The 106298-nt window shown below is 67.1% G+C and carries 86 protein-coding genes and 1 pseudogene; 38 read left to right on the forward strand and 49 right to left on the reverse strand.

Features of this window, described 5'->3' with window-relative positions; genetic code table 11:
* From AC1EJR_RS22620 to AC1EJR_RS22630, 3 genes and pseudogenes are all read left to right on the forward strand, one after another.
* Positions 1 to 543, forward strand: a pseudogene (locus tag AC1EJR_RS22620) (phospholipase D-like domain-containing protein); the annotation flags it as partial.
* Complete coding sequence (locus AC1EJR_RS22625) at positions 543 to 842, forward strand: hypothetical protein (protein WP_477113741.1); 300 nt, start codon at positions 543 to 545, stop codon at positions 840 to 842. The pseudogene AC1EJR_RS22620 and the gene AC1EJR_RS22625, both read left to right, overlap by 1 nt.
* 3 nt (positions 843 to 845) lie before the next feature.
* Positions 846 to 2099 (forward strand): SEL1-like repeat protein, encoded by a 1254-nt coding sequence (locus tag AC1EJR_RS22630; RefSeq protein ID WP_454757109.1) that lies wholly within the window; start codon positions 846 to 848, stop codon positions 2097 to 2099.
* A 43-nt stretch (positions 2100 to 2142) separates the two neighbouring features.
* Here AC1EJR_RS22630 and AC1EJR_RS22635 read toward each other — a convergent pair whose 3' ends face one another.
* The 5 genes from AC1EJR_RS22635 to prpB form a co-directional block, all read right to left on the reverse strand.
* Positions 2143 to 3291, reverse strand: a complete 1149-nt coding sequence (locus tag AC1EJR_RS22635; protein ID WP_255370909.1) for an asparaginase — start codon at positions 3289 to 3291, stop codon at positions 2143 to 2145.
* A 237-nt stretch (positions 3292 to 3528) separates the two neighbouring features.
* Positions 3529 to 4725, reverse strand: coding sequence for a 2-methylaconitate cis-trans isomerase PrpF (prpF, locus tag AC1EJR_RS22640; protein ID WP_477113743.1), 1197 nt, complete (start codon positions 4723 to 4725; stop codon positions 3529 to 3531).
* 28 nt (positions 4726 to 4753) lie between these two features.
* Positions 4754 to 7351 carry a Fe/S-dependent 2-methylisocitrate dehydratase AcnD gene (gene acnD, locus AC1EJR_RS22645; RefSeq protein WP_477147583.1) on the reverse strand — a complete coding sequence of 866 codons (2598 nt, stop codon included), beginning with the start codon at positions 7349 to 7351 and terminating at the stop codon, positions 4754 to 4756.
* A 66-nt stretch (positions 7352 to 7417) separates the two neighbouring features.
* Positions 7418 to 8572: a bifunctional 2-methylcitrate synthase/citrate synthase gene (prpC, locus tag AC1EJR_RS22650; protein WP_092297748.1), complete on the reverse strand. Its 1155-nt coding sequence runs from the start codon at positions 8570 to 8572 to the stop codon at positions 7418 to 7420.
* An 89-nt stretch (positions 8573 to 8661) separates the two neighbouring features.
* Positions 8662 to 9570 carry a methylisocitrate lyase gene (prpB, locus tag AC1EJR_RS22655; protein ID WP_477147584.1) on the reverse strand — a complete coding sequence of 303 codons (909 nt, stop codon included), beginning with the start codon at positions 9568 to 9570 and terminating at the stop codon, positions 8662 to 8664.
* A gap of 351 nt (positions 9571 to 9921) precedes the next feature.
* Here prpB and prpR point away from each other — a divergent pair, with 351 nt between their 5' ends.
* Positions 9922 to 11856 carry a propionate catabolism operon regulatory protein PrpR gene (gene prpR / locus AC1EJR_RS22660; RefSeq protein WP_477147601.1) on the forward strand — a complete coding sequence of 645 codons (1935 nt, stop codon included), beginning with the start codon at positions 9922 to 9924 and terminating at the stop codon, positions 11854 to 11856.
* Between the two features lie 127 nt (positions 11857 to 11983).
* Here prpR and egtB read toward each other — a convergent pair whose 3' ends face one another.
* Both egtB and AC1EJR_RS22670 read right to left on the reverse strand, forming a co-directional pair.
* On the reverse strand, positions 11984 to 13273 hold the full coding sequence (gene egtB, locus AC1EJR_RS22665) for an ergothioneine biosynthesis protein EgtB (RefSeq protein ID WP_092297757.1): 1290 nt from the start codon (positions 13271 to 13273) through the stop codon (positions 11984 to 11986).
* A gap of 283 nt (positions 13274 to 13556) precedes the next feature.
* Positions 13557 to 14177, reverse strand: a complete 621-nt coding sequence (locus AC1EJR_RS22670; protein WP_092297759.1) for an FMN-dependent NADH-azoreductase — start codon at positions 14175 to 14177, stop codon at positions 13557 to 13559.
* A gap of 155 nt (positions 14178 to 14332) precedes the next feature.
* Here AC1EJR_RS22670 and AC1EJR_RS22675 point away from each other — a divergent pair, with 155 nt between their 5' ends.
* From AC1EJR_RS22675 to AC1EJR_RS22685, 3 genes are all read left to right on the forward strand, one after another.
* Complete coding sequence (locus AC1EJR_RS22675; protein WP_092297762.1) at positions 14333 to 15352, forward strand: LysR substrate-binding domain-containing protein; 1020 nt, start codon at positions 14333 to 14335, stop codon at positions 15350 to 15352.
* A 121-nt stretch (positions 15353 to 15473) separates the two neighbouring features.
* The gene (locus AC1EJR_RS22680) at positions 15474 to 15887 is read left to right on the forward strand and encodes a DoxX family protein (protein WP_092297765.1); all 414 of its coding nucleotides are present in this window, start codon (positions 15474 to 15476) and stop codon (positions 15885 to 15887) included.
* Between the two features lie 4 nt (positions 15888 to 15891).
* Entirely contained in the window at positions 15892 to 16491 is a 600-nt protein-coding gene (locus AC1EJR_RS22685; protein WP_441590842.1) for a DUF4136 domain-containing protein, read from the forward strand.
* On the opposite strand, the gene AC1EJR_RS22690 is transcribed toward AC1EJR_RS22685, so the two are convergent.
* Positions 16448 to 17686: an EAL domain-containing response regulator gene (locus AC1EJR_RS22690; RefSeq protein WP_477113745.1), complete on the reverse strand. Its 1239-nt coding sequence runs from the start codon at positions 17684 to 17686 to the stop codon at positions 16448 to 16450. The two genes, AC1EJR_RS22685 and AC1EJR_RS22690, sit on opposite strands and share 44 nt — an antisense overlap.
* 173 nt (positions 17687 to 17859) lie before the next feature.
* Between AC1EJR_RS22690 and AC1EJR_RS22695 the strand changes: the two genes are divergently transcribed.
* The 3 genes from AC1EJR_RS22695 to AC1EJR_RS22705 all read left to right on the forward strand — a co-directional run bounded on the left by AC1EJR_RS22695 (position 17860) and on the right by AC1EJR_RS22705 (position 22935).
* Positions 17860 to 20925: an FtsK/SpoIIIE family DNA translocase gene (locus AC1EJR_RS22695; RefSeq protein WP_477147585.1), complete on the forward strand. Its 3066-nt coding sequence runs from the start codon at positions 17860 to 17862 to the stop codon at positions 20923 to 20925.
* 32 nt (positions 20926 to 20957) lie between these two features.
* Positions 20958 to 21353, forward strand: a complete 396-nt coding sequence (locus tag AC1EJR_RS22700) for a cupin domain-containing protein (protein ID WP_092297777.1) — start codon at positions 20958 to 20960, stop codon at positions 21351 to 21353.
* Positions 21354 to 21453: 100 nt separating this feature from the next.
* Positions 21454 to 22935: an ABC transporter permease/substrate-binding protein gene (locus tag AC1EJR_RS22705; RefSeq protein WP_477147602.1), complete on the forward strand. Its 1482-nt coding sequence runs from the start codon at positions 21454 to 21456 to the stop codon at positions 22933 to 22935.
* 18 nt (positions 22936 to 22953) lie between these two features.
* Here AC1EJR_RS22705 and AC1EJR_RS22710 read toward each other — a convergent pair whose 3' ends face one another.
* The gene (locus tag AC1EJR_RS22710) at positions 22954 to 24366 is read right to left on the reverse strand and encodes an aminotransferase-like domain-containing protein (protein ID WP_092297780.1); all 1413 of its coding nucleotides are present in this window, start codon (positions 24364 to 24366) and stop codon (positions 22954 to 22956) included.
* A gap of 188 nt (positions 24367 to 24554) precedes the next feature.
* Here AC1EJR_RS22710 and AC1EJR_RS22715 point away from each other — a divergent pair, with 188 nt between their 5' ends.
* Positions 24555 to 25832 (forward strand): cytochrome c, encoded by a 1278-nt coding sequence (locus tag AC1EJR_RS22715; protein ID WP_454757107.1) that lies wholly within the window; start codon positions 24555 to 24557, stop codon positions 25830 to 25832.
* Positions 25833 to 25836: 4 nt separating this feature from the next.
* The gene (locus AC1EJR_RS22720; protein WP_477147586.1) at positions 25837 to 27690 is read left to right on the forward strand and encodes a flavin monoamine oxidase family protein; all 1854 of its coding nucleotides are present in this window, start codon (positions 25837 to 25839) and stop codon (positions 27688 to 27690) included.
* Positions 27691 to 27721: 31 nt separating this feature from the next.
* Here AC1EJR_RS22720 and AC1EJR_RS22725 read toward each other — a convergent pair whose 3' ends face one another.
* Positions 27722 to 28162: a MarR family winged helix-turn-helix transcriptional regulator gene (locus tag AC1EJR_RS22725; RefSeq protein WP_441590852.1), complete on the reverse strand. Its 441-nt coding sequence runs from the start codon at positions 28160 to 28162 to the stop codon at positions 27722 to 27724.
* A gap of 483 nt (positions 28163 to 28645) precedes the next feature.
* On the opposite strand from AC1EJR_RS22725, the gene AC1EJR_RS22730 reads away from it, so the two are divergent.
* Positions 28646 to 29845, forward strand: a complete 1200-nt coding sequence (locus AC1EJR_RS22730) for a BamA/TamA family outer membrane protein (RefSeq protein WP_255370910.1) — start codon at positions 28646 to 28648, stop codon at positions 29843 to 29845.
* Positions 29846 to 29880: 35 nt separating this feature from the next.
* Here the strand turns inward: AC1EJR_RS22730 and AC1EJR_RS22735 are convergent, their stop codons facing one another.
* On the reverse strand, positions 29881 to 30417 hold the full coding sequence (locus tag AC1EJR_RS22735) for a carboxymuconolactone decarboxylase family protein (protein WP_477113747.1): 537 nt from the start codon (positions 30415 to 30417) through the stop codon (positions 29881 to 29883).
* A 152-nt stretch (positions 30418 to 30569) separates the two neighbouring features.
* Here AC1EJR_RS22735 and AC1EJR_RS22740 point away from each other — a divergent pair, with 152 nt between their 5' ends.
* The 4 genes from AC1EJR_RS22740 (at position 30570) to AC1EJR_RS22755 (ending at position 35120) form a co-directional block, all read left to right on the forward strand.
* Positions 30570 to 31508, forward strand: a complete 939-nt coding sequence (locus AC1EJR_RS22740; RefSeq protein ID WP_477147587.1) for a helix-turn-helix transcriptional regulator — start codon at positions 30570 to 30572, stop codon at positions 31506 to 31508.
* A gap of 136 nt (positions 31509 to 31644) precedes the next feature.
* Positions 31645 to 32565, forward strand: coding sequence for a non-homologous end joining protein Ku (ku, locus tag AC1EJR_RS22745; RefSeq protein WP_092297794.1), 921 nt, complete (start codon positions 31645 to 31647; stop codon positions 32563 to 32565).
* Between the two features lie 21 nt (positions 32566 to 32586).
* Positions 32587 to 33435: a tetratricopeptide repeat protein gene (locus AC1EJR_RS22750; protein ID WP_092297796.1), complete on the forward strand. Its 849-nt coding sequence runs from the start codon at positions 32587 to 32589 to the stop codon at positions 33433 to 33435.
* Between the two features lie 104 nt (positions 33436 to 33539).
* Entirely contained in the window at positions 33540 to 35120 is a 1581-nt protein-coding gene (locus tag AC1EJR_RS22755; RefSeq protein ID WP_477147588.1) for an EAL domain-containing protein, read from the forward strand.
* Between the two features lie 26 nt (positions 35121 to 35146).
* Here the strand turns inward: AC1EJR_RS22755 and AC1EJR_RS22760 are convergent, their stop codons facing one another.
* The gene (locus AC1EJR_RS22760) at positions 35147 to 35539 is read right to left on the reverse strand and encodes a lysozyme inhibitor LprI family protein (protein ID WP_477113748.1); all 393 of its coding nucleotides are present in this window, start codon (positions 35537 to 35539) and stop codon (positions 35147 to 35149) included.
* 134 nt (positions 35540 to 35673) lie between these two features.
* Positions 35674 to 36507, reverse strand: a complete 834-nt coding sequence (locus tag AC1EJR_RS22765; RefSeq protein WP_477147589.1) for a class I SAM-dependent methyltransferase — start codon at positions 36505 to 36507, stop codon at positions 35674 to 35676.
* Between the two features lie 141 nt (positions 36508 to 36648).
* On the opposite strand from AC1EJR_RS22765, the gene AC1EJR_RS22770 reads away from it, so the two are divergent.
* Positions 36649 to 37215: a TetR/AcrR family transcriptional regulator gene (locus tag AC1EJR_RS22770; protein ID WP_454757104.1), complete on the forward strand. Its 567-nt coding sequence runs from the start codon at positions 36649 to 36651 to the stop codon at positions 37213 to 37215.
* Between the two features lie 49 nt (positions 37216 to 37264).
* Positions 37265 to 38224, forward strand: a complete 960-nt coding sequence (locus tag AC1EJR_RS22775) for a quinone oxidoreductase family protein (RefSeq protein ID WP_477113749.1) — start codon at positions 37265 to 37267, stop codon at positions 38222 to 38224.
* A 6-nt stretch (positions 38225 to 38230) separates the two neighbouring features.
* Here AC1EJR_RS22775 and AC1EJR_RS22780 read toward each other — a convergent pair whose 3' ends face one another.
* Positions 38231 to 39628, reverse strand: coding sequence for a sensor histidine kinase (locus AC1EJR_RS22780; protein WP_477113750.1), 1398 nt, complete (start codon positions 39626 to 39628; stop codon positions 38231 to 38233).
* Positions 39629 to 39962: 334 nt separating this feature from the next.
* On the opposite strand from AC1EJR_RS22780, the gene AC1EJR_RS22785 reads away from it, so the two are divergent.
* From AC1EJR_RS22785 to AC1EJR_RS22815, 7 genes are all read left to right on the forward strand, one after another.
* Positions 39963 to 40655 (forward strand): TetR/AcrR family transcriptional regulator, encoded by a 693-nt coding sequence (locus AC1EJR_RS22785; RefSeq protein ID WP_092297817.1) that lies wholly within the window; start codon positions 39963 to 39965, stop codon positions 40653 to 40655.
* A gap of 2 nt (positions 40656 to 40657) precedes the next feature.
* A complete protein-coding gene (locus AC1EJR_RS22790) occupies positions 40658 to 41512 on the forward strand; it encodes an FAD binding domain-containing protein (RefSeq protein WP_092297820.1) in 855 nt (284 codons plus the stop codon).
* Complete coding sequence (locus tag AC1EJR_RS22795) at positions 41493 to 44318, forward strand: molybdopterin-dependent oxidoreductase (protein ID WP_454757101.1); 2826 nt, start codon at positions 41493 to 41495, stop codon at positions 44316 to 44318. Before AC1EJR_RS22790 ends, AC1EJR_RS22795 begins: the two co-directional genes overlap by 20 nt.
* A gap of 21 nt (positions 44319 to 44339) precedes the next feature.
* Positions 44340 to 45623 carry an MFS transporter gene (locus tag AC1EJR_RS22800; RefSeq protein ID WP_092297826.1) on the forward strand — a complete coding sequence of 428 codons (1284 nt, stop codon included), beginning with the start codon at positions 44340 to 44342 and terminating at the stop codon, positions 45621 to 45623.
* 86 nt (positions 45624 to 45709) lie between these two features.
* Positions 45710 to 46372: a response regulator transcription factor gene (locus tag AC1EJR_RS22805; RefSeq protein ID WP_454757466.1), complete on the forward strand. Its 663-nt coding sequence runs from the start codon at positions 45710 to 45712 to the stop codon at positions 46370 to 46372.
* A gap of 131 nt (positions 46373 to 46503) precedes the next feature.
* Positions 46504 to 47238 (forward strand): sensor histidine kinase, encoded by a 735-nt coding sequence (locus tag AC1EJR_RS22810; protein ID WP_477147590.1) that lies wholly within the window; start codon positions 46504 to 46506, stop codon positions 47236 to 47238.
* Positions 47239 to 47268: 30 nt separating this feature from the next.
* Positions 47269 to 48099, forward strand: coding sequence for an alpha/beta fold hydrolase (locus tag AC1EJR_RS22815; RefSeq protein WP_441590868.1), 831 nt, complete (start codon positions 47269 to 47271; stop codon positions 48097 to 48099).
* A gap of 27 nt (positions 48100 to 48126) precedes the next feature.
* Here AC1EJR_RS22815 and AC1EJR_RS22820 read toward each other — a convergent pair whose 3' ends face one another.
* Entirely contained in the window at positions 48127 to 48402 is a 276-nt protein-coding gene (locus tag AC1EJR_RS22820) for an FmdB family zinc ribbon protein (RefSeq protein WP_092297832.1), read from the reverse strand.
* Positions 48403 to 48631: 229 nt separating this feature from the next.
* On the opposite strand from AC1EJR_RS22820, the gene AC1EJR_RS22825 reads away from it, so the two are divergent.
* Complete coding sequence (locus tag AC1EJR_RS22825) at positions 48632 to 49159, forward strand: DUF3016 domain-containing protein (protein WP_441590870.1); 528 nt, start codon at positions 48632 to 48634, stop codon at positions 49157 to 49159.
* Here the strand turns inward: AC1EJR_RS22825 and AC1EJR_RS22830 are convergent.
* Complete coding sequence (locus tag AC1EJR_RS22830) at positions 49156 to 50562, reverse strand: sensor histidine kinase (protein ID WP_092297838.1); 1407 nt, start codon at positions 50560 to 50562, stop codon at positions 49156 to 49158. The two genes, AC1EJR_RS22825 and AC1EJR_RS22830, sit on opposite strands and share 4 nt — an antisense overlap.
* 19 nt (positions 50563 to 50581) lie before the next feature.
* The gene (locus AC1EJR_RS22835) at positions 50582 to 51286 is read right to left on the reverse strand and encodes a response regulator (protein ID WP_092297840.1); all 705 of its coding nucleotides are present in this window, start codon (positions 51284 to 51286) and stop codon (positions 50582 to 50584) included.
* Between the two features lie 202 nt (positions 51287 to 51488).
* Between AC1EJR_RS22835 and AC1EJR_RS22840 the strand changes: the two genes are divergently transcribed.
* Positions 51489 to 52550, forward strand: coding sequence for a porin (locus AC1EJR_RS22840; protein ID WP_092297843.1), 1062 nt, complete (start codon positions 51489 to 51491; stop codon positions 52548 to 52550).
* A gap of 96 nt (positions 52551 to 52646) precedes the next feature.
* Here AC1EJR_RS22840 and AC1EJR_RS22845 read toward each other — a convergent pair whose 3' ends face one another.
* The gene (locus tag AC1EJR_RS22845) at positions 52647 to 53981 is read right to left on the reverse strand and encodes a PQQ-dependent sugar dehydrogenase (protein ID WP_477113753.1); all 1335 of its coding nucleotides are present in this window, start codon (positions 53979 to 53981) and stop codon (positions 52647 to 52649) included.
* An 89-nt stretch (positions 53982 to 54070) separates the two neighbouring features.
* The gene (locus AC1EJR_RS22850; protein ID WP_092297849.1) at positions 54071 to 54556 is read right to left on the reverse strand and encodes a GFA family protein; all 486 of its coding nucleotides are present in this window, start codon (positions 54554 to 54556) and stop codon (positions 54071 to 54073) included.
* Between the two features lie 313 nt (positions 54557 to 54869).
* Here AC1EJR_RS22850 and AC1EJR_RS22855 point away from each other — a divergent pair, with 313 nt between their 5' ends.
* Positions 54870 to 55208, forward strand: a complete 339-nt coding sequence (locus AC1EJR_RS22855) for a hypothetical protein (protein ID WP_092297967.1) — start codon at positions 54870 to 54872, stop codon at positions 55206 to 55208.
* Between the two features lie 31 nt (positions 55209 to 55239).
* Here AC1EJR_RS22855 and AC1EJR_RS22860 read toward each other — a convergent pair whose 3' ends face one another.
* From AC1EJR_RS22860 to AC1EJR_RS22880, 5 genes are read right to left on the reverse strand one after another with little or no spacing between them, the layout of a single operon-like run.
* Positions 55240 to 56175, reverse strand: a complete 936-nt coding sequence (locus AC1EJR_RS22860; protein ID WP_441590877.1) for a LysR family transcriptional regulator — start codon at positions 56173 to 56175, stop codon at positions 55240 to 55242.
* The gene (locus AC1EJR_RS22865) at positions 56175 to 57077 is read right to left on the reverse strand and encodes a 2-hydroxy-3-oxopropionate reductase (protein ID WP_477147591.1); all 903 of its coding nucleotides are present in this window, start codon (positions 57075 to 57077) and stop codon (positions 56175 to 56177) included. Before AC1EJR_RS22865 ends, AC1EJR_RS22860 begins: the two co-directional genes overlap by 1 nt.
* Before the next feature lie 24 nt (positions 57078 to 57101).
* Positions 57102 to 57890 carry a 2-dehydro-3-deoxyglucarate aldolase gene (garL, locus tag AC1EJR_RS22870; RefSeq protein ID WP_092297858.1) on the reverse strand — a complete coding sequence of 263 codons (789 nt, stop codon included), beginning with the start codon at positions 57888 to 57890 and terminating at the stop codon, positions 57102 to 57104.
* Between the two features lie 22 nt (positions 57891 to 57912).
* Entirely contained in the window at positions 57913 to 59007 is a 1095-nt protein-coding gene (locus tag AC1EJR_RS22875) for a malate/lactate/ureidoglycolate dehydrogenase (protein ID WP_441590879.1), read from the reverse strand.
* Positions 59008 to 59010: 3 nt separating this feature from the next.
* The gene (locus tag AC1EJR_RS22880; RefSeq protein WP_092297864.1) at positions 59011 to 60006 is read right to left on the reverse strand and encodes a Bug family tripartite tricarboxylate transporter substrate binding protein; all 996 of its coding nucleotides are present in this window, start codon (positions 60004 to 60006) and stop codon (positions 59011 to 59013) included.
* 279 nt (positions 60007 to 60285) lie between these two features.
* Between AC1EJR_RS22880 and AC1EJR_RS22885 the strand changes: the two genes are divergently transcribed.
* A complete protein-coding gene (locus AC1EJR_RS22885) occupies positions 60286 to 61965 on the forward strand; it encodes a thiamine pyrophosphate-binding protein (protein ID WP_454757097.1) in 1680 nt (559 codons plus the stop codon).
* Between the two features lie 27 nt (positions 61966 to 61992).
* Here the strand turns inward: AC1EJR_RS22885 and AC1EJR_RS22890 are convergent, their stop codons facing one another.
* On the reverse strand, positions 61993 to 62310 hold the full coding sequence (locus AC1EJR_RS22890; protein ID WP_092297970.1) for a CppA family protein: 318 nt from the start codon (positions 62308 to 62310) through the stop codon (positions 61993 to 61995).
* A gap of 169 nt (positions 62311 to 62479) precedes the next feature.
* Here AC1EJR_RS22890 and AC1EJR_RS22895 point away from each other — a divergent pair, with 169 nt between their 5' ends.
* A complete protein-coding gene (locus AC1EJR_RS22895) occupies positions 62480 to 63367 on the forward strand; it encodes an RNA polymerase sigma-70 factor (RefSeq protein ID WP_092297973.1) in 888 nt (295 codons plus the stop codon).
* A gap of 190 nt (positions 63368 to 63557) precedes the next feature.
* Here AC1EJR_RS22895 and AC1EJR_RS22900 read toward each other — a convergent pair whose 3' ends face one another.
* The 10 genes from AC1EJR_RS22900 to AC1EJR_RS22945 form a co-directional block, all read right to left on the reverse strand.
* Positions 63558 to 64664 (reverse strand): porin, encoded by a 1107-nt coding sequence (locus AC1EJR_RS22900; RefSeq protein ID WP_477147592.1) that lies wholly within the window; start codon positions 64662 to 64664, stop codon positions 63558 to 63560.
* A gap of 169 nt (positions 64665 to 64833) precedes the next feature.
* A complete protein-coding gene (locus AC1EJR_RS22905; protein WP_092297873.1) occupies positions 64834 to 66084 on the reverse strand; it encodes an ABC transporter substrate-binding protein in 1251 nt (416 codons plus the stop codon).
* A gap of 59 nt (positions 66085 to 66143) precedes the next feature.
* Positions 66144 to 67205 carry a cyclase family protein gene (locus AC1EJR_RS22910; RefSeq protein ID WP_092297876.1) on the reverse strand — a complete coding sequence of 354 codons (1062 nt, stop codon included), beginning with the start codon at positions 67203 to 67205 and terminating at the stop codon, positions 66144 to 66146.
* 156 nt (positions 67206 to 67361) lie between these two features.
* A complete protein-coding gene (locus tag AC1EJR_RS22915) occupies positions 67362 to 68600 on the reverse strand; it encodes an AI-2E family transporter (protein ID WP_477147593.1) in 1239 nt (412 codons plus the stop codon).
* A 263-nt stretch (positions 68601 to 68863) separates the two neighbouring features.
* Positions 68864 to 69013, reverse strand: coding sequence for a hypothetical protein (locus tag AC1EJR_RS22920; RefSeq protein ID WP_177219971.1), 150 nt, complete (start codon positions 69011 to 69013; stop codon positions 68864 to 68866).
* 194 nt (positions 69014 to 69207) lie between these two features.
* Positions 69208 to 69645 (reverse strand): hypothetical protein, encoded by a 438-nt coding sequence (locus AC1EJR_RS22925; protein WP_092297882.1) that lies wholly within the window; start codon positions 69643 to 69645, stop codon positions 69208 to 69210.
* Between the two features lie 84 nt (positions 69646 to 69729).
* Positions 69730 to 70674 carry a LysR family transcriptional regulator gene (locus AC1EJR_RS22930; RefSeq protein WP_441590888.1) on the reverse strand — a complete coding sequence of 315 codons (945 nt, stop codon included), beginning with the start codon at positions 70672 to 70674 and terminating at the stop codon, positions 69730 to 69732.
* An 18-nt stretch (positions 70675 to 70692) separates the two neighbouring features.
* Positions 70693 to 72384 (reverse strand): MBL fold metallo-hydrolase, encoded by a 1692-nt coding sequence (locus AC1EJR_RS22935; RefSeq protein WP_092297888.1) that lies wholly within the window; start codon positions 72382 to 72384, stop codon positions 70693 to 70695.
* A gap of 113 nt (positions 72385 to 72497) precedes the next feature.
* On the reverse strand, positions 72498 to 74876 hold the full coding sequence (locus AC1EJR_RS22940) for a DNA polymerase II (RefSeq protein WP_477147594.1): 2379 nt from the start codon (positions 74874 to 74876) through the stop codon (positions 72498 to 72500).
* A gap of 51 nt (positions 74877 to 74927) precedes the next feature.
* Positions 74928 to 75299 (reverse strand): c-type cytochrome, encoded by a 372-nt coding sequence (locus AC1EJR_RS22945; RefSeq protein WP_477113756.1) that lies wholly within the window; start codon positions 75297 to 75299, stop codon positions 74928 to 74930.
* Positions 75300 to 75576: 277 nt separating this feature from the next.
* On the opposite strand from AC1EJR_RS22945, the gene AC1EJR_RS22950 reads away from it, so the two are divergent.
* Positions 75577 to 81072, forward strand: a complete 5496-nt coding sequence (locus AC1EJR_RS22950) for a trifunctional serine/threonine-protein kinase/ATP-binding protein/sensor histidine kinase (protein WP_477147595.1) — start codon at positions 75577 to 75579, stop codon at positions 81070 to 81072.
* Here the strand turns inward: AC1EJR_RS22950 and AC1EJR_RS22955 are convergent.
* The 6 genes from AC1EJR_RS22955 to AC1EJR_RS22980 form a co-directional block, all read right to left on the reverse strand.
* Positions 81044 to 82606: an efflux transporter outer membrane subunit gene (locus AC1EJR_RS22955; RefSeq protein ID WP_477147596.1), complete on the reverse strand. Its 1563-nt coding sequence runs from the start codon at positions 82604 to 82606 to the stop codon at positions 81044 to 81046. The genes AC1EJR_RS22950 and AC1EJR_RS22955 overlap by 29 nt on opposite strands.
* A 5-nt stretch (positions 82607 to 82611) precedes the next feature.
* On the reverse strand, positions 82612 to 84594 hold the full coding sequence (locus tag AC1EJR_RS22960) for a glycosyltransferase family 2 protein (protein ID WP_477147597.1): 1983 nt from the start codon (positions 84592 to 84594) through the stop codon (positions 82612 to 82614).
* Positions 84595 to 84596: 2 nt separating this feature from the next.
* Positions 84597 to 85862: a hypothetical protein gene (locus tag AC1EJR_RS22965; protein WP_369823508.1), complete on the reverse strand. Its 1266-nt coding sequence runs from the start codon at positions 85860 to 85862 to the stop codon at positions 84597 to 84599.
* Positions 85863 to 85994: 132 nt separating this feature from the next.
* The gene (locus AC1EJR_RS22970) at positions 85995 to 87344 is read right to left on the reverse strand and encodes an HlyD family secretion protein (RefSeq protein ID WP_441644728.1); all 1350 of its coding nucleotides are present in this window, start codon (positions 87342 to 87344) and stop codon (positions 85995 to 85997) included.
* A gap of 554 nt (positions 87345 to 87898) precedes the next feature.
* Positions 87899 to 88819 (reverse strand): SDR family oxidoreductase, encoded by a 921-nt coding sequence (locus tag AC1EJR_RS22975; protein WP_477113760.1) that lies wholly within the window; start codon positions 88817 to 88819, stop codon positions 87899 to 87901.
* A 19-nt stretch (positions 88820 to 88838) separates the two neighbouring features.
* Positions 88839 to 89615, reverse strand: a complete 777-nt coding sequence (locus tag AC1EJR_RS22980; protein ID WP_092297903.1) for an SDR family oxidoreductase — start codon at positions 89613 to 89615, stop codon at positions 88839 to 88841.
* A gap of 142 nt (positions 89616 to 89757) precedes the next feature.
* On the opposite strand from AC1EJR_RS22980, the gene AC1EJR_RS22985 reads away from it, so the two are divergent.
* Together AC1EJR_RS22985 and AC1EJR_RS22990 are read left to right on the forward strand one after the other, a co-directional pair.
* On the forward strand, positions 89758 to 90669 hold the full coding sequence (locus tag AC1EJR_RS22985) for a LysR family transcriptional regulator (RefSeq protein ID WP_092297906.1): 912 nt from the start codon (positions 89758 to 89760) through the stop codon (positions 90667 to 90669).
* Positions 90670 to 90783: 114 nt separating this feature from the next.
* Positions 90784 to 90924, forward strand: a complete 141-nt coding sequence (locus AC1EJR_RS22990; protein ID WP_177219974.1) for a hypothetical protein — start codon at positions 90784 to 90786, stop codon at positions 90922 to 90924.
* A gap of 24 nt (positions 90925 to 90948) precedes the next feature.
* Here AC1EJR_RS22990 and ccsB read toward each other — a convergent pair whose 3' ends face one another.
* The 8 genes from ccsB to AC1EJR_RS23030 all read right to left on the reverse strand — a co-directional run bounded on the left by ccsB (position 90949) and on the right by AC1EJR_RS23030 (position 101860).
* Complete coding sequence (ccsB, locus tag AC1EJR_RS22995) at positions 90949 to 92133, reverse strand: c-type cytochrome biogenesis protein CcsB (protein ID WP_477113761.1); 1185 nt, start codon at positions 92131 to 92133, stop codon at positions 90949 to 90951.
* A complete protein-coding gene (locus AC1EJR_RS23000; protein WP_477147598.1) occupies positions 92130 to 94166 on the reverse strand; it encodes a cytochrome c biogenesis protein ResB in 2037 nt (678 codons plus the stop codon). The genes ccsB and AC1EJR_RS23000 overlap by 4 nt, the downstream gene beginning before the upstream one ends.
* The gene (locus AC1EJR_RS23005) at positions 94163 to 97315 is read right to left on the reverse strand and encodes an efflux RND transporter permease subunit (protein ID WP_477113763.1); all 3153 of its coding nucleotides are present in this window, start codon (positions 97313 to 97315) and stop codon (positions 94163 to 94165) included. The genes AC1EJR_RS23000 and AC1EJR_RS23005 overlap by 4 nt, the downstream gene beginning before the upstream one ends.
* 66 nt (positions 97316 to 97381) lie before the next feature.
* Positions 97382 to 98806, reverse strand: coding sequence for a heavy metal-binding domain-containing protein (locus tag AC1EJR_RS23010; protein ID WP_477110681.1), 1425 nt, complete (start codon positions 98804 to 98806; stop codon positions 97382 to 97384).
* 72 nt (positions 98807 to 98878) lie between these two features.
* Positions 98879 to 99802: a multicopper oxidase domain-containing protein gene (locus tag AC1EJR_RS23015; RefSeq protein ID WP_092297915.1), complete on the reverse strand. Its 924-nt coding sequence runs from the start codon at positions 99800 to 99802 to the stop codon at positions 98879 to 98881.
* A gap of 26 nt (positions 99803 to 99828) precedes the next feature.
* Positions 99829 to 100200: a c-type cytochrome gene (locus AC1EJR_RS23020; protein WP_441590912.1), complete on the reverse strand. Its 372-nt coding sequence runs from the start codon at positions 100198 to 100200 to the stop codon at positions 99829 to 99831.
* Positions 100197 to 100901 (reverse strand): c-type cytochrome, encoded by a 705-nt coding sequence (locus AC1EJR_RS23025; RefSeq protein ID WP_477147599.1) that lies wholly within the window; start codon positions 100899 to 100901, stop codon positions 100197 to 100199. The genes AC1EJR_RS23020 and AC1EJR_RS23025 overlap by 4 nt, the downstream gene beginning before the upstream one ends.
* 20 nt (positions 100902 to 100921) lie before the next feature.
* A complete protein-coding gene (locus AC1EJR_RS23030) occupies positions 100922 to 101860 on the reverse strand; it encodes a multicopper oxidase domain-containing protein (RefSeq protein WP_092297921.1) in 939 nt (312 codons plus the stop codon).
* A gap of 374 nt (positions 101861 to 102234) precedes the next feature.
* Here AC1EJR_RS23030 and AC1EJR_RS23035 point away from each other — a divergent pair, with 374 nt between their 5' ends.
* The 4 genes from AC1EJR_RS23035 (at position 102235) to AC1EJR_RS23050 (ending at position 106060) form a co-directional block, all read left to right on the forward strand.
* Positions 102235 to 102630: an RrF2 family transcriptional regulator gene (locus AC1EJR_RS23035; protein WP_177219975.1), complete on the forward strand. Its 396-nt coding sequence runs from the start codon at positions 102235 to 102237 to the stop codon at positions 102628 to 102630.
* Between the two features lie 139 nt (positions 102631 to 102769).
* On the forward strand, positions 102770 to 104890 hold the full coding sequence (locus tag AC1EJR_RS23040; RefSeq protein WP_477147600.1) for a TonB-dependent receptor family protein: 2121 nt from the start codon (positions 102770 to 102772) through the stop codon (positions 104888 to 104890).
* 126 nt (positions 104891 to 105016) lie between these two features.
* Positions 105017 to 105511 carry an RrF2 family transcriptional regulator gene (locus AC1EJR_RS23045; RefSeq protein ID WP_092297930.1) on the forward strand — a complete coding sequence of 165 codons (495 nt, stop codon included), beginning with the start codon at positions 105017 to 105019 and terminating at the stop codon, positions 105509 to 105511.
* An 81-nt stretch (positions 105512 to 105592) separates the two neighbouring features.
* A complete protein-coding gene (locus AC1EJR_RS23050) occupies positions 105593 to 106060 on the forward strand; it encodes a group III truncated hemoglobin (RefSeq protein WP_255370913.1) in 468 nt (155 codons plus the stop codon).
* The last annotated feature ends 238 nt before the right edge of the window (positions 106061 to 106298 follow it).

Consider the following 106298-nt stretch of genomic DNA (forward strand, 5'->3'; position numbering starts at 1 on the left):
CAGTATTTCCGCTTTCCGCCATTGGCCGAGCAAATCAAGGCGGCCGCCGCAAAGCAGATAGCCTGGGGCCGCGACCCGGGCGAGCATGGCCCCATCCACCTGTTTGTCGTCACCAATGCGAGCGACGAGGGCATCGGCCCCGGCACGGTCAACACCTACCGGATGCTGGAGGCCCTGGGCCGCGCCGACACCATCCCCGGTGTGGCGAAACTCGAACGGCAGGACAAGCGGCGCGAGGCCTTGCAAAAGGAATATGACGAGGCGGTCGCGGCGGAGAAGCAAGCCCGTGGAGCCATACAGGGCGCCGAGGGAATGCGCCCGTATGTGGACGCAGCGATCACCGTGAAGAAGCTGGCGGAAGCMGTCGAGAACCTGAGGCAGGCGCGAGAAAAGCAGGCGGAACTGGTCGACCAGATGAAAGCGCCCCAGGAGGCCATCGCGCCGACCGAAATCCCCGGCCTGAAGGTCCACGTCTGCACGCTGGTCGCACCGGATTCTCCACCCGGCAAAAATGGGAGCACGTGTACGTGCATTCAAAGCTGATGATTATCGACGACGTGTTCATGACGCTGGGCTCGGCGAATATCAATACCCGCAGCATGGCGGCGGATAGTGAATTGAATATCTGCCATGAACATACGGGGGTGACCGGGCCGTTGCGGAAGCGGTTGTGGGAGATACATACGGGTGGGAAGGGGGCGCAGGCGGATGTGAGGCAGGCGTTTAAATGGTGGGGAGATATAATAAAGAAGAACAAGGAAAGGGCGGTGATGAAAATGGCTCCCATAGCGTCCTTGATCGAATTCTACCGAGAAGATCCTAAGCGGACCTATCTGGATTGACAAATGCGATCCTTATTCTTAGTAACTATGACGTCGGTCTTGATGGCATGCCCAAAGGAGAATCCCATGCAAACCGTTGCAGATTTATCTAGCGTCCGAACCAATCTCGCCTTTGAATGCGTTATCGAGGCCGACCATCTTCCAGTACTCGACGCGGAGGCCGACAAGCTTTTTCGGTACGCCCGCTTCCTTGAGAAATCAAAGGGCCCGAAAGAGTACGACGAAGTGGCTCGCTACTATCGGATCGCGGCTGCCCACGGGCACTATAAAGCCAACAATAACTTACAGCAGTTGGTATCACACGGTCTCGCGTCATCACCTTTCGCACAAAAGGAAAGTATCGACCTCGCCGCACAGTTAATCGATGCAGGCGTACCCTCGGGGTACTACGATATTGGCTATTACTTGAACCTGGGCTATGGACTCAAGCAGGACAGAGAAATGGCGCTGCGGTACTTTCGCAAGGCGGCCGATCTTGGTAGCGCGAATGCCCAGGCATATGTGGCGGAGTTGCTCGCGCCGTTGGACAAAGCCCCGGAGATCGCGCGGAACATGCGTCAATGTGCTGCAGGCCAGGGGCACGGCGCGGCAGCACATACGTTGGGAATACATTTGAGCACCGCTGAGAAATACTCGGATGCGCTGAGTGCGTATCAAAAGGGCGTGGCAGCCGGAAATGTACTGTCTGTTCTTGCCCTCGAACAGGGATTCAAAGGGGTTCCAGCCGAGGATATGCACTATCTCGCCCTGCCGCACGATCCCGAGCGCTCCCGCCGCTATGAGCAAATCGGCAAATTCCTGGACCGCTACGACGGCCAAAACCCCAAGCTCCCCGACATCGACAACATCGTCCCCCTGCCCCCGGCCAAACTCCCGCCCTGGGACGGTACCTTCCAATGGCAAAAGGAACAGGAAGCCGCCGAGCCGCCGCCGAAGCCGTCCGACGAGTTCATCCACCGCCTGTGCAAGGCCAAGAACCTTGACCCCGCCACGGGCCTGCCCATTCCACCACCGCCCAGGGCGGCGCTGGGGACCCTTGCCGCCACGGGCGAGCCGTGCCCTGAATCCGGGAAATGGTGCGCCACCGGATTCAGCCACCGATGGGAGGCTACGCAGGTCTTCCGCAAAGGCAAGCCGATGCCCCCGCTAGTCCTCACCAGGCACCGCATCTTTGACTGGCTCGATGATGTTCTCGGCGTCCGCTATGTGGAACTGCCCGTGACCTGGAAACTGACGGCCTATGACGAGGTAGTTTGATAGCCGTCCCCTCCACCGCAGGCGGAAGAGGGGACGCAACCGCTCAATACTTCCAGAACATCTGCTGCAGCGCCTTCGGGTCGTTGGTCTTGGTTAGCGCCAGCGCCATCAGGATGCGAGCCTTTTGCGGGAGTTGGTCGTCGGTGACGATCCAGTCGTACTTGTCGTCCGGCTGCTCGGCGTTGCGCACCACCACGCCGCTGCCCGTGCGGGAGGCGCGCACGATCTGCACGCCCTTGGCGCGGGCCGCCTTGAGCGGCTCCACCATGTAGTCGCCCACGCTGCCGTTGCCGGTGGCGGCATAGACGATGGCCTTGGCGCCATTCTTCACTGCCGCGTCGATGCTGGCCGGGTTCACGTTGCCGTAGGCGTAGACCACAGCGACTTCGGGCAGCTTGTCGATCTTGTCGATATCGAACTCGGTCTGCGTGGTGTGCGGGCGCGCCAGCGTGCGGTAGTACAGCGTGCGGCCTTCCACCACGTAGCCGAGCGGGCCGAACGGCGAGCGGAAAGTCTCGGTCTTGAACGTGTTGGTCTTGGTCACGTCGCGGCCGGTGTGGATCTCGTCGTTCAGCACCACCAGCGTGCCCTTGCCGCGCGACTCGGGCCGGGAGGCCACCAGCACCGCGTCATACAGGTTCAGCGCGCCGTCTGCGCCCAGCGCCGTGCCCGGGCGCATCGAGCCGACCACTACCACGGGCTTGTCGCTCTTGAGCGTGAGGTTCAGGAAGTACGACGTTTCCTCGATCGTGTCCGTGCCGTGCGTGATGACGATGCCGTCCACGTCCGGCTGCTTCAGGAGTTCGGACACGCGCTTGCCCAACTTCAGCAGGCGCTCGTTGTTGAAGCTCTCCGAGCCGATCTGGAAGACCTGCTCGCCCTTGACGTTGGCGACCTTCGAAATCTCGGGCACCGAGGCGATGATCTTGTCCACCGGCACCACGGCCGACTGGTAGGCCGCTGTGTTGGTGGCCGATGCGCCTGCGCCGGCGATGGTGCCGCCCGTGCCGATGATGACCACGTTGGCCTTGCGCGCCTCGGCAGGGGCGGTAGTGGTGGTGGCCGGGTCAGCGCCCGGGGCCGGAGCCAGTTGCGCGTGGGCCAGGCCGGACATCAGCCCGGCGGACAGCAGCAGCGCGGCGATGGGTGTCGCCATCGGCTTGGCAAGCGATTTCAGGCAGGTACGTTGCATGATGCTCCTCATGTCGGCAGGTTCGGGCGTCTTGTGGAAGCGCCGCCCCGTGTCTTCGATTCATGGACTCCGTCCGGCGTCGGACGGAGCGAGCACTATACCCACCGGCGGCGGTTGCGTCGACAACCGTCATCGCCCGCAAACGTATGCCCCATAAGACAAAGCGGCATCCTCCCCGGGGGAAGGATGCCGCTTTTTAGAGGTATTGCGAGTTGGGAGACGAGTCGGGCGAAACGGTCAGAACGCGTCGCCCGGCACGCGCACCCAGCCTTCCATCAGCACGCGTGCGCTGCGGCTCATGATGGCCTTGGTGACGGTCCACTGGCCATCGGCCTGGCTGGCCTGCGCGCCCACCCGCAGCGTGCCGGACGGGTGCCCGAAGCGCACCGCCTCGCGCTCGCCGCCGCCGGCTGCGAGGTTGACCAGCGTGCCCGGCACCGCCGCCGCCGTGCCGATAGCCACCGCCGCCGTGCCCATCATGGCGTGGTGCAGCTTGCCCATCGACAGCGCGCGCACCAGCAGGTCCACGTCGCCAGCGTTGACGGCCTTGCCGCTGGACGCCGTGTACGTGGCCGGCCGCGCCACGAACGCCACCTTCGGCGTGTGCTGGCGCCGTGCGGCCTCGTCGATGTCGCGGATCAGCCCCATGCGCTTTGCGCCGTAGGCCCGGATGGTCTCGAACATCGCCAGCGCCTTCGGATCGCCGTTGATGGCGTCCTGCAGCTCGGTGCCGGTGTAGCCGATGGCGTCGGCATTGACGAAGATCGTCGGAATGCCGGCGTTGATCATCGTCGCCTTGAGCGTGCCCACGCCGGGCACCTCCAGGTCATCGACGAGGTTGCCGGTCGGGAACATCGCGCCGCCGCCATCCTCGCCTTCCTCGGCGGGGTCCATGAACTCCAACTGCACCTCGGCGGCGGGGAAGGTCACCCCGTCCAGTTCGAAGTCGCCGGTCTCCTGCACCGCGCCATCCGTCACCGGCACGTGCGCGACGATGGTCTTGCCGATATTGGCCTGCCAGATCCGCACGGTGACCACGCCGCTGCCGCTGCGCGGGATGCGCGCGGCATCGATGAAGCCGTTGCTGATGGCGAACGGCCCCACGGCGGCGGAGAGGTTGCCGCAGTTGCCGCTCCAGTCGACGAACGGCTGGTCGATCGACACCTGGCCGAACAGGTAGTCCACGTCGTGGTCCGGCCGCGTGCTGGCGCTGATGATGACCGTCTTGCTGGTGCTCGACGTGGCCGCACCCATGCCGTCGATCTGCTTGCCGTACGGGTCCGGGCTGCCGATGACGCGCATCAGCAGCTTGTCGCGCGCCGCGCCGGGCACGCGCGCGGCCTCGGGCAGGTCCTGCAGGCGGAAGAAGACGCCCTTGCTGGTGCCGCCACGCATGTAGGTGGCGGGAATCTTGACTTGCGCTACGTGAGTCATGCTTCGTCCAGTTTCCGGTGAATTCCCATCAAGCCGCGGCACGCGCCGATTCCAGGAAGTCCTGCGCGAACCGTTGCAGCACGCCGCCGGCCTCGTAGATCGACACTTCCTCGGCGGTGTCCAGCCGGCACTGCACCGGCACGTCCACGCGCTCGCCGTTCTTGCGATGGATGACCAGCGTCAGTTCGGCGCGCGGCTTGCGGGCGCCGACGATGTCGTACGTCTCGGTGCCGTCCAGGCCCAGCGTGGTGCGGTTCACCCCCGGCTTGAACTCCACCGGCAGCACGCCCATGCCAATCAGGTTGGTACGGTGGATGCGCTCGAAGCCCTCGGCCACGATGGCTTCCACGCCGGCCAGCCGCACGCCCTTGGCCGCCCAGTCACGCGACGAGCCCTGGCCATAGTCGGCCCCGGCCACCACGATCAGCGGCTGCTTGCGCTCCATATAGGTMTCGATGGCTTCCCACATCCGCACGACCTTGCCTTCCGGCTCGATCCGCGTCAGCGAGCCCTTCTTGATCGCGCCATCGACCACGGCCATCTCGTTGATCAGCGTCGGGTTGGCGAAGGTGGCGCGCTGGGCGGTCAGGTGGTCGCCCCGGTGCGTGGCGTACGAGTTGAAGTCTTCCTCGGGCAGGCCCATCTTCGCCAGGTACTCGCCAGCCGCGCTGTTCAGCATGATGGCGTTCGATGGCGACAGGTGGTCCGTCGTGATGTTGTCCCCCAGCACTGCCAGCGGCCGCATGCCGCGCAGCGTGCGCTCGCCGGCCAGCGCGCCTTCCCAGTACGGCGGACGGCGGATGTAGGTGCTCTGGGCGCGCCAGTCGTAGAGCGGGCTCACGGCCTCGCCCTGGTCCACCGAAATGGCGAACATCGGCTCGTAGACCTTGCGGAACTGCTCCGGCTTCACGCTCTTGGCGACGATCTMGTCGATTTCCTMGTCGCTCGGCCAGATGTCCTTCAAGTAGATCGGCTTGCCGTCGGCGTCCTTGCCCAGCGCATCGCGCTCGATGTCGAAGCGGATCGTGCCAGCGATGGCGTAGGCCACCACCAGCGGCGGCGAGGCCAGGAACGCCTGCTTGGCGTACGGGTGGATGCGGCCGTCGAAGTTGCGGTTGCCGGACAGCACCGCCGTGGCGTACAGGTCGCGGTCGACGATTTCCTTCTGGATCACCGGATCGAGCGCGCCGGACATGCCGTTGCAGGTGGTGCAGGCGAACGCGACGATGCCGAAGCCGAGCTTTTCGAGATCGGGCAGCAGCTTGGCTTCCTCKAGATACAACTCGACCGCCTTGGAGCCCGGCGCCAGCGACGACTTGACCCACGGCTTGCGCGTCAGCCCGCGCGCGTTGGCATTGCGGGCCAGAAGTGCCGCTGCAATCACGTTGCGCGGGTTGCTGGTGTTGGTGCAGCTCGTAATGGCGGCGATGATGACGGCACCGTCGGGCATCTGGCCCGGCACGTCATCCCACTGGCCGGCGATGCCGCGCGCGGCCAGGTCGGACGTCGGCAGCCGCTTGTGCGGGTTCGACGGGCCGGCCATGTTGCGGACCACGGTGGACAGGTCGAAATGCAGCGTGCGCTCGTACTCGGCGTTGGCCAGCGAGTCGGCCCACAGGCCGGCCGTCTTCGCGTAGGTTTCCACCAGCGCGACTTGCGCGTCTTCCCGGCCGGTCAGGCGCAGGTAGGCCAGCGTCTGCTCATCGATATAGAACATCGCGGCCGTGGCGCCGTATTCGGGGGCCATGTTCGAGATGGTCGCGCGGTCGCCCAATGTGAGGCTGGAGGCACCTTCGCCACGGAATTCCAGATAGGCACCGACCACCTTTTCCTTGCGCAGGAACTCGGTCAGGGCCAGCACGATGTCGGTGGCGGTAATGCCGGGCTGGCGCTTGCCAGACAGCTCCACACCGACGATGTCAGGCAGGCGCATCCACGAGGCGCGGCCCAGCATCACGTTCTCGGCCTCCAGGCCGCCCACGCCGATGGCGATCACGCCCAGCGCGTCCACGTGCGGCGTGTGGCTGTCCGTGCCCACCACGGTATMGGGGTAKGCCAGGCCTTGCTCGGCGTGGATCACCGGCGACATCCGCTCCAGATTGATCTGGTGCATGATCCCGTTGCCCGGCGGGATGACGTCCACGTTGCGGAACGCCTTCTTGGTCCAGTTGATGAAATCGAAACGGTCTTCGTTGCGTCGGTCTTCGATGGCGCGGTTCTTGGTGAACGCATCGGGATCGAAGCCGCCGCATTCCACGGCGAGCGAGTGATCGACGATCAGTTGCACCGGCACCACCGGGTTGACCAGCGCGGGGTCGCCGCCCTGGTCGGCAATGGCATCGCGCAGGCCGGCCAGGTCCACCAGCGCGGTCTGGCCCAGGATGTCGTGGCAGACCACGCGTGCGGGGAACCACGGGAAGTCCAGTTCGCGCTTGCGCTCGATCAGTTGTTGCAGCGAGGCGGTCAGCGTGGACGGGTCGCAGCGGCGCACGAGATTCTCGGCCAGCACGCGCGAGGTGTAGGGCAGCTTGTCATAGGCGCCCGGGTGGATGGCTTCCACGGCGGCGCGCGCGTCGAAGTAGTCCAGTTTGGTGCCGGGCAGCGGCTTGCGGTAGGCAGTGTTCATGGCGTGGGGTGGTTATGGAGCGTCCGTGGCGGGCGGCGCGGGGCAGGGGGCCCCGCGCTGCACCGGTCAGCGCTTCTCGATCGGCACGAACTTGAGGTTCTCGGGCCCCGTGTAGTTGGCGCTCGGGCGGATGATCTTGTTGTCGATCCGCTGCTCGATGATGTGCGCGGCCCAGCCCGAGGTGCGGGCGATGACGAACAGCGGCGTGAACATCGCCGTCGGCACGCCCATCATGTGGTAGCTCACGGCGCTGAACCAGTCGAGGTTCGGGAACATCTTCTTGGCATCCCACATCACCGTTTCCAGGCGCTCGGCGATGCTGAACATCTTGGTCGAGCCGGCGTCCTTCGACAGCTTGCGCGCCACTTCCTTGATCACCTGGTTGCGCGGGTCGCCCGTGGTGTACACCGGGTGGCCGAAGCCGATCACGACTTCCTTGTTCTCCACGCGGCGGCGCACGTCGGCCTCGGCTTCGTCCGGGGTGTCGTAGCGCTTCTGGATCTCGAACGCCACTTCATTGGCGCCGCCATGCTTCGGGCCGCGCAGCGCGCCGATGGCGCCACAGATCGACGAATGCATGTCCGAACCCGTACCGGCGATCACGCGCGCGGTGAAGGTGGAGGCGTTGAACTCGTGCTCCGCGTAGAGGATCAGCGACGTTTGCATCGCGCGTTCCCACAGCTTGGACGGCGCCTTGCCGTGCAGCAGGTGCAGGAAGTGGGCGCCGATGGAGTCATCGTCCGTTTCCACCTCGATGCGGCGGCCGTTGTGGCTGTAGTGGTACCAGTACAGCAGCATCGAGCCGAGGCTGGCCATCAGCTGGTCGGCGATATCACGCGCGCCCGGCGTGTTGTGGTCGTCCTTCTCGGGCAGCACGTTGCCGAGGACCGACACGCCCGTGCGCATCACATCCATCGGGTGGGCGCTGGCCGGGACCCATTCCAGCGCCGCCTTGACGTTGGCGGGCAGGCCGCGCAGGGACTTCAGCTTGGCCTTGTAGGCGGCCAGTTCGGCCTTGGTCGGCAGCTTGCCGTGCACCAGCAGGTGGGCGATTTCCTCGAATTCGCAGGTATCGGCGATGTCCAGGATGTCGTAGCCGCGATAGTGCAGGTCATTGCCGCTGCGGCCCACGGTGCAAAGCGCGGTATTCCCCGCGGTCACGCCGGACAGGGCGACGGACTTCTTGGGCTTGGGCGTGGCGAGCGGTTGAGCTTCGGACATTGTGGGTCTCCTTGTTGGTCTGGGTGCTGATGGGTACTGATGGGTGCAGATCGTTGTAGATCGAGGCGGATGGTGTCGGGCGGGCTGGCTTACTTGGCCTTGCCCTGCGCGAACAGCGCGTCGAGCTTCTGCTCGTAATCATGGTAGCCGATGCGCTCGTACAGTTCGGCGCGGGTCTGCATGGTGCTGACGACGTTCTTCTGGGTGCCGTCGCGGCGGATGGCCTCGTACACGTTCTCGGCGGCCTTGTTCATGGCGCGGAAGGCGGAGAGCGKGTAGAGCGACATCGCCACGCCCACGCTGCGCAGATCGTCGAGCGTGAAATACGGGGTGGCGCCGAACTCGGTCAGGTTGGCCAGCACCGGCACGCGCACGGCATCGACGAAACGGCGGTACATGTCGAGGTCGGTCATGGCTTCGGGGAAGATGGCGTCGGCGCCGGCTTCCGCGCAGGCCACGGCACGTTCGATGGCCTTGTCGAGGCCTTCCACGGCCAGCGCGTCGGTGCGGGCCATGATGACGAAGTTCTCGTCCGTGCGGGCGTCGACGGCGGCCTTGATGCGATCGACCATTTCGCCCTGGGTGACGATTTCCTTGCCCGGACGGTGGCCGCAGCGCTTGGCGCCAACCTGGTCCTCGATGTGCATCGCGGCGGCGCCGAACTTGATCAGCGAGCGCGTGGTGCGGGCCACGTTGAAGGCGGAAGCGCCGAAGCCGGTATCTACGTCCACCAGCAGCGGGGTGTCGCAGACGTCGGTGATGCGGCGGATGTCGGTCAGTACGTCATCCAGGTTGGAAATGCCCAGGTCGGGCAGGCCGAGCGAGCCCGCGGCCACGCCGCCACCGGACAGGTAGATGGCGCGATAGCCCGCGCGCTTGGCCAGCAGCGCGTGGTTGGCGTTGATGGTGCCGGGAATCTGCAGCGGGCTTTCGTCGGCCAGGGCCTGGCGGAAGCGGGCGCCGGCGGAGCGGGCGAGTTCGGAGGCGGAAAAGGTCATGGGCGTGTGCTTGGAGTGTTCTGGAATGGCATTGAGAGCGGCCAGATAGAGCGCAAGGGGTGTGCCATGTGGTGGCTGGCTTCGCTGGATGGCCGTTCAGATAGATAGATATCGTTAATAAACAACTATCTATGCCGGTAATCTCAACCATCGCGTGAGGTCCGACATAGGCGCTTTCGTCACATTCACATTTCAAATATGAAATGCAAGTCGTTCAGGATTGAAAGATCGAACCATCCGGCGCACAATGCAACCGTCTACACGGCCGTTCCCATCATGAGTCTCCTGCCTTCCTCCGCGCCCCTCCACGCGCCCGCCATGCCGGCCGGCGGCCGTCCCCGCATCTGGGCGATGGGCATCAGCCGTCTCTCGCGCGCCTTCGCAGAATTGATCCCGGCCTACGCGGCCCGTGCGGAGTTCCGCATCGTCGGGCGGGCCTTCGAGGCCGCCGCCAGCGCCATCAACCGCGAGGTGCGGGAGGGTMGCGTCGATGTGGTGGTGGCGGGCGGCTCCAACGGTGCCTATCTGCGCCAGCATGTGGATGTGCCCGTGGTGCTGGTCAAGGTGACCGGCTTCGACGTGATGAGCGCGCTGGCCACGGCGCGTCGGATTTCGCCGAAGGTGGCGCTGGTCACCCATGCCTCGACCTACGCCGAAGTCGACGAATTCGTGCGCGCGTTCTCGCTCGACATCCCCCGCTACACCTATCTGACCGAGGATGACGCCACGGCACGTGTGCGGGCGCTCAAGGAAGAGGGCATCCGCGTGGTGGTGGGGCCGGGCATGGTGACCGACCTGGCCGACAAATACGGCTTGATGGGCGTTTTCCTATATTCGGGCAATGCGGTGCGGCTGGCGCTGGAGGATGCGATCGAGGCGGCGCGGCTGCGGCGCATCGAATCCACCCGGCGCGACTACGTGAATACGATCCTGGCCCACCTGAACGAAGGCGTGGCCGCCGTGGACACTGAAGGCCGCGTGCAGGCGTTCAATCCGGCCATGGAACGGTTCCTCGGCACCCCKACCGGCGTGGCCGTAGGGCGCAAGCTGTCCACGCTGGCGCCGGGCCTCGCGCTCGACGCCGTGATGGAAAGCGGCACCCGCGAGCTGGAGGCCATCCACCGGCTGGGCGACCGCATGGTGGTGGTCAACCGCATTCCCATCGTCGGGGAAGCCGGCACCACGGGCGCGGTGCTGACCATTCAGGACGCCAACGCCATCCATCGCGCCGACCGCAACCTGCGCTCGCGCGCCCGCGCCCGCCCGGCCGGGGTGCGCTACAGCCTGGACGACCTGGCCGGCGCCTCCCCGGCGATGAGCGACCTGCGCGCGCTGGCGCGGCGCTACGCGCTGGTCGATTCCACGGTGCTGGTTGGCGGCGAGAGCGGCACCGGCAAGGAAGTGCTGGCGCAGGGCATGCACGACGCCAGTCCGCGCCGCGCTTTCCCGTTMATCGCCGTGAATTGCGCGGCGTTTCCCGAGTCGCTGCTCGAATCCGAACTGTTCGGCTACGAGGAAGGCGCGTTCACCGGCGCCCGGCGCGGGGGCAAGGCGGGCTTGTTCGAATCGGCCCACAACGGCACGTTGTTTCTCGACGAGGTGGGCGACATGCCGCCAGCGCTGCAAACCCGGCTGCTGCGCGTGCTCCAGGAAAAACAGGTGCTGCCGATTGGCGGCATCGAGGCCGTGCCGATCAATGTGCGCGTGATTGCCGCCACGCACCGGGACCTCGCCGCGCGGGTGCGTGAGGGCACCTTCCGCCAGGATCTCTACTACCGGCTCAACATCCTGCGCATTGAAATGCCGCCGCTGCGCGAGCGCGTGGCCGATCTGCCCGATCTCGCCGAACTGCTATACCGGCGCGCGCAGGAGCGGCTCGGCACCAAGGCCCCGCAGCGACTGCCCGCGACGGTGCGGGAGCGCCTGACCCGCTATGCCTGGCCAGGCAATATCCGTGAGCTGGAGAACGTGACGGAGCGGATTGCCGTGCTGGTGGCAGGCGCCGAACTCCAGCCGGCGGCGTTGCAGCGCGAGCTGCAGGCGGCTGTGCCGGAGCTGTTTTCTTCGGAGAACGGCGAGGGGGCGCCAAGGGTGCCGATGGAGATGGAGATGGCGATGCTGACCGCGCCATCGGAAGAGAGCCGCTCGCTGGCCGGCGTGGCCAAGGCGAGCCAGGCGGAGCACATCCGCCGGGTGCTGGCCGAATGCGGCGGCAATCGGACGGCCGCCTGCGCCCAGCTTGGGATCAGTGCCACCACGCTCTGGCGTCGGCTGAAGGAGGGCTGACCAGAACATCGATCGGCCTCTTCGAATCTTAAATTTTTCAATTAACCGCCAGAATTTTGCCCCACCACCGAAAGTCGGGCTGGCAGGGCATGCGGTCGGTCGGTGAGTTAGTCAGCCAATCAGCGGATCACACATCGTCCGCAAGCCGGACGCCCGTGAACTGCCAGCGCTGGTGCGGATAGAAGAAGTTGCGATAGCTGGCCCGGATATGGGATTCCGGCGTCACGCATGAGCCGCCGCGCAGCACCATCTGGCTGCTCATGAATTTGCCGTTGTACTCGCCTACCGCGCCCGCGCTCGGGCGGAAGCCGGGATAGGGCAGGAAGGCGCTGGCCGTCCATTCCCAGACATCGCCGAACATCTGGCGCAAGGCTCCCGAGGTGTTCTGCCGATCCGGCAGCGGCCGCAGCGTGCGGCCTTCCACGAAATTGCCGGTCGCCGATAGGTTGCGCGCCGCGTGCTCCCATTCGGCCTCGGTCGGCAGCCGGCGCTCGGCCCAGCGCGCGAAGGCGTCGGCCTCGAAGAAGCTCACGTGCGTGACTGGGCTGTCCGCATCCACCGGCTGCATGCCGCGCAGCGTCATCTGCCACCACGTGCCGTCGCGCTCTTCCCAGTACAGCGGCGCCTGGATGGCGTTGTCGCAGACCCAGCGCCAGCCATCGGAAAGCCACAGCCCGGCCGTCTGGTAGCCGCCGTCCTCGATGAATTCGAACCATTGATGGTTGCTGACCGGATGCGAGGACAGCGCATACGGCTGCAGCAGCACGTTATGGCGCGGGGTTTCGCAATCGAACGCGAAGTCATCGCCGGCATGGCCGATGGCCACCACGCCGCCCGAGAACTTCAGCCACTCCGGCGCCGGGCGCGGATCGGCGATGACCGGCGCGGTCAGCGCGGGCGCATATGCCGGACGCAGCGGATTCTGGGCGAACAGATGCAGGATGTCGGTCAGCAGCAGTTCCTGATGCTGTTGCTCGTGATTGAGGCCGAGCGTGACCAGCGCGGCTTCCGCGTCGGTCTGGGCATCGGTGAGCAGCGAGAGCATGGATTCGTCCACGGCTTCCCGATAGGCCAGGATCTCGTCCAGCGACGGCCGCGTCAGCAGCCCCCGGCGCGGACGCGGATGCCGCGCGCCGACTGCCTCGTAATAGGAGTTGAACAGGTAGCGGTACTGCGGATCCACCGGCTCGTAGTCGGGGATGCGCGCGGCCAGCACGAATTCCTCGAAAAACCACGTCGTATGGGCCAGATGCCATTTGGCAGGACTGGCGTCGTCCATGGATTGCACGGTTGAATCGGCGTCGGAAATATCCGCCACCATGGCTTCCGTGGCGGCGCGCACGTGCCGGTACTGGCCGAGCAGGGCGGGCTCGTGCGGCGGATGATTGGCGGCGGCAGGCAACAGTGCAGAGGTCATGCAGGCTCCCAGGGACGACTCGAATGCGACGCGATGGCAGGCCGATGGGAATCGACCCGAATCCGACCCATGATAGACCCGTTCGCCCGGCGGAGCGAGCCGGGGGAAGGTGAGGCGGGCCGTAGGCCGATGCCTACACCCGGCGGCACGCGTGACGCACCGCCGCAAGGCCCGGACGCAAAAAAAGGGCCGCGCCCGGAAGGGCGCGGCCTGGAGGAAAAACCGGTGCCAAGGGAGGCGGCACCGTTACCACGGAGGAGCGGAAAGCAGTTCTGGCAGCAGATCAGGCAGCGGCGCGGGTGGCGTCGTTCAGCGCGGCGATGGCCGTGCGGGCGGCGCTCAGGCCAGCTTCGCGGCTGTCCGGGCCCATGGCCAGGCCGTGGGCGCGCACGATCGAGATGTCGGCGATGCCCAGGAAGCGCAGGACCGTATCGACGGTGATTTCATGCAGATCCAGCGCGTCGGCGTTCTGGCGTACGCCACCACGGGACGACACCACGATGGCGCGCTTGCCCTTGAGCAGGCCTTCCGGGCCGGCTTCGGTGTAGCGGAAGGTGCGGCCAGCTTGTGCCACGCGGTCGATCCACGCCTTGAGCTGGCTCGGGATGCCAAAGTTGTATTGCGGTGCGCCAATCACGACGACGTCGGCAGCCAGCAGTTCGGCCAGCCAGGCTTCGGTGCGATCCAGTTCGGCTTGCTGCACGGCGTTCAGGCCATCCTTCGGGCCGCCCAGCACGGGCAGCAGGTTGCCGGTCAGGTGGGCCGGGGCGTCCTGGTCCAGGTCACGCACGGTCACCTTGGCGCCGGGGTTCTTGGCGACCAGGTCGGCCACCACGCTGGCGGTCAGCGAGCGCGAAACGGAGTTGTCACCAAGGACGCTGGAATCGATCTGCAGGATGTTCATGTCTTTCTCCACTAGGGTTCGGTTGGATGGAATGAAAGATAGCGGCTGGGCATTGGTGCCGGTAGTGAGGCAAAATGCAAATAATTGTTCTACCTTCGCAACGACCTGCGTCCTCAACGCCCCCAATCGCCGCCATCGCCTCACCGGAGACCCGGATGCAAGACCTCAATGACCTGTCGCTGTTCGCCCAGGTGGTACAACACGGCAGCTTCTCGGCCGCGAGCCGCGCCAGCGGCGTGCCGAAGTCGCGGCTTTCCCGCCGCATTGCCCAGCTGGAGCGCGACCTGGGCGTCCAGTTGCTGCGCCGGACTACACGTCAGGTGCGCGTAACGCCACTCGGCGAGCAGTACTACGCCCGCTGCCGGGACATGCTCCAGGCCGCCGAAGCCGCGCGGGAAGTGATCGAACATGCCCGCGAGCAGCCGGGAGGATCGCTGCGCATCAGCTGCCCGGTGGCCATCGCCCAGATCCTGCTCGCCCCGTGGATCGGCGGCTTCATGCGCGCCAACCCCGGCATCAAGCTGGAAATCGACGCCACCAACCGGCGCGTAGACGTGATCGGCGAGGGCTACGACCTGGCCCTGCGCGTGCGCGACGTGCTCGAGGACTCCAGCCTCGCCGTGCGTACCTTCGGCAAGGGCGAATTGCGGATGGTGGCCAGCCCGGCGCTGCTGGACAGCATCGGCCGCCCGCGCACCCCGCAGGCGCTGGAAGGCATGCCCGGCGTCGGCCAGCGGCCGCACGATGGCAAGTTCATCTGGACGCTGTTCGACAAAGCCGGCGAATCCGTCCATATCCAGTACGACCCCAAGCTCGTCTGCGACGAATTCGCGCTGCTGCGCGAGGCCGTGCTGGCCGGCGTGGGCGTGGCCATGCTGCCGGGCATGTATTGCCGCGACGAGATCGCGCGCGGCGACATGGAAGTCGTCCTGCCCCAGTGGGATTTGCCGATGGGCGTCCTCCATGCGGTGTTTCCGTCACGCAAAGGCGTGACGCCGCCGCTGCGCCGCTTCCTCGATTTCCTGGCCGAGGTACTGCCCGAGACCGCCCGCCGGGTGGGCATGATGACGACGGGCGTCATGCCGATGCACGCGGCGCCGCCTTTCGCGGCGCCTCCGCCGTTGGCCCCGTCTTCGACCATGCTTTCGCCCCCGAAGGACGAGCCCCAGCCCTGACCCAGCCATCCGCGCATTGCGCCTTTACCTTCACGCCGGTACACACTAAGGTACTTGTGCGGCGCCCCGGAGGGCGGGGGCCGTACCCCCGTTTCCAAACCAAGGGCAAGGAGGCGCAGCAATGAGTCGCACGCAAGGTTCGCAGGACCTGGGCAAGGCCGTTATCCGGATCGTGTTGGGCGTGTTGATCCTGCTCCACGGCATTGCCAAGCTGATGGCGGGACCCGGCTTCGTCATCCAGACGGTGACCCAGGCCGGGCTGCCTTCCTATGTGGCCTACGGGGTCTATATCGGCGAGGTGGTGGCGCCCATCCTGCTGATCATCGGCCTATGGACGCGGCCGGCGGCGCTGATCGTGGCCATCAACATGATCTTCGCGCTGGCGCTGGTGCATGCGGGCCAGCTCAATATGATCAACAAGAACGGCGGCTGGGAGCTGGAGTTGCAGGGGATGTTCCTGGCCAGCGCCATCGCCGTGGCGCTGCTGGGCGCGGGCCGCCTCAGCGTGGGCGGCGTCGACGGCAAGTGGAACTGACATCATGCGCACCCATCTCCCGACCCAGATCGTGAGCCGCGCCCGGGGCGTATTCGGCGCTGCGGCGCTTGCCGCACTCGCCGGCTGCGCCACCGGCCCAGATATCCGCACCGACTACAACCGCACGGCGGACTTCTCCGCCTATCGCACCTTTGGCTTCGTCGCCCGGCCCGGCACCGACCGACAGGGCTACGAGAGCCTGACCACRCAATATCTGAAGACGGCGGTCCAGCGCGAAATGACGGCGCGCGGCTATCGGTATACCCAGCAGTCGCCGGACCTGCTCGTCAACTTCAACGCGCGGCTGCGCCAGAAGGTGGTCAGCGACCCGGCGCCGATGCCGCCGCCCGGCTACATGGGTTACTACGCCTATCGCGGCGGCATGTACGGGCCGTGGCCGGGCTACGGCTTCTACAACGACACCTACGTGTATACAGAAGGCACGCTCAATATCGATCTGGTCGATGCCCGGAAGAACCAGTTGGTCTGGGAGGGCGTGGCGCAGGGCGATGCGAGCCGCGTGGATCCGCAGGACAGCCAGCCGGCGCTGGACGCCGTCGTCACTCAGATTTTCGCGAAATATCCGTTCCGGGCGGCGCCGTAAGGCCGGCCCATGCCGGCGCCGCGGCGAGGAAATCGTCCGGCGCCAGCGGGGCCGACCACAGATAGCCCTGTCCCAGATCGCAGCCAAGCGACGCCAGCGCCGCGCGCTGCGACACCGTTTCCACGCCTTCCGCCACGCATTCGCGCCCCAGGTCGCGCGCCAGCGCAATCACGTGCCGGCAGATCGCCGTACGCTGGTCGTCCCCATCCACATGTTTGACGAACGAGCGATCCAGCTTGATCTGCGTGAATGGCAGATCCGCGAGTAATTTCAACGTGGCRATGCCCATGCCGAAGTCGTCGATCGCCACGCCATAGCCCAGCAGCCGCAACTGGTTGAGCGCCACGGACAGCGCCACGGTGTCCGGCACCGGGAATTCCTCGGTCAGTTCGATCACCAGTTGCCGGCGGGGCAGGCCGGCGGCGGCGACCATCGCGTCCAGCCTCGGCAGCGTCTCCGGCCGGCAAAGCGTGCGCGCCGAGGCGTTGACGCCCAGCACGATCTCCAGCCCGGCTGCGCGCAGGCGCCAATGCATGGCCAGGCAGGCATCAATCGCCATAAAGAGGATGGGGTCGGCGGCGTCGAGCATTTCCAGCCGGGCGATGAAACGGTCCGGCGGCACGTTGCCCAGCGTGGGATGGCGCCAGCGGCACAGCGCCTCGGCCCCCGCCAGCCGGCCCGTGGCGAGGGCGAACTGCGGCTGGAGCACGATGTGGAGGCCATCGGGCACGGCGGCGAGCAGGGTGGCATCGTCGGGCGTCGCCGCGTCCGGCCGCGCGCCATCGCCCCGGGCCGCCTCGGCCAGGATGCCAGCCAACTCGGCCTGCTCCAGCGGTTTGCGCAGCGCGTGTACCGCACGCAGGCCGAGCGCTTCGGCCAGACGCTGGTGCGAATCGAGGATGTCGGCATCCTGCGCGGTCATCCAGACCCAGGCCGGTGCCGTGGCCGCGAAAGCCCGATCCCCGCGCCGCGCCAGCTCGGCCATCAGGCCCGGGCCGTTGAGCCGGGGCATCGCKATGTCGCAGAACACCACGTCGAACGATTGCGCGGTGAGCCGGTCCAACGCGGTCGCGCCATCGTCGGCTTCCACGATCTGCGTCGCGCCGAGTGCGCGCAGCATGTCGGCGGCCACCGCGCGCTGGAATGCGTGGTCTTCCACCAGAAGAATGCGCAGCGTGGAAATCGGCGAGGTCATACGGAGAGGGGGAGGAGAGAAGAACGTTGCGGCGATGGTACTCCCGCGTCGTCGCTGGTCATGCAGAGTCAGAGAATCCTCTGATTTTTGGCAATTGGCCGGGATTGGCGCCATCCGGGGCGCTCAGACCCGCTACAATCGCTGCCCGTAGTTTTGACGTTTTCATATTCATCATGGGTCTGGGCTGGTTCGGATTGTCGACCTTCTGGCTGTTGCCGCTGGCATGGCGCACAGCAACGCGCGCGCTCGCCGGCGACCGCCGGCCGTTTGGTCGTGGCTCGCTGCGGGTGTGGCTGGGTACGCTGCTGGTGCTGGGCGCCAGCGCCACGCTGGAGTCCCTGACGGCGGCCGAAGGCGAGGGCGCCGGCGGCGCCGTGGGGCACGCGCTGGCGGGGCTGGCGTCGAACCTGCTGGGCTGGACCGGCGCGMTGCTGATGATGCTGGCCGTGCTGGGGCTGGCCGCACCGATGGTCTTTGGCGAAACGTGGCGCAGCCTGTTCCTGCTGCGCAAGCCGCGCGCGCAGGAAGATGCGCCGCGTCAGCCGGCACGTCCCGCCGCACGACCCGAGTCCCGGTCCGATGCCGGCGCATTCGCTGGCGCGGCAGCGTCGCCGTCGATGGCCGCTGGCCGCGAGGGGCTGGACCGTTGGGAAACCACGTCCCTGCCTACCCATAGCGCCGCCGGCTGGAGCCCCACGCCCCCGCGCACCAAGCAGATCGAAGCCGTCTCCGCACGCAAGCAGCCCGCATGGCAGCCGCCCCCGCGCACGCGCCAGTCGCCGCCGCAACCGGGCGAGATCTGGCTGCATCACGCCGATTCGCCCGGCGCTGTGAAGGCCGCGCCCGCCAAACCGGCGCCCGTGATGCCGCCGCCAGCCGCGAAGCCGGCGCCGGTGTCGCCGGCCCGGGCCGGTGTACCCAACCCCGCTCCCACCCCTGCGCCACAAAAGCCCGCCGCGCCGCGCGCGACCGTGGTGAGCAGCCCATTCCGCAATCCTGCGCTCGGCCTGCGCTCGGCCATCACCACGTTGCCGGAAACCGCACAGGCTGCGACGGTAGCGGCGGCGGTGGCGGCGGCCCCGTCCGACGTGGCCGTCATGGAGCCGCCCGCCGTCACGGCGACGATGCCGATGGAGCCAGAAGTCGTGGCACGCGCGGAAGCGATCGTGAACGGGATCGACGATCTCGCCACAGTGGATACCGTGGATACCCCCGCGCCTGCCGCCGTCCCCGCGACACCCGACGCACCCGTGACGATGGCCGCGATCCGCCAGGAGGCCTTGGAGTTGCTGGCCGAACTGCGCGCGCTGGCGGGCCGGGCAGGGCAGGAAGCGGCGCCCCATGCAGTGGCAGAAACAGTGGCAGAAACGCCCGTTGCCGAGCCAGAAGCGGTGGAAGAGCCCGTGGCGGCAGTGCTTGCCGAGCCGGAAGCCGCACCGGAGCCCATCGCTGAACCCCAACCCGAGCCAGAGCCGGAACCCGAACCCACGTTCTCCGTGGCGGACGCCGTGGCATCCGCCGATTTCGTCATCGAGGCGCCCACGCCGTCACCGGCCGTCGCCGAGGCATCGGAAGACGACGCAAGCGACGACACCAGCGACGACGTCCCCCCCGCGTTCGACGCCAACACGCTGGTGCAGCCCGCGCCCAAGCCACGCATCGTGCTGCCTGCGGTGGTCGGACGGACCGTGCCGCTGACGCCGGCCGCTGCGCCTGTAGCAACCCCCGCCCCGGTCACCCCGCCGCCGCCCCGTATCGTGGATTACCGCCTCCCGAGCGCCAGTCTGCTCGAAGCGGCCGTCGAGAACGGCGAGGAAGTGTCCGAAGAACATCTGCGCGAAACGGGCGAACTGATCGCCCAGCGTCTGGCCGAGTTCAAGGTGCCGGTGTCGGTGGTCGGCGCCAGCGCCGGGCCGGTCATCACGCGCTTCGAGGTGGATCCGGCCATGGGCGTGCGTGGTGCACAGGTGGTGGGGCTGATGAAGGACCTCGCGCGCGCGCTCGGCGTGACGTCGATCCGCGTGGTGGAAACCATTCCCGGCAAGACCTGCATGGGGCTGGAGCTGCCCAATGCCAAGCGCCAGATGATCCGGCTGTCCGAGATCGTGGCCGGCGCAGCGTTCCAGGCGCATGCCTCGCGGCTGGTGCTGGCGATGGGCAAGGACATCACCGGCAACCCCGTGGTGACCGACCTCGCCCGCGCGCCGCACCTGCTGGTGGCCGGTACCACCGGCTCGGGCAAGTCCGTCGCGGTCAACGCGATGATCCTGTCGATGCTGTACAAGGCCACGCCGGAAGACGTGCGCCTGATCATGATCGACCCCAAGATGCTCGAACTGTCCGTGTACGAGGGCATTCCGCACCTGCTGGCGCCCGTGGTCACGGACATGAAGCAGGCCGCGCACGCGCTGAACTGGTGCGTGGGGGAGATGGAAAAGCGTTATCGGCTGATGTCCGCGCTCGGCGTGCGCAATCTGGCCGGCTACAACCAGAAGATCCGCGCGGCCGAGGCGGCCGGCGAGAAGGTGCGCAACCCGTTCTCGCTGACGCCGGACGCGCCCGAGCCGCTGTCCACGCTACCGCTCATCGTGGTGGTAATCGACGAACTGGCCGACCTGATGATGGTGGCCGGCAAGAAGATCGAGGAACTGATCGCCCGACTGGCGCAGAAGGCGCGCGCCGCCGGTATCCATCTGATCCTGGCCACGCAGCGGCCGTCCGTGGACGTCATCACGGGCCTGATCAAGGCCAATATCCCGACGCGCGTGGCGTTCCAGGTGTCGTCGAAGATCGATTCGCGGACCATTCTCGACCAGATGGGCGCCGAAAGCCTGCTGGGGCAGGGCGACATGCTGTTCCTGCCGCCCGGCACCGGCTACCCGCAGCGCGTGCATGGCGCGTTCGTGGCGGACGACGAGGTGCACCGGGTGGTGGAGCACTGGAAGCAGTTCGGCGAGCCTGACTATGATGAAGCCATCCTGGCCGGCGACACGCCGGAAGGCGCCACCGACCTGTTTGGCGAGACCGGCGGCGAGGGCGAATCCGACCCGCTGTACGACGACGCGGCCTCGTTCGTGCTCAACTCGCGGCGGGCGTCGATTTCCGCCGTGCAGCGCCAGCTGCGCATCGGCTACAACCGTGCCGCACGGCTGATCGAGCAGATGGAAGCGGCGGGGCTTGTCTCGCCGATGGGCCGCAACGGCACGCGCGAGGTGCTCGCCCCGGGCGGACCCGAGTAACGCCCCGGCAGGCCAGGCGGAGGAAACCAGCGATGACACCGATCCACGGCAACCTGCTGCAAGACGTGCCGGCGAACGCGCCGGGCGAGGTGTTTACCGCGCTGACCCAATGGCCGGGTGCCGGAGATGTGCGGATCGAGCGGATCGTCTCCAACGGGCAGGCCAGCCCGCCCGGCTTCTGGTACGACAACCCCGAGGACGAATGGGTGGTCGTGGTCAGCGGCAGCGGCGCGGTGGAGATCGAGGCCGGCGCCACGCACACGCTGGGCGCCGGCGACTGGCTGCACCTGCCGGCCCATTGCCGCCACCGCGTGGCCTGGACCGACGCCGCCCAGCCGACGATCTGGCTGGCCGTGCATGTTGCACGCCAGCCCTCCGGCGACCAACCCCCCGGCCAATCCGCCAACCAGGCTGGCCCAACTTCCTGATCCACTGCCGTTATGATGTCGGGACATCCCCACGCGGAGCCCCGGCTTGCCTGCCTCGACCCAGCGTTTTCCCACCGCATTCCCGCTGCTCGTGGCGTGGATGGCGCTCATGGCGGCCCTGCTGTGCGCCCGCCCTGCCCAGGCCGAGCCGCTGCGCGTTGGCTCCAAGCGCTTCACCGAGTCGTACATCCTCGGTGAAATCCTGACCCAGACTGCCGCCGCTGCGCACAGCGAGGCGCGCCATCTGCCGGGCCTGGGCAACACCGCCATCGTCTTCGAGGCGCTCAAGGCGGGCAGCATCGACCTCTATCCCGACTACACCGGCACGCTGGCCGGCGAGATCCTGAAGCTGCCGCCGGGCGCCACGCTGGCCCAGATCAACGCGGCGCTGGCGCCGATGGGCCTTGGCGCGGGCATCCCGCTGGGCTTCGAGAATACCTATGCGATTGCGGTGGYCGACGCCCGCGCGGGCAATCTGCGCAAGCTGTCCGACCTCGCCGGCCAGCCCCGGCTGCGGCTTGGCCTGTCGCACGAGTTCCTGGGCCGGGCCGATGGCTGGCCGATGCTGGCGCAGCGCTATGGCCTGACGCAGCGGCCGGTCGGCATCGACCATGGCATTGCCTACGAGGCGCTGGCCGAGGGGCAGATCGACGCCACCGACATCTATTCCACCGACGCCAAGATCCGCAAATTCCACCTGCGCGTGCTGGAGGACGACCGGCATGTCTTTCCACCTTACGAAGCCGTGATCGTCTATCGGCTMGACGCGCCGCGCCGGCATCCGGCCGCATGGCAGGCGTTGCAGGGACTGGCCGGCCGGATCAGCGTGACGGACATGATCGACATGAATGCGGCGGCCGAGATCGATGGCGAGTCCTTCGGGGCCATCGCGCGGCGGTTCGTGGGCGGGGCGGGGGGCGCGTCGACGGGGGAAAAGAAGGGCGACCGGCGCGATGGCCTCGGCGGGGTGCTCTGGAGCGCCGATACCTGGCGGCTGACCGTGCGGCATCTGTCGCTCGTCGGCGGCGCAGTAGGGGCGGCCACGCTGCTGGGCGTGCCGCTCGGGATTGTCGCGGCGCGCCGGCGCCGGCTMGGGCAGGCGGTGTTGGCCGTGGTGAGCGTCTTGCAGACGATTCCCTCGCTGGCCCTGCTGGCCATGCTGATCCCGCTGCTGGGCCAGATCGGCGTCTGGCCGGCCATGGTTGCGCTGTTCCTCTACGCGCTGCTGCCCATTGTCAGAAACACCTGTACTGGATTGCAACAAATCGCGCCGGGCATGCGGGATGCGGCGCGCGCGCTGGGCTTCCGGACCGGGCAGGTGCTGCGCTATGTGGAGTTGCCGCTGGCGATGCCGATCATCCTGGCCGGTGTGAAGACGGCCGCCATCATCAGCGTGGGCACGGCGACCATCGCCGCCTTCGTCGGGGCCGGCGGCTACGGCGAGCGGATCGCCACCGGTCTGGCGCTCAACGATTCCACGCTGCTGCTGGCCGGCGCCGTGCCGGCGGCGGTGCTGGCCCTCGTTATGCAAGGCGGCTTCGGGCTGGTGGAAGCCTACTGGGCCTGGCGTCGCCGCGCCTGAATCGTCGGGCTTCGTCGGCTATCGGCCGGCTTTCGCCAGTGTGCCCAGTGTCTTCACCGCAGCCTCGGCCGTCTCGTTCCAGGCGTGCCCGTAGTTGATCCGGATGCAATGGCGAAAGCCCTGCCGCGCCGAGAACACCGGCCCCGGCGCAATGCCGATACCCGCCGCTCGGGCCGCCTGATGCAGCGCCAGCGCGTCGAAGCCTTCGCCCAACTCCACCCACAGGAAATAACCGCCGTCAGGCCGCGATACGCGTACATCGTCGGGGAAATACCGGCCAATGGCGTCGATCATCTGCCCCTGCTGCATTTCCAGCACATGGCGCAGCCGGCGCAGATGCTTGTCGTAGCTGCCATGGCGCAGGTATTCGGCCAACGCCAGCTGCGTGGGCACGCCGGCGGAGAGCGTAGTCATCAGCTTCAGATGGCGGATGGCCTCGCCGTAGCGCCCGGGCGCCACCCAGCCGATGCGGAAACCCGGCGCCAGCGTCTTCGAGAACGAACTGCAGTGCATCACGAGCCCTTCGGTGTCGAACGCCTTGGCCGGCAGCGGGCAGCGGTTGCCGAAGTACAACTCGCCATAGACATCGTCCTCGATCAGCGGCACGCCGTGGCGCGCGAGCAGGGCCACCAGCGCGCGCTTGCGGTCCTCGGCCATGCTGGCGCCCATCGGGTTCTGGAACTGGGTCATGAACCAGCACGCCTTGATGCGATGGCGCCCGAGCGCGGCCTCCAGTGCGTCCAGATCGAGGCCATCGACGGGATCGACCGGAATTTCCACCGCCTTGAGCCGGAGCCGCTCCAGCGCCTGGAGCGCGGCGTAGAACCCCGGCGATTCAATGGCCACCACATCGCCCGGCTCGGTCACGGCCATCAGGCAGAGGTTCAGGGCGTCGAGCGCGCCGTTGGTGACGATGATGTCGTCCACCGGCTGCGGCGCGCCGGTGCCGAGGTAGCGCAGGCCGATCTGCTGCCGCAGCGCGGCATTGCCCGGCGGCAGGTCGTCCACGCTGTTCCACGGATCGAGTTCGCGGCCGGCGCGCGCCAGCGCCTTGCCCAGCCGCTCCCACGGGAACAGCTCGGGCGAGGGAAAGGCGGAGCCGAACTGCACCAGATCGCGCTCGCGCGCGCCGTCGAGCACGGAGAAGACCAGCCGGGAGACATCGACCTCGGTCGACACCTTCTGCGGCGCGTGCGCCCGGGGCGCCGGCAGCACGCGGGTGGCCGCGCCCGCCACGTAGTAGCCGGATCGCTCGCGCGCCCGCACCAGCCCGCGCTCCTCGAGCCGGTAGTAGGCCTGGAAGGCCGTGGACGGGCTCACGCCATGCTGGGCCACGGTCTTGCGGATGGAGGGCAGGCGCGTGCCGGGCGGCAGCGTGCCGTTGCGGATGTCGGCGGCCAGTGTCTCGGCCAACGCTTCATAACGTTTCATGCTTTGGGAATCGGCGCAAATCTGATACGGTAAAAAGTCATGCGGCTGATTCTGTTCCGTTTCGGGCTCAGGCCGCAAGATGTCGGGTCCAATCCGTCCCCATGCAGTCCGATTACAGGATGCGCCCCATGCGATGTTTCGGAAGGTGGTTGCCGGCCGCCCTCGCCGCGCTTGCGGCCTTGACCGTGATGAGCGTACTGACCGCGCTGCCCGCGCGGGCAGCGGCGCCGGCGAGCGCGCCGTCCCCGGAGCAGATCGCACGCGGCCGCTACCTGGCCGGCATCGCTAACTGCGCCGCTTGCCATACCAAGGAGGGCGGGGCGCCCATGGCCGGCGGTCTGCCGCTGCGCACCGGCGCCGGCACGGTCTATTCGACCAACATCACGCCTGACGCCGCCACGGGCCTCGGCGAGTATTCGCTCGATGATTTCGACCGCGCCGTTCGCCGCGGCGTGGCGCGTGACGGCAAGCACCTCTATCCGGCCATGCCGTACACGTCCTATGCGCGCATGACACGTGACGACGTGGCGGCGCTCTACGCCTACCTGCGTGCCGAGGTCAGGCCGGTCAGCCAGTCCAACCCGGACGCCGAGATGCGCTGGCCGTACAACATGCGCTGGCTGCTGGTGCCCTGGAACTGGCTGAATTTGCGCGATGACCCCGTGCGTACCGATGCCTCCAAGGGCGCCGCCTGGAACCGGGGCGCCTACGTGGTGCAGGCCGTGGCGCACTGCGGCGCCTGCCATACGCCGCGCGGGCCGCTGTATGGGGAGAAGGGCCTGGACGAGCGCAGCCGGCATTTCCTGGCTGGCGCGTCCGTCGAAGGATGGTCGGCCACCAACCTGACGGGCGACCAGATCACGGGCCTCGGCGCGTGGACGAAGGCGGACGTGGCCGAGTACCTGCGCACCGGCCGCAATGCCCACGCCACCTCGTTCGGGCCGATGTCCACGGTGATCGCCGCGTCCACGCAGCATATGGCGCCGGGCGACCTGGACGCCGTGGCCACCTATCTGAAGTCACTGCCCGGCACGCGCGGCGAGACCCAGCCATTCCGCTACGACCCCACCGTGACCACGCTGCTGGAGCAGGGTCGATTCGATGCGGCCGGTGCGCGCCAGTTCGCCACGTTCTGCATGCCCTGCCACAACGCCAGCGGACGTGGCTTCGCGCGGGTGTTTCCGCCGCTGGCGGGCAACCCGACCGTGGCCGATCCAGACCCGGCGTCGCTGATCAACCTGCTGCTCGAAGGCGCCGTCACCGCGCGCGTGAGCACCGCGCCCACCGATTACCACATGCCCGGCTATGGCTGGACCATGGAAGACCAGGAGCTGGCCAACCTGCTCACGTTCATCCGCGGCAGCTGGGGCAACCGTGCCGCGCCCGTGACGGAGGCCGCCGTGGCCGCCCGCCGGCGCGAACTCGGCACGCCCACGCCCGAACCCGCACGGCCCCCATCGCGCTGACGCCATGACGATCACTCGCAGAGACTTCCTCAATGGCGCCGCGCTGACCATCGCGGCCGGTATCGCCCCGGCGGGCTTGGTGCGTGCACAGGCCACGGCGGCCGGCTACCCGCCATCGCTCACCGGGCTGCGCGGCAACCATGCCGGCACGTTTACGCTGGCCCACGGGCTGGCGCGCGAAGGCACCACGTACCCGACCGTGCTGGCGCGTGAGTCGTATGACCTCGTGGTAGTGGGCGGCGGCATCAGCGGGCTGGCGACGGCCTGGTTCTATCGCCAGAAGTTCGGCGCGGACCGGCGCATCCTGATCCTCGACAATCACGACGACTTCGGCGGCCACGCCAAGCGCAACGAATTCACGGTGCGCGGCAAGACGCTGGTGAGCTATGGCGGCAGCGCCGAGATGCCGCCATCCGCCACCGACAGCGCGGCCATGCGCACGATGCTGGCCGGGGTGGGCATCGACATCCGCACCGCGCCGGCACCCGGCCCGGGCGACGCTTATCAGCGCCGGGGGATGGGCCGCGCGGTGTTCTTCGACGCCGAGCACTTCGGCCGCGACCAGTGGCTCGCGGGCGATCCGTTCGCAGACGGGATCGATGCCCGGAACGCCGCCAGCCAGCCGCCCGCCGACGGCATCGCCCATTTTCTCGATGCCGCGCCACTGCCCCCGGCAGACCGGCAGGCGCTGCTGCGGCTGGCGCAGGGCGGGGTGGATTACCTCGCCGAGATGAGTGGGACCGATCGCACGGCCTACCTCCAGCGGACGCGCTATGCGATCTTCTTGCGCGAGAAAGCGGGGCTTGGCCTGCCGGCCGTGCGTTTCCTGCGCAGCCGCAGCCACGATGCCTATGCGCTCGACGCGGACGGCATCTCGGTGGCGCAGGCTATCGCMATCGGTMTGCCGGCGGGGGCGGGCATGCCCAAGCCGGTGCTCGATCCGCGCCTCGGCAAGTCGCCAGCCTCGCGGCTCTGGTTTGCCGATGGCAACGCCACGCTGGCCMGGGCGCTGATCCAGGCGCTGGTGCCGGGCGTGTCCCCGGCATCGCGTGGTGGCGCGGGGCTGGCCGATGCCCGCTTCGACTATGCCCGGCTGGACCGCGACGGCAGTCCGGTGCGCGTGCGCCTGAACAGTACGGCGGTGGCCATCGAACCCGATGTGCGCATCACGCGCGTGACCTATGGCTGGCAAGGCAACCTGCAACGCGTGGAGGCGCAGCACGTGGTGGTGGCCGGCTACAACATGATGGTGCCGTTCATCCTGCCGACGCTGCCGGCGCCGGCCAAGGCCACGCTGCGCGCGTGCGTGAAGGCGCCGCTGGTGTATACGAAGGTGGCGCTGGACGACTGGCGCGCCTTCGAGACCCTCAAGGCGTGGCGCATTCATGCGCCGACCATGGCGTACTCGGACCTGTGGCTGGAGGCGCCGGCTGGTGCTGCGGCCGATCCGGCCAATCCGGCGGTGCTTCACATGCTCTACGTGCCCACGGTGCCGGACAGCGGCATGAGCGCGCGCGAGCGCTTCCGCGCCGGTCGCGCCTTCCTGCTGGGCACGCCCTTCGACGCCCTCGAGCGCGAAATCCGCGCCCAACTGGACCGCATGCTGGCCCCGGGCGGCTTCGCTTCATCGAAACAGATACGTGGGATTACGCTGAACCGCTGGGCGCATGGCTACAGCTATATGCCGGGCGGGCTGGCGCCCGACGACGCCTCGCTGCAGGCCGCGCTGGAACAGGCGGGGCGAGGGGTCGGCAATGTGCGGATTGCCGGCGCGGACAGCGCCGGCAGTGCATCGGTGACGGGCGCGGTGGATACCGCGTGGCGCGCCGTGGACAGCCTGTCTCGCCCCGCAGCCTAGCGGGGCAGGAGCGGGAGGCGGGCGGCTCCGGTCAGTTGCCGGTGACGAACTTCTGGAGCAGCCGGCGGAATTCCTCGAATTCCTGCTCGCTGAAGCCCTTCAGGTGATGGTTCAGCACCTCGGGCGCGATATCGGGGATCTGCGTGGCGACGGCCTTGCCTTTCTCGGTMAGGATCAGATTGACCACGCGCCGGTCGTCGATGCTCCGGCTGCGCTCCAGCAGCCGCTTTTCCTCCAGCTTGTCGAGCATGCGCGTCATCAGTCCGCTGTCGATGCCGAGCAGCTTGCTGATCTCGAACGGCGTGGTCGCCATGCCGCGGTTCAGCGACAGCAGGATGCCCATCTGCTGGCCATTGATGTCCAGCGGACGCAGGGCCGAATCCATCTCCAGCAGCAGGCTGTTGCGCGCCTTGTTGAGATGGAAGCCAATGCTCTGTGTGAGCTGGAAGTTGTCTTTGGTGTAGTGGTTCACTGCGCTTACCCCCTCTTGCATCCAATCGATCAAGCCGCGCGACGGCTCGCCAGCGCGTGAGCGCGGCTGATACGGCCGTCTGTTCTTTGCCTTCGGTGGCGTGCGCGCATACGCGGTGCGCGCCGGGACATGTGCCCCATGCCATGTCCGCAGCTAGTCTGGCAAATCTTGTAAAAAATGTGAATTCAATTTTATTGTGATTTGATGTAAATGCCGCTKGTATCTAAATTGCCGCCCAAGAATAATCCCCTAGATAATCACCCATCCGGGTGGCACGATTTCCATCGAGATAATGATGGATGACCCAAGCGGGTAAGTTGCAAGGTACGGCATCGACACTGGCGCAGGGCGCCTGGAAAAGAAAACTAAACACGCGCGCAAGAACGTTCATATCGGCGATCCGGTCATGGAGGCGCAGGCTACGTTACATTCGCCGCAGGGCGTCGCCCCATTTAGCACGCCAGCTCATCGATGAGAGCCACCATGCATCCTTTCGCCCGGGCCTCGATGGCGGGCCTCATTGCGGCCGCCGCATCGGTGGGCCATGCCCAACCGGTGCCGGACGCGCTGGTCCCTTCGCAGGCACAGCCACCAGCCGCCCCGCCAGGCAAGTCGGAAAAACCGCCGCTGTCGTTCTTCGACCCCGAGGACGGCATGCTCGACATGAGCGATTTCCTGCTCCACCACAAGGGCGCGCTGCCCGTGCCGACCATCATCACGGAGCCGGCCGTCGGCTATGGCTTCGGGCTCGGGCTGCTGTTCTTCTCGCAATCGCTGGCCGACCGGGCCGCCGAGGCCCACGCCAGCGGCGAGGGCCCTGCGCCACCCAATATCACCGGCATCGGCGGCGCCTATACCGAAAATGGCACCTGGGCGGCCGGGCTCGCGCATTTCCATACCTGGCAGGGCGACCGCATCCGCTACCTCGGCGCGATCGCCAAGGTGAGCGCGAATCTGGAGTATTTCGGCTTGTCGAACCAGCCGCGTCACTATTCGCTGGACGGGGTTTTTCTGGTGCAGCAGGTGCTATTCCGCGTGGCCGATTCGCACTGGTATGTCGGACCGCGCTATACCTATTTCGATTCCACGGCCACGTTCAAATTCGGCGGCAACGCCCCGGAAGTGGGGGGAGTGACCAGCGAACAGCGCATCGGAAAGGGTGCACTCGTGGTCGATTATGACTCCCGCGACAATATTTTCTTCCCGGGCAAGGGGATTTATGCCGAATTCGAGGCCCAGTTCGCGCGCGGGGCGCTCGGCAGTTCGCAGGACTTCAATATGTATAACGCGCGGGGTTTCACCTGGCTGCCCATCGCCCGCACGCTGATCCTGGGGCTGCGCGCCGACACCAAGTTCTCGACGGGTGATGTGCCGTTTTATGCGCAGCCCTATGTCGATCTGCGCGGCGTACAGGTAGGCCGCTACCAGGACCGCAACGCCGTGGTTTCCGAGGTGGAGTTGCGTTGGGACGTCACGCCGCGCTGGTCGGTGCTCGCCTTCAGCGGGGTGGGCAAGGCCTACGGACGCTGGAACGACTTCTCGGACGCCAGCACCGTGGTCAGCGTGGGCACCGGCTTCCGCTATGTCATCGCACGGAAGCTGGGGATTTCGATGGGGATCGACATCGCCCACAGCCGGGACCAGAACGCCTTCTATATCCAGATGGGCAGCGCGTGGCGCTGAGTGGCTGACCACGCACCGCCCATCCGCCCTGATCCTTACACGGCCGGGAAGTCCAGTGTGGTGTCGTTCAGGCGATTGATCATATTGGTGAAGAGGATGGCGCCGACCGCGTGCACCGCCTCCACGATCTGCGTGTCGTTGAAGCCGGCGGCGCGCACTGCCTCCACGCTCGCGGCCGGCAACGTGCCGCGCGTGCCCACCAGTTCGAGGACGAAGCGCACCAGCGCGTCGGTCCGGGCGTCCTGCGGATAGCTGCCCTGGCGCAATTGGCGCGTTTCCTCAGCGCTATAGCCAGCCAGCTTGGCGATCATCGTGTGGGCGGCCACGCAGTAGTCACAACCGCTGTGCTCGCTCACGGACAGGTTGATCGCTTCCCGTTCACGCGCAGAGAGTGAACTTCCCTTGACGACTTCGCCGGCCTGCAGCGTCTGCGCCAGCACGGCCGGCGCGTTGCTGCCGATGGTGGCGTACATATTCGGCACCTTGCCGAGGCCCTTGCGGATGGCGCCGAACAGTTCGGCGGTCTGGCCGGTGGCTTGCTGGACGGGGGCGGTATGGAGACGGGTGGTCATGATTGCAACTCCTTGCTGATGCGATGGGTGAGAGTTCTGGGTTCCTTGCTGCGGAGACACCGTGCTGCGTGGCGCTTCCTTGGACTCCATAGTAGGAGCGCAGACGATCCGAATGGACTAGAATTCACTCAACTATTTGCTCAATCGTCTCAATGGATAGTCTCAGMGAACTCGTACGCCTGCTCGCGCCATCGGGCACCGTGGACCTGCATTGCCGCGTGGCGGGGGTCTGGTCGACCTTCAACGCCCAGGCCGCGCCGGGGCACGTGCCGTATCACGTGATCCTCGAAGGTGAGATCGAGATTGCCGTGGGCGATGGCCGCCTGCGCGCCACCGCCGGCGACGTGCTGCTGTTCCCGCATGGCGCCGCCCACACGCTGATCGGCCTGCAGGCCGGCTCGCGCGCCGTGGCGGCGTCGCGCCATTTCAACGGGGTGGTCACCGAAGTCACCGTGCCCGGCGCCGCCGCGCCGCTGGACATCCTGTGCGGCACCTTCGTGCTGGGCAGTTCGGCCGATGTGCTGCTGCGCACGCTGCCGGAGGTGCTGTGCATCGGCACCGACGATCCCAACCTCAACGGGAATGCGAGCTGGCTGCGCGGGCTGATCGGCATGATGCATGCCGAGGCGGACCGGCCACGGCCGGGTGGGGCGGCGATTGTGGCGGACCTGTCCACGGCGCTGTTCACGGTGCTGCTGCGGGCCTTGATCGATCGGGGCGGGGTGTCGCGCGGGCTGATCGCGCTGATGGCGGACGCCCGCATGGCGCGCGTGGTGGAGGCGGTGGTGCGGGCGCCCGAACAGCCGTGGACCGTCGATAGCCTGGCCGCGCTGTGCAACGTCTCGCGCGCGACCCTGGCGCGGCGCTTCAGCCAACTCGGCGGCATGACCCCGCTGGAACTGGTGACCACGCTGCGCATGGATCGCGCCGCCCGGCTGCTGCGGCAGGACGGGCTCTCCGCCGCCGCCGTGGGCGAGCAGTGCGGCTACGCCTCGCAGGCCGCGTTCGGCCGCGTGTTCGCCCAGCATTTCGGCATCGCCCCGGGCGCGTACCGGCGCCAGCATCGTGCGCGCCGGGCCGCCGACGATTGATCGATGTGAGCCACGATCGACATTTTTGCTGTGGGAGGTGATCCGTCACGAACATGCGGCACGCGCCCGCTGGCGGGCAGGGCCCCGCGTTGACTAGACTCGACGGAACGACAGGAGTCTCCAGGAGGGCTGCGCCATGGCCGCACGTTCCATCGCCTCGCTATCCATCAGCTTTGGGCTGGTGTCGATTCCCGTGAAAGTGTTCTCGGCCACTGAGAGCAAGTCCGGCATCAGCTTCAACCTGCTGCACAAGGGCTGCGGCTCGCGCCTGCGCCAGCAGTACATCTGCCTGAAGGAAGACGTGGTGGTGGAGCGCGCCGAGATGGTCAAGGGCTACGAGTTCGAGAAAGACCGCTACGTCACGTTCACGCCCGAGGAGCTTTCCGCGCTGGAAGAGGCCGCGCAGCAGACCATCGACATCGTCTCGTTCATGCCCGCCGGCGCCATCGACCCGATCTACTACGACAAGCCCTACTACCTGGGCCCGGACAAGCGCGGCGCCAAGCCGTACAACCTGCTGGCCGAGGCCATGCGCAAGACCAAGACCTGCGCGCTGGCCAAGTGGTCTTGGAAGGGCAAGCAGTACATGGTGCAGATCCGCGTCGGCGACGATGGCCTGATCCTCCAGCAACTGCTTTATGCCGACGAAGTACGCGACATGGCCGACCTGCACGTCGAGGAGACCGACGTGCAGCCCGCCGAACTGGCGCTGGCGCAGCAGTTGATCGAGCAAAACTCGGTGAAGGGCTATGACGCCTCGGCCTATACCGACGAGGAGAAGCAACGCATCCTCGAGCAGATCGACAAGAAGATCTCCGGCAAGAAGATCACCGTGGCGGCCGAGGCCCCGGCGCCGTCCGGCGGCGAGGTCATCGACCTGATGGAGGCCCTGCGCAAGAGCATCGGCGCGAACAAGCGCCAGCCGGCGGCGGCCAAGAGTGCGGGGAAGGTTGCCGCCCCCGCTGCMGAAACCGCGCCACGCAAGACCGCCCGCCGTGCCGCTGCGGCGCCGGCCAAGACCGCCGCCGAGCCAAAACGCGCTCGCAAGCAGGGCTAGCGCGATGACGGATGCGTATTGATGGATGACTACTCCATGCGCGATGTCCAGGGCGTTCTGGGCATTTCGCGCACCGTGGTGACGGCGCTGATCGCCGCTGGCGTGATCGCCCCCCGGCGCGGCGCGCGCCAGGCCTATCGGTTCACGTTCCAGGATGTGGTGCTGCTGCGCACGGCCCAGTCGCTGCGCGATTCGCGTATTCCCACGCGCCATATCACCCGCTCCCTGAAACGGCTGCAGGGGCTGGGCGAGGGGCGGCCGCCTACCGGCCTGCGCCTGTCCGCCGTGGGCGGCGACGTGACCGTGCAAGACCGCCAGGGCCGCTGGCACGTGGACACCGGCCAGTTCGTGCTCGACCTGGACGCGGCCGGCAGACCGCCGCACCCATCGGGCAATATCGTCGATCTGCGACACGCGCGCGCACCGGCAGCGCCGTCCCCCTCGGTCGGCGACACCGATCCCACCGGCTGGTTCGAACGCGCCGTGGCCAGCGAGCAGCATGACGACGCCCCCGGCGCCGAAGCGGCCTATCGTCAGGCCGTAGCGGCGGCGCCGGACTACCTCGACGCCTGGCTGAACCTGGGCTGCCTGCTGAGCGAGCAGGGCCGCCATGCCGATGCCGTGGCCAGCTACCGGGCCGCGCTCGCGGCATTGCCCGCGCAGCCGTTGCTGCACTTCAACCTCGGCGTGGCGCTGGAAGACGCCGGCGCGCCGCGCGAGGCGCTGGAGAGCTACCACGCGTGCATCGAACTGGCCCCTGATTTCGCCGATGCGCATTACAACGCCGCGCGGCTGCACGAGGCCCTCGGCGACCCGCGTCGCGCCATCCGGCATTACAACCAGTACCGCAGGCTCGAGCCAGTGGACTAAACGCCACAGCGACGCGCATGTAGGCGCTTGTCGGACAGCATTGAAACGGCAGGCCGGCCCACAATCAGCGGACAGTCCAGGTTGGCGGAGGGGAAGTCTTGGGCATGGCATGGCGCGACCGCTTCGAGGGATGGTCTTTCTCGCCCGTCACGTGGCTGGTGTCGTTGGTGGTGTGCGCCGTGACCACGGCGAGTGCGCTGTGGGTGGGGCAGCAGTATGCCCAGCAACTGGTGGATCGCCGCGAGTCGATCGTCGCCCAGGACGTGGTGGCCGCCATCGAGCGCATCATCGCCACCGTCGAGCGCGAGGGCGCCCTGCACGTGGCGCCGCTGGCCGGCCGGCCCTGCGCAGAGATCGGCCGCCCGCTGCGCGAGCGCKAAAGCTACATCCCCTATGCGCGCGCGGCGGCCGTGGTGGCCAATGACGTGATCTATTGCTCGTCGGCGCGCGGCGAGATCAAGGTGCCGCTGAGCTGGTATTTCGGCGATAACAAGGCCGCCGCGCGACAGCAGCGCATCGTGCTGGTCGGCCGCACGCCGTTCCGCGAACAGGCGCCCGCGCTGGTGCTGTACCTGCCCAGCGCCACCGAGCCCTCGCAGGGCGCGATTTTCCTGATCGACGGCACCTACCTCGTGGACACCCTGGCGCACGGCAAGGAATTCGGCGCCGGCACCATCGCCCTGAGCGTCGGCGAGGCCACGATGGACCAGGACGGCACCTACCGCGACGCGCCCACCGCCATCCCACGCAGCACGCTAGCCCGCTCCACCGCCTATCCCCTCACCGTGGCGGTGGCGGCATCCCCGGCGTTCTCCTCCGAGCTGTTGCACCGCTACGCCCTGTTCATCGGCGCCATCGGGCTGCTGCTCGGGCTGCTGGCCGTGGCCGGCTTCCTGGCCGTGGCCGCGCCGAAGCGGCTGCTGCTCCAGGCCGTGCGGCAGGGCCTGCGGCGTGGCGAGTTCCATCTGGCCTACCAGCCGATCGTGGCGGTCCGCACGCGCGAGACCATCGGCGTGGAAGCCTTCCTGCGCTGGCGCCACCCGCGCTGGGGCATGATCCCGCCCTCGTCGTTCATCGAAACGGTGGAATCGACGGCGGTGATCGACGACATCACGCGCTTCGTCCTGCATCAGGCCGTGGACGACATGAACCGCTACCGCCCGACGCGCGCGCTCCATGTGGCCGTGAACGTGGCGCCGCTGAACCTGCGGCGCAAGGGCTTCGCGGCGGAACTGGCGGCATTGCAGGCATCGATGCCGGACGGCTCCGGGCTGGTGATGGAAATCACCGAGCGCCACCTGCTGGCCGACCACGGCGCGGCCATGGAGGCGTTCGACCGCCTGCACCACGCCGGCATCCGCCTGGCCGTGGACGACTTCGGCACGCGCAACAACAACCTCGACATGATCCGCAACTTCCCGTTCGACTACCTGAAGATCGATCGGCAATTCACCCAGGACGTCTCCCCGGACGGCCGGGCCCTGCTGCGCAGCATCGTGGCAATGGCCCACCACTTCCGGCTGGTGGTCATCGCGGAAGGCATCGAATCAGAAGCACAGCACGCCTTGCTGGCCGAAGTCGGCGTCGACTGCGCCCAAGGCTACCTGTACCGCCGCCCGGCCAGCGCCCGGGAGATCCTGGGGGACGGGGAGGTGCAGGAGTCGAAGGCGGTGGTGGCGGCTTAGGTGGTGGCGCAGGGGGGCCATCACATTTACTTCAAAGGCAGGTCGACCGTGGCCCGCTGAAGCTGGTCGGCGCGCCAGTGGTTAAGCTCGGCCTCACAGGCCAACCGCCAGATTTCCAACGCGTTGCCAATCGCGCCGCCGCCCAGCGCTGCGGCAAGCGAGCACTGATCCTTGCGATAGGTGGCAAAGGCTTTCGTGCTGGCAGCCAATCGCACTTTTGCGATATTGACGTATTTGGGGTCTTCATCCCATCCAGTAAGTCGGCCGCTTGCCTGCGCCTCGGCAGCCTTCAATGCTTTCCGACTTTCGTCGACTTTCGCCACAAGGCATTCGCGCATGCCAGCCTGCGAATACGCTCCGCACGCTTCGCGCAAGGTCCGCTCGTTGACCGTGGCAGCGGGCGCCGCGTAAACCGGCATTGAACCAAGTGCCAGCCATAGGGCGACGAATCTTATTGCGCGCATGATGTCGGAGTGCCTCTCAAAAGCGATGTCATATCAAGCCGGCCATCCTATTCAATTGCGCGATAGCGGCCAATGACACCCGACAAACCTCACCCCTCCGCCCCAATCATCCAGCACGCCACATCCAGCCTGACTGTCTCGCCGTGCACGTACGGGTCGAACGCCGGGCGTACTACGTCGATGATGGCTTTCTGCCGGGTTTCGTCGAGGTTGGGGAGGATGCGGCCCAGGGGGCCGAGGCGGGTGATGTAGGTGAGCAGGTCTTTTTCGGCGAAGGTGCAGGTGACGTCGATGGGCTGGAGGTCGATGTCGTGCCAGCCACTGTCTTTTAGGATTTGTTCGACGCGGGCGGCGTTGGCGAAGGCGAACTGACCGGGGGCGTTGGGTTGGCGCGGGGGCAGTTCGGGCAGCAGCGGGGCGGCGGCCTGTTCGGCGGTGGTCATGAAGGGGTTTTCGCCGGCGCTGCGCCAGGCGATGACGCGCAGCAGCCCGTTGGGGCGGAGGGCTTGGCGCAGGTTGGCGAAGGCGCGCACCGGGTCGTCGAAGAACATCACGCCGAAGCGGGACACGATCAGGTCGAAGCTGGCCGGGGCGAAGGCGTGCGTCTGGGCATCGGCGAGGATGAACTGCGCCGGCACCTGCTCGCGGKCGGCGCGGGCCTGGGCGGCGGTGATCATCGGGGCGGAGATATCGATCCCGGTCGCATGGCCGGCCGCCCGGGCCACGGCCACGGTAGTGCCGCCGGTGCCGCATCCCACGTCCAGGACGGCGCGCGCCTGATGCTCGGCGGTGGTCCGGGCCAGCAGGTCTTCGAACGGGTGGAACAACTGGTCGAGGATCGCCTGGGCATCGACCCAGGCATTGCCGGCCGTGCCATTCCATAGCGCGGTCTGGGAGTCATCGGTCGGGCGGGTGGCATCCATGCGGGTCTCCGGGTGGTCTGGCGTTGTCTGCACGCGTCGAAGCCAGCAATATGCCAGTTGCGCCGCGCCCCGCCGGATGCCCTCACAATCGAAATGGCCGGAATTCTTGACTTATCGTTCCAGAACGCCTAGATTTCACCCATGGCCAGACCAAGAGAATTCAACAAGGACGAAGTCCTCGACGCGGCAATAGGCGTGTTCGGGGAGCATGGCTTCGCGGGTACGTCCACCGAGATGCTGACCGCCGCCATGAAAATCGGGCGGCAGAGCCTCTACGCCACGTTCAACGATAAATGGCAACTGTATTGTTCCGCGGTGGAGCGCTATGCCGGGGCGGAAACGCAAGCCCACATTGCCACGCTATACAGCAATGCCAAGGCTTTCGAGGGCATCCAGCGGATGGTCGAACGGGTGGTAATCCACGCCGGCGCGCCGTGTCTGGGCGTCAGTTCGATCAGCGAGTTTGGTACCGAGCGCGCGGACCTGACCCAGATTCGTCATGATGCGGCGAACGTCCTGGCCAAGGCCTTTACCGCCAGAATCAAGGAAGCACAGGTTGACGGCGATATTGCAGCGGATCTCGATCCGCATCACATCGCCGGATTCCTGCAGGCGAATTTCGCTGCCATTCGGCTCGCTGCCCGTGCTGGAGCCGGCGAGGCGGAATTGCGCACCTTTGGAAAGCTCACGCTGAAAGCGCTGCGGTGAGCTGTTTTTTTTCTCTATTTTGGAACGAACGTTCAAGAAAGGATGACAAATGAAAGTCGTAATGCTGAATAGCCCGGACGTGATCGATGTGGTCGAGGCGCCCATCCCGGTGCCTGGAAAAGGGGAGGTACTGGTCGAGGTTGCCGCTTCGGGCGTGAATTTCATGGACATTGGCGTCCGGCGGGGGGAGTTCTGGACGGAAATGCCTTACCCGAAGGCGCTGGGCGTCGAAGGTGCCGGACGGGTGGTGGCCACCGGTGAAGGCGTCGATGACATCCAGCTCGGTCAGCGCGTGGCCTGGGCTTACGCGCCCGGCAGCTATGCCGAGATGGCCGTGGTCCCGGCAACCTCCCTGGTGCCCGTGCCCGATGGCATCGACGATCGGACTGCTGCCTCCATCATGATGGCGGGGCTGACCGCCAGCCACTTCGCGACCGAGTTCTATCCCGTGCAACCTGGCGACGTCGCGCTCGTACACGCGGCGGCCGGTGGCGTTGGGCTGCTGCTGACGCAGATCATCAAGCTCCGGGGCGGCCGGGTGATTGGCCGCGTATCGTCGGAGAGCAAGGCGGTGATCGCGCGGAATGCCGGAGCGGACCACGTCATCGTGGACAAGGCTGGCCAATTTGCCGAAGAGGCCGTGCGCCTGTCCGGCGGCGAGGGCGTGCACGTCGTCTATGACGGCTCCGGTCCCGCGACCTTTCAAGGTTCAATGGATTCGCTCCGGGTTGCAGGGACGTTCTGCTGGTTCGGGCCGGTCCTGGGTGGCCCCGGTCTCATCGACATCATGAGCCTGCCGAAGAGCGTCAAGCTCGGCTACGCGGTCTTCGCCCATCATGTGCGTACGCCGGAACGCCTTCGGGCGCACGCGGCGCAGCTCTTCCGGTGGGTCCTCGACGGCAAGTTGCGCACGACCATCGGCGGTGTTTATCCGCTGGCGGCCGCCGCGCAAGCCCATGCCGAAATGGAAGGGCGGGCGACCACCGGCAAGCTGCTCCTGGTGCTGTGAACGTGCCTATTGCATCGCGCTCCAGAGGGCAGGCAGGCGCGGCAGCGTGATGGTGGCGCGCGTGCCGCCTTCCGGACGCGGGGTCAGGTCCAGTTGACCTTGATGCGCGTCCACGATGGCCTTGCAAATGGTCAGGCCCATGCCCATGCCGTTCGGCTTTGTGGTGAACAGCGGCTCGAAGATGCGGTCCGCCAGTTGCGGATGGAAACCTTCGCCGCCGTCGTCGATGTCAATGCGCAGCACGTCTTGCGAGGGGCTGCATGCCAGCACCAGCAGTCTTTCGCCAGCCGGCTGCCCATGCATGGATTCCGCGCCGTTGATCAGCAGGCTGATGATGGCCTGTTGCAATTGCACACGTTCGCCGCGTACCTGCGTCGAAGGCGGGAATGCATCGAGGCGCAAATGCACGTTCATGGCATCGAGCGTGCAGGCGACGATCTCTGCCGCCTCTCGAACGGCCTCGCCGAGGTCGAAGGCGGTGAAGGTCGGCTCGACCTGGCGCGCCTGCGCGCGCAGGCCGCTGATGATGGTGCGGGCGCGCATGGCGCAGGCGGAGATGTGCGCGAGCATTTCGCGGGCGGCATCGATGTTCGGGGTGCTGCGATCGAGCCATCTCAGGCCGGCCCGGGCAGAGGAGTCGAGGGCCGAGACGGGCTGCGCAACTTCGTGCACGATCGACGCCACCATCTCCCCGAGCGCCCTGAGCTGGCTGGCACGCGCCAGTTCCGAGAGCGTATCGCGCATTTTTTCCTCGGTACTGCTCAGCCGCGCGCCCTGCACCGAAAGCGCGTCATGAAGGCGCGCGTTTTCCAGGGCGAAGCTGGCCTGCAAGGCAATGATCTCGACCACGGCGATCTTTGCCGGGGTAAAGGCGCCTGCCGCGTGCCGGTGTTCCAGATACAAGGCGCCGACCGCCGCGCCATCGCACCGCATCGGCACGCAGACTATGGAGCGGGGCGCGCAACGTCGGACATAGTCGTCGCCCCCCCAATGATGCGCGGCGCAGGCATCGTGGAGCGCCAGTCCGCTCTGCATGTGGATGGCTGTCGACAGGATGGACAGCGGCAGGTCGGCCATAGGCAGGGGCTCGGTACAAAAGGCCTGGGCGTCCGATGCCGTGGCGCTGGCTACGGTCTCCCAGCTGTCTGCGTGCACGACCGCGATAAAGCCCCACGTGGCCTCCGTGCTTTGCATGGCGGCATGGAGCAGGGTGCCCAGGCGCCTGGCCGGCATGACCTCCGTGGCCAGGGTCCGGGAGGCCCGCCGTAGCGTGTGCATGTCAAGGTCGGGTAGCCATGACGATGGGGGGCCATCGAGTGTTGGCGCGATTTCGGCGGCGCTCCTCTCGGAGGCCGGTTTCCAGGCCGGCGCGGTGCGCCGGGAATTGTCGAGTTCGTTGTTCATTCTTCTTGCCTCTCGCCCACCTGTCGTGGACCCCGTTCAACCTGGATCCGTTCACTTCATGTAGTGAACGCTCCATTAACCAACGTTAGCACATCGGCGTTGACAATGACAGATGGAAATCTGACGAGGTGTAGATTCCAGCTCGCCTAACCGAGGTGACTATTGATTCTAAGCTGTTGAACTACAACGGTATTTCGTCGCTACCTTGCAACTGCTTTTAGGGCCATGTATGATCATTCACTCATGTAGCACTCACTGTATGAAAATTGCAGTACGAGTTCTGGTCGGAGAATGTTGGTGCGGCGGATCGGCATGCCGCCACCATAGGAGTGATATGACCCCAGCAGGAAAAAAGGCTGTGCGCGGAACCGGCATCCGGGAAGCGACGGCGCAAGCCACCCGCGACAAGATTCTTCGCGCGGCGACCAAGGTCTTCGCTCGATACGGCTACGAAGGCGGCAGCGTGGAAAAGATCTCCAGCCTGGCGAAGTCTTATGACCGGATGATCTATTACTACTACGGGAGCAAGGAGGGGCTGTTCGTCGCGGTGCTGGAAGACATCTACCGGCGAATGGACGAGGCCGAAGCCAAGGTGGCGCCGGATCCGGCGAGGCCGGTGGAGGCGCTCGAGATCCTGATCCGGTTCAAGCTGGACTACTACCGGCGCAATCCCGAGTTCGTCAATCTGCTCAACACGGAGAACCAGCACAAGGGCCGGCATGTGTCCAAGCTGGAGCGCCGGGGCGAATATTCGGCGCATGCGGTGCAGATCGTGGCCCGGATACTGGCGAGTGGCGCCGAGCGGGGTCTGTTCCGCCCGGACCTGAATGCACGCGATGTGTTCCTCCTGATCGCATCGGCGGCCTATTTTTATACGTCGAACCGCTACACCTTGTCGGTGTTCCTTGGCGAGGAACTGGATACCCCGGAAGCGGTGCGCCATTGGGAAGAATTTGTGATAGATAGTGTGTTGCGCGCCGTCCGCGCGGATGCCCCCGCCCCGGCAATGCCGCCTTCCGCCCCATAGCCATGAACTATTTCCGTGCCCACACCGTCGAGGAAGCGCTCGCAACGCTTGCGGATGATCCGCGGCGGCGTGTGGTCTGCGGCGGAACCGATGCCTTCGCCGATCTGGCGCTCGTKCCGGCCCGGTCGGAATGGGTGGACATCAGCCGCATCGACGCCTTGCGCCGCATCGAGCGGAGCGATGGCTGGGTGCGGATCGGCGCCGCCAGCGCCTGGGAATCCGTCGCACTGACCACGTGGCTGCCGGTGGCGCTCCGGGACGCGGCGGCGGCCGTTGGCTCGCTGCAGATTCGCGTCCAGGGCACCGTCGGCGGCAACCTGTGCCACGCGTCGCCGATTGCGGATGGCGTGCCGCCCTTGCTGTCGCTCGATGCGCAGGTCGAACTGGCGAGTGTCCGGGGCGTGCGGCGGCTGCCGCTGCACGAATTTCTCCTGGGCGCCCGTCAGGTCGCCCTGAAGGCCGATGAACTGCTCGTCGCCATCCTGTTTCCGCTGCCGGCCGACGCGGACCGCACGGCGTTCGTCAAATGCACAAATCGTGACGGCTCGGCCCTCGCCGTGGTATCAGCCGCCGTGCGGCTGCGCATGTCCGCAGTGAACACAGTGGAGGACGCCGCCGTTGCTGTCGGCGGCGCCTCGGCGGTCGCGCTGCGGATGCCGGCACTGGAGGCGTCATTGCTGGCGCAGCGGCCGGAAGCACTGCGCGACATCATCGACGGCGCCTCGCTTGCAGCCCTGTCTCCGATAGAAGACTGCCGCGCGACTGCCGCCCATCGCACCCATCTCGCACGGCTCGCCATCATGCGCGCCTTGACCCATTGCATCGAGGAGGCCGCTCATGGCGTATCTGCTGGATGACATTTCCCTTTCCGTTCCCAACGCAGGCGCTGCCGGCGAAGCACCGACGCCGCCCGGAGAAGAGGGCTTCGAACTGAACGGCAAGCGCCTGCCGCTGCCAGCGGACCAGTCCCAGCGCCTTCTCGACTACCTGCGCACCGGGCTGCGGCAATTCGGCACGAAGGACGGCTGTCGCCAGGGTGACTGCGGAAGCTGCACGGTCCTGGTGGATGGCGAGCCGCGCTATGCCTGCCTGACCCCCGTGGGGCAGGTGGCGGGTCGCCGCGTCGTGACCGTCGAGGGACTGGCCGAAGGCACGCAGTGTGGCGCGCGGCTCCAGCAGGCGTTTCTCGCGCATCAGGCGGTGCAATGCGGCTTCTGCACGCCGGGCATGCTGATGGCGTCGGCGACGGCGATCGACGCCGGCCGCGTGACCGATCGCGCAACTGCCCGTGCCGCCATCGAGGGCGTGCTGTGCCGGTGCACCGGCTACCAGAAGATCGTGGACGCCGTGACCGAAGTCGGTTGCGGCAGCGGGGTGCGGCATTGCACCCCCCCGCCATCCGAAGGCCCCGCCGTGGGCGTGCCCCTGACTCGGCTGGATGGGCCGGAGAAGGTCGATGGGAGCCAGCGCTTCGGCGGCGACGCTTACCCGGCCAACAGTCTGGTCGTGCGCGCGGTCCGCAGCCCCCATCACCGTGCGCGCTTCGCATTCGGCGACCTGAAGGCGTTCGTCGATGCGCATCCCGGTGTGCATCGCATCCTGACCCATGCCGATGTCCCCGGGATCAATCTGCATGGTGTGGCCACCCCGTACGCCGATCAGCCTGTCCTGCCGGAAGCGGAGACGCGGCACTATCTCGAAGCGGTAGCGCTGGTCGTCGGCGAGCGCGAGGCGATCGAGGCCCTGTCCCTGGCGCGCTTTCCCGTGGCGTGGGAGCCCCTCGCGCCGGTTCTGACCCCCGCAGAAGCCGTAAGCGAAGGCAGCCCGCAGCTCCATGCCAACCGTCCGGGTAATGTGCTGATCGAAGGGCACGTACGCCGCGGCGACACCGGGCGCGCGATTCAGGACGCCCGTCACGTGGTGAGCGCCACGTTCAACTCGAGTTTCGTCGAGCACGCCTACCTCGAGCCGGAGGCGGGCTGGGCGCGGCGCGTCGGCGACATGATCGAGATTCACTCGTCCACCCAGGCGCCGCACCCGCATCGCGGCGATCTGGCCCGTATCCTTGGCGTGCCGCCCGAGCGGGTGCGCGTGGTGGCCACGGCCGTCGGCGGAGGCTTCGGCGGCAAGCTGGACATGACGGTCCAGCCGCTGCTCGCCATCGCGGCGTGGCACCTCGACAGGCCCGTGGCCATGGTGTTCTCGCGCGAAGAATCGATGGGCACCTCGACCAAGCGCCACCCGGGCCGCATGACGTCTACCATGGCCGCCGATGCCGATGGCCGGTTGTGCGCGGTGGAGTTCGAGGGCGATTTCAATACCGGTGCCTTTGCCTCCTGGGGCACCGCTGTGGCCAATCGGGTGCCGGTGCACGCTGGCGGCCCGTACGTCCTGCCGCACTACCGTGCGCACACGCGTGCCATCCATACCCACATCACCCCCGCCGGGGCGTTCCGTGGCTTCGGCGTGCCGCAGACGATGATGTCGCAGGAGCAACTGATCGACGAACTTGCGCTCGCGGCGGGCATCGATCCGCTGGAGTTTCGGGCGAAGAACGCCCTGCGGCCCGGCGACTCGTTGCCGACCGGGCAGGTGCTCGACCACAGCGTGGGGCTGGTCGAATGCCTCGACGCGCTGCGTCCGGCATGGCAGGCGGCACGGAGCCGCATCGCCAGCCTGAACGCAGCCTCGCCCAGCCATATTCGCCATGGCGTCGGCATCGCMGCGTTCTTCTATGGCTGCGGCAACACGGCGTTGCCGAATCCTTCCACGGTACGCTTCGGTGTCCGGCCGGACGGCACGGTGGTCCTGCATCAGGGCGCGGTGGACGCGGGGCAGGGCGCGAACACGGTCATTCCCCAGATCGCCGCCGACGCGCTCGGTGTTCCGGTCGACCAACTACAGTTCATCGGGCCCGACACGCATCTCACACCGGACTGCGGCCGCACCTCGGCGTCGCGCCAGACCTTCATCACGGGCCGCGCAGCCTATCTTGCCGGTACGGCCTTGCGCCACCGGCTGCTGGCGCTGGCAGGCGCGGCGGCCGATGCGAAGATCCGGGTCAGTGCGAGCGGCATCGCCATCGACGATCATGCCCTGGATCTTCGGACGCTCCCGGTCGACGCCCACGGCTATGTCGTCGCGGCGGAAGAGCGTTTCGATCCGCCCATCACTTCTCTAGATGCCGCCGGGCAAGGCAGTCCCTACGCGACCTATGCGTTCGGCGCCCAGATGGCGGAAGTGGTGGTGGACTGCGAGAGCGGACGCGTCCGCGTGCTGAAAGTGGTGGCGGCGCATGACGTGGGCCGCATGGTCAACCCGACGCTGCTCGAAGGGCAGGTCGAGGGGGCGGTGGCGCAGGGCGTCGGCATGGCGTTGATGGAGAAATACCACCCGGGCCGTCACAACAATCTGCACGATTACCTGATTCCCACGGTGCACGACATGCCCGAGGTCCAGTCGATCTTCATCGAGGCGCCCACGGCCATCGGCCCCTACGGGGCAAAAGGCATTGGCGAGCCGGCATTGGTGCCCACGGCGGCCGCCATCCTCAATGCCATCCATGATGCGATTGGCGTGCGGATCCGCGAGGCGCCTGCTACCCCCGATGTCATCCGTCGCGCGCTTGCCGCCCGCGACGCGGCATCCGGCGTGCCCCGATAGTTCCTTCGAACGGCCTAGACAATGACAACAAAAAACATTGACCAGCCCGCGTTGCCGAGCCCATCCAGCCTGGACTGGTATGCGGAACTGAGCCCGCAAGCCAGGCGGACGTTCCTGGCATCGTTCATCGGCTGGGCCACCGATGCCTTCGATTTCATGGTGTTCAGCTTTGTCCTCGCGTCACTGATCGACGTCTGGGGACTGGACCGGGGCCAGGCAGGGCTGCTGGGCACCGTGACGCTGATCTTCTCCGCGATTGGCGGATGGATCGCGGGCATGCTGGCGGACCGCTACGGCCGGGTCAAGGTGTTGCAGGGCACAATCCTCTGGTTCTCCGTCTGCACGTTCGCGATCGGCTTCGCGCAGAATTTCGAGCAGATCTTCGTGCTCCGTGCCTTGCAGGGGCTCGGCTTCGGCGGAGAATGGGCCGTGGGCGCCGTGCTGATCGGGGAGATCATCGCCCCGAAGCACCGTGGCAAGGCGGTCGGCCTGGTGCAAAGCGGCTGGGCGGTCGGCTGGGGGCTCGCGGCGATTCTCTACAGCATTGCGTTCTCGGTGCTACCCGAGTCGCTGGCGTGGCGCAGCTTGTTCTGGGTGGGCGTCCTGCCCGCGCTGCTCGTCCTGTACGTGCGCAAGCACGTGCCGGAGCCCGAAGTGTTCGCGACGGCGGCCGAGGCAAGGCGACAAGGGGTCAAGCCCGCTTCGATGTGGGTCATTTTCTCGCCGGCGTTGCTGCGCCGGACCGTGCTGGCCGCGCTGCTGTGCACGGGCATCCAGGGCGGCTTCTATGCGATGTCGACATGGCTGCCCACCTACCTGAAGCTGGAGCGGCACCTGTCCGTGCTGAACACCGGCGGCTACCTGATGGTGATCATCGTCGGCTCCTTCTGTGGGTATGTCGTCGGCGCCTATCTGTCCGACTACTGGGGGCGCCGGCGCAACTTCATCCTGTTTGCGCTGCTGTCGATCGCCTCGGTATACCTCTACCTGACGCTGCCCCTTTCCAACGCGGAGATGCTGTGGCTCGGTTTCCCGCTGGGCTTCGCGTCCTGCGGCATTTTCAGTGGGGTCGGCGCCTACCTGACGGAGTTGTATCCCTCGGAAAGCCGCGCCAACGGGCAGAGCTTTACCTACAACTTCGGGCGCGGCATCGGCGCCCTGTTTCCGAGTCTGGTCGGCATGCTCAGCCACTCCACGAGTCTTGCCATGGCCATCGCCATTTTCTCGGGGGCCGCGTACGGCGTGGTGCTGCTCATGGTCTTGCTGTTGCCCGAGACAAAGGGGCAGGCGCTGGATACCGTGTAGACCCATACCTTGGTATGGATGCGCGCCTGCCGGCGTATGTCAGAGCATTCCAGATTCACTTCTTCTATAGCGCACCGTTTCCGACCATGACTGCCCCCCACCATGCTTCCACGGCTTATCCGCAGGTGCTCGCCCAGGGCACGGTCCATATCGTGGACGACGACGAACTGATGCGCAAAGCCCTGACCAGCCTCCTGGAGTCCATCGATCTGCAGGTCCGGGCGTTCGGGTCCGTGGAGGACTTTCAGCGCGCGCCGAAAGTGATCGGCCCCGCCTGTCTTGTGCTCGATGTCCGCCTGCGCGGGCAAAGCGGGCTCGCGTTCCAGAAGTCGGCAATGCAAAAGGGCCAGCCGCACATGCCGATCGTCTTCATGAGCGGCCACGCCGATATCGCCATGTCGGTGAAGGCCATGAAGGCTGGTGCGGTCGATTTCCTGGCCAAGCCGTTCCGGGACCAGGACATGATCGACGCCGTCATTGCCGCGCTGGAGCGCGACATGCAGCAGCTTGAAACGGAGCAGTCGTTGCGCGGGCTGCGACGGTCCTGGGATACGCTGACCGCCCGTGAGCGCGAGGTCCTCCGGCATGTCGTGGCCGGCATGATGAACAAGCAGATTGCCGCGGCCATGGGCATTGCCGAGATCACCGCGAAGATTTATCGCGGCCACGCGATGCGCAAGATGAACGCGCGCACGGTGGTAGAGGCCGTTCAGATCATGCGCGCGCTGGGCGAGGCGCGCGCTGCCTAGCCCGGCCACCGGCGAAGCGTTCGCGTAAATGAAGGTTTAGGGACCGCCATCTCACCGGATGATGGCGCCTTGCACCGCGTCATGGTGATATTCCGCAGCGCCGTTTGGTTGACGGCGAACGGAGAATGCCAATGACTATGGAACCGGGAGCCCTGACGAGTGTGCTCCTGCTCGGATGCGCCGGATTGCTGCTCTTTGCACTGGTTTGTGCGCAATGGATGTACCGGCGATGCAAGGCGCGAGAATCCGAGCTGCTGACCATGCAGGCATCGTATGCGCATGACTTGCGCACGCCGCTGACACGCATGCTGCTGCGTTGCGAGATGATCGACGACGCGCCGCTGCGTCACGCCATGGAGCGTGATCTCGACGAAATGCGGGAACTCGCCGAAGCCAGTCTGTCCTGCGCGCGCATGCAGAGCGGCCTTGTACAGCCGCTGCGGAGCGTGGACGCGGATAGCCTCCTCGACGTGCTGGTCCAGGACTATCGGGATGCGGGCTGCGCACTGGCGCTGGAAGGGCAGGTGGGACGCCCGATCGTCACCTGTCCACACGCGCTGCGCCGCGTGCTGGTCAACCTGATCGACAATGCGTTTCGCTATGGCAGCGTTGTCCGCATCGCCGTTCGCATGGAGAATAGGCGCCTGCATCTGGCTGTGATCGATTCCGGACCCGGGATCGCGCCATCGGAGCTGGATGCCGTGTTGAGGCCATGGTACCKGTCGCCGCACACCGCCAGCCGGGGTCCGGGCAGCGGCTTGGGGCTGGCMATCGCCCTGCGACTGGCCAAGGCCATGCGTGGGGAGTTGAAGCTACAGAATCGGCGCGAGGGCGGCCTGGAAGCGAGCTTGTCGCTGCCGCTCTGAGCGGCGCGGATTCACTGGGGAGGCAGGATTTTGAAGGAAGACACATCGGCGGCAGCATTCGTCGCACGATTGACGGCGCAGGGCACGACCCGCGTCACGGAAGCGGCCGGGTGCCGCATGGTGTGGCGCCGCTTTGGCAGCGGGCCGGATGCGCTGCTCGTGCACGGCGGCCACGGCAGCTGGCTGCACTGGGTGCGCAATATCGAGGCGCTGGCGGCCCGCCATACGGTCTGGGTGCCCGATCTGCCCGGCTACGGCGTCTCCGGAGACCCGGTGGGGACCGACATGCCGGCGCTGGTGGAGGCCGTGGTGGCGAACTTCGCCCAACTGCCCGATATGGGCGATGTCGATCTGGTCGGCTTCTCGTTCGGCGGGCTGACGGCCTCGCATCTGGCCTCCCGCCTGCCCAACGTGCGCGGGCTGGCGCTGCTGGGGCCGGGTGGCCACGGCGGCACACGGCGGCAGACCATCGCGCTGGTCGACTGGCGCCGCGCCGGGAGCCCCGAGACGCTGGCGGCGGCGATGCAGCAGAACGTCGCCGCGTTCATGATCGCGGACCCCGCCAAGGTGGATGCGCTGGCGCTGCTCGCCTACACCGAGTCCTGCCGCGACACGCGCTTCCGCAGCAAGCAGATTTCACGCGCCGGCGGGCTGCGCGCGGCGCTGGACCGCTTCGGTGGGCCGGTGCTGATGGCCTTCGGGGAGCACGACGTGACCGCCGATCCGCCAGAGGTGCTGGCAAGCCTGATCGACGGGCGGGAAGGCCGGCGCGGCGAGATCGTGCCCGGCGCCGGCCACTGGGTCCAATACGAGGCCGATACGGCCGTCAACGCGCTGCTGCTGGCGTGGCTGGCGCGCTGAGCGGACGATAAACGTAGACTGGCCCGGTCAGCCCGAGCTGAACTTGGACCACCCCGCGCCACCCCGGCCGCCATCGGCACGCCCGGCCAGCTTCACCGGCCCGCAGCAGGCACACCCTGCACCATGGCCCGCCAACTCCGACGGCACGGCCCCCGGTGCCCCCGCCAACGCGGGCGCGGCCACCAGCGCCCGCGCCGCAGCCTTGCCACAGTGCGGGCAGCCAACCGGCTCGTCCCGCTGCGCCATCGGCCGCATCAACGCAAAATCGCCGCAATCGTCACACCGGTAGTCATAGGTGGGCATCGCTTCTCGCTGGGTCGGGAAATAAGAGGGGTTCAGCTTACGCCAGGCCTTGTGAAACGTCGATGGCGGGGAACCCGGGCGGTTAGGGGCCAGCGTTTCCCCCGCTGACCTATCCTGAAACCATCCCGGGCTCAGCGGCTTGATGCCGGGTGGCGCATGCGTTCCTGTCCCGTTTGTCCGGGCATCGTCCGTCGGCGTTCCAGGCCGTTCTTTCTGCAGGCGTGATGCCATGTCCACGTACTTTCTTCCCGTTCTGGTTGCCTTGGCGACGCTGGGGGTGTCCGGGGCGGCCGGCGGGGCGCCGGCGCCTTCGCAGGGGCAGCCGTCTTCGGCGTTGTCGGTGACGTTCATCCATCCCGAGACCTATACCGATGCCTCATGGTCGCAGTCGTATGGCAGTGACCGGCAGGTGCTCGATGACATCCGAAAGCACTTCGCCAAACTGGCGGCGCGCAAGTTGCCGGAGGGGTATTCGCTGACGATCGAGGTGCTGGACATCGATCTGGCCGGCTATATCGACTGGCGCTACGCGCAGCAGGTGCGCGTGATCCGGGATGCCACGTGGCCGCGCATGACGCTGCAATATGAACTGCGCCACGGTGACGAGGTGGTGGCCAGCGCGCAGGAGCGCATCTCGAACATGAATTTCGGTTGGGGCGTGAACCTGTACGGGCCGTCGGACCGGCTGCGCTACGAGAAGGTCATGATCGACGACTGGTTCGGGCGCCGGATCGGCAAGCTGACGGGCAAGAGCTAGGCCGCCTCGCCCCCGGCAGGCGGGAAATGAAGCGCGATGGTCAGGCCGCCGCCGGGCGTGTCGCCGAGCACGATTGCCGCGCCGTGGAGTCGGGCGATTTCCCGCACGATGGATAGCCCGAGCCCGCTGCCGGCGCGCGCTGCGCTGGCCTCCCCCCGATAGAAGCGCTGGAACACGGGTTCCCGGTCCTGCGGCGCGATGCCGGGGCCGTTGTCCTCCACCTGTAACCGCGTGCCGCGCACACGCACCGTCACCATGGCGCCAGCGCCCGCGTAGCGCACCGCGTTGTCGATCAGGTTGCCGAGTAGTTCCTGGAGGAGTTCGGGCTGGCCGTCGATCTCATCCTGCGCGTCGCCAGCTTCGGCAACGTCTCCTTCGAAACCCAGATCCACCCCGTCCCGCCGGGCGAGTGGCGCCCAGTCCAGGGCCACCGCCTGCGCCAGCGCGCCGAGCCGCAGCCGGTGGAGCGTGGGCGCGTAGCCGCTGTCCGGCTCCAGCCGGGAGAGCGACAGCAGCTGCTCCACCTCCTTCGCCGCCTGCCGGACCGAACTGTTGAGGCGGGCCAGATGCGCCCGCGCGCCGGCCAGTTCGCGTTCGCGCAGCGCCAGTTCCGATTCGGCCTGGATGATGGCCAGCGGCGTCTTGAGCTGGTGCGCGGCATCGGCAAAGAAGCGCTTGCGCCCCTCGACCATGCGCTGGAGCCGCGCCACGTACTGGTTGACGGCGTTGACCAGCGGCTGGGTCTCCACGGGCAGCGTGGCGGCGTCCAGCGGCTGGAGGTCGTCCGGGCCACGCGCGCTTATCGCCTCGGACAGCCGGTGCAGCGGCCGCAGCCCGCGCCGCACCCCGAACCAGACGATGGCCAGCGCCAGGCTGACCAGCATCAGCTCCTGCAGCAGCGATCCCATCAGGATGTCATTGGCCAGTTGCGCGCGCGGCTCGGTGGTCTCGGCCACGAGCACCCAGACCAGTTGCGTGCGCGCGGAGCGCACGTCGTGCAGCGGCAGCGGCATGGCGGCCATCCGCACCGGCTCGCCGCGATAGTCGGCATCGTAAAACTGCGTGCGATAGAGCGCGCGCACGGGTTGGGCCGGCATCGGCAGGGCCGGATAGCCGGTGATGGTGGCGCCGGTCTCGTCGCGGATCTCGTAGTAAATGCGCGAACCGGCTTCGGCGTCGAAGACTTCGAGGGCGAGGTAGGGTACCTCCACCTCCACGCGGCCGTCGCGCAGGCTAATGCCCTCGCGCATGGCCTTGAGCGAGGCGGCCAGCGTGCGGTCGAACGCCTCGTGGGCGGCGGCCATGGCGCGGCGGTCGGTCAGCCAGGCGTCGAGCGCCAGCAGCCCGAGCAGCGGCAGCAGCAGCCACAGCGAGAGCTGCCAGCGCAGGCTCGCCGATTTCATCGCCGAGGTCCTGACCGGCTCACGGCTGGGCGGCGAGGTTGGCGTCCTCGGGGGCCGGGGCGCGCACCTCGAGCAGGTAGCCCAGCCCGCGCAGCGTGACGATGCCGACGCCGCTGCCTTCCAGCTTCTTGCGCAGCCGGTAGACGTAGATCTCGATGGCGTCCGGGTTCACCGACTCCTCGATGCCGAAGATCTTCTCCGATAGCGCGGCCTTGTTGACGGCCCGGCCATCGCGCATCAGCAGGATCTCCAGCACCGCGCGCTCGCGCCCGGTCAGCGCCAGCAGTGTGCCGTGCAGCGTGAAGGCCCGGCTGACGGCGTCGTAGTGGAGTGGCCCGCAGTGCAGCGCGGTGCGGTCGTGGCCGTGGCTGCGCCGGATCAGCGCGCGGGCGCGGGCTTCCAGTTCGGTCAGGGCGAAGGGCTTGGCGAGGTAGTCGTCGGCGCCGAGGTCCAGGCCGCGCACGCGGTCTTCGACGGAACCGTGCGCGGTCAGGATCAGCACCGGCACCGGGTTGCGCCGCTGCCGCAGGCGCCGCAGCACTTCCAGGCCGTCCAGGCGGGGCAGGCCGATATCGAGGATGGCCAGCGCGTAGTCCTGCGTGGAGAGCAGGTTGTCGGCGCTCGCGCCGTCGTGCATGCAATCGACCGTGAAGCCGCTCTGGCCCAGGGACTCCACGAGGGAGGCGGCCAGTTTCAGGTTGTCTTCGGCAAGCAGGATACGCATGGCAGGGGGACGGCAGTAGCGGCAGGGGAACGGCAACAGCGCGTGATTGATACCGGGAAGCAGCGGGGCGGGCTAGCTAGGGAAAGCCCCAATCCGCACGCCCGCAACGGTCCGTATTTGAAGGATTTTCGAAAGCGATCTGAAAGTGAGCCTCCCATACCATTCGCGCCGTTCACTCACAAAAAAGACACAGGAGACAGGCATGAAACGGATGGCATGGGTCGTTGCCGGGATGGCTTGCGTTGCTACGGGCGGTGCGGCAGCGCAGTCCAGCGTCACGCTGTACGGCATCGTGGATTCGGGCGTGGAGTACCTCAACCACGCCGGGCCGGGCGGTGGTTCGGCAGTCAAGGTGATCTCGGGCGGCAAGAATACCTCGCGCTGGGGCCTGCGCGGCACCGAGGACCTGGGCGGCGGCCTGAAGGCCGTGTTCCAACTGGAAAGCGGTATCGCCATCGACACCGGCAAGCTGGACACCGACAACACACTGTTCGACCGCCGCGCCACCGTGGGCCTGCAGAACAAATGGGGCCGCCTGCTGCTGGGCCGTGACTTCACCACGACCTACGATTTCATGCTGCCGTTCGACCCGATGGGCTACGCGCCGAACTACTCGTGGGCGACCTCGTCCACGGCGTCGGGCGGGCGCAAGGACGGCATGTTCTCGCGTGCGACCAATGTGGTTCGCTATGACGGCACGTTCGGCGGCGTGAAACTGGGCGCCACGGTTTCGCTGGGCGAGGTGCCGGGCGAGTTCAAGTCTTCGTCGAAATACGACGTCGGCGTCGGCTATTCGTCGGGCGGCTTCGCTACCGCCGTGACCTGGGATCGCCAGAACGGCGCGGGCGGCAGCACCACGCCGGCCGATACGATGGACTATATCCAGGGCGTCCACGCCGGCCTGAGCTATGACTTCGGCTCGCTGGCGCTGTACGGCGGCTACCGCAACTACAAGCGCACCTTCACGAACGGCGCGGCCTCGCAGCTGAGCGACCTGTACTGGGTGGGCGCGGCGTACGACTTCACGCCGGCCTTCACGCTCTACGGCGCGGTGTACAAGCAGAACATCAAGGGCGCGACGGACGGCGATCCGATCCTGTTCTCGCTGCGCGCTCAATACAATCTTTCCAAACGCACCATGGCCTACCTGTCCGCAGGCTATGCCAAGGCGCGCAACGGTCAGACCGTGAGTCTCTCGCGCGACTTTGTGGGCTCTGCCAACAATCAGGTCGGCGTCACGGCGGGTCTCCAGCACCGCTTCTGATTCTTCACAGTCGGATTGTTGTTTGGACCATCGTGGTGGGTGGTCTTCCGGCGGCGCGAGGGGCTCGCGCCGCCGGTTTTTGCTTTTCGGCGCTATCTATTTAGTCGCGCCGGTCACGCGCCAGATCACATTGCCGACGTCATCGGCCACCAGCAACCCGCCGCGCTTGTCCACGGCCACGCCCACCGGGCGGCCCTGGGCGTCGCCGTCGGCGGTCAGGAAGCCGGTCAGCACGTCGAAGGGCGCGCCGTTGGGCTTGCCCTGCTCGAACGGGACGAAGATCACCTTGTAGCCGGCACGCGGCTTGCGGTTCCATGAGCCATGCTGGCCGATGAACATCCCGTGCTGGAACCTTGCCGGCAGGCTGTTGCCGGCGGCGCTGGCCAGCCCTAGCGAAGCCGTATGCGTGCCCACCGCGTAGTCGGGCACGATGGCCTTCGCCACCAGATCGGGGGCCGGCGGCTTCACGCGCACATCCACATGCTGGCCGTAGTAGCTGTACGGCCAGCCGTAGAAGCCGCCATCGCGCACGGAGGTAATGTAGTCCGGCACCAGATCGCTGCCGATTTCATCGCGCTCATTCACGGCCGTCCACAACATGCCGCTGGTCGGCTCCCAGGCCATGCCGTTCGGGTTGCGCAGGCCGCTGGCGAACACGCGGTGCTGGCCGGTCTGGCGATCCACCTCCCAGATGGCGGCGCGGCCCGCTTCCTTGTCGATGCCGTTTTCGGCCACGTTGCTGTTCGAGCCGACCGTGACGTAGAGCTTGTTGCCGTCCTGGCTGGGGATGATGTTCTTGGTCCAGTGATGGTTCAGCGGCCCGCCTGGTAAATCCACGAGTTTCTGGCCCGGATCGGTGATGCTCGGCTGTCCCGGCGCGTAGGGATAGCGCACTACGGCGTCGGTATTGGCCACGTAGAAGTCGTTGCCGACCAGCACCATGCCGAACGGCGAATGCAGGTCCTTGAGGAAGACGGAGCGCTCGTCGGCCACGCCGTCGCCGTTGGTGTCGCGCAGCAGCGTGATGCGGTTGGCGCTCGGCACACCCGCGCCGGCGCGCTTCATCACCTGCTTCATGACCCAGCCCTTGATCCCTTTGCCGTCGTCCGGCTTGGGCGGCGCGTTCGACTCGGCCACGAGGACATCGCCATTGGGCAGCACGTAGACCCAGCGCGGATGGTCGAGCTTGTCGGCGAATGCGGTCACCGTCATGCCATCCGCCGCCACCGGCTTCTTGCCGTCCTCCCAGCCCTTGGCCGGCGCGATATGCACGGTCGGGATCAACGTCTTGTTCGGCTCGGGCAATTGCGGCGAGGCGCCGATGCCGGCCGACTCCGGCAGCTTGGCGGATTCGCCGCATCCCGTGGCGAGTAGCGCAGCGACGGTCAGGCAGACGGCCAACGGGAGAGGAAGAGGGCGGAAGCTCGGCATGTCAGGCTCCTTGCGCGCGGGGCGCCATGCTTGGAGCATAGGAAATCACTTGGCAGGCGTCTGTCGGCCAGTGTCCGACTTTAGGCCACTCAGGCCAGCAGGCGGTGCCGCTTGTGCCAGTCGTGCAGCGATTCTTCCGGCCAGGTCTCGCAATGGCGATGGCCCTTGCCGCGTGGCACATCCACCCATGGCGCGACGTTCTCCAGCGAAGCCTCCACCACTTCGGGTGGGCGGGGCAGGGGCGTGTCGATGGCGCTCGCGTTGGGGTAGACCATGTCGGGCCAGCGCGGGTCCCAGAGCCACAGCGGACTGCCGCACTCGGCGCAGAAATGGCGGAAGGCCTTCGAGCGCTTGGGGCGCTGGCCGGGCTCGCGCATCACGGCGTGATAGCGCGAGACATGCTTCTTGCCGCGAACGCGCAGCGAGTGGGCATCCCCGCCGAGGTTGATGCCATAGCCTCCGCCGCCGCCAGTCTTGCGGCAGATCGAGCAATGGCAATGCATATAGGGGCAGGGCGAATCGGACTCCAGACTGAACTGCACGGCGCCGCATTGGCACGAGCCTTCGAGATGCATGATCCCTCCTGGTTGGCACGGTCGATGCCTCCCAGTGTGGGCGACGGAGCCGGTCGCTTCAAGCACGCCAAATCTGCAGAATTCGCGAAAAGTGTGGCGTTGTCGGAGAGTGTCTGTCAGCGCCGATGAGTTTTTGTAAGGAGATGTTGGAATGCGGCACGCGGGGCACGAGTCGGCTTCTAAACTTCGGTGCGCGGCGCAGGAAGGCAAGACATCCTGCGTGCGGCATTGCGTGGTGCCCGCGCTGCCACAGGTTGTACGCGGGCACCGTCCGAGATAACAACATCTTGAGAGGTCTCATATGTCCAAGAACATGTCCACGAACCGAATCATCCGCACTGGCTCGCTGATCGGCGCCCTGACCGCTGGGCTGTTGTCCGCCACCGCTTTCGCCCAGACCACGGCCGCCCCGGCACCCGCCGGCGGCAACGCCGCCGTGCCGCCGGGCATGACGCAGATTCAACCGCCGAAGGACCCGCTGGTGGAGCGCCGCGAAGCCCGCAAGGTTGCGAGCGACCAGTACAAGGCCGAGAAGGCCGCCGCGAAGGGCGAATACAAGCAGGATGTTGGCGCCGCCAAGCAGGAGCGCAAGGACGCCAACAAGGCGGCCAACGAAACCGCCAAGCAGGAACTGCAGGCGCCGAAGCAGTAAGCGAATCCCACCCGGATTCCCGGGGGCGGGGCTAGACCAGCCGCGCTCCCGGCCACGCGCCAGACATCACGATATTCCGCACGGACTGCCGCACGGTCTGCATGATGTCCCACAGCTCGGGCACCACGGTGCGATTGCGCGCCGTGGCCAGCACTACCTGGCGCGTCACCACCGGCTCCACCAGCCGGGCCGAGTGCAGCCGCCCCTGCGCCACGCGGTCCGCCACGGCGGCGAACGGCAGCAGCGTGGCGCCGCAGCCATCCTCCACCAGCCGCATCGACACCGTATTCGAGGCATCGCACTCCAGCGCCATGTTCAGCGTGGTGCCGGCGCGCGCGGCCAGCGATTCGGCCAGCACGCGCAGGCCATGCCCGGTACTCGGCAGGATCAGCGGCACTTCGCCCAGCCGCCGCACCGGGAAGGTCAGGCCGAGGTGGCTCCACGAGGTGGGCGTCACCAGCGTCAGGTCTTCTTCMAGCAGGACATCCACCTTCAGCGCGCCTTGCTGCTCGGGCAGGTAGAGCAGGGCGACGTCKATCTCGCCGGCAGCCAGCCAGGCAAGGATCGGGCTGGCCAGCCCTTCGGCAAAGCGCAGCTTGGTCGCCGGAAAGCGCTGCTTGAGCGCCGTGCCGATGGCCGCGAAGGCCGTGTTGGCGATGGTCGGCTGCGCGGCGATGACCAACTGGGACGGCCCCTGTGCCGTGGACTTGCGCACGGCGGCACGGGCCTCGTTGAGCGTGACCGCCACCTGGCGCGCGTAGCCGAGCAGCGTGGAGCCGGACTCGGTCAGCACCACGCCCCGGCCGCTGCGGTGGAACAGGCGCGTGTCCAGCGCCGCCTCCAGCCGGGCGATCTGGCGGCTGACCGTGGACTGGTCCGCGCCAAGCTCCAGCGCCGCGCGGGAGATGCTCTGCGTGTTGGCCACGCAGACAAAGCACGCAAGGTCGTCGGAGTTCAGCGCCGACATCAGCCCGCCGTCTTGGGCTTGTCGCMGATGGCGAACGACGACATATGCTCGATCGCCTTGACCAGCCCCGAATGGTCCCAACCCGCGCCACCCTGCGCCACGCAGACGTTGAACAGCTGCTGGCAGGACGCCGTGTTCGGCAGTCCCACCCCCAGCGCCTTGGCCGTGGACAGCGCCAGGTTCAGGTCCTTCTGGTGCAGTTCGATGCGGAAGCCCGGGTCGAAGGTGCGCTTGATCATCCGTTCGCCATGCACTTCCAGGATGCGCGAGCTGGCAAAGCCGCCCATCAGCGCCTGACGCACGCGCGCCGGGTCCGCGCCGGCCTTGGCGGCCAGCACCAGCGCCTCGCCCACGGCCTCGATGGTCAGCGCCACGATCACCTGGTTCGCCACCTTGGCCACCTGGCCGTCACCGACATTGCCGACCAGCGTGATGTTCTTGCCCATCAGTTGGAGCAGCGGCAGCACGCGGTCGAACACATCCTGCTTGCCGCCGGCCATGATCGACAGCGTGGCCGCCTTGGCCCCCACCTCGCCACCGGACACCGGCGCATCCACATACTCGCAACCCAGCTGCTCGATGCGGGCCGCGAACTCGCGCGTCTCGATCGGGGAGATCGAACTCATGTCGACCACGGTCTTGCCCTGGCTCAGGCCCTCGGCCACGCCGTGCTCGCCGAACAGCACGCGCGCCACGTCCGGCGTATCGGGCAGCATCAGGAAGATGACGTCGGCCTGACGCGCCACCTCGGTGGCATTGGCGCAGGCCTGCATGCCGGCATCCTGGAGCGCCTGCGGCACGCCGCTGCGCGTGTGGGCGTAGACCGTGTGGCCGCCCGCCTGAAGGTGTTGCGCCATCGGCGCGCCCATCACGCCGAGTCCGATGAATCCGATCTTGCTCATATCCGTATTCCTATATAGATAGCGTCATTGCGCAAAGCGCTCGCGCAGCGCGCGGGAGGCGTCGCGCAGCAGCGTGTGGTCCAGCCCCACGGCGACGAAGTGCGCGCCCATGTCGAGGTAGCGGCGGGCGTCTGCCTCCACGGGAGTCAGCGTGCCGATGGCCTTGCCGGCGCGGTTGGCGGCGTCGTAGATCTGCGCCACGGCGGCCTGCACCTCCGGGTGGTTCGGGTCGCCGAGGTGGCCGTAGGCGGCGGCGAGGTCGTTCGGGCCGATGAAGATGCCGTCCACGCCGGGCTCGGCGCAGATCTCGTCGGCAGCCTCCACGCCCTTGCGGCTCTCGATCTGCACCAGCACGCAGATGTTCTCGTTGATGGTCTTGAAGAAGTCCGGCAGCGTGCCGTAGCGGTTCTGGCGCTGTACGCCGGACACCCCGCGCACGCCGTCCGGCGGGTAGCGCGTGGCCCGCACTGCGCGGCGGGCTTCCTCGGCCGACTCCACGAACGGGATCAGGAAGTTATAGAAGCCGATGTCCAGCAGGCGCTTGAGCAGCACGGGATCGTTCCAGGGCGGCCGGACCACGGGCGCGCTGGTGCTGTCCTTGAGCGCCATCAGCTGCGGCACGAAGGTCAGTACGTCGTTGGGCGCGTGCTCGCCATCGAGCAGCATCCAGTCGAAGCCGGCCAGGCCGATGATCTCGGTGGTAACCGGCTGGCCGAGCGAGGTCCAGCAGCCAATCAGGCGCTTGCGCGCGAGGATGTCCGCACGGAACTGGTTGGGCAGCGGGGAAAGCTGGGGCAGGTGAGGGGTCGTCATGAGAATTCCTTGAGCCTTGGGTTCAGTCCGCCGCCAGGGCGGAGAGCGGGCCGGGGGATTGGCCGCGCGCCTGGAGCACGCGCGCCGCGGCGTCGTCGAGCTGGGCCAGCGTGCCGGCATCCACGGGGATAAAGTCGGCGCGCGCCTTGCGCCATGCGCGCTCGGGGTCGCCGGGGAGGCGGATGGCATCGTTGCCCGGTTGCAGCCGGGACGCCTTCAGCCAATCAACAAAGGATTCCACCTCATGGCCGAAGGTGGTGCTGCTGCCGAGGCGGGCCGGATCGAAGATGATCGCCAGCATGTTGTTCCAGACCGCATGCTCGTGCGTCAGCGTTTCCGGGCGGATGGTGTGGCCGCCAGTCACGGCCGCGCCGAGCAGCTCGCACATCACGGCCAGCACGTAGCCCTTGTGCTCGCCGAAGGTGCGCAGCGCGCCGTGCGGCGTACCGGGCGGCGGGAACATGACCGACGGGTCGTCGGTGGGATGCCCGTTCGGGTCCATCAGGCTGCCCGGCGGCACCGGCACGCCCTTGTTGTTGGCCACGCGCACCTTGCCCATTGCGATGGCGCTGGTGGCGAAGTCGAGCACCAGCGGCGGGGCCCCCGCCACCGGCACGCCGATCGTGAATGGATTGGTGCCGAAGCGCGCGTCGTAGCCGCCATGCGGCGCCACGAGCGGCTTGGACAGCACATTCACGAAGTGGATCGAGATCATGCCGGCCGCCGTGGCCTGCTCGGCCCAATGGCCCACCCGGCCCAGATGGTGCGAGCGCCGCAGCCCCATCACGCACACGCCGTGCTCCTGTGCGCGGGCGATGCCCATGCGCATCGCCTCCTCGGTCACGGCCTGGCCCATGCCCCGGTTGCCGTCCAGGCTCAGGATGCCGCCGGACTCATGCACCACGCTGACCTGCTGATTGAGCTGCAATTGCTCGCCCTGCCAGGACAGCACGTACTTCGGGATCATGCCCACGCCATGCGAGTCATGGCCCGAGAGATTGGCGCCGACGAGGTGGTCGGCGGTCAGCTGCGCCTCACGCGCATCGGACCCCGCCGCCAGCCACAGGTCCACGACCCAGCGATGCAGGCCGGCGGTCGGAATACGGTGTTCTGCCATGCGTTACTCCAGGTGGATGTTGGCGACCTTGATCAGGTTGGCCCACTTGGCCACCTCGCTCTTCTGGAACTTGCCGAGTTCGGCCGGGCCGGCGCCAGACGGCTCCACGCCCATGCCCACCAGCTTCGCCTTGACGTCCGGCTGGTGGATGATCTTGCCGATCTCGGTGGCCAGCTTGTTGACGATGGGCATCGGCGTGCCGGCCGGCGCGAAGATCGCCTGCCACGAGACGATTTCATAGCCCGGCAGGCCCGATTCGGCCATGGTCGGCACATCGGGCAGCTCGGCGGCGCGCTTGGCGCCGGTGGTGGCCAGCGCGCGGAACTTGCCGGACTGCACCATCGGCATGGCGGCCACGCTGTTCTCGAAGACGATATCGACCTGATTGCCGAGCAGCGCCTGTACCGCCTGGCTGCTGCCCTTATAGGGCACGTGGGTCATCTTCAGGCCGGCCATGTTGGCGAACAGTTCGGCCGCCAGATGCTGGGAGGTGCCGTTGCCGGACGAGCCGAAGTTGATCGACCCCGGTTTGGCCTTGGCCGCTGCCATCACGTCCTGCACCGACTTGTACGGGCTGTTCACGTTCACCACCAGCACATTGGGCAGCGTGCCGATCAGCGCCACCGGCTGGAAGTTCTTGACCGGGTCGTACGGCATCTTGGGGTACAGGCTCACGTTGATGGCGTGCGAGCTGATGGTGCCGCCGAGCAGCGTGTAGCCGTCCGGCGCGGCCTTGGACACGTAGTCCGAACCGATATTGCCGCCGGCGCCGGCGCGGTTTTCCACCACCACCGACTGGCCGAGCACCTGCGACAGCCGCTGGCCGATCAGTCGGCCGAGCAGGTCCGTGGTGCCGCCCGCCGCGAACGGCACGACGTAGTTGATCGGCTTGCTGGGGTACTGGTCGGCGGACTGGGCTTGCGCCAGTGGGGCCGCCGCCATGCATCCAAGGCAAAGCACGGCCAGGGCCGGCCGCATCAATCGATGAGGGAAGGACATTGCATGGTCTCCTGTTTTCGCGAGCATTGTTATGGGACGGCCGGGATGGCCGTCTGGTGTCGCGGGCGGGCGCGCTGTCATGGCAGCATCGCCTCGGTAGCCAATCTACACGGGCGCGAGGCGGGCTGCCTTGCATAAAACGCATAACAGAAATGCACGATAGACCCCGCGGCGGCGCCCGTCAAACGGAAAAATCGCTGTCATCGCCGCCTGCTTCGGGTCTGGCGCCTGCTTGGCTCCACCTTGGCGCCGCCTCCGATCCTGTCCATACTTTTCGTCATGACCGCTCAAACCCCATCCTTTCAGGCCCGCACCGGCGGCCGTGTCCTCGTGGACCAACTGCGCCTGCATGGCACGGAGCGCATCTTCTGCGTGCCCGGCGAGAGTTTTCTGGACGTGCTGGACGCGCTGCACGACCAGCCGGCCATCGACCTCGTCGTCACCAAGCACGAAGGCGCCGCCGCCAACATGGCCGAGGCCGACGGCAAGCTGACCGGCCGCCCCGGCATCTGCTTCGTCACCCGGGGGCCGGGCGCCACCCACGCCAGCATCGGCGTGCATATCGCCCAGCAGGACTCCACGCCGATGATCCTGTTCGTGGGGCAGATCTCCCGCGCCCACAAGGGCCGGGAGGCGTTCCAGGAGGTGGATTACGCGGCAGTGTTCGGCACGATGGCCAAGTGGGCGGCCGAGATCGACGATCCGGCCCGGATTCCCGAGATGGTGGCGCGCGCCTTCCAGGTGGCCACGTCCGGCCGGCCCGGCCCGGTGGTGCTGGCGCTGCCCGAAGACGTGCTCGACGATCTGGTGGACTGCGCCGATGCCGAGCCGTACCGCACCGTGGCGGCCGCCCCGCGCGCCGAGGATGCCCGGGCGCTGGCCGCCGCGCTGGCCGAGGCCCGCCAGCCGCTGGTGATCGCCGGCGGCGCCGGCTGGACCGACGCGGCAGTGCGTGACTTCGCCGCCTTCGTCAAGGCATGGAACCTGCCCGTGGCCTGCGCCTTCCGCCGGCAGGACGTGATCGATAACCGCGACCCGCACTACATCGGCCATCTGAGCCTGGGCGTGAGCCCCAAGCTGGCCGAGCGGGTGCGCACGGCCGACCTGATCGTGGCGGTCGGCACCCGGCTGGGCGACATCGCCACCGATGGCTACACGCTGCTGGAAGTCCCGCGCCCGAAGCAAAAGCTGGTGCATATCCATGCCGATAGCGGCGAGCTGGGCCGCGTCTACCAGTCGTCACTGCCGATCCATTCGGGCGTGGTGCCTGCGGCAGCCATGCTGGCCGCGCTGCCGGCGCCGGCTTCTATCGGATGGAAGGACTGGACCAGCGGCGCCCGGGCCGAGCACGAGGCCTTCGTCACGCCGCCCAAGCCCCATGCGGAACTGACGGGGGTGGATATGGCTGCCGCGATGTCGCACCTGAACGCGGTGCTGCCCGAAGACGCCATCCTCAGCAACGGCGCCGGCAATTACACGGTCTGGCTGCACCGCTTCTACGCGTACAAGCGTCCGCGCACGGAACTGGCGCCCACCTGCGGCGCGATGGGTTACGGCCTGCCGGCCGCGATTGCCGCGAAGCTGCGCGCGCCCGAGAAGACCGTGGTCTGCCTGGCTGGCGACGGTTGCTTCCTGATGTATCCGCAGGAGATCGCCACGGCCGCCGCGCATGGCGCCAACCTGATCGTGATCCTGGTGAATAACCGCATGTACGGCACCATCCGCATGCATCAGGAGAAGCGCTACCCGGGCCGCCAGAGCGGCACGACCATCGCCAACCCGGATTTCGTGGCGATGGCGCGCGCCTGCGGGGCGTGGGCGGAGCGGGTGGAGAAGACGGAGGACTTTGCGGCAGCGTTCGAGCGCGCCCGCAACGCCGGCCAGCCGGCCGTGCTGGAGCTGATGACCGATCCGCTCCAGATCACGCCCGCAATGCGCGTGACCGAACTGCCGGCCTGAGCCCGGATCAGACGCTGCCTAGGCGATCTAGAACAGCGCCGCTTGTGGCCGGGCCTCGTGCCCGGCTTTTTCATGGCCGGACGTCGGGCGGGCCAGGATCTTGCGGATCTGCTCCAGATACCGCTCGCCCACCGCGCGATGGCTCTTGCGAGCCTCGTCCGCCAGCGCGCGGCGCGACGGCGCCCGAATCCCGATCAGGCGGCAAATCGTTGAAAGATAAGGCTTTTTATCGTCGACGGTGGCCCGGTGCGCGGCCGACAGCAGGGCGGCATCACCAATGCGCCCCCGCAGCCAGACCAGCACCTGGCGGTCATATTCGTTCTGCACACGGATCAGGTGGATCAGGTGTTCCATTCCGCACTCCGATATACTGTTCATTCATACAGTTACTGTAAATATATACAGTGCATCGGAATTTTCAAGGTGTGCGTCGGAAAATGCTTGAAAGTTCTTGCGCTGGGCCGGCACGCGTGGCCACCATGGCGGTCTGCCAGCCGCCTTTTCGCATCGAATCATGGACGACACCACCGCCACCTTCCACAAGCTGCGCCCGCGCCTGCACGGGATTGCCTACCGGATGCTCGGCGCCGTGGCCGAGGCCGAGGACGTCGTACAGGACGCCTGGCTGCGCTGGCACACGGCTGACCAGACGGAAATCGAAAATGCCGAAGCCTGGCTGGTCTCGGTAACCACTCGCATCGCCATCGACCGCCTGCGCGCCGCCAAGATCCAGCGCGAGCACTACACCGGGATCTGGCTGCCCGAGCCGCTGATCACGGACAGCCCGGACAACCCCGAGGCCATCAAGGAGCGCGCCGACGACATCTCCGTCGCCTTCCTCCTCCTGCTGGAGCGCCTGACGCCCGAGGCCCGCGCGGCCTTCCTCCTGCGCGAGGTTTTCGACAACGACTACGACGAGGTGGCGCGCGTGATCGGCAAGAGCGAGGCCAACTGCCGCCAGCTGGTCAGCCGGGCAAAAACCCAGCTACGCGACGACCGGCCGCGCTTCACGGTGTCCCCGGACACCCATCGGCACATAGTCCAGGCGTTCGCCCAGGCGATGCAGGGCGGCGACTTCGCCGGCATCCAGGCGCTGCTGGCCAACGACGCCACCCTGGCCGGCGACGGCGGCGGCAGGGTCCAGACCTTCCCCAAGCCGCTCGAAGGCGCCCGCCGCATCGCCCAACTGTTCTACGCCACCCGCCTCAGATTCCCCGGCGAGGGCCTCCGGGTGCGGCTGGTGCTGCTCAATGGCGAATGGGCGCTGCTGCGCTACTTCGACGGTGCGCTGGAGTCCGCGCAGACCTTTGTGGTCGAAGGCGACCGCATCGCCCGCATCCACGTGCAACGCAACCCGGACAAACTGGCGCGGATTGCGGCGTATTTTGGCGGAGAGGCGTAAGGAAGGGGCGGCCGCTGTGAGTTCGTGCGCCTTGATCGCAGTCATGTCCAGGTACGGGCTTGTCCCGGCTGCACCGGCATAACGCCCGGCGGGCGTTTTCTGCGGCCTGATCCAAAAAAGAGCCCGCCAAGGCGGGCCCAAGGACGAAGGGAAAGTCTCCGTCAAGTGGATTTCAGCGTGGCCGCTGCGCTCAGAAGCGGTGGCGGATGCCGACGATGGCGCCGAACTGGTTCTGGCCGGCGCCCACCTGTTCGGTTGTGGCCGTCAGGGTGCTGGCGCTGCGGTTCAGCGACGGGCCGAAGCCGGACAGGCCCATGGCCGAGCCGTCCCGGTTCTGGGCGTAGGCGACGATGGTGTACAGGTCGGTGCGCTTGGAGAACGCGTACGTGCCGGACAGCACGAAGCTGTACGGGTCGCCGCCGCTGTTGCGCACGTCGGTGTAGTAGGCCGCGCCAGTCAGCGTGATGGCCGGCGTGACCTGGTAGTTCGCGCCGATCCAGTACAGGTTGGTGCGCAGCGAGCTGCTGGCGAAGTCGCCGTAGTACCAGCGATAGCCGGCGAAGGCACGGGCCCGGCCGAAGTCGTAGCTGGCGCCGAGGGTGGCGCGGCGCTCGCGGTTGTCGTCCGTGACGACGGTGCTGCCGCGCACTTCGTCGTACACCACGCGGGCGGACAGCGGGCCGGCCGTGTAGCCGACGCTGGCGCTGAAGTTGCGGCCGGCCTTGTAGTCGCCCGGCACCTCGCCGCCGGCGCTGCTGTCGTAGCCGGTGCTGTAGAACAGACCGTAGTACAGCGCGCCGGTCTGGCCGGTGAACTTCACCGAGTTATCGGCGCGGCCGGACATCCACTTGTCGTGCATCAGCACCGAGTAGCGCGTGGCGATGGCCATCKGGTCATAGGCCAGCGAGAAGTCGTACAGCACGGTCTGATGGCGGCCCAGCGACAGCGTGCCGTACTGGTTCTGCAGGCCGACGAACGCCTGACGGCCGAACATGCGGCCGCCCTGGTTGGCGCTGCCGGTGTCGAGGTCGAAGCCGTTTTCCAGCGTGAAGACGGCCTTCAGACCGCCGCCCAGGTCTTCGGCGCCGCGCAGGCCCCAGCGGGAGGTGGAGAGGTTGCCGGCGGACATCCGCACGACGTTGTTGCTGCCGCCGGTGGCCGCGTTCGGCACGTTGGTCAGGAATTCCACGCCAGCGTCGACGACGCCGTAGAGCGTGATGCTGCCCTGGGCGTGGGCAGCAGCGGGCAGGGCAGGGAGGATGGCCAGCGTGGCCAGGCAGGCGAGACGGGTCTTCATGCGTTCGTGATCCTTGTTATGGTCGCCGCCCGCGCACCCCGTAAGGGCTCGGGCGTGCCGGCGGCGACTGCAATGTAACGAGGGATCAGGAACGGGAGAAGCGCGTCTGGGCTGACAGACTGTCCCGGGATTTGAACAATTGGGGCGTCAAGCGCCCCTCAGCGCTCCGTCAGCGGCTGCCCTTGAGCAACGGACATTGCGACTTCGACGGCGGGATGAACGCCTGGTCGCCCGGCACCGTGGCCAGCACCTTGTAGTAGTCCCACGGGTACTTGGACTCGGCCGGCGTCTTGACCTCGAACAAATACATATCGTGCACCATGCGCCCATCGGCGCGGATGCGGCCGTTCTTGGCGAAGAAGTCGTTGATCGGCATCGCCTTCATCTTCTCCATGGTCGGTGCGGTCTCGTCCGTGCCGGCCGCCTGCACGGCCTTCAGGTAGTGCGTGACGGAGGAGTAGACGCCTGCCTGGCTCATGTTCGGCATCTTCTTGACCTTGTCGAAGTACTTGCGCGACCAGGCGCGCGTGGCGTCGTTCATGTCCCAGTAGAACGCCTCGGTCAGCACCAGCCCCTGCGCGGTCTTGAGGCCGAGCGCGTGGATGTCGTTGATATAGAGCAACAGTCCGGCCATGCGCTGCTTGCCGTCGCGCGTCAGGCCGAACTCGGAGGCGGCCTTGATGGCGTTGACCGTGTCGCCGCCCGCGTTGGCCAGGCCCACCACCTGCGCCTTGCTCGCCTGCGCCTGGAGCAGGTAGGAGGCGAAGTCGCTGGTACTGAGCGGATGGCGCGCGGCGCCGAGCACCTGCCCGCCGGCCTCGGTGACCACCGTGGTGGCTGACTGCTGGAGCGTGTGGCCGAACGCGTAGTCGGCGGTCAGGAAGAACCACGTCTTGCCGCCGCGCTGGACCATGGCCTTGGCCGTGGTGTTGGCCAGCGCGTAGGTGTCGTAGGCGTAGTGGACCGAAACCGGCGTGCACAGGTCGTTGGTGAGGCGCTCGCTGCCCGGGCCGGAGAACACCACGATCTTGTTCTTCTGCTTCGCCACGTCGAGCACGGCCAGCGCGGGTGCCGAAGCCGCCACATCCAGGATGGCATCGACCTTGTCCGTATCGAACCATTCACGCGCCTTGTTGGCGGCGATGTCGGCCTTGTTCTGGTGATCCACCACCACCAGCTCGATTTTCTTGCCGAGCACCTTGCCGCCGAAGTCGTCGATGGCCATCTGCGCCGCCGTGGCGCTGCCGCGCCCGGTCACGTCGGCGTAGAGGCCGCTCATGTCGAGCAGCAGGCCGATCTTGACGACATCATCGGAAATCCCTGCCTTCGGCTGGGCCGAGGCGATGCCGGCCACACCGCCAGCACCGGCCAGCGCCAGCAGGGCAGCGGCCGTCCGCCGCCATGTCGCTGAAGTCTTCATGGTTGTCTCCTCCAGTTTTTTATCTAGTTCTTCTACGATTTAAAAACGCACACCGCGGATCACACCGTGGCCACCGGCGTCACCGGCGAGCCCACCGCGCCCGGCAGCCGCAGCGGCGGCGCCGTGAGCATGAAGCGCGAGCGGCGGTGCGCGCGCAGCCAGTCCGCCAGGTCCTTGAGATACCAGAGTTCGCCAAGCGGCAGCCCCAGCTTGAACAGGCAATGGTGGTGGAGCGGCAGCAGCGGATGCGTCTTCGCCTCGTCGGGCGGCGGCAGGGCCGGGTAGCGCTCCACGGCGTAGTTGTCGGCGATCAGCGCGGCGATGCCGGAATCGGTGATCCAGTTCAGCAGCCGGGCGTCGCGCCCGTTTAGCGCTGCGCAACTGTGGTGGAGCACCGCTTCGTCGGGCTCGCGCTGCATCGACAGCACGACTTCGGCAAAGCCGGTGCGCAGCAGGAGCATGTCGCCGGGCTCCACTTCCACGCGATGGGTGTCCATGGCGTGCATCAGGTCGTCGTAGCCGACGTTGCGGAAGTCCATGCCGAACACATCGGCCAGATCCACCAGCACGCCCCGGCCCTGCATGCCCTTGACGGCGAAGTTCTCGATGCCGAGCGCATCCGCGTGGCTGTGGGTATGGCCGTGGCTGCAATCGTGGGCGGCGAACTGGTCGTCATCGGCATAGTCGACCGGGCCGACGATGTCCGCGTTGGCGCGATAGCCGTTGTAGTAGACGCGCTCGAGCTTGCCATCGCCGTCCGCATCGAACAGCGCGCCCACGTGCGCCAGCGAGTCCCACTGGGTGGAGTACTGGAGGCAGAGCAGCACCTGATCGTCGCTGATGACATCGGTCGCGGCCGGGTTCACCTTGGCCAGCGGGAAGTTCATGTACGGGGAGTCGTCGCGGAAGGTGGGGCGCAACTCGGGCGGATGGCGGCGCGGATTGAGCTTGTTGCCGCCGGGGTAGTCCAGCGGCAGCGAGAGGCAGAAGCTGCGCCCCGCCTGGATCTCGCGCGCGCCCTTGACCACCTGCTCGGGGCCGATCAAATTGACGCGCCCCAGTTGATCGTCAGGACCGAAATCGCCCCAGTTGGAGCCCTGCGGACGTTGCTGCCAACGCATGCCTGATACCTCCCTCGCGAAAGATGTTGCCGGTTGAAGCGCCGCCGCCACATCGCGGCGCAGCATCCGGTTATACGTGATCCATGCGGCGCGGTCATTCTGCGTCGCATCAAGTTCCGCGTGACGAAATAGGAGGAAGGAAGGCGAGGGGGACGGCTATTCGCCGAGGAACTCGGCCACCACCTCGAGCCCTTCGACGTGGTCGGCCACGACCTTGGCGATGACGGCCAGCGGAATCGCCAGCAGCATCCCCCAGGTGCCCCAGAGCCACGTGAACAGCAGCAGCGAGACGAAGACGGCGACGGCGTTCATGCGCGCCATGCGGCCCGTCATCCAGGTGGTCATGCCGGAGCCGATCAGCGTGGCGATCAGCATCGACCCACCGGCCGCTGCTGCCGCGACGGACAGCGTGCCGAACTGCATGAACCCGGCCACGCCCAGGCACAGGGCGATCAGTACCGCGCCGAAGTACGGCACCAGGTGCAGCGAGGCAGCCGCCAGCGCCCATGCGCCGGCATTGTCGATCGACAGATACCTGAGCAGGATGTACGTACAAAGCCCCAGCGCGGCGTTCGTGATGACCAGCATCAGCATGTAGCGCTGGATCGCCCGGTTGATCTCGTCGAGCATGTGCACGCTGATCTTCTTCTGGCTGATGGTGGTGCCGGCCATCTTGATGAACTTGCGCTTGAACATGTCGCCGCCCAGCAGCAGGAACCAGGTCAGGAACAGCACGACGATGGCCTGCGCCAGCATCGCGAAGACGCCCATCGATCCCACCCAGATGGCGTTGTTGAGGGCGTCGGCGGAACGTTCGACGACGATCGGCGCGCCCTTGGTCGGCGGTGGCTGACCGGTACCGACCAGTACCGTGGTGGCGCGGCGGATCTTTTGCAGCATGGAGTCGTCGCCGCTCACCAGTTCGCCCAGCGAGCGGGAGAGCTTGCTGGCGATGGCGGGCAGCCGGTCGACGATAGATTCAATCTGCCCCTGGAGCAGATAGGCGCCGCACAGCAGCAGGGCCAGCATGCCGAGCAGCACCACGGTCGCGCCCACGGCGCGCGGCACCCGCTGGCGCTGGAGCCACTCGACCATCGGATCGAGCAGGTAGGCGATGACGATGGCCACCACCACTGGCACGATGAAGTCGCGGGCGAGGTGCAGGGTGTAGAGCGATGCGAGCGTCGYCAGAATGACCAACGCCGTGCTGGCGCGGCGCACAGAGACGGACAGCTTGGGGGGCGTACGGGTGGGTGACGCCGGCGCGGCGTCCGCGGGCACCTCAGCCGTGACTGCGGGCACCCCCTCCGGTACGACATCCGGCACAACATCAGGCCCGGCCACGGTGCCGGGCGGGGCGGCCCGCATGGCGGGCTGGATCGGTACGCGCGACATGGATGGCGGGGCGGCTCGCAGACAAGAAGGACATGGCGTCACGAGGCGGACGCCTGCCATAACGATAGTCACTACGGGGCGCGGGAGGGTGTCGGTGCGTTCCGGGTCGCGGTGTAGGACAGCGGCGCGACCTTCCAAGGCGGGCTTGGGCGTGTGCAGCCTGATACACGAAAGCCGCACCAAAGCAAAAGCCCGGTCTCGTGAACCGGGCTTCTGGGGATTGCGTGGCTGGCGTAGCCGGGGGGCGATCAGCGCATGGCGGGTTAGCGCGTCAGCGTCGAATGATCGTCGCCGTGAGGGCGGGCGCCCGACTGCTTGAGCAGCGGGTCATTCTTGAGCACCCAGCGGGCGCCGAAGGCCAGTGCGACGATACAGGCCAGCATATACGCAACGATCACAGTGAGAGTCAGCATGGCATCACAGGAGTAGGTTGCGACCGCGTTGCCAGCTTTCGTTGGCGGGCCGATGGGAACKAATTGTATGTGAGACAAGACGTTTCACCGGCGCCGATTAGCCTGAAATTTTCTGTATGCCGATCTAAGCCTGACTAATATCGGCAGGTTCTACGAGGGGCATGGATCATGACCGCCTCGCATCAGCCTCGGCCCTAGAAGTAGCACCCCATCTCGTATTGCTGCGAGCGCAGGGCATGGACGTCGCTGCGGTAGCGGTCCGCGCGGCTCCAGTACTCGGTGGTATGCATGGCGCGCTCGGCGGCCCGCGCCTGGTACTCGAGTGCCCGGCACTGATTCCAGAAGACGTTCTGCGCGCGCAGGTCGAGGTCGTCCTCGCGCCCCTGCCAGACCTGGATCTGTTGCGCCATCTGGGCGCGGCTCTGCAGGTAGGCCTGCTCGTCCTGGCGGATCTTGGGGGTCTTGGTGATGGTGGTCACATTGGCACGCATGGTGGACGTGACATCGCGGTAGCCCGCCGGGCACGATGCCGCCGTATAGAGCGTGTCCTTGCCGCTCTGGCACTTGGTGACGGCATGGGCGGCGCCGGAGGCGGCCAGCATCAGCAGCAGGATGGCAAATTGTCTGGACATGGCGGCGCCTTGGACGAATAGCGATGTCATCCAATGTAGGCAGCGATGCGCCGCGCTGCCAGTGCGGCAAGGTATCCAGATATTTCAGGTACGGGGGTTGCCGCGCTTTCGGTGTCCAGGCAGCGTCTTGGCCCCCTGCATTTCGGCATTGGCGGTCAGCAGCATGTCATACAGTTGCTGCGCCGCCGGCGACAGGGACCGGCCGCGCCGCCGGATCAGCCCCACGGTACGCGAGACGGTGGGCTCCACCAGCGGCACGCTGGTCAGCGTGGGATGCTTGCCCGGCGGCATGGCCAGCCGGGGTACCGCCGCCACGCCGAGCCCGGCTTCCACCAGGCTCACCAGCGTGCTGACGTGCCGCACCTCGCAATACCACTGTGGGCGATCGGGTACATCGGTCAGCGCCAGGTCCAGCAGCATGCGGTTGCCGCTGGCCTTGCCCACGGTCATGTAGTCGTACTGGCCCAGTTCGGCCCAGGTGACCTTGCGCTTGCGCGCCAGCGGATGGTCGGGCGGGCAGGCCACCACGAACGGTTCCTTGAGCACGGGTTCGAACTCGACATCCGGCTCCTGCGTGCCGATGTAGTTCAGGCCGAAGTCGGCCTCGTTGCGCACGATCAGGTTCAGCACCTCGTTGGCGCCTTCGTCGATCAGCCGCACGACGATGCGCGGCCACGTCTCGTGGTACTTGCGCAGCACCGCCGGCAGGAAGTAGCGCACCGCCGAGGGCACGCACGCCACCGTGACTTCGCCGGTCACGCGGGTGGCCACGTCCCGGATGCCGAGCAGCGACTCCTCCAGCCCGTTCAGGAGTTCGCGCGCCTTGCGCGAGAACTCCCGGCCCACGGCGGTCATCTCCACCGAGCGCGTCGTCCGGTCGAACAGCCGCACGCCGAGGGCGTCTTCCAGCTTCTCGATCCGGCGCGACAACGCCGGCTGGGACAGATGCAACTCCGTCGCTGCCGCGCGGAAGCTGCTCAGTTCGGCCACCGCCACGAAGGCGCGCAGATCGGAAAGGCTGAAGTTCATGCGCGGTTCATTTGTGGCTCATGCCGAAATCAGATGCCAGACCGCCTCGGTCTCGCGCGCCACGCCGTCTTCCTCGAGCTTGCGCAGGTGGGCCAGCAGCGAGCGCTGCGCCACCGGATGCATGCGCTCGGGCACGTCGTCGTAGACGCTGGCGAGCAGCGTGCCGATATCGGCCGGCGCCAGCGCGCGCAGCGCGTTCAGCACCTTGGCCTCGCGCTGCTGCCGATGGCGAATCAGCAGCCGGATGGCATCCCGGGGGCGCGGCATCAGGAAGCCGTGGCCCGGTGCAATCCACTCCAGGTCTTCGTCGAGCAGCGCCTGGAGGGACGCCAGATAGGCGCGCATGTCCCCATCGGGCGGATTGATGACGACGCTGGAGCCCTGCATGACGTGGTCGCCCGTGAACAGCGTCTTCTCTTCCTCGAGCAGGTAGCAGAGATGGTTCGATGCATGCCCCGGCGTGTGGACCACCCGCAGCGTGGCGTGCGGGCCGAGCACGATGCGCTCTCCGTGCTCGGGCATGCGGTCCGGCGCGAAAGTCTGGTCCTGGCGGTCCTGCACGGCCGTGACGCGCCCCCAGACCGGCGCGCCGGTGGCCTCGCGCACCGCCACGGAGGCGGGCGAATGGTCCAGGTGGGTATGCGTGACGAGAATCCACTTCACCGGGCCCGGCGCGGCGGCCAGCACGGCGGTGATATGGGCCGGATCGGCGGGGCCGGGATCGATCATCGCCCAGGTGTTGTCCGCGCCGCCGCCCACGAAGTAGGTGTTGGTGCCGGGGCCAGTCATCACGTTGCCGTTGTCCGCCGTGACGCGCCAGACCCGTTCGGAGAGCTTCACCGCTGCGCCCGGCGCCAGCGCGTAGCGGCCATGGCCGGCGCCATCGGGGTCGATCCGGGCGATTTCGGCGTACGGCGCTTCCTCCGGCATCACCGGCCGCACGCCCTTGGGGCCGGTGGCCAGGCGCGGCATGATCTGCACGATGTTGCGCAGCTTTTGGGCATGGTCGAAGCACGCCTGCGCAGTCGGGAAGTGCGAAATCGACTGGAGCATGCGGCGGGTGACGTTGACCAGGGAGATCTCGTTCGCCGGGTCGAGCGCATCGACGGGCCGCATCCAGCGATGCTCGACCGCTTCAACGCCATCGTGCCGCGCGGTCTGCCCAGCCGGCGCCAGCGCGAAGAAGAAGCGCGTGTCGAAGCGCTTCGGCAGGCCCGGCGGCGTCAGCCAGTGGCTGCCGTAGGCCAGTTGGTCCACGGCGAGGCGCACGCCCAGCCGTTCGCAGACATGGGCGATGCCGGCGCCGCCGTAGCCGGCGGCTTCGCGCAGGCTGCCGTAGGTGTCCGCGTCGAGTGCATCGAGATCCACATTCTGGCCGTTGGCATCGCGGGCGAACAGCAGGCCGGCTTCCTCGAACGCTTCGCGTGCGGCGCAGAGGTAATAGTCGAGCCCGTTTTTGTCGACATTGAGCCGGGCGCTGGCGGCGGCATCGTCGAGGCCATCGCACAAGGGGTGAAGTGCCGTATCCTGCTCATCGAGTGTGCCGCCCGGGAAGACAAAGGCACCGGCGCTGCGGTCGTCGTCGCGCTGGGGGCGGCGCATCATCAGCACCTCCATGCCCGCCGGGCCGTCGCGTAGCACCAGCACGCTGGCGGCGGCGCGCAGGGCTTTGGAGCGAACGGGGGCGGCAGTGGCGTGGGTCTCGGACATGGACGGAATGGGGCGCAGTATCAGAACAGGCGCCAAGTGTAATGGGTTCGGGCGGTTCGAATCTGCCGCGATGCAGCAGGAATTCCGCGCTGCTCTTGGGATGGGGGCGGATTTCAGTMCGGAAACAGCGCCATCTGCCCAGTCAGCAGCGTGTCGAAATCATCGTCGAGGAAGGGCAGGATGGCGTCGGCAATCGGCTGGAGCTGTTTTGTGATGTAGTGGTCATAATCGATCGGCGACTGGCGCGGATCGAGCGTCTCCATCGGCATCGGCCCGGCCACCGTCATCACATAGCTGATCCAGCCGCCGTTCTGGTACTGGCGCGGGCGGCCCTGGCTATCGTTATAGGCATCGGCCAGCCGCGCGGCGCGCACGTGAGGCGGGACGTTGCGCTGGTAGTCGCCAAGCTGGCGCCGCAGGCGCTTGCGGTAAACCAGTTGCGCGTCCAGTTCGCCGGCCAGCGTGCGGCGCACGATGTCCCGCACATAATCGCGGTACGGCTCGCGGTTGAAGATCATCGCGTAGAGCGTCTGCTGGAACTGCTGCGCCAGCGGCGACCAGTCCGTGCGCACCGTCTCCAGCCCCTTGAACACCATCTCGGCGCGGCCATCGGCACGCATGACCTGACCGGCGTAGCGCTTCTTGCTGCCCAACTCGGCGCCCCGGATGGTTGGCATCAGGAAGCGCCGGAAGTGGGTCTCGAACTGGAGTTCCAGCGCGCTGTCCAGGTCGAAGGTCTGGCGCAGGTGGTCGCGCCACCAGTCGTTGACGTAGGCGACAAGTTCACGCCCGATGCGTGCCGCATCGTCCTCGGCATGGGCGCCGCGCAGCCAGACGAAGGTGGAGTCGGTGTCGCCATAGATCACGTCATAGCCGCGCGCCTCGATCAGCAGGCGCGTCTGGCGCATGATCTCGTGGCCGCGCATGGTGATCGACGACGCCAGGCGCGGGTCGAAGAAGCGGCAGCCGCTCGATCCGAGCACGCCGTAGAACGCATTCATGATGATCTTCAGCGCCTGCGAGAGCGGCTTGTTCTGCTCGCGCTTGGCCGCCTCGCGGCCCTGCCAGATCCGCGCGACGATGGCCGGCAGGCAGTGCTTGCCGCGCGAGAACCGCGCGCCCCGGAAGCCGGGCACCGAATCGGCGTCATCGGGGTGGGCCAGCCCCTCCACCAGCCCGATCGGATCGATCAGGAAGGTGCGGATGATCGACGGATACAGGCTCTTGTAGTCCAGCACCAGCACCGACTCGTACAGGCCCGGGCGCGAATCCATGACAAAACCGCCGGGGCTGGCCTCGGGCGCCAGTTCGCCCAGATTCGGCGCCACGTAGCCCTGCCGGTGCATCAGCGGCATATATAGATGTGTGAAGGCGGCCACCGAGCCGCCGCTGCGGTCGGTCGGCAGGCCGGTGACGGTGGCGCGCTCCAGCAGGAAGGTCAGCAGCTCGGTGGCGGCGAAGATGCGGGTGACCAGCTCGCAGTCGCGCAGGTTGTAGCGTGCCAGCGCGGGCTTGTCCTCGGCGAACATGCGGTCGATGGCGTCCATGCGGTCGTAGGGGTTGTCGATCGCCTTGCCTTCGCCGAGCAGGGTCTGGGCCACCGACTCCAGGCTGAACGACGGGAAGCTCCACGTGGCGCCGCGCAGCGCCTCGATGCCGTCGATGATCAGCCGCCCGGCCGCCGCCGCGAAGTAGTGCTGCTGCCTGGCGTGCTCGCGCCACTCCATCTCGGCGCCGCCCCGGCCCAGCCGCAACGGCACCTGGAACTGCACTGCGTGGGCCTGCAGCACGCGAAGATCGAACTGAACGAGGTTCCAGCCGATGATGGCGTCCGGGTCGTGCTCGGCCAGCCACTGGTTGAGTTTTTCGAGCAGGGCGGGGCGGGTGTCGCAGTATTCGAGCGCGAAGTCCAGCGGGGCCGGATCGCCCGCCGGCGCCGGGCCGAGCATATAGACCTGCCGCTGGCCGCAGCCTTCCAGCGCAATCGAATACAGCTCGCCATGGGCGGTGGTTTCGATATCGAGCGAGACCAGGCGCAGGGTGGGGCGATAGTCGGTGGCCGGCTTCATCTGCGCTTGGCGCAGCACGCCGTGCGCGTCCGGCTGGCCGTCGAACCAGACCGGCGCGGTGATGAAGCGCTCCATCAGGTAGCGCTCGGGCGGGCGGATATCGGCCTCGTAAACATCCACGCCAGCCTGCCGCAGCGCCTTGTCGATCCGGATCAACTGGCGGTGCTGCTGGCAGTAGAGCCCGAGCACGGGCCGGCGGTGGAAGTCCTGCAGCTGGAGCGGGCGCAAGTCCACATCGCGCTCGCCGCGCAACAGCGGCTCGGCCTGATCGCGCTGGGCCTCGGGCACGAAGGCCACCGACGGCTGGGGCGGAAGGCGCAGCAGGCGCGGCCCCTGGTCCGTGGCCAGCCAGAAATCGACCTCGGTACCGGCGGGAGTATCGCGCCAGTGCCGGGTCAGGATGAAGCCCTGCTCAAGTGCCACGCTGGAAGCCCATGGAAAACCTGTGGGGAGGTGCTGGCGGGATTCTAGCCCCTACCGAACCGTTTGCAGGAAGGCCAGCAGGTCGGTGATCTCGCTGTCGTCGCCGATGCCCCAGAAGCGCATCTTGTTGCCCGGCACCACCTTGTTCGGGGCGTGGATGAAGGCGCGGAGCGTCTCGGGGGTCCAGACCACCTTCGACGTCTTCATGGCATCGGAATAGCGGTAGTCGGAAGTCGTGCCCGCCGGCCGGCCAACGATGCCGTTGAGGTGGGGGCCGAAGGTGCCGCGCGCCGCCGGGCCGATCTTGTGGCAGGAGGCGCACTTGCGGTCGAACACGGCACGTCCGGTCTCGATATCGCCGGCGGCGTGGGCGCTGGCCTGCATGACGAGGCAGGCAGTCAGCGCGATCAAGGGAAAACGCATGGTAGGTCAGCGAGGAATTGCAGCGGCGACAGTGTAGCCGCCCCCTCGGCTTTTCCCTTCGTCAACCCGAAAAATCGGCCGAATCACGATTCGACATCGCCTGATAACTATCATTATCTCGACCCGATATTTAAGCCGACAACAGCGGGCCGCCAGACAGCCCTGAAACTCGGACAATCCTGTCGCGCGGTGCTTTCCGGGCAGCTTGCGGCTGGCGGCTTGGTATATGCTGTCGCGGCGCCTTTTCGCGCATAGATATAGACAGGTGCCGGTGCCAATGAATGACAGCGTGAAGATGCAGTGGGACGATGGGGAGCGCGTCTTCCATCGAGGGCGGCACCCGGGCGGCGGCAACGGGCCGACCGTCCTGCTGGCGCGGCCCGCCGCCGAGCACCCGCTGCCTGCCTCGCTGGATMGCCTCGCCCACGAATTCGGCCTGAAGGACGAACTGGATGGCAGCTGGGCCGCCCGTCCGCTGGCACTGGTCCACGAAGGTGGCCGGAGCCTGCTGATCCTGGAGGACGCCGGCGGCGAACCGCTTTCGCAGCAACTGGGCGTGCCGATGGAGACGGAGACGTTCCTGGGGCACGCCATCGGCATCGCATCGGCACTGGGCAAGCTGCACCAGCGCGGGCTGGTCCACAAGGACCTCAAGCCCACCCATATCCTCGTGAATTGCGCCGACGGCCAGGCCCGGCTCACCGGTTTCGGCCTTGCCTCGCGGCTGCCACGCGAACGGCAGGCCCCGGAGCCGCCCGAGACCATCGCCGGCACGCTCGCCTACATGGCGCCCGAGCAGACCGGGCGGATGAACCGGTCGATCGACTCGCGCAGCGACCTCTATGCCCTGGGCGTCACGCTGTACCAGATGCTGACCGGTGTGCTGCCATTCGTGGCGACCGACGCCATGGAGTGGGTCCACTGCCATATCGCCCGCCTCCCGGTGGCGGCGCGCACGCGGGTGGAGACCATCCCGGACATGCTCTGCGACATCGTCGCGAAGCTGCTGGCCAAGACGGCCGAGGAGCGTTACCAGACCGCCGCCGGGCTAGAGCATGACCTGCGGCGCTGTCTGGACGACTGGAGGCGGCAGGGCAGCATCGACGCACTCCCACTCGACGGGCACGGCACGCGCGACCGGCTGCGGATACCCGAGAAGCTGTACGGGCGTGAGCAGGAGGTCGATACGATGCTCGACGCCTTCGCGCGGATCGTCGACGGCGGCGTGCCGGAGATGGTGCTGGTCTCCGGCTATTCCGGCATCGGCAAGTCGTCGGTGGTCTATGAACTGCACCGGGTGCTGGTGCCGCCGCGCGGGCTGTTTGCGTCCGGCAAGTTCGACCAGTACAAGCGCGACATCCCGTATTCCACGCTGGTGCAGGCCTTCCAGGGCCTGGTGCGCTCGCTGCTCGGCAAGCCCGATGCGGAGCTCGAACGCTGGCGCGGCGCGCTGCTGGAGGCGCTGGAGCCCAATGCGCGGCTCATGACGGACCTGATCCCGGAACTGAAGCTGATCATCGGCGAGCCGCCGCCGGTGGCCGAACTGGAGCCCCAGCAGGCGCAGCACCGCTTCCTGCTCGTCTTCCGGCGCTTCATCGGCGTATTCGCCCGGGCCGAGCATCCGCTGGCGCTGTTTCTCGACGACCTCCAGTGGCTCGACGCCGCCACGCTGGCCCTGCTGGAAGACCTGCTGAGCCATGCGGACCTGCGCTACCTGATGCTGATCGGTGCCTATCGCGACAACGAGGTCGACGACGCGCATCCGCTGGCGGGCACGCTGCGCGCCATTCGCGGCAAGGGTGTCAGGATCGACGAAATCCGGCTGGCGCCGCTTACCGGCGGCCATGTCGAGCAACTGGTGGCAGAGTCGCTGCATGGCGAGCCGGCGCGCATCGCGCCGCTGGCGCAGTTGATCTGGGACAAGACCGTCGGCAACCCGTTCTTCGTGATCCAGTTCCTGCACGGGCTGGTCGATGAGAACCTGCTGACCTTCGACCATGCCGCCCGGGATTGGCGCTGGGAGGCCGACCGCATCCACGCCAAGGGTTACACCGACAACGTGGTGGAGCTGATGGTCGGCAAGCTGGCCCGCCTGCCCGACGCGACCCAGCAGGCCTTGCAGCAACTGGCCTGCCTCGGCAACGTCGCCGGCATCACCACGCTCTCGACCATCCTCGGCATGGCCGAAGGGCAGGTCCACGCGGCCTTCTGGGAGGCGATTCGCCAGGAGCTGGTCGAGCGGCAGGAGGGCGCCTACGCCTTCGTGCACGACCGGATCCACGAAGCCGCCTATTCGATGATCCCCGAAGCCTCGCGCGCCGAGGCCCACCTCCGGGTCGGGCGGCTGATTGCCGCCCAGACGGCACCGGGCGAGCGCCAAGGCGCGATCTTCGAGATCGTGGGCCAGCTCAACCGGGGCGCCGCGCTGATCACCGAACAGGACGAGCGGGACCAACTGGCGGAATTCAACCTGCTGGCCGGCGAGCGCGCCAAGGCGGCGACGGCCTACGCCTCGGCGCTCACCTATTTCGCGGCGGGCGCGGCCCTCCTGAACGACGACGGCTGGGTCCGCCGGCCTGCGCTGCGATTCGCGCTGGAGTCGGGTCGCGCCCAGTGCGAGTTCCTGTCCGGGCAGGCGCCGGTGGCCGAAGCGCGGTTCGCGGCGCTGTCCGCGCGCGCCACGACGACGGTCGAACGTGCCCAGGTCACCTGCTGGCAGGTGGACATCTACGTGGTGCTCGGCCAGCGCGACAACGCCATCGCCGTTTGCCTCGCCTTCCTCCGCCATGTGGGGATCGACTGGTCCCCGCACCCGGACGAGACCGCGGTGCAGGCCGAGTACGCGCGCATCCGGTCCCAACTCGGCGATCGGCCGATCGAAACGCTGATMGACTTGCCGCCGATGGAGGATCCCGCCTCGATCGGCACCGTCGACGTCCTGATCAAGCTTTTCGTGCCGGCGTCGCATACGGATGCCAACCTCGCGTCCCTGACCATCTGCAAGGCGACCAACCTCAGTCTGGAGCACGGCAACGCCGATGCCTCGTGCGTGGCCTACACCAACGTGCCCCGGGTGGTCGGGCGGCGCTTTGGCGACTACGCGCGCGCCTTCCAGTTCGGCCAGCTTGGCTGCGAACTGGCGGAGCGGCGCGGGCTCGATCACTACGAAGCCCGCACCTACCTGTCCTACGCGCTGTTCGCCCGGCGCTGGGCGGAGCCTGTGCGGACCACCAACGACCAGTTGCGCCGCGCCTTCGACGCCGCGAACCGGACTGGCGACGTGCCGTTCGGCGCCTTCGTCTGCAACAGCCTCGCCGCCAACCTGCTGTTCATCGGCACGCCGCTGGCGGAGACCCAGAGCGAAGCCGAACGCGGCCTGGCCTACGTGAAGATGAAGCGCTTCGGCCTCGTCATCGGCTTCATGGAGACCCAGCTTGCGCTGATCCGGATGTTGCGCGGCCTGACGCCGGCATTCGGCAGCCTGGACGACGCGCAGTTCAACGAAGCCCAGGTCGAGGACCGCCTGCCCATGGGCTCCATCCTGAACGCCTGCTGGTACTGGATCCGCAAACTGCAGGCGCGTTATGTCGCCGGCGACCATGCGGGCGCCCTGGAGGCCGCGTCCCGGGCAGAACCGCTGCTGCCGGCCGCGCACGGGTTCATCGAAGAGGGCGAGTACGTCTTCTATAGCGCGCTGGCCCGGGCCGGCCTGTGCACCGCCATGCCAGCCGACGACCGCCAGCCACATATGGACATCCTGGCCGCCCAGCAACGCGAACTCCGCATCTGGGCCGATCTCTGCCCGGAGAACTTTGCCGGCCATGCCGCGCTGGTGGCTGCCGAAATCGCCCGGCTCGAAGACCGTGTGGTGGACGCCGAACTTGGCTACGAGACCGCCATCCAGCTCGCGCAGGATGGCGGTTATGTGCACAATGAGGCGCTTGTCAACGAACTCGCGGCACGCTTCTATGCGGCGCGTGGTCTGGCGAAGATCGCCCGTGTCTATTTGCGGGACGCCCGTTACGGCTACCTGCGCTGGGGCGCTGCGGGCAAGGTGCGGCAGCTGGAGGCCGAATATCCGCAACTGCGGACGGAGGAAGCCGCGCCCGGGGCGACGAACACCATCGCCACGCCAGTCGAACATCTCGACCTTGCCACCGTGATCAAGGTGTCACAGGCCGCCTCGGGCGAAATCGTCCTGGACAACCTGATCGAGATGATCATGCGCACGGCCATCGAGCAGGCCGGCGCCGAACGCGGCCTGCTGATCCTGTCGGACGGCGGCGAACTGCGAATTGCGGCGGAAGCCACGACCGGCAGCGACGCGATCCTGCTGCAACTGCGCGCGGCGCCCGTGAGCGCGGCCATGCTGCCGGAATCGGTCCTCTACCATGCCCTGCGCACGCGCGAGAACGTGTTCCTCGACGACGCCGTGGCCGAGCCGTCCTTCTCCGCCGACCCGTACATTCGCCAGCATCGCGCCCGCTCCGTGCTCTGCCTGCCGCTGATGAACCAGGCCAAGCTCATCGGCGCGCTGTACCTCGAAAACAACCTGACCGCCCGCGTGTTCTGCCCGGCCCAGATCGCAGTGCTGAAGCTGCTGGCCTCGCAGGCCGCCATCTCGCTGGAAAACGCCCGGCTGTACCGCGACGTGGCGGAACGGGAAGCGAAGATCGGGCGACTCGTGGACGCCAACATCATCGGGATCGTCTTCTGGCGGGGCGAGGGCGAGATTCTCGAAGCCAATGATGCCTTCCTGCGCATGGTGGGATATGAGCGCGAGGAACTGCTCTCGGGGCGCGTGGGCTGGGACGACCTGACGCCGCCGGAATTGCGCCCGGTCAACCACCATGCACTGGCCGAGGCCGTGCGGGCGGGGCACGCGCGGCCCTTCGAGAAGGCGTACGTCAGGAAGGATGGCAGCTACTTGCCGGTCATCGTCGGCCTGGCCACGTTCGAAGCCGGCMGGAAGGAGGGCGTGGCGTTCGTGCTCGACCTGACCGAGCGCAAGCAGGCCGAGGAAAGGGTCCACCAGGGCGAGCAGCGCTATCGCGAAGTCCAGGCTGAACTGGCGCACGCCAACCGCGTGGCCACCATGGGGCAGCTTGCGGCGTCGATCGCGCACGAAGTCAGCCAGCCGATTGCGGCGACGGTGACCAATGCGCAGGCGGCACTGCGCTGGCTGGGCGCCAAACCATCCAATATCGACGAGGTGGGCCAGGCGCTCACCCGTATCGTCAAGGACGCCAACCGCGCGGGGGACGTGCTCGGGCGCATCCGCCAGCTGATCAAGAAGGCGCCGCCGCGCAAGGAGCTGGTGGACATCAATCAGGCGATCGGCGAGGTGGTCGAGCTGACCCGTGGCGAAGCCGACAAGGGCCGCGCCACGGTGCAGGCGCAGCTTGCGGATGGCTTGCCAGCCATCGAAGGCGACCGCGTGGAACTGCAGCAGGTGCTGCTCAACCTGATCATGAACGCGCTGGAGGCCATGGGCGGCAGCGGCGACGGTGCCCGGCAATTGCTTATCCGCACCGTGCAGGCCGAGGCCGGCAGCGTGTTGGTGACGGTGAGCGACACCGGCCCGGGCTTTGCGCCGCAAGACGCCGAGCGCGTGTTCGCCCCGTTCTACACGACCAAGGCCACGGGCCTGGGCATGGGTCTGTCGATCTGCCGGTCGATCATCGAGGCCCACGGCGGCCGGCTCTGGGCGAGCCCGAACCAGCCCCGGGGCGCCGTGGTCCAGTTCACCGTGCCAGCGCAACCGGCTGCGTGACGGCCGGCGTGGCAGCTTTCGCGGCGGGGGCGGCTGGCGCGGCTGGCGCGCCGGGTGCGGGCCGGGCCGGCTGGGCCACCGTCGCCTGCGTCCATCCGCCGCCGAGCGCCTTGTACAGGCCCACCCGGCTGGTCAGCCGCGCGAGGCGGATCGTCACCAGCGCCTGCTGGGCGTTGTAGAGCTGCCGCTGGGCATCGAAGACGCCGAAGTAGTCATCCACCCCGTTCTTGAAGCGGATTTCCGACAGGCGCCGCGTCTCGGTAATCTCCTTCGCCAGCGCCTCCTGCGCAGCCGTCTGGCGGTCGTAGGTGCCGCGCGCGGCCAGCCCGTCGGCCACTTCGCGGAAGGCACCCTGGATGGTCTTCTCGTAGGCGGCCACGTTGATGTCCTTCTGCACCTCGGAGACGGTCAGGCGGGCCTGATTGGCGCCCGCGTTGAAGATCGGCAGGGTGATCTGCGGCGCGAAGACCCAGGCCATGCCGCCCGAGAACAGCCCCGCCAGCGTGCTGCTGGCCGCGCCGACGCTGGCGGTCAGCGAGATGGTCGGGAAGAAGGCCGCCCGCGCCGCGCCGATATTGGCGTTGGCCGCCTTGAGCCGGTGTTCGGCGGCCATGATGTCTGGCCGCTGCTCGAGCACGGTGGAGGGCAGCCCGGCCGGCAATTCGGCCACAAAGGAATTGTTCTCGAACGGCTGCGGCGCCGGCAAGTCGGCCGGCAGTTGCCCGCCGATCAGCAGCGCCAGCGCGTTTTCATCCTGCGCCACCTGGCGCGTGTACTGCTCCACGCCCACGCGCGCCGTCTCCAGCTGGGTCTGGGCGCGATGCGTGTCGAGCTGGGCCATGCCCCCCGCGCGCTTGCTGCGGTCGATCATCTGCGCGGCGTCTTCCTGCACCTTGAGCGTGTCCTGCGAGATCTTCAGCAGTTCCTGATCGGCCCGGAGCGTCAGGTAGGCACTGGCAACCTCGGCCACGAGGCTGATTTGCGCGCTGCGGCGCACCTCCTCGATGGCGAGGTACTGTTCCAGCGCTTCGTGCTTGAGGCTGCGCACCCGGCCGAACAGGTCCAGTTCGAAGGCGTTGAAGCCCACGCCGGCGGTCCACGCGTTGATGATCGGGTCCTGCCCCGGCGGGCGCAGGTCGCCGCTGATGCGCGAACTGGCGAAGCCGGCGCTGCCATTGATGGCCGGGAACTGCGCCGCCCGCTGGATGCGGTACTGCGCGCGCGCCTGGTCGATCGACAGCGTGGCAATGCGCAGGTCGCGATTGTTGGCCAGCGCGAGTTMGATCAGCCGGCGCAGGCGTGCATCGGTGAAGAAATCTTCCCAGCCCAGACTGGCGGCGGGTGCCTGCGCCTGCGCTTGCCCCGGTGAGGCCGCCTGGGCACCGGATGCGCCCGATTGGTACGCGGCGCCGGTCGGCCATTGCTGGGGCACCGGCGACTCGGGCCGCTGGTAGGTGGGTTCGAGCGTGCAGGCGACCAGCGCCAGCGGGAGCAGGGGGACTAGGTAGCGCATCGTCGTGATTGTCTTGGTCATGGTGGTTATCCCGAAAAAGCGCGTCGCAGCAGCTGGGCGATGGCCACGCCGGGCCGGCCACGGTCTGCGATGTTGTGTGCGGGCTCGCTGAACAGCAGGCGGATMAGGCGGTGGCGGGCGGCCGTGTCGGGGCGCAGCGCCACGCCGGCGAGGTTGCCGCGCGCACGCGCCACGCGGCAGGACACCCAGCCCAGCGGCGCCAGCCAGATCGCCCCTTCGGCGCCGTCCATGCCGCGCGTGACGGCCGCGTTGCCGTCGAGCAGCAGGCCCGCGCCGTTGCAGGAGAGGTCGCGCGTGGTGCCGTGGAATTCGTAGGCCACGCCGTCCTTGCCGTAGAGCCGCAGCACGGCGCGCTCCCGGTGCGGAAAGCGTTCTTCCTTGCGGGGGCGCGGCAGCTCGAAGCACACCAGCAGGGAGGCGAAGTACAGCACCATCGACACCAGCGTCCAGCCGATGTTGAAGGCCAGGCCGGGCGCCGAGCCATCGGCGGCCACGGCGCGGGCCAGCCCCATGCCGGTGAGCAGGAACATCCCGCCGTAGAGCGCGGCGAACTTGCCGTGGATCACCAGCTTCGAGCGGTCCAGCCCCTTGTTGGTGACCTTGAACGGTCGCCCGAACGGCTTGAACACGGCGCTGGCCAGCGTGGCGGTCACCGCCAGTGCCGCCACGATCTGGGTGACCTCGGTGAAGATCGGCATCGCCCGCGAGCCGGTGATCCAGATGCTGTAGGCCCAGTACAGCAGCAGCGCCGGCACGCCATAGGCGAGGAACTGGACCGGATCGCCATATAGCGTCGGCACGTTGAAATACCAGTAGAGCAGGGGGCCGGCCAGCAGCATCAAGGTGAACGGGCGGCTCAGCCAGTGGAGCAGGCCGTGCACGTAGTGCAGCCGCTGCCGCAGCGAATAGCCGCGCCCGCGCAGGGGACCATCGGCGGTGAGCGCCACCTGGATCGTGCCCAGCCCCCAGCGGCTGCGCTGGCTGATGTATTCAGGCAGCCCTTCGGCAGACAGGCCCACGCTGAGCCGCTCGTTGAGCCAGCGCGTGATGTAGCCGTGCGGCATCAGGCGGTAGGTCAGGTGGATGTCCTCGGTGACCGTGCCGGTCGGAAATCCGCCGATCTTGGTCAGCGCGTCGCGCCGCACCACKAACGAAGTGCCGATGCAGAACGCGGTGCCCCAGGCGTCCTTGGCCGGCTGCATGACGTCGAAGAAGGCCCGCTGCTCGTCCACCCAGCATTCGGTGKAGCGCAGGTTGTACTGGATCGGGTCGGCGTTGTAGTAGAACTGCGGCGTCTGCACCACGCCGACCACGGGGTCGTCGAACAGGCCGATGATGCGCAGCAGGATGTTCCGGTTCGGCGCGAAGTCCGCGTCCAGGACCATGATGAACGGCGCGCCGCCCGCCTCCGCGCTGTGCTGCAGCCCGTTATTGAGGTTGCCAGCCTTGGCGTGGGTGTTGTCCGGACGGGTCACGTAGCGCGCGCCGACMGTGCCGCAGAAGTCCTTGAGCCAGTCGCGCCGGGTATCGTCGAGCACCCAGACGCGGAAGTTGGGATAGTCGATGGCCAGTGCGGCGACGATGGTCTTTTCGAGTACGTCCAGCCCCTCGTTATAGGTGGCGATGAAGATGTCCACCTGCGGCACCTCGGGGCTGCGGCGCAGGACCGCCTCGCCGGCATCGGCCGCCGCGCTGTGGTCCGAGGTGCGCGTCAGCGTGACGATCGAGATCAGCGTGTAGGCAATCGTCAGGGTCTCGAAGCCGAAGAACGCGTACGACCACACGCTCGGGAAGTCCATGCGCCAGTCCGGCAGGGTCTGCGTGCAGCGCCAGACGTAGTAGCACGACAGCAGCACCCCGGCGGCGATGCCGAACAGCCAACGGTCCGCCGCGCGATGGCGGCTGCCGCGCAGGCATAGCACCGCGATCAGGAAGGCGCCGGCGTTGATCTCCATCAGCATCCGGTTTTCGAGAAAATCGGCGAACATCGTCACTCCTTGTTGGCGACATTGGCGGTGTCGGCCTGTCGTCCGCCGGGCTGGAACGGATTCCAGCCGGCCGCGGCCAGGATGGCCCACGCGGTGGCCCCGAGGTGGGGCAGGTGGTAGTAGTAGAAATCGTCGGTGGTGCTGTCCGGGCCGATCTGGAGACCGGTGCGGATGCGGCGCTCGGGCGTGGCAAAGAGGTAGCCCGAGGGCGCCCGCTGGGCCAGCAGCAGCGGCCAGAGCGGGCGGGCCTCGTCCTCGCGGCCCATGGCGCGCAGGACCAGCGCGGCCTGTCCGGTGCCTTCCGTCCAGACGCCATCGGGGCTGGCGTTGAAGCCGTAGCCGCCGCCCACGGCGTGGCGGCTCCGCGTCCAGTCCAGCGCGCGGCGCCAGGTATTGGCCGATTCGGGCACGGCGATCAGCGGCCATAGCGAGGCATCGAGCGCGGACGGCCCGGCGTTGAGCGAGCGCCCATCGTCGCGCGTGCCGATGACGAAGCGGCCTTCGCCGGGCTGCCACATCGCCTCCACGAAGCGCTTGGCGCGGTCCGCGCCGGTGCGCCAGCGCGGGTCATCGCTGTAGCGGCCCAGCCAGCGGAACGCCGCGTAGGCATCGACATTGTGTTCGGTGGACTTCCAGCCCTGCCGCTGCGGCGCGGGCTCATGGCCGAAGAAGCCGCCGATAAAGGCCGCCGGGGGCTCGCTGGCGAAGGTCTGCTTGTCGATCCAGCCCATCAGCGTGCCGGCGGTGTCCAGGTAGCGGCGGTCCTGCGTCGATTCATAGACCGCCAGCAGCAGCAGCGCGGCCCAGGCGACATTGCCGGTGGCCGTGCCCACCTGGTAGCGGTCTTCGAACCATTTCTTGCTCGGCTCGTCCCACCAGCCCGGCAGCGGCACCGGGCCATCGGGCACGGCGCCGGCGCGGTAGGCATTGCGCACGCGGCCATCGTGGTAGTGGCGGTCACGCGTGACGCCGGCCACCACGCCATCGGCAATCCGGCGCGCGGCGGCGGGCTGCCCGCAGGCAATGAGGGCGATGCCGGCCAGCGCGTTGTCATAGACGAAGGCCGACTGGCGCAGCGGGGCGGGCAGGGGCTCGCCGCCGGGGGCCGGCTCGTAGCTGCCGAGCATGACCGGGCCCTTGCCGGGCAAGGCGCCGACGCGCGCGGTCAGCGCCTGGCAGGCGCCATCGCGCAATTGCTGGCGCGCGGCGTCGGGCGGAACCGGGGGCGCGGCCATGGCGGGGGGCGGCGTKGCGAGCGCGGCGGCCATCAGGCACGCCCCCGCGCACGCCAGCGCTTGGGAGGGTAGGGAATAACGCTGCACGGCGAGGTCTCCTTCCTGCGGGCGTGGGGAACGTGGCGGATTGCCGATCCAGTCGAACGCAATCGAACGCAATCGATCTCAGATCAGGCTCTTGAACCACGGGCGATCGAGGCTGACCTTGGCCCAGTGGCCGAGCGCGCAGCGGTCCGTGCCGCTGCCGCTGCTGCCGGGCAAGTCAGGCAGAGGCTTGTTCAGCTTGGCAATCAGATAGATCTCGTTCTTCTCGATGGGCGGGAAGGGCACGAAGTAGCGCGCCTGGTCGCCATCGGGGGCGCGCGGCAGGATCTCGGACACGGCGCCCGACAGCGGCACGGCCACGCCATCGACCTGCACCTTGACCTTGGCGCCGGGCAGGAGGTCCTTGCTGAGGCTGCGCGGGAACACCGCCACCACGCTCGGCTGGGCGCAGTTGGTGGTGCGCATCAAGGTGGCGCCGGCCGCCACGCGCGTACCCGGCGGGGCGGTCACATCCTCGACGATGCCGCCGCCATAGGCCTTGATGTCGAGGTTGGTGACCCGCTCCACGCGCTCCTGCTCGGCGGCGACGAGTTTGTCGACCGACTGGCCGTACTCCTCCAACTGCTTGATCTCGGCTTCGAGCTGCACGTTCTCCGCGCGCAACTCGTCCTGCCGTTGCGCGAGCGAGCCCAGCGCGCCGTCGGTACTCGACATGTACACCTTGCCGCGCGCCGCCTCGCTGCTGCCGCGTGCGGTATCCAGTTCGGCCTGGATCGCATCCCGATTGCCGGCCAGCACGGTGAGCTGGTTGCGCGAGGCATCGGTATAGGCCTGGCTCACCGCCCCGGCCCACTGCATGGCCTGGTTGCGATTGACGAGGTCGGTCTGCTGGTCGATCTGCTGCTTGGCCACGGAGAGCCGCGCCTCGATGCCGCGCAGCTTGGACGCATGCTCGCGCTGCGCCGCCGACTGGTAGCGCTTGATGTCGTCGCCGGTGGACGCCAGCCGCGCCTGGTTGCCCTCGAGCTTGGCCTTGGCGGCTTCATAGCGCTTCTGGTTGTCGAGTTGCTTGCCGAGCAGTTCCACCAGCAGCGAGCGGTCGATATTGGGATTCTGGAGCGTCATCAGCGACTGCCCCTGCGCGAAGGTGCTGCCCACAGCCACGATCTGCTTCGTCACGATGCCTTCGACCGGCGTGGTGACGAGGTTCACGGGGCTGTTCACCACGGCGCGCTCGGAAGACCGCGTGAACACGGGCGGGAACATCACGGAGAGGACCACCCAGATGATGAAGGCCACCATCCCGTAGCTGGCCAGCCGCGGCACGATCTGCCACAGTGGCCGCAGGCTCAGCGTGCCGCCACGCCGCGCGACGAGGGGGTCGTCGAGCTTACCGCCGGGCGGGGGCGCGGGGGAGGTGGGCCGGCGCGTCGGCAACGTTGGTTTGTTGTCGGGCTTGTCGTTCTGCATGCCATCCTCCGAACAATAGTCAGCGCCCGTCAAAAAACGGGCAAAAGCGTCCCCACCGCGATGGCCGGAGCGGAATCGCGGAAATCACGGGCAAAAGCTGCACCCCGCACGCGGTGTTGGCGCGCGCGGAGGCGCAACGTCGTCGTCCCCAGGTAGTTCTTATGCGCGTGGTCCCGGGCTGTTGCTACGCGCCGGAACTGGCTTTACTTCCAGACCGGGCAGGCAGGCCGGTCATTTGAGAGGCCCACAAAAGCGGACCGGTACAGCGAGGCGATACACGCCCATTGATGCTCCGTCACACCATATCGCGGATGGGATCGGCATGGCATTGCCGGAGCGATTCAAAGGTAGTCAGTTTGACGGGGGCGTGCTGTAAGGAAGTGTAAGGACTGTATATCGCGATACTTAGTACGGCCGTTCGGTTGGCCGCGTGCGACAAGGGTCATGCGCGCGTCACGCAACACTAGTAATGAAGCGGTGACGTGAGAGCACTGCATCAGGGCATGATGCAGTGTCTCGGTGCAGTTGTGATGGAAGAAGCGTGGGGGAAAATGTTACGAGGTCGTAGAGATTGCAGCGTGCTCACTGCGCGGCACGAGAAGATCTCCCATGCCCACGCGATGGAGCATCTCGGCACGCAGGCGGTCCAGCACGGCGAAGCCGACGTCGGCGCCGTCCTGCGTCGGATCGACATGCACGCGGAACGGCCGCTTGCCGAACGGCGCGTTGACGACATCGACGATGGCGTCGGCCACTTGTCCCGCATCCGCATCGGGCGGCACGATGCCGGCGAACGCGTGCTGGATTTCATCGCCAAAGCCGGGATAAGGGCCCGACTCGTATTCCTCCGCGCGCGCGGTATCGGCAGGCAACCCCGTGTGCGCGAAATGGTTGGTGCCGCTGGTGAACGCGCCCGGGACGATGATCGATGTCTCGATGCCCCAGCGCGACAACTCGCGCGCGTACTGGACCGCGATGGCATCCATCGCCGCCTTCGCCGCGAAGTAGGGGGCGAGGTAGGGCGGGGTGCCGCCGGCCGAGCTGCTGCTCGAGACCCAGACCAGCAGCCCTTGCTTCTGGCGGCGCAGATGGGGCAGCACCGCGCGGTTCACGCGCTGGGTGCTGAGCACGTTGATGTCGTACAGCTGGGCGAATTGTTCCGGCGTGAACGCCTCGGCGGGGCCGAAGGCCATGTGGCCCGCGTTATGCATCAGCACCTCGATGCGGCCCGTGGCGGCGAGGATGCTGGCCACGGCGTCATCGATGGACGGCTGCGACTGTACGTCCAGCTCCACCGTACGCAGATCAGCGTCATGCGTGCGGGCGAACGCAGCCATTTGCGCCACGACTTCGGCATTGCGGCTGGCCGTGTTGCGCATGGAGGCGTAGACCGTGTGACCGGCCTTGGCGAGGGCCTCGGCGGTCAGGCGGCCGAAGCCGCTCGACGCGCCAGTGATGAGGATGACTTTCTTCATGATGGACTCCGCTCCTGCATCAGATGATGCCGCCGTTGACGCGGATGGTTTGCCCGTTGACCCAGGCGCCATCGGGGCCAGCCAGGAAGGCCACGGTGTTGGCGATGTCCTCCGGCGCGCCCAGGCGCTCCAGCGGGGCGAGCCGGGCGAGGTTGTCGATGACTTCCTGCGGCTTGCCGTCGAGGAACAGGGCGGTGGCAGTGGGGCCGGGTGCCACGACGTTCACCGTGATGTTCCGGCCGCGCATTTCCTTCGTCATCACATGCGTCATGGCTTCCACGCCGGCCTTCGTGGCGGCGTACACCGCGTAGGCGGGCTGGTAGAGGCCGACCACGCTCGACGACAGGTTGATCACTCGGCCGCCGTTGCGCAGGCGGCGCGACGCTTCGCGCAGCGTGTTGAACGTGCCCTTGAGGTTGATGGCGATCTGGCTGTCGAACAAGGCGTCGTCGCTGTCGGCCAGCTTCGCCAACTTCATGATGCCGGCGTTGTTGACGAGGACGTCCACACCACCGAAAGCGGCTTCGGCGGCATCGAACATGCGCGCCACGGCGGCCGGGTCGGCCACATTGGCCTGCTCCGGAATCGCCCGGCCGCCGGCGGCTTCGATTTCGGCGACCAGCGCCTCGGCCTCGCTGGCGCTGCCGGCATAGTTGACGACGACGGTGAAGCCCTCCTGCGCCAGCCGGCGGGCGATGGCGGCGCCGATGCCGCGTGAGGCGCCGGTCACGATGGCGACCTGCTGGTTGGACTTGGCCTGGGCGGTGGCTTCGGGGGTGATCTGGGTGGTGCTCATGGTTCTTCTCCGGGGTTGGGTGGCCGCCATTCGCTGTGTGGCGCTGCGGGTTGAGTGAACTATGCGCGATTGGAGCGGATAGATAATCGGTCTAAAATTGCCCGCACTTGTTCTGGCAGGGAAACAATCGGCGGAGGGTGGGGTGGACCGGTTCGACGCAATGCGGCTATTTACGCGGGTGGTGGAGCGGCGCAGCTTTACGCTGGCGGCGCACGACATGGAGGTGCCGAGATCGACGGTGACCAAGGTCATCCACGATCTGGAGGGGCGGCTGGGAGTTCGGCTGCTGCAGCGGACCACGCGCGTAGTGCGGCCGACGCTGGACGGGGAGGCGTACTACCGGCGCTGCCTGACCATCCTGGACGACATCGAGGACGCCGAGGGCGCCTTCAACGGCGCCGAGCCGAAGGGGCTGCTGCGGCTGGAGGTGCAGGGCACAATCGCGCGCCATTTCCTGCTGCCGGGATTTCCGGACTTCCTCGCCCGGCATCCGCATATCCAGATCTCGATGAGCGAGGGCGACCGCTGGGTCGACATGGTGCAGGAGGGCGTCGATTGCGTGCTCCGCTATGGCAAATTGCCCGATAGCGAGCTGGTGGCGCGGCAAGTGGCGACCCTGGACCGGCTGACCTGCGCCACGCCGGCTTACCTGGCGCGGTTCGGCACCCCAACGAGCCTGGCATCGCTCGACGGGCACCAGATGGTGGGCATCCGATCGGTTACGACGGGGAATGTCACGCCGCTGGAGTTCGACGTCCACGGGGAAATACAGGCCGTATCGATACCGGCCGTACTGACCGTGACCGGGACGGAAAGCTACCTGGCCGGGATCAAGCTGGGGCTAGGGTTGGCCCAGGTGCCGCGCTTCCATATCGAACGGGAACTGGCCGATGGCGAACTGGTGGAGATCCTGCCGGACACGCCGCCGCCTTCGGCGCCGGTCTCGCTGTTGTATCAGCGGTCCCGGCAGCTATCGCCACGGGTGAGGGCGTTTCTCGACTGGGCCGCCCGGGAATTCGCCGATCGATGCAGAAAAGAGACGGAAAGCGACTGATCGATMATTTCCAGGCGAGATGCTCAATCTCTCGTGATATACCACATACAAAATATTTACAGATGGTGCGACGCATCATATAATGGAAACTCCTAAACGTAGCTGGAGTGCTTCATGGAAGTCGCCACCCTTTTCGCCCTTGCCGTCGCTTTCCTGTTCTCGGGCGTCAGCGTCACCATGGCCATCGCCGATCTCGTCGATCCCCAAGGGGAGCGTGGCGCGGCAGGCGAATTGGTGGACGTGCGCGCGGTGTGAGCGCTTTGTAACCGTCGGCCGCGTTCAGAGTGAACCGTACGAGTGCAGGCCAGCCAGGTACATGTTGACGCCAAGGAAGGCGAAGAGCGTGACGAACAGGCCGGCCACCGCCCACCACGCCAGCACGCGCGCGCTCACCTTGCCCAGCATGCGCAGGTGCAGCCACGCCGCGTAGTTCAGCCAGACCGCCAGGGCCCAGGTTTCCTTGGGGTCCCATGACCAATAGCCGCCCCAGGCTTCCGCCGCCCACAGCGCGCCGAGGATCGTGGCGACCGTGAAGCAGGCGAAGCCGCTCGCGATGGCGCGGTACACCGCTTCGTCGATCCATGCCGGATCCGGCATGCGCGACCTCATGAAACGCCGTCCCGACAGCAGGCGCGCGCCGCCGAGCATGGCTGCGATCGAGAACGCGCCATAGGCGAGGAAGTTCGCCGGCACGTGCAGCTTCATCCAATACGACTGCAGCGCCGGAATCAACGGCGTGATCGCGCCTGCGCCGCGCGCGCCGCCATACCAGAACAGGAAGGCGTAGGCCGCGCACAGCAGCGGCAGGGTGAACACCGTGAACCCCGCCGCGCGATAGCGGGACGCCATGTACAGCATCATCAGGCCGGTCAGGATGATGAAGACGACAAACACCTCATAGAGATTGCTGACCGGTATGTGGCCCATGCCGGCACCGATGCGGTACGACTCGTACCAGCGCGTGAGGAAGGCCGCAGCCGCGAGCCCCAGCCCGCTCCACGTGGCAGCACGGCCGATCGCGGCCAGGCGCGCCCGCTGTCCTACCCAGCCGGCGATGGAGGCCAGCGTGGCAACGCCKATCAGCGCGCCCGAGCCCAGCAACACCGGCTGACTCACCGGGCCGCTGGCGAGGTTGTCGACGGCCACGGCGCCGCCGATATCGCGGCCGAGCTGCCAGCAGAGCAGCGATGCCACGGCACCCGTGCCGGCCATGAACGCCCGCAGGGGCGGCCACGCATTGCCGGCATAGACCAGCCCGGCGGCGGCCAGCGCGAGGATCACGACCTCGTAGCCGTCCATGGCCGCCCACCAGCGTGCGTAGCAGACGGCGACCCCGCCCGCCAGCGCGATGGCGAACAGCTTGCCGGGGAGGGCGCCCGCCGGTGGCGGGTTTCCCACCGCAGCGGCGTTCAGGGCGGGGGCGGAGGCACCCGCCGGGGCAGGCTCTGCAATGGCAGTTTTCATGATGGTTCCGATAAGTCAYGGTTGCYGGCGTCCACCGGCGGGAGGGGGCCKAGCGGCGCCAGCCATGCAGCCAGTTCCGCTTCGAGCCCGGGCATCTTGCGATTGGCGCGCAGACCGGCCACCGCCACGCGGCTGGCTGGGTCCCACCACAGCCAGAGGCGCCGCTCGCGCACCGCGTACAGCAGCCACACGCCGATGGCCAGCATCGACAGGCTGACGATCAACAGCGCATCGCCACCACGCCGGGCGACCTGCAGGCCGGAGGCGGCGCGCTGGCTGACGGTGCCGGCCAGCGCCCACGCGGGCGCGTCACTGGCCACCATGTCGTCGTKGGCGTTCAGCAGGTCCTGCAGGCGGCGCCGGGCGGAGGCGTCCTGTGGACCCTGCTCGTCGTCCTCGGCGGCCAGCGCGCGCGCGGCGCGCACCACCAGGCCGGAGAGCAGCGTGGTGGCTGCGCCGCGTTCCGCCTCGGGCACCGTCGCCTCCACCAGCGCGGCGATGCCGGGCGAGCCGTCATGGGCGAACACCTCCAGCGCACGGGCCGCCACGTCCGCCATTTCCGCGGAGGGCTTGGCCAGTATCCGGCGCGCCGCACGCTGCCGCGCGGCGGGATCCTGCAGTTGGCGCTCGAATCGCTCGAACGTGGTCGCCGATCCGTCCGCATCGACAGGCACGCGGATGTACTCGTAGCCCTCGCCATCCGCCCGGCGCACGCCGCTGACGAAGTAGCGGTCGCCGCCAAAGGTCAGCGGCCGCAGGTACGTCACCATGGTGCGGGGCTGGCCAGCCGGGTCGCGCAGCACGTATTCGATGGTCGGTCCCAGGTCGGCGACGGTGCCGGAGCGGCCTTCGAGGTAGCGGCGCAGCAGCCCCTGTGCCGGCGCGTTGCCGGTGTCCTGGATGTTGTCCATGCGCAGGTCGCTCGCCTGGAACGTCCAGGGCGCGTTATCGATCAGCAGCGGCACATCGCTGCCCACGGTGGCCGCCAGCGGCACCGCCGCGCCAGTCCGGGAGAGCATGCGCAGGTTCAGCGTGCTGCCACCATCGGCAAATCCGGACTGGTAGAGCGTGACGCCGTGCTCGGCGAGCGGATGGTTGACGCGCAGCGCGTGGCGTGTCGGCGGCTGCCCGGGCAACTGGATCTCCAGGTCGCTGACGAAGTCCCGGGGCTGGCCGTTGGGATAGCGCTCGATGTGGAAGCGGTGCAGCCGCACGGTGAACGGCAGCGGCTGGACCAGATAGCCATCGCCGATGGGGACGATGGCGTTGCTGGCCGATTCACCTTCGGCAAGGGTGAGCTGGCCGCGATAGCTGAGCGTGCCGGCCGGCAGCACGCTGCTGGGCGGCACGGCATCGACGGGCAGGTMGCGGGTCTCGATCTGCTGGAGGCTGGCCAGCACGCGGCCCCGCACGGCGAGATCGCTGTCAAGGAACGCAGCCACGGTAATCAGGACGATTGCGGCGTGCGTCAGGATATAGCCGACGCGCCGCGCGCCACCGCGCCGCGCCGCCACCAGCAGCGCCCCATCGGCAGTCCGCCGTGTGGCGACACGAAAGCGCTCGCGCCGCAGCGCCGGCATCAGGGTGGCCAGCAGTGCGGCCTCGCCTGCGTCGTGACGGAAGCGCACGCGGCAGGGCAGGGTCTCGACGAACTTGCGGTTCACCTGATCCTGCCGATCGAAGACCTGCCGGAGCATGGCGGGCGTATTGCGCACCACGCAGATCGCCGTCGACGTGGACATGACCACCAGCAGCGCGCCGAACCAGCTCGCGTGGTAGACGTCGGTCATGCCGAGGAACACCAGCACCGCCGTCCAGGTCGTGCCGTATTGGGAGACATAGGCGGCCGGCCCGGCGTTCTGCGGCACGATGCTGCCGATGCAGGCCGCCAGCGCCACGATGACGAGGATCGCCACGGMGAAGCGCATCGAGCCAAGCAGGTGATACAACGCGCGGGCCGCCTTCCGCACCCGTTCCCCGAGTGCGATGGGTGCGGGGTKGGCCGATGGCCGGGTTGGGGCGTTCGTGCTCATACCCGTACCTCCCTATCCAGGGTGCCGAGGCGCGGCGCGCGGGCGGCACGCTCGCGGAACAGCATGACGTAGAGCGCCGGCATCAGCAGCAGCGAGAACACCGGCGCCGACAGCATCCCACCCAGCAGTGGTGCGGCGATCCGCTTCATCACGTCAGCGCCCGTGGCGTCGGACAGCATGACCGGCAGCAGCCCGGCAAGGATCACCGAGACCGTCATGGCCTTGGGCCGCAGCCGCAGCAGCGCGCCGCCCACCACGGCGCGGTAGAAGCCCGCCGAGCCGAGGTGCCCGCCATCATGCCGCCAGCGGCCGACCGCCTGGTCGAGGTAGAGCACCATGACCACGCCGAACTCGGTGGCCACCCCGGCCAGCGCGATCAGGCCGATCACAACCGCGACCGACATCTGGTAGTCCAGCCACCACACCAGCCACACGCCCCCGGCCACGGCGGCGGGCAGGCAGAGCAGCACCAGCAGCACGCGCCGCAGGCTGCGGAAGTGCAGGTAGAGCAGGCCCAGCACCAGCGCAGCCGTGGCGATGCCGATCAGTGCGAGGTTGGCGGACGCGTTCTCGAACTGCAGGTACTGCCCGGTCCAGGTGGCGGTGTAACCCTGCTGGTGGATGCCGGCCGCCGCCAGCGCGGCGCTGGCGCGGCGGTAGTAGCCGCCGATATCGGCGCCAGCCACGTCGACGAACACGTAGCCGATCAGCTTGGCGTTCTCGCTCTTGATCTCGGTGGGGCCATCGCTGATGCGGATGTGCGCCAGATCGCGCAGTGGCGCGAGCGCGCCGGATGGCGCCTTGACCTGCAGCGCGCCGATGGCGTCCGGCGTCTCGCGTTGCCAGGCCGGCAGCCGCAGCGTCACCGGGATGCGCTCCCGCCCGTCGGTCATCACCGTCAACTGCTGGCCGCCGAGCGCGCCTTCGATCACACCCTGGATGTCCGCGATGCGGATGCCGAGGCGCCCGGCCGCGGCGCGGTCGATGTCGATATCCAGATAACGGCCGCTGCCCGCGCGCTCCGCAAACACCGAGCGCGTGCCTTCCACCCGGTTGAGCACGGCCTGGATCTCGCCGGCCATGGTGTCGATGCCCGCGAGTGTCGGCCCGCTGACCTTGAGCGCGAGCTGGCTGCGGATGCCGGTAGACACCATGTCGATGCGCGTGCGGATGGGATAGCCCCAGGAGTTGGTCAGGCCTGGCACGCGCACGGCGGCGTCCAGCTTTGCGATCACGTCCTCGATCGACGTGCCGGGGCGCCACTGGTCGCGCGGATGCAGGCGGATAGTCGTCTCGATCATCGACAGCGGCGCCGGATCAGTGGCCGAGTCCGAACGACCCACCTTGCCGAACACGTGCTCGACCTCCGGTACCTGCAGGATCATGCGATTGGTCATCTGCAGGATGTGCTGCGCCTCGGCGGCGGAGACCGATTGCAGCGTGGTCGGCATGTAGAGCAGGTCGCCTTCGTCCAATGGCGGCATGAACTCGCTGCCCAGCCGGTAGAGCGGCCACGCGGCGCTCAGCACCAGGGCGAGGCCGGCGACCAGCGCCAGACGGGCATGGCGCAGCGTGCCGAAGAGCAGCGGCGCATACACGGCACGCAGGACACGGCTGACGGGGTTGCGGGATTCGCCACGGATCTTGCCGCGCACCGCGTAGCCCATCAGCACCGGCGTCAGCGTGATGGCCAGCCCGGCCGCGAAGGCCATCGCATAGGTCTTGGTGAAGGCCAGCGGGAAGAACAGCTTCGCTTCCTGCCCCTGCAGCGCGAAGACCGGCAGGAAGGACACGGCGATCACCACCAGCGAGAGGAACAGCGAGGGACCCACCTCGTTCGCGCTGGCGCGCACCATCTCCCAGCGGCGCGCGGCTGCAGGGTCGGGTTCCTTTTCCAGGCGCCGGTGCATGCTTTCCACCATGACGATGGCGGCGTCCACCATCGCCCCCACGGCAATCGCGATGCCGCCCAGCGACATGATGTTGGCGGTGCTGCCCTGCAACCGCAGCACGAGCAGGGCGCCGAGAATGCCGACTGGCAGCGTGACGATGGCGGTCAGCGACGAGCGCAGGTGCAGCAGGAACACCAGGCAGACGAGCGCGACGGCCAGCGATTCCTCGATCAGTTTGGTGCGCAGGGTATCGACGGCGCGCAGAATGAGCGAGGAGCGGTCGTACTGGATGGTCACCTTCACGCCCGCCGGCAGACCGCCCTGCAACTGGCCCAGGCGCGTCTTGACCCGCTCGATGGTGTCGAGGGTGTTCTGGCCCTGGCGCATGACCACAATGGCGCTGGCGGCATCGCCGTGGCCGTCCACGTCGACGGCACCCTCGGTGGGGCGCGGCACGGTGGCGATGGTGGCGACATCCCGGAGCCGGATCGCGCCGCCGTCTGCACTGTTCGCCACGGGAATCTCGGCCAGGTCGGCAGGCTTGCGCAGCAGGCCATTGGCGCGCACCACCAGTCGCGAGCGCGCCAGCTCGAACGCGCCGCCCTCGATGGCCTGGTTGCTCTCGCGCACGGCGCCGGCAACATCCGCGATCGAGAGATCGAGCGATGCCAGCCGCTGCGGATCCACCTGGATCTCGTACTGCCGACCCTTGCCACCCACACCCGCGATTTCCGCCACGCCGGGGATGGCGCGGAGTTCCGGCGCGAGATAGTAGTCCTGCAGTGCCTTGAGCCGATCCGGCGGCACCTGCCCGGATGGGTCCTCCAACGCGTATTCGAGGATCCAGCCCACGCCCGAGGCATCCGGACCCAAGGTGGGCGACACGCCGGCGGGCAGGCGGTCGCGGATCTGGTTGAGTTGCTCGGTCACGCGCGCACGCGCCACGGCAGGCGCCACGCCATCACGAAAGACGATGTACAGGTAGGACTGGCCGTACATGGAGAAGCCGCGCACGGCGTCGGCATCCGGAATGGACAGCATCGCGCTGGCCAGCGGATAGGTCACCTGATCCTCGACCAGCTGAGGCGGCTGCCCGGTGTAGTCGGTCTTGACGATGACCTGCGTATCGGAGAGATCGGGCAGGGCATCGAGCGGCAAGCTGCGCAGCGAGACGATGGCCGCCGTGCAAAGCATCGCCGCGGCAAGCAGGACGGCCGCGCGATGCGCTATGGACCAGTCGATGATGCGTCCTATCACGATATGTTCTCCGTCATGCCGATGTCATTGGGGCGGATGCGCTGCCGCCGCGCTGTCGCCTTGTCGTTACAGGATCTCTTTCGCGGCCGCGCCGCCGCCCATGCGCTGGCGCGTGGCCGCCAGAGAAGCCTCCGCACCGAGCAGGAACTGGCCGTTCACGGCGATTGCCGCGCCTTCGGCCAGTCCGTCGACAATCTCAACGCGCTCGGCGTCTTCCTTGCCCAGCCGCACCTCGGTCGGCACGAAACGTCCTTCGCCCAGCGCGACCATGACGAAGCTCCCGTGGCCGGTGCGCAGCACGGCATCGCGCGGTGCCGTTAGCGTGGTCTCGCCCGCGACCTCGACGATGGCATGGAGGAAGGTGCCGGCGACGAGGGCGGCGGGCACCTGGTTGAGCGTCACGCGCACACGGGCCTTGCGGGTGGCCGGGTCCACCTCCGCCGTGGTGGCACGCAGCGGCGCGGTGGCGCGCCAGCCGGGCACGGTGTCCGAGGTCAGCGTGAGCTGGCCACCCTGCGCAAGCAGTGGCAGTTGATCGGGATAGAGCGACAGCGTGGCGCTAGTGCCGCGCGGGTCGCCGTAGGTCAGCACCGGCTGGCTGGGTCCGGCAAAGCCGCCGGGCCTGACATTGATGGCGGAAACGATGCCGTCGCGCTGCGCCAGCACGGGAATGACCTCGGTAATGCGGCGCTCCGTATCGAGCTTTGCCATGACCGCCGGCGGAATCTCGGCTTCACGCAGGCGGTCCCGCTGGCGGGCAATTTCGCGCGCAAGACTGCCGAGCATCGCGTTGCTCTGTTCCAGCGCGGCCATGCCGCCGGAGGTCAGGCCGTCGCGGCGGGTCAGCAGGTCGAGGTAGTCGCGCTGGCGCTGTTGCGCCTCGGCGGAGTAGATCTCGTAAAGCACCTGGCCCTGACGCACCCGCTCGCCGGTTGCGGCGACGCCCAGGCGCTTGATCCAGCCCTCGAACTTCGGCGTGGCGGACGTGGCACGTCCCTGGTCGGATTCGAGCACGGCATAGGTGTTGATGACCGGCTTCAACTGGCGGTGCGTGACGACCTCCACCGCGATGCCCATCTGCCGGTAGGCGGCATCGCCCACGGTCACGGCAATCGGCGCGGCGGCAGCAGATTGCTGCGCGTGCTGGTGCTGCGGCATCGACTGGGTGGCGCCGGCCTTGACCAGGTGCATGCCGCAGATCGGGCAGCTTCCCGGCTGGGCCGTGACGATGTTCGGATGCATGGGGCAGGTGTACTGCGTGGCGCCACTGGCGGACTTGGTTGCCGCCGTCAGCAGTGCATTCCCGGCTTCAGGTCGACCGTGCATCTGGTCGTGCCCGCCATCCGCATGCGCCCCAGCATCGGCGGTCACCGCCCGCGCCTGGCTGATCAGTGGATCGTTGACGTAGTCGTACGAAGCCACCATTCCCACCACACCAGCCAGCAGTGCCACGGTAGCGCCGCCGATGCCCAGCATCGCACCTTCTTTCATGTTTTTCACCTTACTCTCTGTGGCCGGCCGCGACGATGTCCCCGCCTCGGCCAGCCGTTAGCCCCGCGCTGCTTACCTCACGAGGATGTTGTCGCCCTTGCCGGCCTTCGGATCGGCATCATTGGAGAACTGCATGATGGCGATGGCGCCCGACAGCGCCTGACGCAGCGAGTGCGACACGATGGCGTTGGCGCCTTCCTTCGGCGAGATCAGGTCGAACGTGGCGGCATCGCCCGGCCCAACCACGAAGCTCTGCATGCCCACGTGGACGTTCTTGGGGTTGCCGCTGCCGTAGACGCGATCCCAGATACCCGCGATGGGGTGGAGCGACGAGAACTCGTTCACACCGGCGTTGACGAAGTAAATCCGCACGCGCTCGCCCGGCTTGGCTTGCAGCACGCGGGTGGCGCTCGGATCATGCACCGGGTCGTACTTGAAGATGCTGCCGTTGAACATGACGTTGGTCCACTTGTTGGCCATCATGTCCGCCTGGTTGTCCGGATTCGCGTACAGCTCGGACTGGATCAGCACATACTCGCGATCCGCCTTCGGCATGGCCTTGGAATCCTTCGGATCCACGATGATCGTGCCGTACATGCCGCGTGCGATATGCTGGATCATCGGGTCCGCGCCGCAGTGGTAGAAGAACACCCCCGGGTAGTCGGCAGTGAACGTGTAGTGGGCTTCTTCACCCGGCTTCACGGCCTCGAAGTCCTTGACGACATCCACGCGTGCCGCGTGAAAGTCCATCGAGTGCGAGTTCTTGTTCGCCTTGTCGTTGATCAGTGTGAACTCGATCGTGTCGCCTTCGGTGACATGGACCACGGTGCCCGGCACCTGGCCGTCGAAGGTCCAGGTGCGGTACATCGTCCCCTTGTTGTCGATAGGCAGGTCGATCTCCTTGGCTGTCATCGTGACCTTGACGGTCTTCGCATGCGCCTGCACGCCGGCCAGGAGAGCGGCGGCGGCAAAGAGCAGGGTTGGAAGGGCTTTCATTTGTCTTGTGTTTCCTCGGTTGCGTATTACTTGGTGCCAGTCTTGCTTACGAAGCGCAGGTAACTGACCATTTCCTTCATGTCGTCGTCGGTGAGCAGGCCCTCCCATTTCGGCATCAGAACGGATTTCCCTACAGCGAGACCACCTCCCTTGATCGCCTTCAACAGCGTTTCATCTGGTGTGTCACCCATAGCCTTGGTGTCGGTGTGATCGCGCGGCTTGACCGCCATGTCGCGGCTGTTCACACCGTTGCCGTCACGGTTCACACCGTGACACTGCACGCAATACGTGTTGTAGAGCCGTGTGGCATGCGCGAACTGGTCGTCGGCATGCGCACGGTTGATGCCAGCGGCCACAAGCAGCGGCGCGAGCATCAGGAAAGTCGTCTGGCGCCTCATTTCGGCTCTCCCTTCAACGTGGTGATGTATCCGGCCAGCTTCTGGATATCGGCATCATTGAGGTCGAGGCGCGGCATCCAGACATGCGGGTCGAATTTCTGTGGATCCTTGATGTAGGCGACCACGTAGTCCGGCTGCAGCCGCGCGCCACCATCCACCATCTCCGGCCCAGAGCTGCCGCCGTTGCCCGGCTTGGCCGAATGGCAGGAGGCGCAGCCGCGCAGCTTGGCAAACAGCAGGCTGGCCATGGAGGCGTTGGGCGGATCGTTCTTKAAGCCGCCTTTCTCCACCAGGCCGGCATCGCCGCCGAGCTTCATCAACTCGGCGGCTACGGCGGCGGCCTCGTCCTTGTCCAGCTTCGGGTGCGGGCTCAGCGCGGTGGGGTCGATGGTGTCGGGCCCCTTGTCGGCAGAGGCCTTGACCGCCCGGGCCACCATCACCCCCGCGGGGCGGATGGTGGTCGGGCTCTGCAGCCACTTCTCCAGCCATGGCTGGTTGAACTTGACGCCCGCGTAGTACAGGTCCGGGCCCTTCCGTTGCCACAGACGATCCACATCGAGCTTCTGGGGTTTCGTGACGGCGTGGCAGGCCACGCATTGCGCCTGCAGGACTTCCTGCCCGGTTTTCGCCTGGGCGGCGGTGCCCGCCGCCGTGAAGGCGAGGGCGGCCACGGCAAGGCGCGTGAGGTGAGGGATGTTCATCGAGATCGTTCCTGGGTCGATTACTGGACGGCCTTGCCCTTGAGCAAGTCGTTGCTGTACTGACCGGGACCCTTCTTCAGCGATTCCTCGTAGTAGAAGTTGGGCTGGTACTTCTTGCCGGCCCAGTCGTACCAGGGGTCCGAAGGCACGCCCGCATACTCCACGACGCTCATGATTCCGCCCATCGGACGATCGCCGTTGACGGTATGGGAGTCGACGTGGTCGTGAACCATCCAGCGGCCAGGGTTGTCGGCTTCGAAGATCAGGTCGTAGCGCTCACCGGGCCCGAACAGCACGGTGTCGGCCATGATGGGGTTGGCCAGCGGGAAGCCATCCTTGAAGGCGATCTTGAAGCTGTGCCCGTGCAGGTGGAAACTGTGCGTGCCGTCGCCAGCGCCAATCAGGCGCAGGCGGACCACGTCGCCTTTCTCGATACGGATGGGCTGGGTGTCCGGATAAGCCTTGCCGTTGATCGTGAAGTAGTCGGGCTTGTCTGATGGCAGGCCGCCGAAGCCGGGCTTGTCCGCCCACTTGGAGTCCCACTCGGAGAACATCAGGATGAATTCCTTGGTGACCTTCTTCTCCAGAGCGGTCGGATTCTTCGGCCGGACGATCAACGGACCCCACATGCCGCGCAGGGCGACGTGTTCATTGACGTTGACGTGGCAGTGGTACCACATGGTGCCGGACGGCGCCGCCTTGAACTGATACTTGAAAGAGTCGCCGGGCTTGATGGCCTCCTGGGTGACACCCGGCACGCCGTCGTTCTTCCAGGAGTTCTTCTGGTACATGCCGTGCCAGTGCACGGTGTGGGGCAGGGCGGTCAGGTTGTTGACGGTGACGTTGACATCGTCGCCTTCATCCACCACATACAGCGGGCCTGGCACCTGCCCGTTGAATGCAAACGTATGGAATTGCTGCTTGTCTACCAACGTGACCCGGGTGTCTTCGATGTTCATCTCGAAGTTCCGGGTTGCCGCGCAAGCACCGTGCGCCGTCAGAAGCGCCGATGTGGCAAGGATTGCGGAAAGTAAGGACTTCAACTTGGTACCCCCGATTGTTTGAGTGGCCGGCCTTCGCCTTTAAAGATGCATTCACTATACATCTTTAGATGCGGCAGAGCGGGTTAAGCCACACCACCCGTGAGGACTATCGCGTCCTCCATGCAACGGAAATTTGCCTCTTTATCCGATGCATAGCATTTATGTTGTATTTGGTATGCATCTTTAATAGACTTCATCGAAACATGGATCGGGAAGTCTTGCGAGCAAATGGATACCTATGTCGCTGTCTTTTTCCGCCATCCGACGGTGCCGCCTTGCCGGAATGCGTGATGCGCCTGACCGTCTATACCGAGTACGGACTGCATGCGCTGGTCCATCTCGCGCGCAACGATGGCAGGCCGCAGACGGCGAGGAACATCGCCGACGCCATTGGGCTGCCGCTCAATCACGTCGTCAAGATCGTCCACGCGCTGCGCCGTGCTGGCTACCTCGACACCGCGCGCGGGCGTATCGGTGGAACACGCCTGGCGTGTCCTGCATCGGCCATCACTGTGGGCGACGTGGTCCGGGTCTTGGAATACAGGTTGGACTTGATGGCGTGCTTTCGCGCCGGGGGATTTTGCGTGGTCTCGAGCGTTGCCGATTGTCACGCGGCGCTGAGTGGGGCGCTGGTGGCCTACCTCACCGTGCTCGATGGCTACTCGATAGCGGATCTGCTGCCCTGATCGATGCCCGACATCGCAATAGACCTTTTCAATGCCGTGCGCTGCCATGTCGCATGGCGCAGGCCGATACGTGCTTCGTATGCTTCCGTTGCTTGCCCGGGGTCCATACCACGGCACCTGAAACGTAGACGAGAACAAAATGAGATCTGAAAAAGCCTGGCGCAAGACCGCCATTGCTGTAGTCGTACAGACGCTCGCGCTGAGCGGCGCGGCCATCGCGCAAACTAACGCCACGCAGGCATCCAATGACGCGCCACTCCCCACGCTGCCCACCATCACCGTCAGCGCAGCGGCGCCAGCCGAGGGTTCACTCACGGTGCCCGGCGTGGCCCGCCAGCGTGACACGCTGTTCCAATCGGCCGGGTCGGTCGGATTTGTCGATGCGCAGTCTTACACCGATACCTACGCCAGCAATCTGCGCGATGTCCTCAAGGACTCGCCCGGGGTCTACGTACAGGAGCGCTACGGCCAGGAGCTGCGCCTGTCGATCCGCGGCTCCGGCATCTCGCGCGGCTTCCACACGCGTGGCCTGGAAATCCTGCAGGACAGCGTGCCGACCAACTTCGCGGACGGCAGCGGTGACTACTACCAGATCGATCCCATCGGACTTTCCGCGGCCGAGGTCTACAAGGGCGGCAACGGGCTGGCATTCGGCAGCTCGACGCTGGGCGGCGCCGTCAACTTCACCACGCCAACCGCGCTGACGGCGGATGCGCCAAACATGCTGCGCGTGGACGGTGGCAGCTTCGGCACCGCGCGCGCCAGCGGCCAAGTATCGCGACAGATCGGCGCATTCGACTTCCTCGCCAATTTCAGCGTCAATCACTCGGAGGGCTACCGCAATCACGAACGCGGGCAGTACGAACAGCTCAACGCCAACTTCGGCTACCGCTTCAGCCCGGCCGTGGAAACGCGTTTCTACTTCGGGGCCTACGTGGTCKACCAGCTGCTGCCAGGCACGCTCACGCTCAATGAGGCGCTCAACGATCCGCGCAAGGCGTCCGCCAGTGCGCTGGCAGGGGACCAGGCACGTAACACGCGCACCGAGCGGCTGGCCAACGTGACCAGCGTGAAGCTGGACAACGGCCAGCTGGACTTCAGCACCTGGATCATCCACAAGAGCCTGTACCACCCGATCTTTCAGGTMATCGATCAGGACTACTGGACCTACGGCTTTGCGCCGCGCTACACCGGCAACTTCACGCTGGGCGGCATGCGCAACCAGTTGATCGCCGGGGCACGCTTCTTTGGTGGCAACAACAATGCCCGCCAATACGTCAACGTTAATGGCGACCGCGGCGCACAGACGCTGAACGCCCGGCAGGATGCCTTCAACTACGAGGCCTATCTCGAAGACCGGCTGTACGTGCGGCCTACGGTCGCGCTGATGGCGGGAGCGAAGGCGTACCGCAACCGGCGGGAGTACCAGGACTACGGCGGCTTGTCCGCCAGCCCAACAGCCAAGTCGGACAGCGCCACCTACAGCGGCGTGAACCCGAAGTTCGGCGTGCTGTGGGAGCCGCGCAAGGACGTGCAGGCCTTCGTCGACATCACGCGCAGCGCCGACGTGCCGGACTTCTCGGACCTGAACCAGACCATCGGCGCGACCAACCAGTTCGTGCCACTGGCGCAGCAGCGCGGCTGGACGGTGGAGGCGGGCACGCGCGGGCAACTGGACCGCTTCGGCTGGGACCTGACACTCTATCGTTCGCTGGTGCGCGACCAGATGCTGCAGTACACGGTCAGCCCCGACGTGCCAGCCTCCACGTTCAACGCCAACCGGACCATCCTGCAGGGCGTGGAGCTGGGCGCCAGCGCCGAGATACTGCGCAATATCATTGGCGCAGGCGACCGGCTCACGCTGTCGCAAATGTGGAACTACAGCGATTTCCGCTTCGACAACGATCCGGTTTACGGCAACAACCGCATCGCGGGCGTGCCGCAGCATGTGCTCCGCACGACCGTGGCCTACAACAGGGGCTCCGCGCTGCGCGTGGCGGGCACGATCGACTGGGTGCCGACCGGCGCCTACGTGGACTACGCCAACACGATGAAGGTGCCGGCCTACGTGCTGTTCGGCATCCAGGCCAGCTACGAATTCCAGCGCGGCGTCACGCTGTTCCTCGACGCCCGCAACCTGGCCGACAAACGCTACGTCAGTGACTTCGGCACCGTGGCGAATGCGCGCACTGCCAACACGGCGGTTTTCTACCCAGGGGTCGGACGCGCGTTGTTTGCGGGGGTGAAGTACAAGTTCTGATCGTGGTGGGATGCGGCGGTCCTGGCGGCCGCATTCCACCTGACTCGGGGGTCGATTCCCTAAAAGATGCATTTGGCGCGTAAGATATACTGACGCGTCCGTCCTGGAGGCGAGTGGGGATCGAAGATGAGACTGACCGACTACACCGACTATGCACTACGTACGTTAATCTACATTGCTGCGCACCCGGACGAACTGGTGACGATCCAGCGGATTGCGGACAGCTTTAGCATTCCCAGGAACCACCTGATCAAGATCGTGCACCGGCTGGGGCAGGAGGGTTTCCTGCATACCCTCAGGGGCCGCTCCGGCGGCGTCCAGCTCAACCGTCCCGCGTCCAAGATCAACGTCGGCGAAGTGATTCGCACGATGGAGAGCGATTTTGCGATGGTCGAATGCTTCCACGCGGAAGGCAATCAATGTGTCATCACCCCGATATGTGGTTTGCGCGGCGTGCTGCACGCGGCGCTGGACGCATACTTCCGGGTGTTGGACGAACACACGCTCGAAGATCTCATTCTCAAGCCGAAGATGATGCAGCGCGTGCTGGACGAGCACGCTGCCGCGTCTGTGCTGGCGCGGATCCCCGTCAAGGTCTCGAGGCAAGCTGCGAAGACCTGACGAAGGGCAGGGGTTTATCTGCGCATTCGTCAGCCCCGACTATATAGATGATAAGATGCATTCGTGATGCATCTTTTAGGGATGACGATGCCCGGGAATAACCTTCAGACCGCCAGCGACGCCGTGGCCCAAGGCGCGCAACTGCCCGACGAAGCCGAAATATCGGCATTTGTCCGTGCCTTCTACGTGCGGGTTCGCGCCGACGAGAGTATCGGCCCGCTTTTCGACCGAGTCATCTCCGGCCGATGGGACCAGCATCTCACAACGATGGACACGTTCTGGTCAAGCATTGTCCTTGGGAGCAAGCGCTACCGGGGGCATGTCCTGTCCCGCCATATGATGCTCGCGGGGATCGAGGGCCATCATTTCGACCGCTGGCTCGAACTCTTCATCGACACGGCACAAGCCACTTTCAACAAACCAATAGCAGCCGAGTTCGTGCGGCCGGCATTGCGCATTGCCAAGAGCCTGCAGTTGGGGATGTACGGCATGTCCTACGAGGTGCCAGCCGGGCAACGGGAGCTGCTGGAACGGTACACAGGCAGGTAGCCAGCCGCAGCATGGCCGGGGCAAGGCTGCCTGCAGGGCTTTCGGCCTCGGATCATTGATTTAACATAATACGCATTATGCGTATAAGGGATGTTGGCCGTTATTAGTAATGTCACCTTTGCGACGAATAGAGATGTCACCTGAGGCTGCCTCCCCGTACGCTCCGAGTTTCGTCGGGCGCTTTGGGAGGCAGCCATGCACAGACAAGGATTGGTGACCATGAGCATGCGCGAAGTTG

It is taken from the genome of Cupriavidus sp. 05T42, assembly GCF_056396345.1.

What these genes read in the sequence shown, in the direction of transcription:
- AC1EJR_RS22625 (WP_477113741.1), top strand. Translation starts at nt 543, where the DNA reads ATGATTATCGACGACGTGTTCATGACGCTGGGCTCGGCGAATATCAAT.
- AC1EJR_RS22630 (WP_454757109.1), top strand. Translation starts at nt 846, where the DNA reads ATGCGATCCTTATTCTTAGTAACTATGACGTCGGTCTTGATGGCATGC.
- AC1EJR_RS22635 (WP_255370909.1), bottom strand. Translation starts at nt 3,291, where the DNA reads ATGCAACGTACCTGCCTGAAATCGCTTGCCAAGCCGATGGCGACACCC.
- prpF (WP_477113743.1), bottom strand. Translation starts at nt 4,725, where the DNA reads ATGACTCACGTAGCGCAAGTCAAGATTCCCGCCACCTACATGCGTGGC.
- prpC (WP_092297748.1), bottom strand. Translation starts at nt 8,572, where the DNA reads ATGTCCGAAGCTCAACCGCTCGCCACGCCCAAGCCCAAGAAGTCCGTC.
- egtB (WP_092297757.1), bottom strand. Translation starts at nt 13,273, where the DNA reads ATGACCTCTGCACTGTTGCCTGCCGCCGCCAATCATCCGCCGCACGAG.
- AC1EJR_RS22670 (WP_092297759.1), bottom strand. Translation starts at nt 14,177, where the DNA reads ATGAACATCCTGCAGATCGATTCCAGCGTCCTTGGTGACAACTCCGTT.
- AC1EJR_RS22675 (WP_092297762.1), top strand. Translation starts at nt 14,333, where the DNA reads ATGCAAGACCTCAATGACCTGTCGCTGTTCGCCCAGGTGGTACAACAC.
- AC1EJR_RS22680 (WP_092297765.1), top strand. Translation starts at nt 15,474, where the DNA reads ATGAGTCGCACGCAAGGTTCGCAGGACCTGGGCAAGGCCGTTATCCGG.
- AC1EJR_RS22700 (WP_092297777.1), top strand. Translation starts at nt 20,958, where the DNA reads ATGACACCGATCCACGGCAACCTGCTGCAAGACGTGCCGGCGAACGCG.
- AC1EJR_RS22710 (WP_092297780.1), bottom strand. Translation starts at nt 24,366, where the DNA reads ATGAAACGTTATGAAGCGTTGGCCGAGACACTGGCCGCCGACATCCGC.
- AC1EJR_RS22715 (WP_454757107.1), top strand. Translation starts at nt 24,555, where the DNA reads ATGAGCGTACTGACCGCGCTGCCCGCGCGGGCAGCGGCGCCGGCGAGC.
- AC1EJR_RS22730 (WP_255370910.1), top strand. Translation starts at nt 28,646, where the DNA reads ATGCATCCTTTCGCCCGGGCCTCGATGGCGGGCCTCATTGCGGCCGCC.
- AC1EJR_RS22735 (WP_477113747.1), bottom strand. Translation starts at nt 30,417, where the DNA reads ATGACCACCCGTCTCCATACCGCCCCCGTCCAGCAAGCCACCGGCCAG.
- AC1EJR_RS22750 (WP_092297796.1), top strand. Translation starts at nt 32,587, where the DNA reads ATGGATGACTACTCCATGCGCGATGTCCAGGGCGTTCTGGGCATTTCG.
- AC1EJR_RS22760 (WP_477113748.1), bottom strand. Translation starts at nt 35,539, where the DNA reads ATGCCGGTTTACGCGGCGCCCGCTGCCACGGTCAACGAGCGGACCTTG.
- AC1EJR_RS22770 (WP_454757104.1), top strand. Translation starts at nt 36,649, where the DNA reads ATGGCCAGACCAAGAGAATTCAACAAGGACGAAGTCCTCGACGCGGCA.
- AC1EJR_RS22775 (WP_477113749.1), top strand. Translation starts at nt 37,265, where the DNA reads ATGAAAGTCGTAATGCTGAATAGCCCGGACGTGATCGATGTGGTCGAG.
- AC1EJR_RS22780 (WP_477113750.1), bottom strand. Translation starts at nt 39,628, where the DNA reads ATGAACAACGAACTCGACAATTCCCGGCGCACCGCGCCGGCCTGGAAA.
- AC1EJR_RS22785 (WP_092297817.1), top strand. Translation starts at nt 39,963, where the DNA reads ATGACCCCAGCAGGAAAAAAGGCTGTGCGCGGAACCGGCATCCGGGAA.
- AC1EJR_RS22800 (WP_092297826.1), top strand. Translation starts at nt 44,340, where the DNA reads ATGACAACAAAAAACATTGACCAGCCCGCGTTGCCGAGCCCATCCAGC.
- AC1EJR_RS22805 (WP_454757466.1), top strand. Translation starts at nt 45,710, where the DNA reads ATGACTGCCCCCCACCATGCTTCCACGGCTTATCCGCAGGTGCTCGCC.
- AC1EJR_RS22820 (WP_092297832.1), bottom strand. Translation starts at nt 48,402, where the DNA reads ATGCCCACCTATGACTACCGGTGTGACGATTGCGGCGATTTTGCGTTG.
- AC1EJR_RS22825 (WP_441590870.1), top strand. Translation starts at nt 48,632, where the DNA reads ATGTCCACGTACTTTCTTCCCGTTCTGGTTGCCTTGGCGACGCTGGGG.
- AC1EJR_RS22830 (WP_092297838.1), bottom strand. Translation starts at nt 50,562, where the DNA reads ATGAAATCGGCGAGCCTGCGCTGGCAGCTCTCGCTGTGGCTGCTGCTG.
- AC1EJR_RS22835 (WP_092297840.1), bottom strand. Translation starts at nt 51,286, where the DNA reads ATGCGTATCCTGCTTGCCGAAGACAACCTGAAACTGGCCGCCTCCCTC.
- AC1EJR_RS22840 (WP_092297843.1), top strand. Translation starts at nt 51,489, where the DNA reads ATGAAACGGATGGCATGGGTCGTTGCCGGGATGGCTTGCGTTGCTACG.
- AC1EJR_RS22845 (WP_477113753.1), bottom strand. Translation starts at nt 53,981, where the DNA reads ATGCCGAGCTTCCGCCCTCTTCCTCTCCCGTTGGCCGTCTGCCTGACC.
- AC1EJR_RS22850 (WP_092297849.1), bottom strand. Translation starts at nt 54,556, where the DNA reads ATGCATCTCGAAGGCTCGTGCCAATGCGGCGCCGTGCAGTTCAGTCTG.
- AC1EJR_RS22855 (WP_092297967.1), top strand. Translation starts at nt 54,870, where the DNA reads ATGTCCACGAACCGAATCATCCGCACTGGCTCGCTGATCGGCGCCCTG.
- garL (WP_092297858.1), bottom strand. Translation starts at nt 57,890, where the DNA reads ATGACGACCCCTCACCTGCCCCAGCTTTCCCCGCTGCCCAACCAGTTC.
- AC1EJR_RS22875 (WP_441590879.1), bottom strand. Translation starts at nt 59,007, where the DNA reads ATGGCAGAACACCGTATTCCGACCGCCGGCCTGCATCGCTGGGTCGTG.
- AC1EJR_RS22880 (WP_092297864.1), bottom strand. Translation starts at nt 60,006, where the DNA reads ATGTCCTTCCCTCATCGATTGATGCGGCCGGCCCTGGCCGTGCTTTGC.
- AC1EJR_RS22885 (WP_454757097.1), top strand. Translation starts at nt 60,286, where the DNA reads ATGACCGCTCAAACCCCATCCTTTCAGGCCCGCACCGGCGGCCGTGTC.
- AC1EJR_RS22895 (WP_092297973.1), top strand. Translation starts at nt 62,480, where the DNA reads ATGGACGACACCACCGCCACCTTCCACAAGCTGCGCCCGCGCCTGCAC.
- AC1EJR_RS22905 (WP_092297873.1), bottom strand. Translation starts at nt 66,084, where the DNA reads ATGAAGACTTCAGCGACATGGCGGCGGACGGCCGCTGCCCTGCTGGCG.
- AC1EJR_RS22910 (WP_092297876.1), bottom strand. Translation starts at nt 67,205, where the DNA reads ATGCGTTGGCAGCAACGTCCGCAGGGCTCCAACTGGGGCGATTTCGGT.
- AC1EJR_RS22920 (WP_177219971.1), bottom strand. Translation starts at nt 69,013, where the DNA reads ATGCTGACTCTCACTGTGATCGTTGCGTATATGCTGGCCTGTATCGTC.
- AC1EJR_RS22925 (WP_092297882.1), bottom strand. Translation starts at nt 69,645, where the DNA reads ATGTCCAGACAATTTGCCATCCTGCTGCTGATGCTGGCCGCCTCCGGC.
- AC1EJR_RS22930 (WP_441590888.1), bottom strand. Translation starts at nt 70,674, where the DNA reads ATGAACTTCAGCCTTTCCGATCTGCGCGCCTTCGTGGCGGTGGCCGAA.
- AC1EJR_RS22935 (WP_092297888.1), bottom strand. Translation starts at nt 72,384, where the DNA reads ATGTCCGAGACCCACGCCACTGCCGCCCCCGTTCGCTCCAAAGCCCTG.
- AC1EJR_RS22945 (WP_477113756.1), bottom strand. Translation starts at nt 75,299, where the DNA reads ATGCGTTTTCCCTTGATCGCGCTGACTGCCTGCCTCGTCATGCAGGCC.
- AC1EJR_RS22970 (WP_441644728.1), bottom strand. Translation starts at nt 87,344, where the DNA reads ATGCAGAACGACAAGCCCGACAACAAACCAACGTTGCCGACGCGCCGG.
- AC1EJR_RS22975 (WP_477113760.1), bottom strand. Translation starts at nt 88,819, where the DNA reads ATGAAGAAAGTCATCCTCATCACTGGCGCGTCGAGCGGCTTCGGCCGC.
- AC1EJR_RS22980 (WP_092297903.1), bottom strand. Translation starts at nt 89,615, where the DNA reads ATGAGCACCACCCAGATCACCCCCGAAGCCACCGCCCAGGCCAAGTCC.
- AC1EJR_RS22990 (WP_177219974.1), top strand. Translation starts at nt 90,784, where the DNA reads ATGGAAGTCGCCACCCTTTTCGCCCTTGCCGTCGCTTTCCTGTTCTCG.
- AC1EJR_RS23010 (WP_477110681.1), bottom strand. Translation starts at nt 98,806, where the DNA reads ATGAAAGAAGGTGCGATGCTGGGCATCGGCGGCGCTACCGTGGCACTG.
- AC1EJR_RS23015 (WP_092297915.1), bottom strand. Translation starts at nt 99,802, where the DNA reads ATGAAAGCCCTTCCAACCCTGCTCTTTGCCGCCGCCGCTCTCCTGGCC.
- AC1EJR_RS23020 (WP_441590912.1), bottom strand. Translation starts at nt 100,200, where the DNA reads ATGAGGCGCCAGACGACTTTCCTGATGCTCGCGCCGCTGCTTGTGGCC.
- AC1EJR_RS23030 (WP_092297921.1), bottom strand. Translation starts at nt 101,860, where the DNA reads ATGAACATCGAAGACACCCGGGTCACGTTGGTAGACAAGCAGCAATTC.
- AC1EJR_RS23035 (WP_177219975.1), top strand. Translation starts at nt 102,235, where the DNA reads ATGCGCCTGACCGTCTATACCGAGTACGGACTGCATGCGCTGGTCCAT.
- AC1EJR_RS23045 (WP_092297930.1), top strand. Translation starts at nt 105,017, where the DNA reads ATGAGACTGACCGACTACACCGACTATGCACTACGTACGTTAATCTAC.
- AC1EJR_RS23050 (WP_255370913.1), top strand. Translation starts at nt 105,593, where the DNA reads ATGACGATGCCCGGGAATAACCTTCAGACCGCCAGCGACGCCGTGGCC.